Genomic DNA, 114,799 nt, shown 5'->3' with positions numbered 1-114,799 from the left:
TGGTTTCGGCGTTCGCCGGTTATCCCGAGACCATGGCGGCCTACGCGGCTGCCATCGAGCACGGGTACCGCTTCTTCAGTTACGGTGATGCGATGTTCATCACCCGCAATCCCGCGCCGACGGCCCCACAGGAATCGGTACCAGAGGATCACGCATGAGTCGCACCTGTCGTATGTCTTTCGAGTTGTTGGCCACCGACGGCAAGGCCCGTCGCGGTCGCCTGACCTTTCCCCGTGGCGTGGTCGAGACCCCGGCGTTCATGCCGGTGGGCACCTACGGCACGGTCAAGGGCATGCTGCCACGGGACATCGAAGCCACCGGCGCGCAGATCATTCTGGGCAACACCTTTCACCTGTGGCTGCGTCCGGGCACCGAGGTCATCAAGGGCCATGGCGACCTGCACGATTTCATGCAGTGGCAGGGTCCGATTCTGACTGACTCCGGCGGTTTTCAGGTGTTCAGCCTGGGCGCCATGCGCAAGATCAAGGAGGAGGGCGTGACCTTCGCCTCGCCGGTCGACGGTGCCAAGGTGTTCATGGGGCCGGAAGAGTCCATGCAGGTCCAGCGTGATCTGGGTTCGGACATCGTGATGATCTTCGACGAATGCACGCCGTACCCGGCCGATGAGGACGTGGCGCGCATCTCCATGGAGCTGTCGCTGCGTTGGGCCAAGCGTTCCAAGATCGCTCACGGCGAGAATACCGCTGCGCTGTTCGGCATCGTTCAGGGCGGCATGCATGAAAACCTGCGCATGCGCTCGCTGGAAGGCCTGGATCAGATCGGTTTCGACGGACTGGCCATTGGCGGTCTGTCGGTGGGCGAGCCCAAGCACGAGATGATCAAGGTGCTGGATTATCTGCCGGGCCAGATGCCGGCTGACAAACCCCGTTACCTGATGGGAGTAGGCAAGCCGGAAGATCTGGTCGAAGGTGTTCGCCGCGGAGTCGACATGTTCGACTGCGTGATGCCGACCCGCAATGCCCGCAATGGTCATTTGTTCATTGATACCGGTGTGCTGAAAATTCGTAATGCGTTCCATCGGCATGACAATTCGCCGCTGGATCCGACCTGCGACTGCTACACCTGCAAGAACTTCTCGCGCGCTTATCTGCATCACCTGGACAAGTGCAACGAAATGCTGGGGAGCATGCTCAATACGATCCACAATTTGCGGCACTACCAGCTGCTTATGGCTGGTTTGCGCGAGGCTATTCAACAGGGTACATTGGCCGCCTTTGTCGATGCCTTCTATGCCAAACGCGGAATTCCCACGCCGCCTCTGGGTTGAAACAGAACGAGTTTTTCCTGCTTTTTTATACTAATTATGTAACTTGGAGCGACACATGAGCTTTTTCATCTCTCCCGCTTTTGCGGATGCTGCTGCACCGGCTGCCGGTCCTGCGGGCAGCGGTTTCGAGTGGATCTTCCTGGTTGGCTTTCTGGTCATCTTCTATCTGATGATCTGGCGTCCACAGGCCAAGCGCGCCAAAGAGCAGAAGAACCTGCTGGGCAACCTGCAGAAAGGCGACGAAGTTGTGACCAGCGGCGGCATCGCCGGCAAGATCAACAAAGTGACCGACGATTTCGTCGTGATCGAAGTGTCTGACACCGTTGAGTTGAAAATCCAGAAGGGCGCAATCGCAGCCACTCTGCCAAAAGGCACCCTGAAAGCGATCTGAGTACCAACTTTTACCCATCGACGGGGCGCGCAAGGCGCCCCGCGTTTTAAGCGGGCGGCGTGATGCTGAACAAATACCCTCTGTGGAAATACGTACTGATCCTGGCGGTGCTGGTGGTCGGTTTTATTTATTCCGCACCCAATCTCTACCCTGACGATTCGGCCATTCAGATCAGTGGCGCAAGTACTGCGTTGCAGGTCACCCAGGCAGATGTGGATCGTGCAGCCAAGGCGCTGACCGATGCCGGTATTCCGGTCAAGGCTTCTTCTCTGGCTGAGAATGGCAAAGGCGGTTTGTTGCGTCTGAGCAAGCAGGAAGACCAGTTGCCGGCCAAGGATGTCGTGCGCAAGGCGCTGGGTGATGACTATGTCGTCGCGCTGAACCTGGCCCGCACCACGCCGAACTGGCTGCGCAATATTGGCGCAACTCCGATGAAACTCGGCCTCGACCTGTCCGGTGGTGTGCACTTCCTGCTAGAAGTCGACATGGACAAGGCAATCGATGCCCGTCTGAAAGTCTACGAAGGCGAAGTCAAGGCGCTGCTGCGCAAGGAAAAGGTGCGTTATCGCAGCCTGCCGCAGCTGGGTAACGTGATTCAGCTGGGCTTTGGTGACGATGCAGAGCGCGAGCAGGCTCGTGCGCTGGTACGCAAGACCTTTACCGATTTCGAAATCACGCCTGCCGAGCTGAACGGGATTCCCGTGCTGCGCATGGCGCTGACCCCGGCCAAGCTGGCCGAGATTCGTGAATACTCCATCAAGCAGAACCTGACCACCGTACGTAACCGGGTCAACGAGCTGGGCGTTGCCGAGCCGCTGGTTCAGCGTCAGGGTGCCAACCGCATCGTGGTTGAGCTGCCGGGCGTGCAGGACACTGCAGAAGCCAAGCGTATTCTGGGCAAGACCGCCAACCTCGAGTTCCGTCTGGGCGCAGGTCCCGACGATTCGAAAGGCACCACCGAAATGTTCGAATTCCGCGAAGGCGGACGTCCGGCAGCGGCGGTGGAGCGTGGCCTGATCATCACCGGTGACCAGGTAACCGACGCCAAGGCGAGCTTCGACGAGCACGGTCGTCCGCAGGTGAACATCAACCTTGATGGTCACGGTGGCGAGTTGATGAGTCGTGCAACCCGCAGCAACGTGGGTCGCAGCATGGCGGTGATCTTCATCGAGCAGCGTCCGACCACCACTTTCACCAAGCAGATGGTCAACGGCGTCGAGAAAGACGTGCCGGTCCAGACGTTCAAGGAAGACAAGAAGATCATCAGCCTGGCGACCATCCAGTCGCCACTGGGCAGTCAGTTCCGTATCACGGGTCTGAACGGTCAGGGCGAATCGTCCGAGCTGGCGCTGCTGTTGCGTGCCGGTGGTCTGGCGGCACCGATGTACTTCGCTGAAGAGCGCACCATCGGTCCGAGCCTGGGTGCCGACAACATCACCAAGGGTGTCGATGCTTCCCTGTGGGGCATGCTGTTCGTGTCGCTGTTCATCATGGCCATCTACCGTTTCTTCGGTCTGATCGCGACCGTGGCGCTGGCCTTCAACATGGTCATGCTGCTGGCGCTGATGTCGCTGCTGGGTGCAACGCTGACCCTGCCGGGTATCGCCGGTATCGTATTGACGATGGGTATGGCGGTGGACGCCAACGTGCTGATCTTCTCGCGGATACGTGAAGAGATCGCCAACGGCATGACGGTTCAGCGCGCAATCAGCGAAGGTTTCGATCGTGCCTACACGGCGATCCTCGACGCCAACCTGACGACGCTGCTGGTCGGCGGCATTCTCTTCGCGATGGGCACCGGTCCCGTCAAAGGGTTTGCGGTGACCATGTCGCTCGGGATCTTTACCTCGATGTTCACAGCCATCATGGTGACCCGCGCAATGGTCAACCTGATCTATGGCGGTCGTGACTTCAAGAAGTTGTGGATTTAAGGGGCTGCCATGAAACGTACCATCAACTTCATGGGCGTTCGCAACGTTGCGTTCGCCATTACCATGCTCCTTACCGCACTGGCGTTGTTCAGCTGGTTCCATAAAGGGCTTAACTTTGGTCTGGATTTTACCGGCGGTACGCTCATCGAGCTGACCTACGAGCGTCCGGCCGATCTGGGCAAGGTCCGTCAGGAACTGGTCCAGGCCGGTTATCACGAAGCTGTCGTACAGAGCTTTGGTGCGACCACAGACCTGCTGGTGCGCATGCCGGGTGAAGACCCTCAGCTGGGCACTCAGGTCGCTGAAGCGCTGCGCAAGTCGGGTGCTGACAACCCGGCGGTGGTCAAGCGGGTCGAGTTCGTCGGTCCTCAGGTCGGTGAAGAGCTGCGTGACCAGGGCGGTATCGGCATGCTGCTGGCGCTCGGTGGCGTACTGATCTATCTGGCGTTCCGCTTCCAGTGGAAGTTTGCGGTCGGTGCGATCGTTTCGCTGATCCACGACGTGGTCGTGACGATGGGTATCCTGTCGTTCTTCCAGATCACCTTCGACCTGACGGTGCTGGCGGCAGTGCTGGCGATCATCGGCTACTCGTTGAACGACACCATTGTGGTATTCGACCGGGTTCGCGAGAACTTCCGTCTGCTGCGCAAGGCGTCGTTGATCGAGAACATCAACATCTCCACCACCCAGACGCTGCTGCGCACCATGGCGACATCGATATCCACGCTGCTGGCAATCGTTGCGCTTTGGGTGTTCGGTGGTGACAGCCTGGAAGGCTTCTCCATCGCGTTGTTCATCGGTGTGCTGGCGGGTACCTACTCGTCGATCTACATCGCCAACGTGGTGCTGATCTGGCTGAACCTGACCACCGAGGATCTCATTCCTCCGGTCGTGGTCGAGAAGGCGGATGATCTGCCCTGATAGCCAGTTGTCATAAAAAAGGCGCGAGTGATGAACTCGCGCCTTTTTTTATGCTCCAAGGCTAGGCATTGCGCAGTCATGCTGCGTTTCGATTGGGTCAGGAGGTTCACGTGAACAAGTCTATGCTTGTTGGTGTTGTATTAGGTGCTGCTGTAGTAACTGCTGGCGGTGCCGTTGCCACCTATAGCCTGGTCAAGGGTGGTCCTGAGTATGCGGACGTATTGGCTGTAGAGCCGATCAACCAGCAGATCAAAACTCCCCGCGAAGTTTGCAAGGACGTAACCGTTACCCGTCAGGCGCCGGTCAAGGACCAGCACCAGATCGTGGGTAGCGTCATCGGTGCTGTAGCCGGCGGTTTGCTGGGTAATCAGATCGGTGGTGGTAACGGCAAGAAGATCGCAACCGTTGCAGGTGCGGTCGGTGGTGGTTATGCCGGTAACAAGGTTCAGGAAGGTATGCAGGAGCGTGACACTTACACCACGACGCAGAACCGTTGCACAACAGTCAATGACGTGAGCGACAAGGTTGTAGGCTACAACGTGAAGTACAAGTTGAATGAGAAGGTGGGTCAGGTCCGTATGGAGCGTGATCCAGGCAATCAGATTCCTGTCGACAAGAACGGTCAGCTGATTCTGGGTCAGGCCCAGTAAATCAGCCGAGCTTCTGCAAGGCATAAAAAAACCGGCTTTCGCCGGTTTTTTTACGTCTGTCGCTTAACGCTTGAGCGAAGGCGGCAGGTGCGGTGCGATTGCAGTCAGCACGGCTTTGAAGCACTTGGTGTTACCGGCAACGATGTGGCCTTTTTCCAGGAAGTCATGACCGCCTGTGAAGTCGCTGACCAGACCGCCCGCTTCTTGAATCAGCAGGGCGCCTGCAGCGATGTCCCACTCGGACAGACCCGACTCCCAGAACGCGTCGAAACGACCGGCTGCGACATAGGCGAGGTCCAGGCTGGCGGCGCCTGCGCGGCGGATGCCTGCGGTCTGGCCAACCAGGCTGCGGAACATGCCCAGGTAGTTTTCGAGATTGTCCATCTGGTTGTCGCGGAAAGGGAAGCCGGTGCCCAGCAGTGCGCCTTCAAGGCTCTTGCGCTGGCTGACACGCAGACGACGACCGTTCAGGGCAGCGCCACGGCCACGGCTGGCGGTGAATTCTTCCTGGCGGACGGGATCAAGGACGACAGCGTGTTCGAGACGACCACGGTATTTGCAGGCGATGCTGACCGCGAAGTGCGGGATGCCGCGAACGAAGTTGGTGGTGCCGTCCAGTGGGTCGATGATCCACAGGTAGTCGGTGCCTTCGCCGCTGCCTTCGTGCATGCCGCTTTCTTCACCCAGGATGCCGTGGGTCGGGTAGGCTTTGCGCAGAGCGGTGATGATGCTCTGCTCGGCAGCACGGTCGATCTCTGAGACGTAGTCTTTGGCTTCTTTTTCGTCGACCTTGATGGTATCCAAGCGCTCGATGGAGCGGAAAATCAATTCGCTGGCGCTGCGGGCGGCGCGCAGCGCGATATTCAGCATGGGCTGCATGGACAATTCACCTAAGGTTGTTAAAGAGAGCCGGCCATTCTATTGGGTGCGTCGAATTATTTCCAGCCTTGCGTTGTAACGGTTGTCGGGTTCAGGGCCATTACTTATCACGCCTACGTGTGCTCAAGGGCTGCCCGGCTTGAACAGGTTCATAGCGTTAGTCCGGGCGTTTCTGTAAGATTTGCCCCCCTAATTCGCGTCAGTGAGCGTTCGCTTTGTTGCAGAACATTCGTGTTGTCCTGGTCGGCACTACCCATCCCGGAAATATCGGCGGGGCTGCTCGCGCCATGAAAAACATGGGGCTTTCGCGCCTGGTGCTGGTCGATCCGCGGATCTTCCCTTCGCCTGACGCCGATGCGCGAGCCTCGGGTGCCACCGATATTCTGGAAGGCGCGCAGGTAGTCGCCACGCTGGAAGAGGCGCTGACGGGTTGCCGTCTGGTGCTCGGCACTAGTGCCCGTGATCGCAGTCTGCCGTGGCCGATGCTGGACCCTCGCGCTTCAGGCGTGAAGGTTGTCGAGCAGGCCGGGCAGGGCGCCGAGGTGGCGCTGGTCTTCGGTCGCGAGCACGCAGGCCTGACCAACGAAGAGCTGCAGCGTTGTCACTTCCATGTGCACATCCCGTCCGACCCGGGCTTCAGCTCGTTGAACCTGGCTGCTGCCGTGCAGGTGCTCAGCTATGAAGTGCGTATGTCCTGGCTGGCAGCTTCCGAGCAGCCCGCTCATGACGAGTCCTCGAAAATGGCGCACAACGCCGAGCTGGCGACCATGGATGAAATGGAAGGCTTTTATGGCCATCTTGAAGCCACGCTGGTGGCGATCGGTTTTCTTGATCCCGAAAAGCCGCGTCACCTGATGGCGCGCCTGCGCAGGCTTTTTGGCCGCAGCGAAGTGGAGCATTCCGAGCTCAGCATCCTTCGCGGGATCCTGACCGAAACCCAGAAAGCTGCGCGCGGTGAACCCTACAAGCGGAAGGATCAGTGATGTTCGAGCGTCTGCGAGAAGATATTCAAAGTGTGTTCCATCGTGACCCGGCCGCGCGCAACGCGTTCGATGTGCTGACCTGCTATCCGGGCATGCACGCTATCTGGCTGCACCGCTTCGCGCACATTCTGTGGGGCAAGGGCTGGAAATGGCCGGCTCGCGTGGTCTCCAATTTCGGTCGCTGGATGACCGGAATCGAAATTCATCCGGGGGCGCGCATCGGTCGCCGCTTCTTCATCGACCATGGCATGGGCATCGTTATCGGTGAAACCGCCGAGATCGGCAATGACGTGACGCTGTATCAGGGCGTCACCCTGGGCGGCACCAGCTGGAACGCAGGCAAGCGTCACCCGACGCTGGAAGACGGCGTAGTGGTGGGTGCGGGCGCTAAGGTGCTAGGCCCGTTCACCGTCGGTGCCGGCGCCAAGATCGGTTCCAACGCGGTCGTGACCAAGGCTGTGCCAGCAGGCGCGACGGCGGTGGGTATTCCGGGTCGCATCATCGTCAAGTCCGACGATGAGACCGAAGCCAAGCGCAAGGCAATGGCCGAGAAGCTGGGTTTCGATGCCTATGGCGTCAGTGCCGATATGCCGGACCCGGTCGCACGTGCCATCGGCCAGTTGCTCGATCACCTGCAGGCTGTGGACGGTCGTCTCGAAGACATGTGCGGCGCGCTCAGTCGGCTGGGCAGCGACTACTGCGCCAAGGATCTGCCGGAGCTGCGCGACGAGGTCTTCGACTGCGTCAAGGATAAGCGCGAAGAGACGCTGGAAAATAAGATCGGCTAGGCAGGGCAGGGGTTTGGGACGTGTCATTGCGCCGCACCTTTGCTATGATGCAGCCCGCACTTTTTGCTAAACCCGACTGTTTTACTCGGTCTAATAGTTGACTCATTTACTCGGGAATAGCATACTCACGCTCATTCCGATCCTCTGCGGTACACGCCATGCGACTGACTACAAAAGGCCGATACGCTGTAACAGCCATGCTTGACCTGGCCTTGCACGCGCAGAACGGGCCAGTGTCTCTGGCCGATATCTCCGAGCGACAGGGCATTTCCCTGTCTTATCTCGAGCAGCTGTTCGCCAAGCTTCGCCGCGGCAATCTGGTTTCCAGTGTCCGTGGCCCTGGTGGTGGTTATCAGCTTTCTCGCGACATGAAAGGTATCCAGGTGGCGCAGGTCGTCGATGCTGTCAATGAGTCGGTCGATGCCACCCGCTGTCAGGGGTTGGGTGATTGCCACGCTGGCGACACCTGTCTCACTCACCATTTGTGGTGCGACCTGAGCCAGCAGATTCACGAATTTCTAAGCGGTATCAGCTTGGCGGATCTTGTCACTCGCCGTGAGGTACAAGAAGTCGCCCAGCGCCAGGATATGCGCCGTAGCCATTGCAATACGTCGCAACTGGGTAAGATTGAAACGTCCGCCGTTGAATGAACGCAGATGAATGAGCGGTGCGCCTGCCTGATAGGAGAGCTTCAATGAAATTGCCGATTTACCTCGATTACTCCGCGACGACCCCGGTCGATCCGCGTGTCGCGCAGAAAATGATCGATTGCCTGACAGTCGAAGGAAACTTCGGCAACCCGGCGTCGCGTTCCCACGTCTTTGGCTGGAAAGCCGAAGAAGCGGTCGAGAATGCCCGCCGTCAGGTCGCCGACCTGGTCAACGCCGATCCGCGTGAAATCGTCTGGACCTCCGGTGCCACCGAGTCCAACAACCTCGCGATCAAGGGCGTTGCGCACTTTTACGCCAGCAAGGGCAAACACATCATCACCTCCAAGGTCGAGCACAAGGCTGTCCTGGACACCACGCGCCAACTGGAGCGTGAAGGTTTTGAAGTGACTTACATCGAGCCAGGCGAAGACGGTCTGATCACCCCTGCCATGATCGAAGCTGCACTGCGTGACGACACCATCGTGGTTTCGATCATGCACGTGAACAACGAGATCGGCACCATCAACGACATCGCTGCCATCGGTGAGCTGACCCGTTCGCGTGGCGTGTTGTTCCACGTTGACGGCGCGCAATCGACCGGCAAGGTTGAAATCGATCTGGCCAGCCTCAAGGTTGACCTCATGTCGTTCTCTGCCCACAAGACCTACGGTCCCAAAGGTATTGGCGCGCTGTACGTGAGCCGCAAGCCACGTGTTCGTCTGGAAGCTGCCATGCACGGCGGCGGTCACGAGCGTGGCATGCGTTCCGGTACGCTGGCGACCCACCAGATCGTTGGCATGGGCGAAGCCTTCCGTATCGCCAAGGAAGAGATGGCCGCTGAAAACGTGCGTATCAAAGCGCTGAGCGACCGTTTCTACAAGCAGGTCGAGAATCTGGAAGAGCTCTACGTGAACGGCAGCCTGACTGCCCGCGTACCGCACAACCTGAACCTGAGCTTCAACTACGTTGAAGGCGAGTCGCTGATCATGGCGCTCAAGGATCTGGCGGTATCGTCCGGTTCGGCCTGTACGTCTGCATCGCTGGAGCCTTCGTATGTATTGCGTGCTCTGGGCCGCAACGACGAACTGGCACACAGCTCGATCCGTTTCACCTTCGGCCGGTTCACCACCGAAGAAGAAATCGATTATGCCGCGCAGAAAGTCTGCGAGGCCGTTACCAAGCTGCGTACGCTTTCGCCGCTGTGGGACATGTTCAAAGACGGCGTCGATATCTCCAAGATCGAGTGGGCGGCGCACTAATTTAAAGTCGCCTCCAACACAGGTCGTGGTTGGCATCTGCCGGCACGACCTGAAGAGCGGCTCCCTGATGTGAGAGGAATAGAATCATGGCTTACAGCGAAAAGGTCATCGACCACTACGAGAATCCGCGCAACGTCGGCAAGATGAATGCGGAAGATCCTGATGTTGGCACTGGCATGGTCGGCGCTCCGGCGTGCGGCGACGTGATGCGTCTGCAGATCAAGGTCAACGAGCAGGGCGTTATCGAAGACGCCAAGTTCAAGACCTACGGCTGCGGTTCGGCAATCGCTTCCAGCTCCCTGGCAACCGAGTGGATGAAAGGCAAGACTCTGGATGAAGCAGAGACCATCAAGAACACTCAGCTGGCTGAAGAGCTGGCACTGCCTCCGGTAAAGATTCACTGCTCCGTGCTCGCAGAAGACGCCATCAAGGCGGCCGTTCGCGATTACAAGCAGAAGAAAGGTCTGCTGTAAGCAGTCCTTTTTCAGAAACGCGTAAGGAGTTCCGATGGCTATCAGCATGACAGAAGCTGCCGCTAACCACGTACGACGTTCCCTTGAGGGGCGTGGCAAGGGTGATGGCGTTCGTCTGGGTGTTCGCACCACAGGCTGTTCAGGTCTTGCCTATGTGCTCGAGTTCGTCGATGAGGCGGCCAGCGAAGACACCGTCTTCGAGATGCACGGCGTTAAGGTGATTATCGACCCGAAAAGCCTGGTCTATCTCGATGGCACCGAGCTCGACTTCGTTCGGGAAGGGTTGAACGAAGGCTTCAAGTTCAACAACCCCAATTCGCGCGGCGAGTGCGGCTGCGGCGAAAGCTTCAACGTCTGAGGCTTTTATTGTGGGTACTCCCTGTCACTTCGCCCTGTTCGAGCTCAAGCCTGATTTTCAGCTTGATCTTGATCAGTTGGCGACGCGTTATCGCGAATTGGCGCGTGGCGTCCATCCAGACCGTTTTGCCGACGCTTCCGAGCGGGAGCAACGTACGGCGCTGGAGCGTTCCGCCAGTCTCAACGAAGCCTATCAGACCCTCAAGAGCCCGCCGAAAAGGGCACGTTACCTGTTGGCCATGAATGGCAACGAGGTACCGCTTGAGGTCACCGTGCACGATCCGGACTTTCTTCTGCAGCAGATGCAGTGGCGCGAAGAACTAGAAGATCTGCAGGATGAAGCTGATCTCGCCGGGGTCGCGACGTTCAAGCGTCGGCTCAAGGTGGCTCAGGATGAACTGAATCAGAGCTTTGCTGCCTGTTGGAATGACGCTGCACAGCGCGAGCACGCCGAAAGGCTGATGCGGCGCATGCAGTTTCTCGACAAGCTTTCTCACGAAGTGCGCCAGTTAGAAGAGCGCCTCGACGATTAACCCCGTGCTGCCCTGGCCGCACGCCCAGTGATTATTCTGAATACGCATGGCCTTACTGCAGATCGCCGAACCCGGCCTCAGTCCTCAACCGCATCAGCGCCGTCTGGCTGTGGGGATCGACTTGGGCACCACCAACTCTCTGGTTGCTGCAGTGCGCAGCGGCCTGTCCGAGCCACTGGCCGACGCAGAAGGTCAGGTCATCCTGCCCTCTGCCGTTCGCTATCACGCCGATCGGGTCGAAGTGGGGCAGTCGGCGAAAGTCGCCGCTTCCCAGGATCCGTTCAATACCGTGCTCTCGGTCAAGCGGCTGATGGGGCGTGGGCTGACCGACGTCAAGCAACTGGGTGAGCAGCTGCCTTACCGCTTCGTCGACGGCGAGTCGCACATGCCGTTCATTGAGACCGTCCAGGGGCCTAAAAGCCCGGTGGAAGTCTCTGCCGACATTCTCAAAGTGCTGCGTCAGCGAGCTGAAGAAGCGCTGGGCGGCGAGCTGGTCGGTGCGGTGATCACAGTTCCTGCCTATTTCGATGACGCTCAGCGTCAGGCCACCAAGGATGCTGCCAAGCTGGCAGGCCTGAACGTGTTGCGCCTGCTCAACGAGCCGACGGCTGCTGCAGTCGCCTACGGTCTGGACCAGAAAGCCGAAGGCGTGGTCGCGATTTATGACCTGGGTGGCGGCACGTTTGATATCTCCATCCTACGTCTGACGGGGGGCGTCTTCGAGGTGCTGGCAACTGGCGGCGACACGGCGCTGGGCGGCGATGATTTCGATCACGCGATTGCCAGCTGGATTGTTGCCGAAGCCGGCCTTTCCGCCGATCTCGCGCCTTCTGCCCAGCGCAGCCTGCTGCAGGCAGCATGCGCAGCCAAGGAAGCGCTGACCGATGCCGACGCCGTCGATGTAGCGTATGGCGATTGGAAGGCCGTGCTGACTCGCGAAGCGCTGAACGCGATGATCGAGCCAATGGTTGCCCGCAGCCTGAAAGCCTGCCGCCGCGCCGTGCGTGATACCGGCATCGAGCTTGAAGAAGTCGAAGCGGTCGTCATGGTGGGCGGATCGACGCGTGTGCCGCGTGTCCGTGAAGCCGTTGCCGAACTGTTTGGTCGTCAGCCGCTGACCGAAATCGATCCGGATCAAGTGGTGGCCATCGGGGCCGCGATCCAGGCCGATACACTGGCAGGCAACAAGCGCGACGGTGAAGAATTGCTGCTGCTCGACGTGATTCCGCTCTCGCTGGGGCTGGAAACCATGGGCGGGCTGATGGAGAAGGTCATTCCGCGCAACACCACGATTCCTGTGGCGCGCGGTCAGGACTTCACCACGTACAAAGATGGCCAGACGGCCATGATGATTCATGTGCTGCAGGGCGAGCGAGAGCTGATCAGCGATTGCCGTTCTCTGGCGCGCTTCGAACTGCGCGGTATTCCACCGATGGTGGCGGGCGCGGCGAAGATCCGCGTCACCTTCCAGGTGGACGCCGATGGTCTGCTGAGTGTTTCGGCGCGCGAACTGGGTTCGGGCATCGAAGCGAGCATTCAGGTCAAGCCGTCGTATGGCCTGACCGACGGCGAAATCACCCGCATGCTCAAGGACTCCTTCGCCTACGCCGGTGACGACAAGGTCGCCCGCGTATTGCGCGAGCATCAGGTCGATGCTGAGCGCCTGCTCGAAGCAGTGCAGGGCGCGCTGGATGCCGATGGCGAGCGCCTTCTCGATGAAGAAGAGCGTTTGGTCATCAACCTGCAGATGGATGAGCTGCGCGAATTGATGAAAGGCACCGATGGACACGCCATCGAGCAACAGACCAAGCGTCTGTCGCAAGTGACCGATGCATTTGCTGCCCGCCGCCTGGATTCGACGGTGAAAGCCGCACTGGCCGGACGCAACCTGAATGAGATTGAGGAATAACTGATGCCGCAGGTGATTTTTCTGCCCCACGCCGAGCACTGCCCGGACGGGCTGGTTGTAGAAGTTGAACCCGGTATATCCATCCTCGAGCTTGCTCACGAGCATCACATCGAGATCGAAAGCGCCTGTGGCGGCGTCTGTGCCTGCACGACCTGTCACTGCGTCATTCGCCAGGGCTTCAACTCGCTGAATGAAGCCGACGAGCTGGAAGAGGACATGCTCGACAAAGCCTGGGGCCTTGAGCCGCAATCGCGTCTATCCTGTCAGGCAATTGTCGGCACCGAAGATCTGACTGTCGAAATACCCAAGTATTCGCTCAACCACGCTGCCGAAGCGCCGCACTGATTCAAGGAACGCTCATGAGTCTCAAATGGGTCGATGTGCAGGAAATCGCCATTCAACTGGCCGAAGCGCATCCGGAGATCAATCCGTTGACCGTAAATTTCGTCAAGTTGCGCGGCCTGGTCATGGCTCTGCCTGAATTCGATGACATTCCGGATCGTGGCGGCGAGAAGGTCCTTGAAGCGATTCAGGGGCTTTGGATCGAAGAGCTCGACTGAGTCTGTAACGCATGTTTTTAGGCAATACCCTCAGAACCCGCGTATAATTCGCGGGTTTAATTTTTCGCTTCAATCACTGTTTCTGGAGTTTCACCATGGCTGTTCAACGTACTTTCTCCATCATCAAGCCTGACGCCGTTGCAAAGAACGTAATCGGCGAGATCACCACTCGTTTCGAAAAAGCCGGTCTGCGCGTTGTTGCTTCCAAGCTGAAGCAGCTGTCCAAGGCCGAAGCTGAAGGTTTCTACGCTGAGCACAGCGCTCGTGGTTTCTTCGGCGACCTGGTTGCTTTCATGATCTCCGGTCCGGTTGTCGTTCAGGTTCTGGAAGGCGAAAACGCTATCGCTCTGAACCGCGAGCTGATGGGCGCTACCAACCCTAAAGAAGCTGCTGCCGGCACCATCCGTGCTGACTTCGCTGATTCCATCGACGCCAACGCTGTACACGGTTCCGATTCCGAAGCAGCCGCTGCTCGTGAAATCTCGTACTTCTTCGCAGCTACCGAGGTAACCGCTCGCTAAGTCTTGCGACTATCGAGTGAAGGGTGAATTCATGATTGCATCGACTGGTAAAACCAACCTGCTGGGTCTGACTCAGCTGGAAATGGAGAAATTCTTCGACTCTATCGGGGAGAAGCGCTTCCGTGCCGGTCAGGTCATGAAGTGGATTCACCACTTTGGCGTCGATGATTTCGACGCCATGACGAACGTCAGCAAGGCTTTGCGCGAAAAGCTCAAGGCCTGTGCCGAAGTTCGGGGTCCTGAAGTCGTCAGCGAGGACATTTCGAGCGATGGCACCCGTAAATGGGTGGTGCGCGTCGAGTCCGGCAGCTGCGTCGAGACCGTCTATATTCCGCAAGGCAAGCGCGGCACTCTGTGCGTGTCTTCCCAGGCGGGCTGTGCCCTGGATTGCAGTTTCTGCTCCACCGGCAAGCAAGGCTTCAACAGCAACCTCACCGCCGCCGAAGTTATCGGTCAGGTGTGGATTGCCAACAAATCCTTTGGCAGTGTCCCGGCAACCGTCGACCGTGCAATCACCAACGTGGTGATGATGGGCATGGGTGAGCCACTGCTGAACTTCGACAATGTCATCGCCGCCATGCATCTGATGATGGATGACCTGGGGTATGGCATTTCCAAGCGCCGGGTGACCCTGTCCACCTCAGGCGTGGTGCCGATGATCGACGAGCTGTCCAAGCACATCGATGTATCGCTGGCCCTGTCGCTGCATGCGCCCAATGACGCGCTGCGCAACCAGCTGGTGCCGATCAACAAGAAATACCCGCTGAAAATGCTGCTCGAATCCTGCCGTCGCTACATGTCGAACCTGGGTGAAAAGCGTGTGCTCACCATCGAGTACACCATGCTCAAGGACATCAATGACAAGGTCGAGCACGCCGTTGAAATGATCGAGTTGCTCAAGGACACGCCTTGCAAGATCAACCTGATCCCTTTCAACCCTTTCCCGCACTCCGGTTACGAGCGTCCGAGCAATAACGCGATCCGTCGTTTCCAGGACCTGTTGCATCAGGCTGGCTATAACGTCACTGTGCGTACCACGCGTGGCGAAGACATCGATGCCGCTTGCGGCCAGTTGGTCGGCCAGGTGATGGATCGCACGCGTCGTAGTGAACGCTATATCGCAGTGCGAGAGTTGAGTGTCGAGGCCGATTCAGTGCCAGGCGCGGCGACCCGAACCTGACTGCCCAACCGAACGCGAAACTGACCAAGAGGGACTTCATGTCTGTGCGCGCCCCGTTGCTGCTGTGTGTTGTCATGTTGCTCGTGGGCTGCGTATCAACCGGCAATGTCAATCCGCTCTCGACCTCCCAGGGACGTGAAGAAGCGCGCAAGGCCTACGTTCAGCTCGGAATCGGCTATCTGCAGCAAGGCCAGACCGAACGCGCCAAGGTGCCCTTGAAGAAGGCGCTTGAGCTGGACGGTTCGGACGCTGGAGCCAACGCGGCATTGGCGCTGGTCTTTCAGGCCGAAATGGAACCTGAACTCGCCGACCAGTACTTTCGCAAGGCGCTGTCGGCAAGCCGCAACGACACACGCATCGTCAACAATTACGGCAGTTTTCTCTACGAGCAGAAGCGCTACAAGGAAGCCTACGAGCGTTTCGAGCAAGCGGCTGCCGATAACCTATATCCTGAGCGTTCGCGGGTTTTCGAAAGCCTGGGCATGACCTCGATCAAGCTGGGCAATCGCGAGCAGGCCCGCGAGCATTTCACCAAGGCCCTGCGGCTGGACAACCAGCAGCCACGTGCGTTGCTGGAAATGGCTGAGTTGTCTTACGAAGACGGGCATTATGTGCCAGCGCGTGACTATTACGACCGTTTTAGCCAGCTGAGCGAGCAAAATGCACGTAGTCTATTGCTCGGTACGCGGTTGGCTAAAGTGTATGAAGACCGCAACAAGGCGGCCAGTTTTGGTCTGCAATTAAAAAGACTCTATCCCGGTACGCCGGAATATCAGCAATACCTGTCGGAGCAATGATGAAAGCGGCGCATCCCGAAGTTGTAGCAACCACCCGCGTGAATCCTGGAGAAACCCTGCGTCAGGTTCGCGAGAGCAAAAACTGGTCGCTGCCAGATGTGGCTTTGAGGCTGAACCTCACCGTGACTTCACTGAGTCATCTGGAGAACGGGAACTTTGAAAAGCTGCCTGGGCACACCTTCGCCCGGGGGTATGTACGTGCCTACGCGAAACTGCTGGAGCTGGATCAGGCCGCGATGGTCGAGCAGTTCGATCAGTTCACCGGCACCGACGGCAAGGGCAGCCCGGTGCACGCCCTGGGTCGCATCGAAGAGCCGGTGCGCCTGTCGCACAATATCCTGCGTATCGTCAGCCTGCTGCTGCTGATCGCGCTGATCGGTGGCGGTTTCTTCTGGTGGCAGGACCAGGCCTCGATGCGCGGCAAGGATCTTTCGGGGCTCAACCTTGAGCACGTCGAAGTCGAAAGCGCTGACGGCACCACCCAGATTCACCCGCTGGACGAGCCCGAGGACCAGGCGGTCGTCGAAAACCCTTCAACCGGCGAAACATCGCTGCCGTTGAACACCGGTACGCCGTCCACGCAAACCCAGAGCGCTGCGCCTGAAGTCCCGGCTCCTGCCGTTACAGCGCCTGCGCACACGCAAGCACCTGCCACTGCAACGCCGCCGGCCGCATCGGCTCAGGCGCCTGCAGTTGCGCCATCCGTTCCGTCCATGCCGACCCCGCCAGCTGCCGAGCAGATTGCTCCTGTCATGCCGGGTGCCGGGCAGGTCAACGTGCAGTTCACGGCCGATTGCTGGACTCAGGTGACAGACGGTAATGGCAAGGTGCTGGTCAGCGGTCTCAAGCGCAAGGGCGAGAGCCTTGACGTCAACGGCAAGCCGCCGCTGACCCTGCGCCTGGGCTTCGCCCGCGGTGCGCAAGTCAGCTACAACGGTCAGCCTGTAGACGTGGCACCTTTTACCAGCGGCGAGACTGCTCGCCTGAAACTAGGTCAATAAGTCATGCACGGCGAATCCCCGATCAAGCGTCGCGAATCCCGAAAAATATGGGTTGGTTCTGTTCCTGTCGGCGGCGATGCCCCGATTGCAGTGCAGAGCATGACCAACAGTGACACCAACGATGTGGCGGCCACGGTCGCACAGATCAACCGGCTGGAAGCGGCCGGTGTCGACATCGTGCGGGTCTCGGTACCGGACATGGACGCGGCCGAAGCGTTCGGCCGTATCAAGCAGTTGGTGAAAGTCCCACTGGTGGCCGACATCCATTTCGACTACAGGATCGCATTGCGCGTAGCCGAACTGGGCGTTGATTGCCTGCGCATCAACCCAGGCAACATTGGTCGTGAAGACCGGGTCCGTGCCGTGGTCGATGCCGCGCGTGATCGCGGCATCCCGATCCGCATCGGCGTAAACGCCGGTTCTCTGGAAAAAGACCTGCAGAAGAAGTACGGCGAGCCCACGCCCGCTGCGCTGGTCGAGTCCGCGTTGCGTCACGTTGAGCACCTGGAGCGGTTGAATTTCCCGGACTTCAAGGTCAGCGTGAAGGCCTCCGACGTGTTCATGGCCGTCGAAGCCTATCGCCTCCTGGCCAAGGAAATTGTCCAGCCACTGCACCTGGGCATCACCGAAGCCGGTGGATTGCGTTCAGGCACAGTGAAATCGGCCGTCGGCCTAGGTATGCTGCTCGCCGAAGGAATTGGCGATACTATCCGCATCTCGCTGGCCGCTGATCCGGTCGAAGAGGTGAAGGTCGGTTACGACATTCTCAAATCGTTGCGCCTTCGTTCCCGTGGCATCAACTTCATCGCCTGCCCGAGCTGCTCGCGGCAGAACTTCGATGTGGTCAAGACCATGAACGAGCTTGAAGGTCGTCTCGAGGATTTGCTGGTGCCGCTGGATGTTGCGGTCATCGGGTGTGTGGTCAACGGTCCTGGCGAAGCCAAGGAGGCGCATATCGGCCTCACGGGCGGTACGCCGAACCTGATCTACATCGATGGCAAGCCTGCGCAGAAGCTGACCAATGACAATCTTGTGGATGAGCTGGAACGCTTGATTCGCGAGAAAGCGGCTGAAAAGGCCGAAGCCGACGCCTCGGTCATCGTGCGCGGCTAACCCGTATTGCTAAGGATTTTTTGTGAGTAAGTCTCTGCAAGCCATTCGTGGCATGAACGACATCCTGCCTGAGCAGACGCCGCTGTGGCGTCACTTCGAAGGCACTGTCTCGCGCCTGCTCGATAACTATGGTTATCGCCAGATTCGCATGCCTATCGTCGAATTTACCGACCTGTTCAAGCGCTCGATCGGCGAAGTCACCGATATCGTCGAGAAAGAGATGTACACCTTTGCCGATCGCAACGGTGACTCGCTGACCCTGCGCCCTGAAGGCACGGCGGCGTGCGTGCGCGCAGTGCTCGAGCATGGCATCACGGGTGGCGGCCAGGTGCAGAAGCTGTGGTACATCGGCCCGATGTTCCGTCACGAGCGTCCGCAGAAAGGCCGGTATCGCCAGTTTCACCAGATCGGCGTGGAAGTCTTCAACCTTGACGGTCCGGACATCGATGCCGAACTGATCGTCATGACCTGGCGCCTGTGGGGCATGCTGGGTATTCGCAACGCGGTCAAGCTCGAGCTCAACAGCCTGGGCACCAGCGAAGCCCGTGCACGCTATCGCGAGGCGCTGGTGGAGTTTCTGTCGGCGCGTCTCGACCAACTGGATGAAGACAGCCAGCGCCGTCTGAAAACCAATCCGCTGCGCGTGCTCGACACCAAGCATCCCGAGACTCAGGCCGTGTTGGTGGATGCGCCGAAGCTGGCCGATTATCTCGATGAAGAATCCCGCGTTCACTTCGAAGGCCTGAAAGCCCGTCTGGACGCTGCCGGTATTCCTTACGTGATCAATCCCAAGCTGGTGCGCGGGCTGGATTACTACAGCAAGACCGTTTTCGAATGGGTTACCGATCAACTGGGTGCTCAGGGCACTGTCTGTGCGGGCGGTCGTTACGACGGCCTGGTCGAGCAGATGGGCGGCAAGCCCACAGCGGGCGTTGGCTTTGCAATGGGCATCGAGCGTCTGGTGCTGCTGCTGGAGACCCTGGAGCAGATCCCGGAAGAGATCTCCCGTCAGGTCGACGTGTACCTTTGCGCGTTCGGTGAAGCTGCCGAGCTTGCCGGTCTGACGCTCGCCGAACAGGTGCGCGACCGTCTGCCGAACCTGCGTCTGCAGGTCAATGCCGGTGCCGGTAGCTTCAAGAGTCAGTTCAAGAAAGCCGACAAGAGCGGCGCGCTGTATGCTCTGATCCTCGGCGACGAAGAGCTCGGCCAGAAGATCATTGGCGTCAAACCCCTGCGTGGTCAGGGTGAACAACAAAATATTGCTTGGGACGCTCTGTCAGAGCACCTGGCCTCCTGCGTCGTGCAGGGTTGAAGCTGATTAACAGCCGTTTTAGCGAATAGGAGTATTGGGGTGTCGAGTTCCGAAGATGATGAGCTGGCGGGAGTCAAGGACTGGTGGCAGCGCAACGGCAAACCCCTGGTTGCAGGTGGCCTGCTGGCGCTGATCGTGGTCCTGGGCTGGCAGTTCTGGCAGAGATATCAGGCTAATCAGTCGCAAGGCGCCTCGATGCTCTACCAGCAGTTGCTCGAAACCGCACTGACGCCAAGTGGCCAGGCAGACACCACGCGTGTCGCCGAAATCTCCGGCAAGCTGAAAAGCGAATACGGCGGCACCACTTATGCGCAGTACGGCAGTCTTTTCGTCGCCAAGGTGGCAGTGGATACCGGTAAACTCGACGACGCAGCAGCAGAGCTGAAAGTCGTTGCCGACAAGCCTGCCAACGAAACGCTGGGTGAAATTGCCCGTCAGCGTCTGGCACGAGTGCTGGCTGCACAGAACAAGGCTGATGATGCGCTGAAGCTGCTGGACGGCGATGCTGAAAAGTCGTTCTTGGCCAGCCGTGAAGAACTCAAGGGTGACCTGCTGGTTCAGCTGGGTCGTACCGACGAGGCACATGCTGCATACCAAAAGGCCAAATCCGCTCTGTCTGAAGAGGCAGCGGTCGGTGGTCTGCAAATGAAGCTCGACGATCTGGCGAAAGGGGATGCGTGACGTGATTCGTTGGAAACATGCAGCATTGCTGGCTCTGGCCATTCTGGCCGCGGGTTGCAGCAGCAACAGCAAGAAAGAACTGCCGCCGGCCGAGCTGACTGACTTCAAGGAAGAAGTGGTCCTGCAAAAGCAGTGGAGCCGCTCCATCGGTGACGGTCAGGGCAAAACTTACAATATGCTGGTTCCGGCCATCGACGGCGATCGCATCTATGCGGCCGACGTCACGGGCGAAATCGTTTCGCTGGATCGCCTGACCGGCGACGTGATCTGGAAGAAAGATCTCGAGCTGCCGGTCTCCGGCGCGGTGGGCGTAGGTTACGGCCTGGTGATGATCGGCACCCTCAAGGGTGAAGTCGTTGCCATGGACGCCACCACCGGCGAAGAGAAATGGCGCGCTCGCGTAAGCAGCGAAGTACTGGCCCCGCCTGCCACCAACGGCAGTGTTGTCGTGGTTCAGACCCAGGATGATCGCGTGGTCGGCTTCGATGCCTCCACCGGTTCCCAGCTCTGGATCTACGAAAGCACGCCTGCGGTACTGACCCTGCGCGGTACAGGCGCTCCTTTGGCGACCAACCGTCTTGCGGTGGCCGGTCTGTCCACGGGCAAGGTTGTTGCGCTGGATATCACCAACGGCGTGCCGATCTGGGAGCAGCGTGTAGCGGTTCCACAGGGTCGTTCGGAACTGGACCGTGTGGTCGATATCGACGGCGGTCTGCTGCTGTCCGGCGGTACACTGTACGTCGCGACCTATCAGGGTCGTGTTGCCGGTCTGGAACTGGAAAGCGGTCGTGTGCTCTGGCAGCGTGACGCGTCGAGCTACTCGGGCGTTGCCCAGGGCTTCGGCAGCGTTTACGCCACCCTGGCTTCCGGCACCGTCGAAGGTATCGACGAGCGTTCTTCCTCCGCACTGTGGAGCAACGAATCTCTGGCCCGCCGTCAACTGGGCGCGCCGGAAGTGTATTCCAGCTACATCGCGGTCGGCGACATGGAAGGCTATCTCCACCTGTTGAGCCAGGTAGACGGTCGTTTCGTGGGTCGTCAGCGTATCGACAGCGACGGCCTGCGTGCTCGTCCGCTGGTGGTTGGTGACATGATTTACGTGTATGGCAACAGCGGCAAACTGGAAGCCCTGACCATCAAGTAATGATTGACGAAGCCAGAGGCTCAAGGCCTCTGGCGACCTTGCTCAGGCAAGGCTGCGGTGCCCTCGGGCGCCGCTCCGAACTCCGGCCGCTGCCCTGCAGCGGCTTTTGTATTTTCTGAAATAACGAAGTGGAGAGCCTAATGGTTCCCGTAATCGCCCTGGTGGGTCGACCGAACGTCGGCAAGTCCACCATGTTCAACCGCCTGACCAGGACCCGCGACGCTATTGTCGGCGATCTGTCCGGTCTTACCCGTGATCGCCAATACGGAGAGGCGAAGTGGCAGGGGCGCTCCTATATTCTGATCGACACCGGCGGTATCTCCGGTGACGAGCATGGCATGGACGAAAAGATGGCCGAGCAGTCGCTGCTGGCCATTGAAGAAGCCGATGTGGTGCTGTTTCTGGTAGACGCCCGTGCAGGCTATACCGCTGCCGATCAGATGATTGGCGAGCACCTGCGCAAACGTAACAAGCGTTCCTACGTGGTCGCCAACAAGATCGATAACATCGACGAGAACCTGGCCCGTGCCGAGTTCAGCCCGATGGGTCTGGGTGACGCCATTCCGGTGGCCGGTGCCCATGGTCGCGGCATCTCGCAGATGCTGGAAATCGCCCTGCGCGAATTCCCGCGCGATGAAGATGACCAGGAAGACGCTGAAGTCGAAGAAGTCGCCGAAGGTCAGGAAGCCAAGCGCATTCCCGGCCCCAGCGAAAAGGACGGCATCAAGATCGCGATCATTGGTCGCCCCAACGTCGGTAAGTCGACGCTGGTCAACCGTATGCTTGGTGAAGACCGGGTTATCGTCTATGACGAGCCGGGCACCACGCGCGACAGTATCTACATTCCCTTCGAGCGTAACGAAGAGAAGTACACGCTGATCGACACCGCCGGTGTGCGCAAGCGCGGCAAGATCCACGAGGAAGTCGAAAAGTTCTCGGTGGTCAAGACGCTGCAGGCCATCAAGGACGCCAACGTGGTGATCTTCGTGATGGATGCCCGTGAGGGTGTCGTCGATCACGACCTCAACCTGTTGGGCTTTGCGCTGGAAGCCGGTCGCGCACTGGTCATCGCACTGAACAAGTGGGACGGCATGACACCGGGCGAGCGTGACTACGTGAAGGTCGAGCTGGAACGTCGTCTGTTCTTCGTCGATTTCGCGGACATTCACTTCATCTCGGCCTTGCACGGCACCGGCGTGGGCAACCTGTATCAGTCGGTACAGAACTCGTTCAAGTCGGCAGTGACCCGCTGGCCGACCAGCCGCCTGACCCAGATTCTCGAAGACGCCGTCAGCGAGCACGCGCCGCCGATGGTCGGCAGCCGCCGCATCAAGCTGCGTTACGCTCACCTGGGTGGCGCCAACCCGCCGCTGATCGTTATTCACGGTAACCAGGTCGAGAAGGTCCCGAAATCCTACGTCCGTTATCTGGAAAACACCTATCGTCGCGTGCTCAAGCTGGTCGGTACGCCGATCCGTATCGAGTTCAAGGGCGGCGAGAACCCGTACGAAGGCAACAAGAACACGCTGACTGACCGTCAGGTCAACAAGAAGCGTCGGATGATGTCGCACCACAAGAAAGCCGACAAGAAGCGCCGCGACAAGCGTTGAATCGTCTGTAGGAAATGTACGAAAAAGGCACCTCTGGTGCCTTTTTTTATGCGCGCTCCATGGGCTATCCTGCCTGACCCGTGCCGTCGTGGTGCCGGGGGATTGCAGGGAAAGGGCTCCATGATCGACAGCAAGCTGCCTAATGTGGGCACCACCATTTTCACCGTCATGTCTCAACTGGCTGCCGAAACCGGCGCCATCAACCTGTCTCAGGGCTTTCCCGATTTCGATGGCCCGCAGGCGCTGCGCGATGCGGTGTGCCGTCATGTCATGCAGGGTCACAATCAGTATTCACCTATGACCGGTCTGCCCGCGCTTCGTCAACAGGTCGCGGCCAAGATCGCCCGCAGCTATGGGCGCACCGTCAGCCCGGAGACTGAAATTACCATCACGCCCGGCGCGACCCAGGGCATCTTCTGTGCGATCCAGACGGTCATCCGTCCCGGCGACGAAGTGATCATTTTCGATCCGTGCTACGACAGCTACGAGCCTGCGGTCGAACTGGCGGGCGGGCGCTGCGTCCACGTGCAGTTGGGGCTTGATGATTTTTCCATCGACTGGCAGAAACTTACCGACGCGCTCAGCCCGCGCACGCGAATGATCGTCATCAACAGCCCGCACAACCCAAGCGGTGCGTTGATCAGTCGTGCCGAGCTGGATCGGCTGGCAGCGCTGATTGCCGGGCGAGATATCTATCTGCTCAGTGACGAGGTGTACGAACATCTGGTCTTCGACGGTCAGCGGCACGTGAGCGTGCTGGATCACGAGGAGCTGTATCAGCGGGCGTTCGTTGTGAGTTCGTTCGGCAAGACCTATCACGTCACTGGCTGGAAAACCGGCTATGTGGTCGCGCCGCCTGCGTTGACCGCCGAGATGCGCAAGGTCCACCAGTACGTAAGCTTCTGCGGCGTGACCCCGCTGCAATTCGCGCTGGCCGACTTCATGGCTGAACACCCTGAGCATGTTGATGAACTGCCAGCGTTTTATCAGGCCAAGCGCGACTATTTCTGCGATCAGCTGCAAGCATCACGCTTCGCGTTCAAGCCGGTCGGCGGTACGTATTTTCAGTTGGTGGACTATTCGCAGATTCGTCCGGACCTCAATGATGTCGACATGGCGCTGTGGATGACCCGCGAGCATGGCGTGGCCAGCATCCCTATCTCCCTGTTTTATCAACGTCCGCCTGAAGGACAGCGATTGATCCGTTTGTGCTTCGCCAAGCAAGAGGAGACGCTGCGTCTGGCAGCGGAAAAACTATGCGCGATCTGAGTCAGTTGCCGAACCTGAGCCTTGCCTTGATCCAGACCACACTGGTCTGGCATGACCGGGACGCCAATCTCCAGCACTTCGAATCGCTGCTCAGCCAGGCGAAGGGCGCCGATCTGGTGATCCTGCCGGAGATGTTCACCACCGGCTTCTCGATGGAGTCCGAAGCGCTGGCGGAGCCCGAGGCGGGACCGACGTCCGAGTGGCTGCTGCAGCAAGCCAGGCGAATCAATGCAGTGATCACTGGCAGTGTGATCATTCGTGCGGCCGATGGCAGTCATCGTAACCGCCTGCTGTGGGCGCGCCCGGATGGCGAGCTGCTGCATTACGACAAGCGCCATCTGTTCCGCATGGCCGGGGAGCATGAGCACTACACGCCCGGCGAGCGCCAAGTGATGTTCGAGCTCAAGGGCTGGCGCATTCGTCCACTGATCTGCTACGACCTTCGTTTCCCGGTGTGGAGCCGTGACGCGCAGGACACCGACCTGCTGCTGTACACCGCCAACTGGCCGGGTGCTCGGCGCTTGCATTGGAACCGGCTGTTGCCTGCCCGGGCGATTGAAAACCTGTGTTATGTGGCCGCCGTCAATCGCATCGGCACCGACGGCAAGGGCTTCGCTTACACAGGTGACAGCCAGGTCCTGGATTTCCAGGGTGAGAGTCTGCTCGGCGCTGGCGAGGCCGATGGGGTGTTCCAGGCAACCCTCAGCGCGGCTGATCTTCAGGCCTATCGCACGCGTTTCCCGGCAGGATTGGACGCTGATTCATTTATTATCAATTAAATGCTTCAGAATGTTACGAGTCGGCCGATACCGTTCGCAGACAATCAGGAGATCGCCATGGTTACCATCAATACGTCCACGCTGAGCGCTTACCCGAACTCGCTGTCGTTAACAGTCAAGAATCAGGACGCGCAGACAGCTATTGCTACTGCCACCACGGACGATGATAAAAAGACCACGGAAGTGAATCTGGAAGGTGCTAAAGCAAACAGTGCGTCCGACGGCGGCAGCGTTGGAGGGTCAAGCAAAAGTGCGCTCGATTCAACCAAAGACAAAATCAAAGAGATGATCAAGCTGGCTCAGAAGCAGTTGGCTGAGCAGCAGGCTCAACTGGCTGCTGTTCAGGCCAGCCAAGGCACGCCTGACGAAAAGGCGATGAGGGCGATGGCTATCCAGACGCAGATCATGGCGACCAGCTCCAACCTGCAGACTCTTCAAGGTGCGTTGTTGCAGCTTGAGACTGAGGGTGGCGTGAAAACCACTGTCTGAAGCGCGTCTCGTGGACGATTCCACGAAACTCATATGAAAAAGCCTCCCTTTCTCAACGAGAGGGAGGCTTTTTCAGTTCAGCGCTACGGCGCCTACTCGTTCACGTTCATGAACTTCTTCGCCCACTCGACGTAGTCTTCAGGCTGGGTGTAAGTGTGGGTCAGCTCGGTCGCGCTCATGTTCGAGGTGCTGCCCAGAATCTGCCGCTGCTCGCGCAGGCAGTCATAAGTTGCCTTGATTGCCGCAAAGTACGCCGCATGTCCATGCACGCAGACGCGCACACCCATCTCGGCCAGACGGTCATTGTCATGCAGCTCCGGGTTGCCATAGGTGACCAGCATCAGCGGCACGGTCAGGCCTTCGGAGATCTGCGCCAGGTGATCAAAGTCGCGGATGCCGACGATGGTGATGCCGTCAGCGCCAGCGGCCTGGTACTGCTGCACACGGCTGATGGCTTCCTGAACCGGAATGATCGCTGCGTTGGTGCGGGCGAAGATCGACATTTCAGGATCGACGCGTGCTTCCAGCGCTGCGCGAATCTTGCCGACACCTTCTGCTGTGGAAATCAGGTCCGTCGATTTACGGCCAAACTGCGCGGGCAGCAAGGTGTCTTCAATGGTCAGCGCCGAGATGCCGGCACGTTCCAGTTCAGTGACAGTGCGCATGACGTTAAGGGCGTTGCCGTAACCATGGTCTGCGTCTGCAATGACGGGAAGCTGTGCGACACGGCCGATGCGCGTGGCCTGTTCGACGAACTCGCTGAGCGTGATCAGGGCGAAGTCGGGCGCTGCCAGTACTTGCAGCGAAGCGACCGAACCGCCAAGGATGCCGACTTCAAAGCCCAGGTCGGCGGCGATGCGCGCAGACATCGGGTCGAATACCGAAGCGGTGTGATAGCAGGATTTTGACGAGGTCAGCTCACGAAAGCTGCGGCGCAGGTCTTGATGGGAAGCCTTGGGCATAATCGCTCCAAATGTGATTGGATCAGCTCGGCGTTGACGACGCCAAAGCTGTTTTCAATGCACGGAAGGTCTGCCCGTGCATTTTCTTCGTCGGGGAAACAATGCAATAGTCGTCTTGGTTTTTATAGGAAGGTGGAGCGGGCAGGTCAATTGGGACGGGCATCTTCAGCCTATGAATGGCTGTTCGATTCAGGCCGGTCCAAGCCAAGGGCAGCATGCTACCACAGCGTCGAAAAAAAGATTATGCCGAAACTGACAGGGTCATGCGCACAATGGAATAGCCCTTGAGGGCGCGTAGCAGAGGCGGGAAGGGGGTGTCGGGTTGAAAGGGCAGCGGATCAGTGTCCGCTGCCACGTTCATTCACTCAGGCTGCTTTGGCTTGCGCCTGGCTCAGCGAGCGGTTCAGCGCGCTGAACAGTGCGCGGAAGCTGGCGGTGGTGATGTTTTCATCGATGCCCACGCCGTGTACCGCCTTGTCACCATTCACACGCAGCTCGATATAGGCAGCGGCCTTGGCCGTGGTGCCGGAACCGATGGCGTGTTCGTTGTAGTCCATGATTTCCACGGAAATCGGCAGACCGGCCACCAGTGCTTCCAGAGCGCCTTTGCCCTTGCCGCGCCAGTGCTGGGTTTCACCATCGACATGCACTTCGGCATCGACCGAGCTGTTGCCGTTCTCTTCCTGCAGCTTGTGGCTGATCAACGCGTAAGGTGTGTTGGCCTGCAGGTATTCACGACGCAGCAACGAGTGGATCTGCTCGGCAGTCATCTCAAGGCCCAGACGGTCTGTTTCACCCTGAACCACCTGGCTGAACTCGATCTGCATGCGGCGAGGCAGCGAGATGCCGTATTCCTGTTCCAGCAGGTAGGTGATGCCACCCTTGCCCGACTGGCTGTTGACGCGAATCACTGCCTCGTAGCTGCGACCGATATCGGCCGGGTCGATCGGCAGGTAAGGCACTTCCCACAACTCGCCTTCCTTCTGCTGAGTGAAGCCCTTGCGGATGGCATCCTGGTGCGAGCCGGAGAAGGCGGTGTGAACCAGGTCGCCCACGTAGGGGTGACGCGGGTGAACCGGAATCTGGTTGCACTCTTCGACGACCTTGCGCACACCGTCGATGTCCGAGAAGTCCAGCTCAGGGTGGATGCCCTGGGTGTAGAGGTTCAAGGCGACGGTGACCAGATCGACGTTACCGGTACGCTCGCCGTTGCCGAACAGGCAGCCTTCGACACGATCCGCGCCCGCCATCAGGCCCAGCTCGGTAGCGGCGACGCCGGTGCCACGGTCATTGTGGGTATGGAGGCTGATCAGTACGCTGTCACGGCGCGTGATATGACGGCCAAACCACTCGATCTGGTCGGCATAAATATTGGGTGTCGCTACTTCAACGGTTGCAGGCAGGTTCAGGATCACCTTGTTCTGAGGCGTCGGGTTCCAGACTTCGATCACCGCGTCGCAGACTTCCTTGGCGAACTCCAGTTCGGTCGCGCTGAACGTTTCGGGCGAGTACTGGAAGGTCCACTGGGTTTCAGGCTGTTGAGCGGCGTATTTGACGAACAGCTTGGCAGCATTGACCGCGATGTCCTTCACGCCGGCCTTGTCCTGGTTGAACACAATGCGGCGGAACGCCGGGCAGGTCGCGTTATACAAGTGAACAATGGCCTTCTTGGCACCGCGCAGCGATTCGAACGTACGGGCGATCAGGTCTTCACGCGCCTGGGTCAGCACCTGAATGGTGGTGTCATCCGGGATGTGGCCATCTTCGATCAGGGTGCGCACGAAGTCGAAATCAGTCTGCGAAGCGGACGGGAACGAGGCTTCGATTTCCTTGACGCCGACGCTGACCAACGTCTTCCAGAAGCGCAGCTTCTTGGCCGCATCCATAGGCTCGATCAGCGACTGGTTACCGTCACGCAGGTCGGAACTGCACCAGATCGGCGCCGCAGTGATGGTCTTCGAAGGCCAGGTGCGGTCAGGCAGATCAATGGTCGCAAACGCGCGGTACTTGTTCGAGGGATCTTTGAGCATGGTCATGTGGATAGTCCTTTGTACTTATAGGCCGGAAAGAGGCGGCCAACCGTTATCGCTAACTAAGGTCGAGGCACTGCAATCAAGCCCGGCAGTCGTGCACTGACCAGGCTGAGGCACCGATGTTGGCGCAACAGGAATAGGGTTGGAGAGGTTTTCATGAGGCCAACCGTAACCATTGGGGTCAACGATGGCAAGTACTTGAAAATAATTGGGATAAATTCTTGTTATCTTTGATTTTTGGCTTTTTTATCGCGTACTGAGTGTGTTTTTATCTGAGTTATTGTTGCCGGACATTGAAGTGCGCAAGATGCGCGTGCACATCTTTTGAGATCGGGGTGGATGATGAACGAGAAAGACTGGAAGCACCTGAGTGCGTTGCGAGAGGCAGCAGTAGAGCGGCTGTACGATCGCATATTCGAGAATCTGAAAATGGCCGTTCAGGCGGATGACAAAACCGGACGTGAGAAAGTATTCGGTGCCAAGCAGGCTATCGACGCGGGATTGGAAGAGGTGAGATACACCTTTGATTCGCTCCGGCACTCTCGCTCCAATGCCAATATCATTCTATTGGCAATGGTGAACGCAGAGTTGGTCACCGAGCAGGAGATGGCGAGCTTCAGTGAGGACGTCCAGCAACATATCTCGAGTATCCTGAATGACCCGCTTTGACGGTGCGGCAAGTTTTGCTCTCATCGTTACACACAAGTCGCAACGCGCATCTGGAACGGGCACTATTTCGGCCGTGGGAGCGGGCCGAGCGGCGTTCCGTTTGTCCGCGAAAAGGCCGGTACATCCGACGCATATGCGGTGGCTGAAATACTGCATTCGCGGACAAGTCCGCTCCCACGGGTTTGCTGCGCGACAGCGCTACGTCGAAGACGTGGTGGCGCCTCCTACAGCCTTATGCAGGGCGTAGATCTGTTCTCTGCGGTTCAGGGTTGAAACGCACCGATAAAGATCGCCGGATCAACGCGGGAATCGTTCAGGCTGACGTTCCAGTGCATGTGCGGACCTGTTGCGCGGCCGGTTGCGCCTACTTCGCCAACGACACCGCCACGCGGTACGAGATCACCCTGTTTCACGCTGATCTTCGACATGTGGCAGAACATGCTGATAAAGCCCTGACCGTGATCGACGAACACGGTATTGCCATTGAAGAAGTAATCGCCAATCAGGATGACCTTGCCAGCAGCCGGTGATTTGATCGGCGTGCCCGCAGGTACCGCGAAGTCTAGACCGGCGTGCGGGTTGCGTTCTTCGCCATTGAAGAAGCGGCGGACCCCGAACTTGCTCGACAGCGGACCGTTGACCGGCTTGTCGAGGATCAGGTTGCTCGGCGTGCCGGGGCTGAAACTGCGGTAGGCGCGGATCTGTTCGGCCAGTTCGCCTTCGATGCGCTTGTTGTCTTCAGGGTTCGGATTGACCTGACGCTTGTTCTTCAGGGTGATGCGCTGCTCCGGGTATTTTTTGCTACCGACAGTGAAACTCAGCGAACGGCCGCCCGAGGCGATCTGCTCTGTGCCCGGTTTGACAGTCAGCGGAATGCCGACAATCGCCAGCCAGCGTGTGCCTTGTTCTTTAACCACCAGCACCCGCTTGCCTTGATAGGTCGCGGTCGGTGCCTGTGCGCCAGTGCCCAGATCGATGACGGCGACGCCGCCGGGAACGGGCTTGTTCAGCGCGCGGGTGATGAAGCTGTCGGCCTGAGCAGGCAGGCACAGCAGCAGAGCGAACAGCGGGGCGATAAAACGTAGCATCAGGCAGTCAGTCCAGAAGGGAAAGGGTCACGGGTGTCAGGTGATTGTCCTCGACCCGTACCTGCAACTCGCCTTCACCGAGCTTTGCAGTCAGGCGTTGGCCGGGTCGGGTTTGTGCGGCATTGCGGATCGCGTGACCGCGTTCGTCGAGCAGAATGCTGTAACCGCGACCCAAGGTAGCGAGCGGGCTGACCACGTTCAGGGTCTGCATCTGGCTTTGCAGCTGCAGCTTGCGGGCTTTGATCTGTTCGCGGATGGCGCGGGGCAGGCGCTCGGCCAGCACGTCCAGACGCTGGCGCAGGAATGCCAGCGTGCGCCCCGGATGCTGGGCGGCAAGACGGCTTTCCATATGGGCCAGACGTACCTGACGCTTGTGCATGCCTTGCTCGAAGGCGCGGCGCATGCGCATATCCAGGTCATCGAGACGCTGGGATTGCTGGCGCAGACGTTCGCCGGGATGACGAAGGCGTCGGGAAATCCCTTCAAGGCGCAGGCGTTCGCGCATCAGACGATCCTGCATGCGGCTGACGAGCCGGCGATGCAGGTTGTCCACGCGACGGTGCAGGTCGCTGGAATCGGGAGCCAGCAGCTCGGCTGCGGCGGACGGCGTCGGTGCACGTACGTCAGCCACAAAGTCACTGATCGACACGTCGGTCTCATGTCCGACTGCGCTGACGATCGGCGTTACGCAGGCGTCGATTGCGCGGGCCACGGCTTCTTCGTTGAAGCACCACAGGTCTTCCAGCGATCCGCCACCACGAGCCAGAATCAGCGCGTCAAAGCCACGGGAATCAGCCAGCTTGATGGCGCGGACGATCTGGTTGATGGCTTCGCGGCCCTGAACGGCAGTCGGGATCAGGGTCAGCTCGACACGCGGTGCGCGACGGCGAAACACGCTGATGATGTCGCGAATCACTGCTCCGGTCGGCGAACTGATGATGCCGATACGCTGCGGATGCAAGGGCAGGGCGACCTTGCGTTCGGCGCTGAACAGACCTTCATCGCTGAGCTTGGCTTTCAGCGCATCGAACGCCAGACGCAACGCACCGTCACCGGCAGGCTCCACGGTGTCGAGTATCAACTGATAGTCGCCTCGACCCTCGAACAGCGACACCTTGCCGCGTACCTTGACCTGCAGACCGTCCTTGAGCGCCTGGCGCACGCGCGCTGCACTCTGGCGAAACAGCGCGCAACGCACCTGCGCGCCCGAGTCCTTCAGGGTGAAGTACACATGGCCCGAGGCGGGGCGCGAGAGGTTGGAAATCTCGCCCTCGACCCAGATGCTGCTGAACACATCCTCCAGCAACACCCGCGCACGGCCGTTGAGCTGGCTGACAGTAAGGACTTCCCGGTCGAGGCCGAGTCTTGCGAAAGGGTCTTTGATCATGTCGGGCATCATAAAGGCAATGCCGGTCGAGCGCACGAGGTCTGCGCCCTCACGCTGATCGTTCCGCACGCTCTGCGTGGGAATGCCGCCCAGGACGCTCCGCGTCCGTTCTCTCAGGCAACCCTGAACGTGAAGGCGACACGTCGGCGTCTTTGCTAAAGTCCTTTCATTCCCTCCAGAAAGGAAGCGTCGTGGGCGATATCGGGGTGTTCGCAGCATTCTCTCAACTGGGATTCACGCCGCTCGACTGGCTGATCATCGAGCTCAGCGTGGCCGCCGCTTATATCGTCTTCGGCATCGCCGGTTTCGGCACGGCACTGGTGGCAGGTCCCATCCTGATTCACTTCATGCCGCTGTCACGCATCATTCCGCTGCTGGTCATGCTCGACTTCCTCGCCGCCTTCGGCAATCTGCTGCCGTCCCGCCAGTCCGTAGTCAAATCCGAACTGATGCGCCTGCTTCCTTGTATGGCAGTGGGCTGCACGCTGGGTGTGCTGTTTCTGCTCAATCTGCAGTCCGATCTTCTGCTTCTATTAATGGGCATCTTTGTCACGGCCTATGCGCTGTACAGTCTGGCAGTCAAGGTTCGGCCGACTCAGCTGACCGCAGGCTGGGCCATTCCCATGGGCACCCTCGGCGGGCTGTTCGGTGCGTTGTTTGGCAGCGGCGGCTTTTTATATGCGATTTACCTCAACAGCCGCCTGACGTCCAAAGAACAGGCGCGGGCCACGCAAAGTGCACTGATCAGCTGTAGCACCATCGTGCGCCTGAGCCTGTTTCTGATCGCTGGTGTCTACGCCGACATCCCGCTGCTGGTGCTCGGTGTCTGCCTGTTGCCCGTGATGCTGCTCGGCTCTTGGGTGGGGAGGGCGCTGACCAAACGCTTGTCCCGCGAAACCTTCGTGCGTCTGGTGACGTGGCTGGTGCTGGTCAGCGGCATCGCCCTGATTGGCCGCTACATCGCGGGCTGAATGCGAATTTCACGCTTGACCTGAAACCATGGCCGATTAAGCTGCGGCCTCAATCCGTTTCAAGCGACACACTGTCATGAACACCCAAAGCATCATCGTCCCGCAAATCTCTACCTTCCCGGCCCACGAAGCCAGAGCGCGCCTCATCCTGCGCTGGCTGATCAAACTCAACGTGGTCGAGCCGGAGCTGACCACCTGCGGACGCGCTGGCAACAAAATGGCCTATGCCGTGGCGCCGGGTGCCAGACGTGTGGTGCAGAACCCTGAGGCGTTGCCGTTTGGGCAAGTCGTCAATGGCCTGGAGATCGTGACCAAGCGCTGCATCTTCACGCCCCTCAATAATTTCGCCGAAGAAGCCGGTTGCCCTGAATGCCGCCGCGAAATCGGCGAAGCGCTGTTCGACAGCCTCGAAGACTGGATGCCCGGTCACACCGACAACTTCACCTGCCCTGAATGCCGCCATGAAGACGACATCAACGGCTTTCTGTTTCTGGATGCCTGCGGTTTTTCCAACCTGGGATTCATCTTCAACAACTGGCTGGACGCGTCCTTCACCCAGACCTTTCTCGACGACTTCGCCGAACGTCTGGATCGCCCGGTGTCCTTCGTAAAGGTGCGTCTATAAACGGCTTCAATAATAGACTGAGGTTTACATTGAGCCGGGCGGGGTGTGTGGGTATAATGGCGCGCTTCCAATTTTCCCGCCCGGGAGCCCCCGCGATGCTGCGTATCAGTCAAGAAGCCCTTACATTCGACGACATTCTCCTTGTGCCCGGTTATTCCGAGGTACTGCCCAACGAAGTCAGTCTGAAAACCCGTTTGACCCGTGGCATCGAGCTGAATATTCCTTTGGTCTCCGCTGCAATGGACACCGTCACTGAGGCCCGTCTGGCAATTGCCATGGCTCAGGAAGGCGGTATCGGTATCATCCACAAGAACATGACCATCGAGCAGCAGGCTGCCGAAGTGCGCAAGGTCAAGAAGTTCGAGGCCGGTGTCGTCAAGGACCCGATCACGATCGAAGCCGACGCCACCGTTCGCGATCTGTTCGAACTCACCCGCATGCACAACATTTCCGGCGTACCCGTGCTGCATGATGGCGACCTGGTCGGCATCGTGACGTCCCGCGACGTACGTTTTGAAAACCGCCTTGATGTCCCTGTCCGCGAAGTGATGACGCCCAAAGAGCGTCTGGTCACCGTGCGCGAAGGCGCAGACAAGAACGAAGTGCGTGAACTGCTGCACAAGCACCGTCTGGAAAAAGTCCTTATCGTTGACGCGAATTTCGCGCTCAAGGGCATGATGACCGTCAAGGACATCGAAAAAGCCAAGGCCTATCCGCTGGCCAGCAAGGACGACCAGGGTCGTCTGCGTGTCGGCGCTGCAGTCGGCACCGGCAAAGACACCGGCGAGCGCGTTACCGCGCTGGTTGCCGCTGGGGTTGACGTAGTGGTTGTCGACACCGCGCACGGTCACTCCAAAGGCGTGATCGATCGCGTTCGCTGGGTCAAGGACAACTTCCCTGAAGTGCAGGTCATCGGCGGCAACATCGCCACCGGCGAAGCGGCCAAGGCGCTGGTCGCCGCTGGCGCTGACGCGGTCAAGGTCGGTATCGGCCCAGGCTCGATCTGCACCACCCGTATCGTTGCCGGTGTCGGCGTTCCACAGATCAGCGCCATCGCCAACGTTTCCGCTGCCCTTGAAGGCACCGGCGTTCCGATGGTCGCCGACGGCGGTATCCGCTTCTCCGGTGACCTGTCCAAGGCCATCGTGGCTGGCGCATCCTGCGTGATGATGGGTTCGATGTTTGCCGGTACTGAAGAAGCACCGGGCGAAATCGAACTGTTCCAGGGCCGTTCCTACAAGGCCTACCGCGGCATGGGTTCGCTGGGTGCAATGTCCCAGGCGCAAGGCTCGTCCGACCGCTACTTCCAGGACTCGTCCGCCGGTGCCGAAAAACTGGTGCCGGAAGGCATCGAAGGCCGTGTTGCCTACAAGGGCCCGCTGTCCGCCATCATCCATCAACTGATGGGCGGTCTGCGTTCCTCCATGGGTTACACCGGCAGCGCCACCATCGAAGAAATGCGCACCAAGCCTGAGTTCGTGCGCATCACCGGTGCCGGCATGGCTGAATCCCACGTCCACGACGTGCAGATCACCAAGGAAGCGCCGAACTATCGCGTTGGTTGATCCGGATTGCATCGTGGTTCACGCCGCGATGCAGCCCAGCAAGTTTCATAGCCGGGGCTGTTGACGCAGCCCCGTGTCGTTTCTGTTTTTTGACGAGATTGAGTCATGGCCCTCGACATTCACGCCCACCGTATCCTGATCCTCGACTTCGGTTCCCAGTACACCCAGCTGATCGCCCGCCGCGTGCGTGAAATCGGCGTGTACTGCGAACTGCATCCGTTCGACATGGACGACGAAGCGATTCGCGAATTCGCCCCGCGCGGCATCATCCTCGCCGGTGGCCCGGAATCCGTGCACGAAGCCAACAGCCCGCGCGCACCGCAGGCCGTGTTCGACCTCAACGTCCCGATCTTCGGCATCTGCTACGGCATGCAGACCATGGCTGAACAGCTGGGCGGCCGCGTTGCCGGTTCCGACCTGCGCGAGTTCGGTTATGCCCGCGTTGACGTCGTCGGCAAGAGCCGCATCCTCGACGGCATCGAAGACCACATCGACGCTGATGGCGTGTTCGGTCTCGACGTCTGGATGAGCCACGGCGACAAGGTCACCGAAATCCCGGACGGCTTCCACGTCCTGGCCAGCACCCCGAGCTGCCCGATCGCCGGCATGGCCGACGACACCCGTGGCTACTACGGCGTGCAGTTCCACCCGGAAGTGACCCATACCAAGCAGGGCGGTCGCATCCTGTCGCGCTTCATCCTCGACATCTGCGGCTGCGAAGCCCTTTGGACGCCGTCGCACATCGCCGACGACGCCATCGCCACCATCCGCGCTCAGGTCGGCACCGACAACGTTCTGCTGGGCCTGTCCGGCGGTGTTGACTCCTCCGTGGTCGCAGCCCTGCTGCACAAGGCCATCGGCGACCAACTGACCTGCGTCTTCGTCGACAACGGCCTGCTGCGTCTGCACGAAGGCGAGCAGGTCATGGCCATGTTCGCCGAGAACATGGGCGTCAAGGTCATCCGCGCCAACGCCGAAGAGCAGTTCCTGAACAACCTGGAAGGCGAGAGCGATCCAGAGAAGAAGCGCAAGATCATCGGCCGCACCTTCATCGACGTGTTCGATGCCGAATCCTGCAAGCTGGACAACATCAAGTACCTGGCCCAGGGCACCATCTACCCGGACGTGATCGAGTCGGCTGGCGCGAAAAGCGGCAAGGCGCACGTCATCAAGTCGCACCACAACGTGGGCGGCCTGCCGGAAGAAATGAACCTCAAACTGGTCGAACCCCTGCGCGAACTGTTCAAGGACGAAGTCCGCCGTCTGGGCCTCGAACTCGGCCTGCCGTACGACATGGTCTACCGCCACCCGTTCCCGGGCCCAGGCCTGGGCGTGCGCATCCTGGGTGAAGTGAAAAAGGAATACGCCGACCTGCTGCGTCGTGCCGACCACATCTTCATCGAAGAACTGCGCAAGGCCGACTGGTACCACAAAGTCAGCCAAGCCTTCGTCGTGTTCCAGCCCGTCAAATCGGTAGGCGTCGTCGGCGACGGCCGTCGCTACGCATGGGTCGTCGCACTGCGTGCCGTAGAAACCATCGACTTCATGACCGCACGCTGGGCACACCTGCCTTACGAGCTGCTGGAGACCGTGAGTGGCCGGATCATCAACGAGATCGAGGGTATTTCCCGCGTGACGTATGATGTGTCGAGCAAGCCGCCTGCGACGATTGAGTGGGAATGATTGGACGTCCGGCATTGCCGGGCACCAACTAGCAAGAAATGCCCTGGAGCCCGCGTAATTGCGGGCTTTTGGGTTTTTGGGTCTGGCAAATTCTGGCGGCTTTGTGCATCGCCACGTGCCGTGTTTATGTGGCTTGGTATGGGGTATACAAATAGGGGTGAACGTTTGTGTTTGCTGCGTCGCCAATGGCGTACATCTCACGGCTGCCAGAGTGCTACATCGATACCATTTCCCGGATCAGGAGCGCAGGCATGGTATCGAGAACGCTTGGCCGCGCAGGTTTCAGAAGTAGCTGTTTGTCGGTCCCGACGATCATGTCGGTACGGTAGATCAAACCGACCACGGCATTTTTATCGGCTGCGACCGGTCCACAGACTCCGTTTTTCGGTAAGCATACGAGCTCAGGCTGTGTTAAAGCACACATTGACACTCAGTCAATCAGTCTGCTAAGCGGTCGATGTCCATCTTGAGTTACCTCGACCATCGCCGAAAGCATCACGCTATCCGCGCCGTCCTGGGTAAGGACGGTCCAGAGTTCCGGTGGTTGGAACCGCACGCCGAAGGTTCCTGACTTCGCCACCACATAGACGTTTAGCACCTGACCGGCTTTCATCAGTGTTTCATCATTGACGGGGCTCTTATAACCGAGCACCTGAGGATTTTGAATCCGCATCTGGCCCATGGAGTATCCCACTAGCTCACGCACGGCCACCACTTGGTAGGCGTCAAGCTCCTGCTGAATGGCAGCGCCCACTTTAGACAACCGCTCGCCAGCCCGAATCTGGGCAATACCTTTTCGCAGCGCGCGTCGAGCTGTCATCAATAGTTGCTGCTGTTGTTCAGTTGCATTGGGGGTCGCGAATGTCCATGCCTGGGCTACATGTGCCTGTGGCGATGCAGCTACCAGCTCTACTTTCACAAGTGCAGCATCCGGAAATGGCGCGTCAGTAGGTGGGGCATTTGCCACTTGATGATTCACCGAAACCGACACCGCTTCTGGGTATCCCTTATAGCCCACTAACATCGGCCGCCAGCCATACTGCGAAAACTGCTTTAGTAAAAACTCTTGGATCGCTACACCGCTATCACCCCGGCGGATCATCGGTTTGACCTTAAGCAACATGTCACTGGCAAGGGGTGCTATCCGAGTCTCCTCAGCTAAAATCACCTCGCTATCCAGTTGACTAATCCTGGCCCCAAGCTCTCTGTTGCCTGCGGCGTAGCGGTCATATTTCGATTCTGTAGCAAAAGCACTTGTAAGAAAAAACAATGGAAGTAGTACGATCTTTTTCATGACGTGACGCCCTGAGCGTATTTTCAATGTCGCTAATCGTGTGCATGTAGGTGAGCTGGATCCATACCAGATCCAGGATAAGGAATGTCGATAGAGTATCGAAAAAATTTAGCCACGCTGACGTCAGCGGGAGCTGTTTGCGAAATGCGGTTATCGACAAATGCTGCACCGGCTCACAGGGCGTCCCTTTTAGTGATGCGCTATCGATGTCTTTCTCTCACTCACCGTTGATTCGTCGATGCTGCCTTCCTTGCACAGGTAGAGATTATCCGGCGAGAGTCCTGCGTCTTTCCACATACCCAGACTACGGGCTTTACCATAAGCCTGAAACAACAAAACCCGCATCGGCGGGCTTTGTTGTTTCACGCAAACACGTTGATCAGAAGTCGTAACGCACGTTCGCCGTGAAGGTGTCGGCGTCGAAACCGCTGCTGGTCAAGTAGTTGTAAGTCCCGCCCACGCTCCACGCGCCCACACGGTAGTTTGCGCCAAGTCCCAGCTCGTAGCTGTCGCGCGCCGGTGTGGCACCTGTGGTGGTGAAAGGGGTGCCGCCGAGCACGAAGGTGGAGGTGGTGCCGGCTTTGTCGCCGATGAAATCGTGCCAGGCCATCAGCTTGGCTTCCGGCTCCAGGCTACCCACGCCTACGTCAAAAGCGGCTGCCAGACGAGCGCCCAGGCCCATTTCGCCGATTTCGTAGCGCTGGCTACCGACGTTCAAAGCCGAGCCTCCGCCGCCTCTGGTTCCAGCCTATACGGTCCTGCGGCCGAAGCTGAGTTTCCCGCTACTGGTCTTTCCGGTGCTTTTACGCCAGGTGCCGTTAGGGTTGATCGCAATGTTGCTGCTGTTCATGGCGGTGTCACCCCAGGATCAGCAGAGCAAAGAGTGGGTTGTTGTCATGTTCGGCTCTGTGGTGATGGCGCTCATGGCATCGAGGGTTATCGTCGGCATCTACCAGCGTACGTCGCTCACGGTAGATCGGTCAGGTAACGCTGTGGTCGCAGGCGTTGAGCGCGCGTACCGGACGCCCCTTCGTGTGGTGATCAGTTGCGATTTCTCCCGCGTGCTCAGTTTTCGTACCTTTATCGTCTACGAGAATGGAAAACTGTTGGTGGCCTGTCATCACGACACGGTGCAGGACCGTGAGCACGCCCGCACCCTTGCAGCCTACCTGGGCGTGTCTGCTTACCACGAGAGCCGCTCTCAGGGACTCAGGAAGATCAGGGCGCCTGCCTGAACGTTTTGCCATGTTGTTTGCGTCTATCCTGCCGTCATCGAGCTGAACGACACGGGGCAGGGCGTCGCTGCTTCTCTGTTTTTAACAGCTCAGTGTTCGCGTTACTTCTTGACCCTTATCTTTCCCCAAATGCAGGTGTATCGTATTCGCCCCCGCGCACCGGCCCTCCGGACGCGCTCCCGTAGTCGTTTCGAGGTCTTCGCTTTATGTCCTTCACCCGCCGCCAAATCCTTACAGGCATCGCCGGTCTTGCCGTGGTCGGGCTGGGTGCGGGGGGGCTTCGCGTTATTGGCTGGGGCGTAAGGCGTCGGAAGCCGGTTCGGACTTCGTGTTGATCGCTGCGCCGCTGGACGTCGAGTTGGTTCCTGGCCACAAGACGCCTGCCTGGGCGTTTGGTGGTTCTGCGCCGGGGACGGAGTTGCGGGTGAGGCAAGGTGAGTGGCTGCGGTTACGGTTTATCAATCAGTTGCCGGTCGAGACGACGATTCATTGGCATGGCATTCGGTTGCCGTTGGAGATGGACGGTGTGCCGTATGTCTCGCAGTTGCCCGTCAAGCCGGGTGAGTATTTCGATTACAAGTTCCGGGTGCCGGACGCCGGTAGCTACTGGTATCACCCGCATGTCAGCAGCAGTGAAGAGCTGGGGCGTGGGCTGGTCGGGCCGTTGATCGTTGAAGAGCGTGAGCCGACCGGTTTCAGGCATGAGCGCACGGTCAGTCTGAAAAGCTGGCATGTGGACGAAGAGGGTGCGTTCACAGAGTTCAGCGTGTTGCGCGAGGCTGCGCGTGAAGGTACGGCGGGGCGGCTTTCGACGTTGAATGGTATTGCGCAGGCGGTCATTGAGTTGCCTGCCGGGCAGATTACCCGTGTGCGGCTGCTCAATCTCGACAATACCGTGACCTATCGCCTCAATCTGCCCGATGCCGAGGCGCAGATTTATGCGCTGGATGGCAATCCGGTCACGCCGCGTCCGTTTGGCGACGAGTACTGGCTTGGTCCGGGTATGCGGATCTGTCTGGCGATCAAGGCACCGACGGCTGGCGAGGAGATCTCGCTGCGTAACGGTCCGGTGCGGCTGGGCACGTTTCGTTCGGTCGCCAACAATGACGCGCCGGGCGAGTGGCCGCCGGAGTTGCCGGCCAATCCGGTTGCCGAGCCGGATCTGGAGCGCGCCGAGAAGATCAATTTCAATTTCGAGTGGGTGGGGTCTGTGTCGGTCAACACCGATAACGGCAAGCCGCCGAGCTTGTGGCAGATCAACGGCGAAGCCTGGGACATCACCGACAAAACCTGCGCGGATCGCCCGATTGCCAAGCTGAAGCTGGGTCAGAGCTACATTTTCGAATTGAAGAACATGACCCAGTACCAGCACCCGATTCACCTGCACGGCATGAGTTTCAAAGTGATTGCATCCAATCGGCGCAAGATCATTCCGTACTTTACCGATACTTTTCTGCTGGGTCGTAACGAGCGGGCGCGGGTGGCGCTGGTGGCCGATAACCCTGGCGTGTGGATGTTTCACTGCCATGTGATCGATCACATGGAAACCGGTCTCATGGCCGCCATCGAGGTGTCGTGATGCGCCAGCCACCGATTATCGATCGCAGCAACGATCAGTACTTCATGCGCGAGGCGCTGGCGCTGGCCGCCGAGGGTGCGCTGTTGGGTGAGGTGCCGGTGGGCGCTGTGGTCGTGCAGAACGGCGAGATCATTGGTCGTGGTTATAACTGCCCGATCAGTGGCAGCGACCCCAGCGCCCATGCCGAGATGGTTGCTATCAGGGAGGCTGCAAAGGCGGTGGACAATTATCGTCTGCCCGGCAGCACGCTCTATGTGACGCTTGAGCCGTGCAGTATGTGCGCGGGCCTGATCGTGCATTCCCGTGTGGCGCGTGTGGTCTACGGCGCGTTGGAGCCGAAGGCGGGCATCGTGCAGAGTCAGGGGCAGTTCTTCACCCAAGGGTTTCTCAACCATCGCGTATTGTTCGAAGGCGGTGTGCTGGGGGAGGAGTGCAGTGGGATGCTGAGCGAATTCTTCAGGTTGCGGCGTGCGGCTAAGGATGCTGAGAAGGGTAAGGCTTAGAGCGCGCTCTTGTCGTCGCTGGCGGCAGGTTCGGGGGTTGAGTCTGATGTCGGTTTGGTCTTGTCGACGCCGGGCACATGCAGATTACCCTCTGCGACCTGATCGCCTTCGAGCTGTGGCTGCGTGACCCAGGTCAGAATGTCGTAGTAGCGACGGATGTTGGCAACAAAATGTACCGGCTCACCGCCACGGGCATAGCCATAACGCGTTTTGCTGTACCACTTCTTCTGCGAAAGGCGCGGCAGCATTTTCTTCACGTCGAGCCATTTATTGGGGTTCAAACCCTCGCTCTCTGCCAGTTTGCGCGCATCTTCCAGGTGGCCGCTGCCTACGTTGTAGGACGCAAGAGCCAGCCAGGTGCGATCCGGCTCTTCTATCTTGTCGTCCAGTTGTTCCTTTACGTAGGCAAAGTACTTGGCTCCGCCCTGAATGCTCTGTCGTGCGTCCAGCCTATTGGTGACGCCCATGGCCTGCGCGGTGTTCTGGGTCAGCATCATCAGGCCGCGTACGCCAGTCTTGGACGTCACTGCAGGTTGCCACATCGATTCCTGATAGCCGATCGCCGCCAGCAGACGCCAGTCCACCTGCTCCTTCTTGGCGGACGACTGGAAGTGCTTCTCGTATTTGGGCAGGCGTTCCTGCAGATGCTGGGCGAAGGTGTACGCGCCGACATAACCCAGTACGTCGACATGGCCGTAGTAACGGTCTTTAAGACGCTGCAGGGTGCCGTTCTTCTCGACCTTGTCCAGATAGGCATTTATTTCGTTGAGCAAGCTGTTGTCTTCGCCCGGCCCCACAGCCCAGCGCTGTTCGCGGGCTTCACCCAGGTCGAAGGCGACGCGTACGTTGGGGAAGTAGACCTGGTTCATTGCCAGTTCGTTGGAATCGACCAGCGTGAGGTCAATCTGGCCTTCATCGACCATGCGCAGCAAGTCGACGACTTCTACCGCGTCGGATTCTTCGTATTCAATGCCGGGGTTCTGCACTTTCAGCGCGGCGAGCTGTTCGGCGTGGCTGCTGCCCTTGAGCACGACAATACGTTTGCCGACCAGATCACCCGCATCGGTCGGGCGTGACTGGCCGTTGCGATAGACGACCTGCGGCGTGACTCCAAGGTAAGAGTGGGAGAAGCGGGCCTGCTGCCTGCGCTTTTCCGTGTCGATCAGACCGGCGGCGCCCAGTACCGGGCCTCCCGGCTTGTTCATCTGGTCGAAAAGATCGTCCAGGTTGTCGGCGGTTTCGATCTTCAGTTCCACGCCCAGATCTTCGGCAAAGCGCTTCACCAGCTCGTATTCGAAGCCGGTTTCACCGTTGCGATCCTGAAAGTAGGTGGCCGGACTGTTGCGGGTGACCACGCGCAGCACACCGTCCTCCTTGACCCGCTCCAGTGTGTTGGGTTTATCCACACAGGCGCTGAGCATCAGGAAGAGTCCGGTTGCGATGAGCCACTTGGCGCAACGAGTGCGGAAATCGGGTCTGAAGAACATCGGTGCAGTATACGCAAAGCGCACCGGGCGCCATATCTCGACAGCGATGCTTGCGTCTGATAGGCAACGGCATTTTGATAGCATTTGTCGCGTTTTCGAAGGTGGAGTGACATTCGGGCGCATGGAATGCTGCCGTTTTGGGTGATCAACGTCCCAGTTTAGGCTAGAATACGCGGCCTCAAAGCACACCCCCTTCCCGAGGCTGTCCCGAAGATGTTGATCCTGCGCGGTGCTCCTGCCCTTTCTGCCTTCCGCCACAGCAAATTACTAGAACAACTGAAACAAAAAGTTTCAGCTGTCAGTGGCTTGTACGCTGAATTCGCTCACTTCGCCGACGTCACTGACGCTCTGTCCAGCGAAGAACAGCAGGTTCTCGACCGTCTCCTGAAATACGGCCCAAGCGTGCCGGTTCAAGAGCCGAGTGGCCGTCTGTTTCTGGTGTTGCCACGGTTTGGCACCATTTCGCCATGGTCGAGCAAGGCCAGCGACATCGCTCGCAACTGCGGTCTGGCGAAGATTCAACGCATCGAACGCGGGATCGCCTTCTATGTAGAAGGCCAGTTCAGCGACGCCGACGCTCAGTCCATTGCCGACAGCCTGCACGACCGCATGACTCAACTGGTCCTGGGCGACCACGAGCAGGCTGCCGGTCTGTTCAGCCACGCTCAGCCCAAGCCGTTGACGGCGATTGATATCCTGGGTGGCGGTCGCGCTGCGCTGGAAAAGGCCAACGTTGAATTGGGTCTGGCTCTGGCCGAAGACGAAATCGACTATCTGGTCACCAGCTTCAATGGGCTGGGTCGCAACCCTCACGACATCGAACTGATGATGTTTGCCCAGGCCAACTCCGAGCACTGCCGCCACAAGATTTTCAACGCCAGTTGGGATATTGACGGCCAGAGCCAGGAAAAAAGCCTGTTCGGCATGATCAAGAACACCTATCAGATGCACAGCGAAGGCGTTCTGTCTGCTTATAAGGACAACGCTTCGGTGATCGTCGGCAATGTCGCCGGTCGCTTCTTCCCGGATCCGGAAACCCGCCAGTACGGCGCGGTGCAGGAACCGGTGCATATTCTGATGAAGGTCGAGACGCACAACCACCCGACCGCAATCGCTCCGTTCCCGGGCGCATCGACCGGTTCCGGTGGTGAGATTCGCGACGAAGGTGCAACCGGTCGCGGCGCCAAGCCGAAGGCGGGTCTCACCGGTTTCACCGTTTCCAATCTGCAGATTCCGGGGTTCGTGCAACCCTGGGAGAAGCCTTACGGCAAGCCCGAGCGCATCGTGACCGCGCTGGATATCATGATTGAAGGCCCGCTGGGTGGCGCGGCGTTCAACAACGAGTTCGGCCGTCCTGCGTTGACCGGTTACTTCCGTACCTTCGAGCAATCGATCACCACACCGCATGGCGACGAAGTCCGCGGTTACCACAAGCCGATCATGCTGGCTGGCGGTATGGGCAACATTCGCGAAGATCATGTCCAGAAGGGCGAGATCACTGTCGGTTCCAAGCTGATCGTGCTGGGCGGTCCGGCCATGCTGATCGGTCTGGGCGGCGGTGCTGCGTCATCGATGGCGACCGGCACCAGTTCTGCGGATCTGGATTTTGCTTCGGTTCAGCGTGAAAACCCTGAAATGGAGCGTCGTTGCCAGGAAGTCATCGACCGTTGCTGGCAGTTGGGCGACCGTAACCCGATCAGCTTCATCCATGACGTGGGTGCCGGTGGTCTGTCCAACGCTTTCCCTGAGCTGGTCAACGATGGCGGTCGTGGCGGTCGTTTCGAACTGCGTAACGTGCCAAACGACGAGCCGGGCATGGCCCCGCTGGAAATCTGGAGCAACGAATCCCAGGAGCGTTACGTTCTGGCGGTGGGCGTTGAAGACTTCGACCGCTTCAAGGCGATCTGTGAGCGCGAGCGCTGCCCGTTCGCTGTGGTGGGCGAGGCGACTGCCGAGCCACAACTGACCGTGACCGACAGCCATTTCGGCAACAACCCGGTGGACATGCCGCTGGAAGTGCTGCTGGGCAAGGCCCCGCGCATGCACCGTTCGGTCGAGCGTGAAGCCGAGATGGGCGACGATTTCGATCCGAGCACGCTGGACATCGAAGAAAGCGTTCAGCGCGTGCTGCGTCACCCGGCGGTTGCCAGCAAGAGCTTTTTGATCACCATTGGCGACCGTAGCATTACCGGCCTTGTGGCCCGCGATCAGATGGTCGGTCCGTGGCAGGTGCCTGTCGCTGACTGCGCTGTGACGGCCACCAGCTTCGACGTCAATACTGGCGAAGCCATGGCCATGGGCGAGCGGACTCCGCTGGCGCTGCTGGATGCCCCGGCATCGGGTCGCATGGCCATCGGCGAAACCCTGACCAACATCGCGGCCTCGCGCATCGAGAAGCTGTCCGACATCAAACTGTCGGCCAACTGGATGTCGGCCGCCGGTCACCCGGGTGAAGACGCCCGTCTATACGACACCGTGAAAGCGGTCGGTATGGAACTGTGCCCTGAGCTGGGCCTGACTATTCCGGTGGGCAAGGACTCCATGTCCATGAAGACCCGCTGGAGCGATGACAGCGAAGAGAAGAGCGTGACGTCGCCGCTGTCGCTGATTGTGACCGGCTTCGCGCCTGTGGTTGATATTCGCAAGACCCTGACCCCAGAGCTGCGCATGGACAAGGGCATCACTGACCTTATCCTGATCGATCTGGGTCGTGGCCAGAACCGTATGGGCGCCTCCATTCTTGCCCAGACTCACTGCAAGCTGGGTCGCCTGGCTCCGGACGTCGACGACGCTGAAGACCTCAAGGCGTTCTTCGCCGTGGTTCAGGGTCTGAATGCCGACGGCCACATCCTGTCCTACCACGACCGTTCTGACGGTGGTCTGCTGGTCAGCACCCTGGAAATGGCCTTCGCCGGTCATTGCGGCCTCAAGCTGCATCTGGACGGTCTGGCTGACAACGCTTCCGAACTGAACGAGATTCTGTTCAACGAAGAACTGGGTGCTGTCATTCAGGTTCGTCAGGACGCCACGCCGCTGGTGCTGGCTCAGTTCAGCGCGGCCGGTCTGGCAGATTGTGTGTCGGTCATCGGTCAGCCGGTGAACAACGATGAAGTCGTCATCAGCTTTGCGGGCGAGCCGGTCTTCACCGGGCAGCGTCGTCTGCTGCAGCGTCAGTGGGCTGAGACCAGCTATCAGATTCAGCGTCTGCGCGACAACGCGGAATGCGCCGATCAGGAATTCGACGCGCTGCTGGAAGAAGATAACCCTGGCCTGACCGTCAAGCTGGGCTTCGATGTCAACGATGACATCGCCGCCCCGTACATCAAAACCGGTGTGCGTCCTCAGGTGGCTGTGCTGCGTGAGCAGGGCGTCAACGGTCAGGTTGAAATGGCTGCTGCGTTCGACCGCGCTGGCTTCAACGCCATTGACGTGCACATGAGCGACATCCTGGCCGGTCGTGTCGATCTGAACGACTTCAAGGGCATGGTTGCCTGTGGCGGCTTCTCTTACGGCGACGTATTGGGTGCCGGTGAAGGCTGGGCCAAGTCTGCGCTGTTCAACAGCCGTGCCCGCGATGCGTTCCAGGGCTTCTTCGAACGTACCGACAGCTTCACCCTGGGTGTGTGCAACGGTTGCCAGATGCTGTCCAACCTGCACGAACTGATTCCGGGCAGCGAGTTCTGGCCACACTTCGTACGCAACCGCTCCGAGCAGTTCGAAGCCCGCGTTGCGATGGTGCAGATCCAGGAGTCGCCGTCGATCTTCCTGCAAGGCATGGCCGGTTCGCGCATGCCGATCGCCATCGCTCACGGCGAAGGCCACGCAGAGTTCCGCAACGCTGATGCGCTGCTGGAAGCTGACGTATCCGGAACGGTCGCGCTGCGCTTCGTGGACAACCACGGCAAGGTCACCGAAACCTACCCGGCCAACCCGAATGGTTCGCCGCGTGGTATCGGCGGTCTGACAACCCTCGACGGTCGCGTCACCATCATGATGCCGCACCCTGAGCGTGTGTTCCGCGCTGTTCAGAACTCGTGGCGTCCTGAGGACTGGAACGAAGACGGCGCCTGGATGCGCATGTTCCGCAACGCCCGCGCCTGGGTTAACTAAGGCGGGCTGGCGGCACATGTACAAGCTGGCCTTCTTTGTTCCGCCGAGCCATGTGGACGAGGTCAAGAATGCCGTATTCGCTGCTGGTGCAGGGCGGATCGGCGCTTACGACCAATGTTGCTGGCAAGTGCTCGGCTACGGTCAGTTCCGCCCGCTGGATGGCAGTCAGCCATTTATCGGGCAGGGCGGCGTGGTTGAGCAGGTGGAAGAGTGGAAGGTCGAGCTGGTTGTGGCCGATGAGCTGATTCAGCAGGCAGTGGTAGCGCTCAAGCAGAGCCATCCCTACGAAACGCCGGCTTATGAAGTGTGGCGGCTGGAAGCGTTCTAGGTTCTGTCGTTGAAATGCTTGTGTGTCAGCACGAATGGGACGCGGAGCGTCCCGGGCTGCATACCCACGCGGAGCATGGGCACGATCAGTGTGCAGGTCGTGAGCGTTTTGGGCTGGATATTGATCGTTCCCACGCTCTGCGTGGTAACGCCTCTCAGGACGCTCCGCGTCCGGTCTCAAGATCACACCGAGTCTGACTGGCCCGACTAAGGCCTTATCTCGATCATTGTCCCGTCTTTCACCAGATCCCAAATCTCGCGCATGTCGTTGTTCTTCAGCGCAATGCAGCCGTTGGTCCAGTCGAGCGTATGGAAATACCACTCCGGGTACTCCTCATCCACCGGCGTGCCGTGAATCATGATCATGCTGCCCGGCTTCACGCCCTCACGCCGTGCGCGCGCCGAGTCCGAAATGTTCGGGTAGGAGATGTGCATCGAGAGGTTGTAGTTGCCACTTGGCTGACGCCAGTCGAGCCAGTAGAAACCTTCAGGCGTACGCTGATCGCCTTCCTGAAGTTTGGTGCCCTTGGGGTTCTTGCCCAGGGAAATCCGATAGGTCTTAAGCGCTTCGCCGCCGCTGATCAGTTGCAACTGGCGCACCGACTTGAGCACCAGCACCTTGTCGATTTTCTTGTCGGCGATGCTTTCGGTGTTGATCACCTTATGGTTGATGATCTTCTGTTCACTGCCCTTGGGCACGATGGTTTGAGTGAAAGCAGCCTGGGACAGCGGGACGAACAACATGCAGACGAAAGCGAGCAACCAGCGCATTACCATTTCCCTGAGGGCTCAAGAGAGCCAATCTCGATTGCGAAGCCGAATTAAGAAACCTGCATTGGACGTGACGGGGGAAGGGCACTGGTATGAACCGGGTAAACCTGCCGACGCCGATCCGCGAAGAAGCATTCTAGGGTACGCCTGACCGTCATGAAAGCCAGGTCTTGCCACGGAATGTCGGCTTCTTCGAATAATTGCACTTCAAGGCTTTCAATACCGGCAGCGAAGTCCTCGGTTGCCATTTCTGCGCGGTAAAACACATGCACCTGATTGATATGCGGCACGTCGATTACTGAGTACAGATGCAGCTCGCTCAGGGTGGCACAGGCTTCTTCGACTGTCTCGCGCCGTGCCGCCTGTTCGATGGTCTCGCCGTTCTCCATGAATCCGGCTGGCAGTGTCCAGAAGCCCAGGCGCGGCTCGATGGCGCGACGGCACAGCAACACCTTGTCGCCCAGCGTCACCAGACAACCGGCGACGATGTTGGGATTCTGATAATGAATGGTGTGGCAATGCTCGCAGACATACCGCAGGCGGCTGTCGCCTTCGGGGATGCGCTGGATGACGGGGTTGCCACACTGGCTGCAAAATTTCATGGTGTCGGTCGATAGTGAATGCAGGCGCTATCTTGGCTTGTCCCGCCGCCGATGAGCAAGCGTCTATGTGGGGCGACTTGTCCTACAAGGGCTTGGGCACTTCGCAGCTTTGGTGCATAGTGCCGGTAAGCAACAGATCGAGATTTGCCATGCTGGATGAGCTACTTCGCCGTGTAGTCAGTCATACGCCGGACACCCTTGAGACGGATCGCTCCTTTCCCGAGGCCGCAGTGCTGGTGCCTGTCACTCGCAGTGACGAACCGGAGTTGATTCTGACCCTGCGCGCCAGCGGGCTTTCGACCCATGGCGGTGAAGTCGCCTTCCCCGGCGGGCGGCGCGATCCCGAAGACCCGGACTTGATTTTCACGGCCTTGCGCGAGGCTGAAGAAGAGATCGGCCTGCCACCCGGTCTGGTGGAAATCGTCGGCCCGTTGAGCCCGCTGATCTCCAAGCATGGCATCAAGGTCACACCTTACGTGGGTGTGATTCCCGACTTTGTCGAGTACCGGCCCAATGATGGTGAAATCGCCGCCGTGTTCAGTGTGCCGCTGGAGTTCTTTCGTCAGGACACCCGCGAACACACGCACCGGATCGACTACGAAGGACGCAGTTGGTACGTTCCCAGCTACCGTTATGGCGAGTACAAGATCTGGGGGCTGACCGCAATCATGATCGTCGAACTGGTCAACGTGATGTACGGCACGCAGATCAGCCTGCATCATCCGCCCGAGCGCTCCACCAGTTGAACACCGTGTCATCCATAAAGCGTCATGCCCAGGAGCATGGCCAGCCTGAGGAAACCGCATGAAATACCGACTGGGAGATTCCCGCGTCCAGACCGATCCGCAAAGCTGGGTCGCACCCAATGCGGTGCTGATCGGCAAGGTCAGGCTGGAGGCGGGGGCCAGTGTGTGGTTCAACACCGTGTTGCGTGGCGATAATGAACTGATTCATATCGGCGAAAACAGTAACGTGCAGGACGGTACGGTGATGCACACCGACATGGGCTCGCCGCTGAACATCGGCAAGGGCGTGACCATAGGCCACAACGCCATGCTTCACGGCTGCAGCGTTGACGATTACAGCCTGATCGGTATCAACGCGGTCATCCTCAATGGGGCGAAGATCGGAAAATACTGCATCATCGGCGCGAATTCACTGATCGGCGAGGGCAAGGTCATTCCTGATGGTTCGCTGGTGATGGGCTCGCCGGGCAAGATTGTCCGCGAGCTGACCGATGTGCAGAAGAAAATGCTCGAAGCCAGCGCTGCCCATTACGTCAACAACGCCCAACGCTATGCCCGCGACCTGGCGGTGCAGGAAGATTGATGAGCACTGAATCGATAGTCGAAAAGCCGGTCCGTTCGCCCTGCGTCAGCATTTGCGCGCTGGACGAAGATGATATCTGCACCGGCTGCCAGCGCACCGTCAGCGAAATCACCCGCTGGAGTCGCATGAGCAATGACGAGCGTCGTGTTGTGCTCGGCCTTTGTGATGATCGGGCCAGGGCCAGCGGGATGATGTGGACGGTGGGTGGCAAGGGTTGAGCCCTGCCGAATCGTAGCGCCGAAGACTGAGTGGGGCCTCCCACGGGTTTTCTCTGGATCAAACCTGCGGTGCTATATCCACCCCGGCTTTCCCTGCTGCTACCATTGGGGCCCATTTTTCAGGCAACAGTACCCGCCCATGCTTTTTCTGATCGCCTACATCGGCAGCGTCGTGCTGATCAACTTCGCGTTTTCCAGTGCACCGCATCTGGATATCATCTGGTCGGCCTGGGGCGGGCTGGTGTTCGTGCTGCGCGACATGGTGCAGATCCGGTTCGGCCACGGCGCGATTCTCGCCATGCTGGCGGCGCTGGTGCTGTCCTACGTCACCAGCGATCCGACCATCGCCTTGGCCAGTGCCACAGCATTTGCGGTATCCGAATGCATCGACTGGCTGGTGTTCAGCATCACCAGGCGACCACTGCGCGACCGTCTGTGGATCAGTTCGGCGTTGAGCATTCCGCTGGATACCTTCATCTTCTTCGGCATGATCGACGCCCTGACAACACCCGTGATTCTGACCGCGCTGCTCTCCAAGTTTGCCGGAGTGACCGTTGTCTGGATGATCATGGCCTGGCGGGCACGCAACAACGCTTGTCCGGGTTGAGCCCCCATTTGTCGGGGCTTCATGGTAAATTGCGCGCCTTTCTCCACAGCGGTTGCTCGCACACGGCGGGCTGCCCTCGATATCTGCTCCACGAGGACCTGAGATGACTCAAATCGGAACTCCACTGTCGCCTACCGCGACGCGCGTACTGTTCTGCGGCAGCGGCGAGCTGGGCAAGGAAGTCGTGATCGAGCTGCAACGCCTGGGCGTCGAAGTGATTGCGGTCGACCGCTATGCCAACGCCCCGGCCATGCAGGTTGCGCACCGCAGCCACGTGGTCAACATGCTCGACGGCGCCGCGCTGCGCGCAGTGATCGAGGCCGAGAAGCCGCATTTCATCGTTCCGGAAATCGAGGCCATCGCCACCGCCACGCTGGTAGAGCTGGAGGCCGAAGGTTTCACCGTCATCCCGACCGCTCGCGCTGCACAGCTGACCATGAATCGCGAAGGCATCCGTCGTCTGGCCGCTGAAGAGCTGAAGCTGCCGACTTCGCCTTACCACTTTGCCGACACCTTCGAGGCCTACAGCAAGGCCGTCGATGATTTGGGCTTCCCATGTGTGGTCAAGCCGGTCATGAGTTCGTCGGGCAAGGGCCAGAGCCTGCTCAAAAGCGCTGACGACGTACAGAAAGCCTGGGATTACGCCCAGGAAGGCGGGCGTGCCGGTAAAGGCCGTGTGATCGTCGAGGGGTTCATCGACTTCGATTACGAAATCACCCTGCTGACCGTGCGTCATGTCGGCGGCACCACATTCTGTGCGCCGGTCGGCCATCGGCAGGAGAAGGGCGATTACCAGGAATCCTGGCAGCCACAGGCCATGAGCCCGGCAGCGCTGGCAGAGTCCGAGCGCGTGGCCAAGGCGGTGACCGAGGCGCTGGGCGGTCGCGGCATCTTCGGTGTGGAGCTGTTCATCAAGGGCGATCAGGTGTGGTTCAGCGAAGTGTCGCCGCGCCCGCATGACACCGGTCTTGTGACACTGATCTCCCAGGACCTGTCGCAGTTCGCCTTGCACGCCCGCGCCATTCTGGGCCTGCCGGTTCCGTTGATCCGCCAGTTTGGTCCGTCGGCTTCGGCTGTGATTCTGGTCGAAGGCCAGTCGACGCAAACCGCGTTCTCCAACCTCGGTGCAGCATTGGCCGAGCCGGACACTGCCTTGCGTCTGTTCGGTAAGCCGGAAGTCAACGGTCAGCGCCGTATGGGCGTAGCCCTGGCGCGTGACGAATCCATTGAAGCTGCTCGCGCCAAAGCTACCCGCGCATCGCAGGCGGTCAAGGTCGAGCTGTAACGTTGTCCCTGATCGTGCCTACGGGCGCGATCAGGGATGTGTTCAACCCACCTGATTCAAGTCCTCATTGCGTGTCTCTTTCAGGCACAGCACCGCCAGCACGCTGATCAGCGCCGCCGCCGACACATACCCGCCGACCCAGCTCAAACCACCCATTGCCACCAGTTTCTGGGCGAAGAAGGGTGCGACCGAAGCCCCGACGATTCCCCCCAGGTTGTAGGCAGCCGATGCCCCGGTGTAACGCACTTGCGTCGGAAACAGCTCCGGTAGCAATGCGCCCATCGGTGCGAAGGTGACGCCCATCAGGAACAGTTCGATGCACAGGAACAGCGCCACGCCCCATGTGGTGCCGTGAGTCAGGAGCGGTTCCATGGCAAAACCCGACAGAATCGCCAGCACGCCACCGACCAGCAGGACCGGTTTGCGTCCGAAACGGTCGCTCGCCAGCGCTGCCAGCGGCGTGGCGGCTGCCATGAACAGAACGGCGAAGCACAGCAGCCCCAGGAAGGTTTCCCGCGTATAGCCCAGTGTCGAGACACCGTAGCTCAGGGAAAACACCGTCGAGATATAGAACAGCGCATAGCACACCACCATCGAAGCGGCGCCCAGCAGCATCGGCTTCCAGTGATCGCGGAAGGTTTCCACGATGGGCATTCTGACCCGCTCATGACGAGCCATGGCCTTGGCGAAAACCGGGGTCTCTTCCAGTTTCAGGCGTACATACAGCCCGACCATGACCAGCAAGGCGCTGAGCAGGAACGGAATTCGCCAGCCCCAGGCACGGAACTGCTCGTCGCTCAGGGTCATCGCCAGAGTCAGGAACAGACCATTGGCGGCAAGAAAGCCTATTGAAGGACCTAGCTGCGGAAACATGCCGAACCAGGCGCGCTTGCCCTTGGGCGCGTTTTCCGTCGCCAGAAGCGCAGCGCCGCCCCATTCGCCACCCAGTCCAAGCCCCTGGCCGAAACGCAGCACGCATAGCAGGATCGGCGCCCAGGCCCCGATGGTTGCGTAGCCCGGCAATACGCCAATGAGTGTGGTGCAGATGCCCATCAGCAGTAGCGAAGCTACCAGCGTTGACTTGCGGCCGATGCGATCACCAAAGTGGCCGAACAGTGCCGAGCCCAGCGGGCGCGCGAGGAAGGCGATACCGAAGGTCAGAAACGACGACAGCATCTGTGCGGTGCCGGACGTCTGAGGGAAGAACACTGGGCCGATCACCAGCGCGGCGGCAGTGGCGTAAACGTAGAAATCATAGAACTCGATGGCAGTGCCGATGAAGCTGGCCGTGGCGACGCGGGTCGCAGAGTTGGCGGGCGGCGCAGCTGCGGTGTCTTCGTGAGCGGTTGAGGTGCTGGTCATGCGTTTATCCCTGACGGTGATCTTGCCGGTCGGCAGGGCGTGCGCGACGACAAGTCTTCGTTATTGTGGTTGTTACGTCATTATGGCGCAGCGCTGAGCAGCGTAGCCCGGTTGGGCGAGAGGGCAATGGCCGCGCTCATGGGTAAGTGCGCGAGCCAGAGAAATTGAAGCGTTCAGGCTACAGGCCTATCGTCTGGCGTGCGGGTAGCACAACGACGGCCGGGCTGGATAAGCGTCTCGATTATAGGAAGCGGACTGAATCTGAAACAAGTGCTTACACAGCGCTGAATCGTTCCTTACTTGAACACCAGGCTCGGCGCGTTCTGCCACATGGCGACGCGCGTGACGCGGTTGTCTTCGGTTTCCAGAATTTCCAGTCGGTATGGACCAATCTTCAGGCAGACCGGCGCTTCGGGAATGGTCTCCAGTGCCTCGGTGACCAGTCCGTTCAGGGTTTTCGGGCCGTCAGACGGCAAGTGCCAGCCCAGACTCTTGTTCAAATCACGGATGGAGGCGGCGCCTTCCACTTCCAGGCGGCCGTCTTCTTGGCGTTTGATGTGCGGATTGTCGAGCGTCTGCTCGCTTTCGAATTCGCCGACGATTTCCTCGAGAATGTCCTCGAGCGTGACGATGCCCAGCACTTCGCCATACTCATCGACCACTACACCAAGGCGGCGCTGCTGCTTGTGGAAGTTGAGCAGTTGCAGTTGCAGCGGCGTGCTTTCCGGAACGAAGTACGGTTCATAGCAGACCGACAGCAGCTGTTCCTTGGTCAGCGTTCCCTTGGGCAGCAAGTGGCTGATGTCGCGGGTGTTGATGATGCCTTGCACCTGATTGATGTCGTTGTGAAACACCGGCAGGCGCGTGTGACGGGAAATGATCAGGCGCTCGATGATCAGCTCGATGGAGTCGTCAAGGTTGACGCCGTCCACTTCGCTGCGCGGAATCAGAATGTCATTCACGGTGATGCTGTTCAGCGCATGAATGCCGGACAGCACGTTGGCGCGTGGGTAATGTTCCTGAACGCCGTCGTGATGAGGGGTTTGCTGTGCTTCTTCGTCGAACTCCCGGCCAGGGTCCTGCACGTTGCCCTTGAGAACCGGACGCAGCAGGGTTTTCGCAAGGGTATTGAACACCCAGGTCACCGGTCGGACGATCATCATCGGCAGGCGCAGCAGGCCGTTGCCCAGGTGCAGTGTCGAGACGGGATAGCGACTGGCCAGACGACGCGGCATGTACTCGCCAAACACCAGCAGCACGCCAGCGGTTCCCAGCCAGGCGACGGTCGGACCGTTGTAGAACCAGTAATCGGCTGCAATCAAGGTCGCAATCACGGTGATCAGCACTCTGATCAGCGTGTTGCAGAGAATCAGGCTGTTGAGGTTGAAGGCCAGTTCGGGCAGCGTCGAGTCACCGGGACGGCTGCCTGCGCGCATGATCTTGAGTTGCTGGTGGGCGTTCTCCACCGCCGTGAACAGGCCGGACCAGAGTATCAATAGCGCCAGAACGCCAAGTAGCGGGGCGATGGGCAGGTTATCCATGATCGTCGCCCGTCAGATATGCAGAATGAATTCGCGTACCAGCTTGCTGCCGAAATAGGCCAGCATCAGCAGGCAGAAGCCACCCAGCGTCCAGCGGATGGCCTTGTGTCCACGCCAGCCGAGGCGGTTACGGCCCCACAGCAGCACGCTGAACACGATCCAGGCCAGACAGGCCAGCAGCGTCTTGTGCGCCAGATGCTGAGCGAACAGGTTTTCGACGAACACCCAGCCGGAAATCAGCGACAGCGACAACAGTATCCAGCCTGCCCACAGGAACCCGAACAACAGGCTTTCCATCGTCTGCAAGGGCGGGAAATTCTTGATCAGGCCCAGCGGATGCTTGTGCTTGAGCTGGTAATCCTGCACCAGCAACAGCAGGGACTGGAATGCCGCGATGGTAAACATGCCATAGGCCAGCAGCGACAGCAGAATATGGCTGAGAATGCCGGGCTCTTCGTCGATCGGCTGCACCGTGCCACTCGGCGCAAACTGCGCGAGCAGGGCGGTGATCATGCCGAGAGGGAACAGCAGGACAAGCAGGTTTTCCACCGGGATGCGGGTGGTGGCGATCAGGGTCACGACAATCACCGACGCAGCAATCAGGCTGGCCGAGTTGAAGAAGTCCAGACCAAGGCCGACCGGGCGTGCCAGTTGCGAGAACAGGCCGATGGCATGGGCGATCACGGCAAGCGTGCCGAGCAGGTACAGCAGCCGCTTGTCAGGCCTGATGCTCTGGCTCAGACGAAGACCCTGATAGACGGTCGCAGCGGCGTAAAGACTGGCGGCGGCGAGGCTGGGGAGCAGGCTGGGTGGCAAAGGGGACATAGATCCTGATGGACGGGCCTGAAAAGACGCTGAGTTTGGCATAGAACCGGCAAATCACGAAAGACCACAGAAGCAGTCTGCGTGGTGTCCGTGCAGCGGAGTCTTCGCTATAATCCGCCACCTGCTCAAGCCGCAGGCTCGCCGAGCGCCATTTCTGCATCACGGGCCGGGCCGCATCAACCGGGGTTCGACGAGAGCCTGAAAGGATCGCCCATGTTTGAAAATCTGACAGACCGCCTCTCGCAGACGCTTCGCCACGTAACTGGCAAGGCCAAGCTGAACGAGGACAATATCAAGGACACGCTGCGCGAAGTGCGCATGGCCTTGCTCGAAGCCGACGTCGCGCTGCCGGTGGTGAAGGACTTCGTCAACAACGTCAAGGAACGTGCGGTCGGCACCGAAGTGTCGCGCAGCCTGACGCCGGGCCAGGCGTTCGTGAAGATCGTCCAGGCCGAACTCGAAAGCCTGATGGGCGCCGCCAACGAAGACCTGGTGCTCAACGTCACGCCTCCAGCCGTCGTACTGATGGCCGGTCTGCAGGGTGCGGGTAAAACCACGACTGCCGGCAAGCTGGCGCGCTTCCTTAAAGAGCGCAAGAAGAAAACCGTGATGGTGGTCTCGGTCGACGTTTACCGTCCCGCTGCCATCAAACAGCTTGAAACCCTGGCCAACGATATCGGCGTGACGTTCTTTGCGTCCGACATCAGCCAGAAGCCGGTGGACATCGCCCAGGCTGCTATTAAGGAAGCCAAACTCAAATTCATTGATGTGGTGATCGTCGACACCGCCGGCCGTCTGCACATCGACGCCGAGATGATGGGCGAGATCCAGTCGCTGCACGCGGCGGTCAAGCCGGCCGAGACGCTGTTCGTCGTCGACGCCATGACCGGCCAGGATGCTGCCAACACCGCCAAGGCATTCGGCGATGCGCTGCCGCTGACCGGCGTGATCCTGACCAAGGTCGACGGTGATGCACGTGGCGGTGCCGCGTTGTCGGTACGGGCCATCACCGGCAAGCCGATCAAGTTCATCGGTATGGGCGAGAAGAGCGACGCGCTCGAGCCGTTCCACCCGGACCGTATCGCTTCGCGAATCCTCGGCATGGGCGACGTGCTCAGCCTGATCGAGCAGGCCGAACAGACCCTCGACAAGGACAAGGCCGACAAACTGGCCAAGAAGCTGAAGAAGGGCAAGGGTTTCGACCTCGAAGACTTCCGCGATCAGCTGCAACAGATGAAGAACATGGGCGGCCTTGGCGGCCTGATGGACAAACTGCCGAGCATCGGCGGCGTCAACCTGTCACAGATGGGTAACGCGCAGGGTGCAGCCGAGAAGCAGTTCAAGCAGATGGAAGCCATCATCAATTCGATGACGCCGGCCGAGCGCCGTGATCCCGATCTGATCAGCGGTTCGCGCAAGCGCCGCATTTCGATGGGTTCGGGGACCCAGGTTCAGGACATCGGGCGTCTGATCAAGCAGCACAAACAGATGCAGAAGATGATGAAGAAGTTCTCCGCCAAGGGCGGAATGGCAAAAATGATGCGCGGCATGGGTGGAATGTTCCCCGGCGGCGGCATGCCAAAGATGTGATTGTGTCGCGCGCGTAGTGTCTTGCGCGCGTCCCGCATGGGGGGCGACCCCCGCTCAGCCCGCGTTGTGCGGGCTTCTACCCGCTGTCATACCGACAGCGCTCCAGCAAATCTGGACGGCACGCCTATAGGCGCCGGAAAAAGACATTTGCAAAAGTCGGGATATTCCTTAGAATATGCGGCCTTTCGGGCACCTATGCCCGCTGTGCATCTTAGATTTGCAGCACCGACTACAGGAACGATGTTCAATGCTAACCATCCGTCTTGCCCTTGGCGGCTCCAAAAAGCGCCCGTTTTACCACTTGACCGTAACCGACAGCCGCAATGCTCGTGACGGTTCCCACAAGGAACAGGTTGGTTTCTTCAACCCGGTTGCCCGTGGTCAGGAAATCCGTTTGTCCGTTAACGAAGAACGCGTCAACTACTGGTTGAGCGTGGGTGCACAAACTTCTGAGCGCGTTGCACAGCTGCTCAAAGAGCACAACAAGGCAAAGGCCGCGGCCTGAGTCTTATGAACGCGACGCCTGCACCTGCCGACGATCTGATCGTCATTGGCAAGATTTACTCAGTTCATGGCGTTCGCGGCGAAGTGAAGGTTTTTTCCTTTACTGATCCGATTGGAAACCTGTTGGACTACAAAACCTGGACGCTTCGGCGCGAAGGCAGCGTTGAGAAGCAGGTTGAGCTGGTCAGCGGACGCTTGCAAAGCAAGTTTCTGGTCGCAAAGCTCAAGGATCTCGATGATCGTGAAGAAGCCCGTCTTCTCTCCGGTTACGAAATCTGCGTGCCGCGTAACCTGTTCCCTGATCTGGACGATGGCGAGTACTACTGGTACCAGCTTGAAGGCCTCAAGGTTATTGACCAACTCGGGCAACTGCTCGGGAAAATCGATCACCTGCTCGAAACCGGTTCGAACGATGTAATGGTTGTAAAGCCCTGCGCGGGCAGCCTGGATGATCGTGAACGCCTGTTGCCCTATACGGAGCAATGCGTGTTGGCAGTTGACCTGGGGGCTGGCGAGATGAAGGTGGATTGGGATGCGGACTTCTGAGTGCCATGGCTAGCCTACGCATAGAAGTCATCAGTCTGTTTCCCGAGATGTTTTCCGCCATCAGCGAATACGGCATTACCAGCCGTGCGGTGAAACAGGGGCTGTTGCAGCTTACCTGTTGGAATCCGCGGGATTACACCACTGATCGCCATCACACTGTGGATGATCGCCCATTTGGCGGTGGTCCGGGCATGGTGATGAAGATCAAGCCCCTTGAAGATGCTCTGGTTCAGGCCAGGCAAGCGGCGGGGGAAGCGGCGAAGGTGATCTACCTGTCGCCACAAGGCCGCAAGCTGGATCAGTCTGCGGTACGCGAACTGGCGCAGGAGGACGCGATTATCCTCATCGCCGGTCGTTATGAAGGCATTGACGAGCGCTTTATTGAGGCTCATGTCGATGAAGAGTGGTCGATTGGTGACTATGTTCTTTCCGGTGGCGAGCTGCCGGCGATGGTCCTGATTGACGCGGTTACGCGGCTGCTGCCTGGAGCTTTAGGGCATGTGGACTCCGCGGAGGAAGATTCCTTCACGGACGGTCTGCTGGATTGCCCGCATTACACCCGACCTGAGGTGTATGCGGATCAGCGTGTTCCCGACGTGTTGCTAAGTGGCAATCACGCGCATATCCGGCGTTGGCGTTTACAGCAGTCCCTTGGGCGGACCTATGAACGACGCGCTGATCTTCTGGAAAGCCGCTCGCTTTCTGGAGAAGAGAAGAAGCTGCTGGCGGAATACATCCGCGAGCGGGACGATAGTTAACGTATCGATGGTCGATCCAGACGGATTACCTTAGGAGCACCAGCATGACTAACAAAATCATTCTTGCCCTCGAAGCAGAGCAGATGACCAAAGAGATCCCTACCTTTGCCCCGGGCGACACCGTTGTCGTTCAGGTGAAAGTGAAGGAAGGCGACCGCGCTCGTCTGCAGGCCTTTGAAGGCGTTGTAATTGCCAAGCGTAACCGTGGCGTGAACAGTGCTTTCACTGTTCGTAAAATCTCCAACGGTGTTGGCGTTGAGCGTACTTTCCAGACCTACAGCCCGCAAATCGACAGCATGGCTGTGAAACGTCGCGGTGACGTTCGCAAGGCCAAACTGTACTACCTGCGTGACCTGTCCGGTAAAGCAGCTCGCATCAAGGAAAAACTGTCCTGATACAGTTTTTCGATGCATGAAAAAAGCAGCCTTCGGGCTGCTTTTTTATTGTCTGGTGTTTAATGATGCATCTTCGTCCTGCTGCATAAGCCCGAGTACCCATGCCTGCCATCGACCACCCGCTGATTGACCAGTTTCTCGACGCCCTCTGGCTGGAGAAGGGCCTGTCCGACAACACCCGAGACGCCTATCGCAGCGATCTGGCCCTGTTTCACGGCTGGCTGCAGGAACGCAACGTGGATCTGGCCACTGCCGGGCGCGAGGCCATTCTCGATCATCTGGCCTGGCGGGTGGATCAAGCCTACAAGCCGCGCTCGACCGCGCGGTTTCTGTCTGGCGCCCGGGGTTTCTATCGTTACCTGCTGCGCGAAAAGCTGATCGCTGTCGATCCCACCCTGCAGGTCGACATGCCGCAACTGGGCAAGCCGCTGCCCAAGTCGCTGTCCGAAGCTGACGTCGAAGCGCTTCTGGCGGCGCCCGACCTGAGTGAGCCCATTGGCGAGCGGGACCGGGCAATGCTGGAGGTGCTTTATGCCTGTGGTCTGCGGGTGACCGAGCTGATCAGTCTGACGCTGGAGCAGGTCAATCTGCGCCAGGGCGTGCTGCGGGTGATGGGCAAGGGCAGCAAGGAGCGTCTGGTTCCGATGGGTGAGGAAGCCATCGTCTGGGTCGAACGGTACATGCGCGGTGCCCGCGACGAACTGTTGAACGGTCGACCCAGTGATGTGCTGTTTCCCAGCCAGCGCGGCGAACAGATGACCCGCCAGACTTTCTGGCATCGGATCAAGCATCAGGCCATGGTCGCGGGCATCGATAAATCCCTGTCCCCGCACACGCTGCGCCATGCGTTTGCCACGCATCTGCTCAACCACGGTGCCGATCTTCGTGTGGTGCAAATGTTGCTGGGTCACAGCGATTTGTCCACGACGCAAATCTACACTCATGTGGCACGTGCCAGGCTTCAGGATCTGCATGCCAGGCATCATCCGCGAGGGTAGTCGGCGTGCAACCAAGTCTGGCCCGCATTTAGTGTGCTGTAGGGCTAGTTCGTTATGTTCAATCGATCTTTGGACATAAGGGCTATCCAACTGTTTGGCAACTATTCTGAAGATCAGGGCGATGATGCCCGCTATCAAGGAAGATTGTCATGTCCAGTCAAAACTATGAAGGCTCGTTTTTAGCTCGTCTTGGGCTTGTCGATGGAACCCAATTAGGATTTTTCAAGATTGTTCAAGATTGTTCAAGAGGGAGAGAATCGCCGCCTTGAATCACACGATTACCTTTGTGCCAATTCGATGCTTGACAATTCACTTGAGGTTCATTTTCAGCCTAATAGTGAGGGCGCCTATATTTTGTCTTGTAGGCTGGCAGTCCCTGAGCATGATGAGTCTGATCGAGACTATTACGAATTTCGTAAAAACGAAGAAAGTTCGGGAAGCTCTGCGAGCGCAGGCGGTGGTGTTCAGGTACCAACTGTGAGTGAAGAGAGTGCTTATGAGAAAGCACTTTGGGAGGATCGGGATCCCGAGTTGCTTAACTATAACGAAACGGATGCTTCACCTTTGGCTGATTTGAAAGCCGGACCCGTTTACCTGGCGGTGAATGAGGGTGGTTGGGTTCATAGAACAAGGAATGGAGGGCTGGCTTATTTAGCCACGATAGTCATGGCAGACAAGAGCGATTTTTCGATTGAACGCAAAGAGATTCAGCGTGTTTATTTAAAGTCGTGGAGAAGCAATAAAAATATGCAAACCTACAAGCGGGAAGAGTTTCCGTCCAAAGGTTCTTTGCCTGATGAGCGGTTTGCCTGGATGACGGATTGTGATGGTAAGGACGCGGTACTGAAGTTGAAAATACTTGAACGTTACAAAGCGGATGGCTCTGTCTACTGAGTAAACATAACCACGATAGGTGTTCTTCGAGGGTAAGCTCTCCAATCCTTTGACCGGAAAAATCGGTAGGTCGCCATGGAAAATGTCTGCTTTGATGACAGCCAGTCGGCCTCGCGGGCCTTATGTGATAGGCTTTGCCGGTTTCGCAGAACCAGGCCGACCTGCTACGTTTGCGCAGTGGTCGTCCTGTCCGCCGTCGATAGGAGTTTTCATGCGCTTGCCCCAGATTTTTGCTGCTGCCGTTGTTGCACTGGCTGGTACGTTCAGCACGTTTGTCCTGGCCGATGCTGCTCCTGAGCAGGCCATTCGCAAGACCCTCGATACGCTCAAACTGGAACTTCCGGTGGAAAGCATCGCACCGAGTCCGCTCAATGGTCTTTACGAGGTCAAGCTCAAGGGTGGCCGCGTGCTGTATGCCAGCGCCGACGGGCAATTCGTGGTTCAGGGTTACCTGTTTCAGGTCCAGAACGGCAAGCCGGTCAACCTGACCGAGAAGACCGAGCGTCTGGCCATTTCCAAGACCATCAATGCCATTCCGGCGGCCGAGATGGTGGTTTACCCGGCCGTGGGTGAAACCAAATCGCACATCACCGTGTTCACCGACACCACGTGCCCTTATTGCCACAAGCTTCATGAAGAAGTCGGCGAGCTGAACAAGATGGGCGTCGAAGTGCGCTACCTCGCATTCCCGCGTCAGGGGCTGGGTTCTCCGGGTGACGAGCAGTTGCAGGCCGTCTGGTGCTCCAAGGACCGCAAGGGCGCCATGGACCGTATGGTCGACGGCAAGGACATCAAGGCTGCCAAGTGCGACAACCCGGTCACCAAACAGTACGAACTGGGCCAGTCCATTGGTGTGAATGGCACGCCGGCGATCGTTCTGGCCGATGGTCAGGTCATCCCTGGCTATCAGCCTGCAGCCCAGGTCGCCAAGCTGGCGCTGGGTGCCAAGTAATACCTGTCGCAGTTCTGGCGCTGCGTCGTGACACAACGGCCTTGCCGCCGTTCGCTAAATTGTAGTCGCGTGGCGATACGCGACTGTTTTTCACAGCCGATTCAGGATCGGCTGTTTTTCGGGGAGTTCATCAGTGAAACCGGTCAAAGTAGGCATATGTGGGCTGGGTACTGTCGGTGGCGGTACTTTCAACGTACTCAAACGTAACGCCGAGGAGATTGCCCGCCGCGCCGGGCGTGGAATCGAAGTTGCGCAAATTGCGGTTCGTACGCCAAACCCCAACTGCCAGATTACCGGTACGCCTACCACCAGCGATGTGTTCGCAGTGGCCAGCAACCCTGAAATCGACATCATCATCGAGCTGATCGGTGGCTACACGGTCGCCCGCGAGCTGGTGCTCAAGGCCATCGAAAACGGCAAGCACGTGGTCACCGCCAACAAGGCGCTGATTGCCGTTCATGGCAACGAAATCTTCGCCAAGGCTCGCGAGAAGGGCGTCATCGTTGCGTTCGAAGCGGCGGTCGCTGGTGGCATCCCGGTCATCAAGGCAATTCGTGAAGGCCTCTCGGCAAACCGTATCAACTGGGTGGCCGGCATCATTAACGGTACCGGCAACTTCATCCTGACCGAAATGCGCGAGAAGGGCCGCACCTTCCCGGACGTGCTGGCTGAAGCGCAGGCGCTGGGCTATGCCGAAGCGGACCCTACGTTCGACGTCGAGGGCATCGACGCCGCTCACAAGCTGACCATCCTGGCATCCATTGCATTCGGTATTCCGTTGCAGTTCGACAAGGCTTACACCGAAGGCATCACCAAGCTGACCACTGCTGACGTGAATTACGCCGAAGCGCTGGGCTATCGCATCAAGCATCTGGGGGTGGCGCGCAGCACTGCGCAAGGCATCGAGTTGCGCGTGCATCCGACCCTGATCCCCGCCGACCGTCTGATCGCCAACGTCAACGGTGTGATGAATGCTGTAATGGTCAACGGTGACGCATCCGGTTCGACGCTGTTCTACGGTGCCGGTGCAGGCATGGAGCCGACCGCTTCCTCGGTCATCGCCGACCTGGTGGATGTCGTGCGCGCCATGACCTCCGATCCAGAGAACCGCGTACCGCATCTGGCCTTCCAGCCCGATTCGCTGTCGGCTCATCCGATCCTGCCGATCGAAGCCTGTGAAAGCGCCTATTACCTGCGTATCCAGGCCAAGGATCATCCGGGCGTCTTGGCTCAGGTGGCGAGCATCCTGTCCGAGCGCGGCATCAATATAGAGTCGATCATGCAGAAGGAAGTCGAAGAGCATGACGGTCTGGTACCGATGATTTTGCTGACGCATCGAGTGATCGAGCAGCGTATCAACGACGCCATTGAAGCGCTGGAAGCCCTTCAGGACGTAGTCGGCCCGGTGGTTCGCATCCGTGTTGAACATCTGAATTAATCAAGGCGGCGAGCCTGCGGGCTCGACGCTCAGACCAAAGGTTTGATCCCATGCGCTATATCAGTACTCGCGGCCAAGCGCCTGCGCTGAATTTCGAAGATGTGCTGCTGGCCGGACTGGCCACCGATGGCGGCCTGTATGTGCCGGAAAACCTGCCGCGCTTCACCCAGGAAGAGATCGCTTCCTGGGCAGGTCTGCCTTACCACGAACTGGCTTTCCGGGTGATGCGTCCGTTCGTGACCGGCAGCATTCCGGACGCGGACTTCAAGCAGATTCTCGAAGAAACCTACGGCGTGTTCTCCCACAGCGCCATTGCACCGTTGCGTCAGTTGAACGGTAACGAATGGGTTCTGGAGCTGTTCCACGGCCCGACGCTGGCGTTCAAGGATTTCGCCCTGCAACTGCTCGGTCGTCTGCTGGATTACGTGCTGGCCAAGCGTGGCGAGCGCGTCGTCATCATGGGGGCCACGTCCGGTGATACCGGCTCGGCTGCCATTGAAGGCTGCCGTCGCTGTGACAACGTCGATATCTTCATCCTGCACCCGAACAATCGCGTGTCGGATGTTCAGCGTCGCCAGATGACCACCATCTTCGGTGACAACATCCACAACATCGCCGTGGAAGGCAACTTCGACGACTGCCAGGAGATGGTCAAGGCCAGCTTCGCTGATCAGAGCTTCCTGAAAGGTACTCGTCTGGTCGCGGTCAACTCGATCAACTGGGCGCGGATCATGGCCCAGATCGTCTACTACTTCCACGCCTCGCTGCAATTGGGCGGCCCTGCGCGCTCGGTGTCGTTCTCGGTACCGACCGGCAACTTCGGCGACATCTTCGCCGGTTATCTGGCCCGCAACATGGGCCTGCCGATCAATCAACTGATCGTGGCCACCAACCGCAACGACATCCTGCACCGCTTCATGAGCGGCAACCAGTACGTCAAGGAAACCCTGCACGCCACGCTGTCGCCGTCGATGGACATCATGGTGTCGTCCAACTTCGAACGCCTGCTCTTCGACATGCACGGTCGCAACGGCCTGGCCATTGCCGAGCTGATGAGCAACTTCAGGCAGGGTGGCGGTTTCAGCGTCGAAGAAGAGCGCTGGACCGAGACCCGCAAGCTGTTCGATTCTCTGGCAGTGAGTGACGAAGAGACCTGCGAAACCATCGCCGATGTGTTTGCAAAGACCGGCGAACTGCTGGACCCGCATACTGCAATCGGTGTCAGGGCGGCACGCGAATGCCGACGCAGCCTGGACACGCCGATGGTGATTCTGGGCACGGCGCATCCGGTCAAGTTCCCCGAGGCAGTCGAGAAGGCGGGCGTAGGAAAAGCACTTGAGCTACCTGCACATATGTCTGATCTTTTCGAGCGTGACGAACGCTGCACGGTTCTGCCCAATGACCTGAAAGCCATACAGGCTTTCGTCAGCCAGCATGGCAACCGCGGAAAACCGCTCTGACGGAATCGTTGTGTAACAACTTTAGGCCCGCCCACCAGCGGGCCTTCTCGTTTCTACGTGCCAAACTTCCGGGGGTTTTCAGTTCATACAGATGAGTCGGTCGTTGTGAAGCAAGCAAGTATGCAAGGTGTTGTCAGGGGGACAGGCAAGGTAACGGGTGATCGCATCTGGCACGCGATGGCTTTTCTGCTGATTCTTGTTTTTGCTCGGGCGGCGGTCGCTGCACAGAGTCTGCCGTTTACCCTGACAGCCCCCTTTCTGGCTTCTCCCGACCTGCCGCTGGAAGTCTCTGACCGGCAGTGGCTGGATCAGCGCAAGGTGCTTCGCGTCGGTATCGCCATTGCCGACTACGAACCCATCGATATCACCAGTGACCGCAATCGCTATCAGGGCATCAGTGCCGACTACCTGGGGCTGGTCGGCGATCAGCTCAACATATCCATGCAAGTCACCGGATTCGCCCAGCGCGAGGAAGCCATCGACGCACTGCGCAATGGCAGCATCGACATACTGACCAGCGCCAATGGGTTCGAACGGGGTGTGAAGGGGCTGGCGTTTTCCACCGAATACATGCCGGATCGCTCAATCGTGGTCGGGCGGGGCAACGACCTTAGTCCTTCGCTCAGTCTTGCGGGCAAGAAAGTGGTTTTGCTCGACGGCTATGCAGATTCGGATGTCGTGCACCGTGCCTATCCACAGAGCGAGATCATCATCGCTCCCAACCTCTACAGTGCGCTCGAGGCCTTGAGCCAGGGCGAGGCAGACGTCTTCATCGGTAACGAGGTCATCGTTCGTTCCTATATCGCGCTGCGGCCCTATCTGGGCTTGCAGATAAAGTTTGAAAGCGTGCTGCCACCGGTGGGGTTCGCATTCGCGGTGCGTGCGCAGGAACAGCGATTGCTGGGCCTGATCGACCGTGCGCTGGCCAGCATCGATCCCGCTGTCTGTCGCGAAGTCACCGGACGCTGGACGGTGGGGCTGGGCGCAGATCTGGCAGGGCAACGCATCAGCCTGACGGGTGCCGAGCGGCGCTGGATCGTCAAGCATCCCAGCGTCACGGTATCCACAACCCAACACCCACCCTATATCTACAAGGACCGGAATGGTCAGTGGGTGGGGCTCAATATCGATGTGCTGGCGCGCATATCACGCATGACCGGTCTGCAGTTCATTCACCGCGAAGTGCCTTCCACGCAGCAGAGCATCGACGCCTTGCGCACCGGCATGGCCGAAATGAACACCACGCTTGCGGAAAACCCGGAGCGTCGGCGCTTTCTGGATTTCACCTATTCCTTCGGCGGCAACAGCTGGGTTTTCGTCGTGCGCTCCGACAGTTCTTCCAATGTCTCGCTGGCAAGCCTGGAAGGGCGGGTACTTGCCTTGCCCGCCCGGCATGCCCTTGAAGATCAGATACGGCGCGAGTATCCCCAAATTCAGCTAAAGCTTGCCAACACCTATGATCAGGCGCGGTCGATGGTGGAAAGCGGTGTTGCCGATGCAACCATTCAGAACGAGGCAGGCGCCTATCTGTTTCCGTCCGGCGAGCTGAAGGTCGCCCGCAGCGTTGACGGAAAATGGTCGCCGGACCGGTTTTCAGTGGTCAAGTCGCAACCCGAGTTGCTGGGCATTCTCAACAAGGCGCTGGAAGAGTTCCCAGTCGCCGAACTGCGCTCCATCAGAGTGAAGTGGCTGGGCTCGACCTTACCCCTGCCTTCGCTCTGGAACCGCATACCACAATGGGTCATATGGGCGGTGATCCTGGCGCTGTTGACCGGTCTGGTATCGCTGCTCTGGAGCAGCAGGCTGAAGGCGCAGATTCGTCAGCGTCTGCGGGTGGAAAGGCAATTGAGTGACCAGTTGGCCTTTAAGCGCGCATTGCTCGATGGCATTCCCAACCCGATCTATGTGCGCGACCTCAAGGGTCGGCTGATTTCCTGTAACCGGAGTTACGAAGAAAGCTTCGGCGTCAGTTTCGAGCAACTGAATGGCCGACGACTGACCGATGTCGATCTGATACCTCGCTCGGTGGCCGAGCAGATGCACGCCGATTACGTGAAACTGCTGGAGGATCATCAGCCGATTTTTGCCGATCGCACCATGGAGCTTTACGGCAAGCGTGTGGATGCCTGGCAATGGACGGTGCCTTTCTTCGGCGCGGACGGCCAGTTACAGGGGTTGCTGGGTGGCTGGATCGATATAACCGAGCGCAAGCGGCTGGAGCAGCAGCTGGAAGAAGCGCTGCGCCAGGCGGATCAGGCGAACGCGGCCAAAAGCGCATTTCTGGCTACCATGAGTCATGAAATTCGCACCCCGATGGGCGCAATCATCGGTCTGCTGGAGCTTGAGTGCGCGCAGGCGCTGCGTCTCGGGCATCAGCCTTCCCAGGCCATTCGGGTGGCGCATCGCTCGGCTCAGGAGCTTGTGGCGCTGGTGGGCGACAGTCTGGATCTGGCCCGCATCGAAGCCGGGGGCATGAAGTTGTCCCTTGAAGTCACCTCCTTGCAGACTTTCTTCGAGGGCGTTGTTCATCTGTTCGCCGCTCAGGCCGAGGCGAAAGGGCTGGCGCTTCGTCTTGAACTCGACGAGCGAGTGAAAGGCGATTACTGGCTGGACCCGTTGAGGCTGCGTCAGGTCCTGCACAATCTGGTGGGTAATGCGTTGAAGTTCACCGGCCAGGGCGCCGTGGTGATTACTGTACAGACACTTGAGGCACAGCCCGCTGACGGCGCCACGGAGTCGCGTATCCGTATCGGTGTGGAGGACAGCGGCCCTGGTATCGAGCCGGAGCGTCAGCAACAGGTATTTCAGCCTTTCATTCAGGCCAGCGACGACACGGCCGCCCGTTTCGGCGGTACCGGGCTCGGGCTGAGTATCTCCCGCCAACTGGTGGAACTGATGGGCGGTGATATCAGCCTGCACAGTGAACCGGGTAACGGGACGCGGATTGCCATCGACGTCTCGTTCGCCAGAGTTCAGCACGCCGTCGCACCGGATGGAGAATCCGTCGCGACGCCTGCAGACCAGCGCAGTCTGCATTTGCTGGTGGTCGATGATCTGTCCGCCAATCGTATGGTGCTGACCCGTCAGCTCGAGTTTCTCGGCCATCAGGTGGTGCCTGTCGACGGCGGCGAAACTGCGCTGAACGTTTGGCGTGAAGGCGAATTCGATGCCGTTATCACCGATTGCAACATGCCAGGCATCAGTGGCTATGCCCTGACAGAAGCCATCAGGCGTATCGAGGCGCAGGAGAGGCGCCAGCGATGCCCCGTCATCGGTTGCACGGCCAATGCACTGAGCGATGAAAACCTGCGCTGTGAAGCGTCGGGCATGGACGGCCTGCTGATAAAGCCCCTGTCGCTGGAGCGTCTGGCCCATGAACTGGCAGAGCTGGTCCGAGAGCCGACCTTCGATCTTCAGACCTTGCAGCGCATGACCCAGGCCAATCAACAACAGATGCAGCGTCTGCTGGCCGAACTCTGGAAAAACCTTCTGCATGAACACTCGGCGCTGGAAGCCGCCGTGCATTCGCGGGACTGGCCGACACTTGGAGCATCGCTGCACCGCCTCAAGGGCGCCGCCAGCCTGATCGATGCCATGCCGTTGGCCAGGGCATGCATGGCGCTGGATGACGCCACCCGGCGCGAGGCCGACACCGATACGCTTGAACGCTGGCCGGCACTGGAGATGGCCATCGGCAGTCTGCGCATGGACATCGAAGTGCATCTGGTGGAGCTGCCCGAAATATCGCCTCAGCCTGGATGAACACACTGCGCACCGGGACCGGGTGTAGCGTTTTAAGACTTGTCCTATGGGGATCGCTTTCTCGAGCCTCTAGAGTACGGCCTCTCTGGGCCCGATGGCTTTTTCCCCGATAGGCATGATTGTGTGTTCACTCAAGGTTCTGGTTCTCGAAGACCACCCCTTTCAATTGATGGCGTTGCACCAGATGCTCAACGCCAATCAGATTTTCGATGTGCGAACCGCTGAAAGTGTCGAAGCGGCCCGTGAATCCCTGAACAGCCGTGGCCCTGTCGATATCGCCATCTGTGACTTGCAGATGGAAGGTCCGGATGGCCTGGAGCTGATTCGTTATCTGGCTGCCGAAAACATGGCCAATGCCCTGATCATCCTGAGCAGTACGGCCACCTCGATACTTGAAGGCGTAGCCCGTCTTGCCGTTGCTCAGGGCCTGGAAGTGCTGGGTTGCCTGTCCAAACCTGCATCCGCCGCAGCCTTGAGCGAGTTGTTCAAGGCTTATCAGCCACCTGCGCTCAAGGTCGAAGAATCAGCTCCCAAGCGGCAAGCGCCCTGCGCGCTGAATGCTCTGCAGTTGTTCGGCGACGCCATGGAGCCTGCAGCGTGCGCTACGCAATGGGTCGCTCACTTTCAGCCAAAGGTCAGTCTCGACGGTGATGTTCTGGGTGCCGAGGCGCTGGTGCGCTGGCAGCACCCGGTATACGGCCTGCTGACACCGGGCCAGTTCATGGAGGTCATCGAGGCCGAAGGACTGATCGAGCCGTTGACCTGGCGCGTGCTGGATCAGGCGCTGGCGTTTTCGGCGCAGATGAACCGTGAGCAGGGGCGGGCGCTACCGGTATCGGTGAATCTTGCGCCGCAGATACTCCAGCAGATGGATTTCGCTGAACAGATCACGCAGGCGCTTGCGCGTCATGAGTTGCCAGCCAGTGTGCTGACGCTGGAAATCCTTGAGCAGGACGCGCAGCAGCCACAGAACTGGCAATTGGAAGAGCTGTTAAGGCTTTGCATGCAGGGCTGTAAATTGTCGATCGACGACTTCGGTATGGGGGCCTCGAACATCGATCGCCTGCTGCAGTTACCTTTCAGCGAGTTGAAGATTCCCACCGATTTCGTTCGAGGCATAGGGGATGATGTTCGCAAGGCTGCCGTCGTTGCCGGTGCGATGGTCATGGCTCAGCGCTTGTCCATGAACGTGGTGGTGGAGGGCGTCGAAACCCTGGATGATTTTCACAGCGTGTTGGCGCTCGGCACACCGGCCATTCAGGGCTATTTCATTGCCCGGCCGATGGCCCCGGTGGATCTGGCACGATGGCTGTTCGAACGCAGCGCGGCTTCCCACGCACATGCCGCGGCGCTTACGACAGACCATGTTCCTGCAGATACATGAACAACGCTGCGTCATTCGCCACACCCAGCTTGCGCATGGCGCTTACTTTCTGAGCGCTGACGGTCTGCTTGCTGCGGTTGAGCTGAGTCGCGATCCGGCCCACCGCATGGCCGGCGGACAGCAGGCGCAGTACTTCCAGTTCTCTGGGCGACAACTGTTCGAGCGCCAGCGGTGAATCAGGCCCCAACTGCTGAGCGTCCTGCAGCACCCGGCGCACCGAATCGGCCAGAAAGACCCGTCCGCGGCGGACGCTTTCGATGGCGACGGGCAGCTCTCCGGCGACGCTGGCTTTGCTCAACAGGCCCTGAACGTCGAGATCCAGCATTGCCTGAAACAGTCCGGCGTTGCTCAGGGTTGTCACCACCACCACAGGGAGCGCCGGAAAGTCCCGCCGAATGCGTTGCAGGAGCCGCAGACCGTCGTTCTGCTGCTCGACCGGCATCATGAAATCCGTGACCAGCACATCACAGTCATGCTCGTTGAGCGCCGCCAGCAGTTCGTCGGGATTGCTCGCCTGCGCAACCACCGCTGCGGCGTTGTCCTGCTCAAGCACCACACGCAGTCCGATCAGAAAAATGGGGTGGTCATCAGCCAGGATGATACGCAGAGGGTGACCGGTGGATGCGCTCAAGGCATGGCTCCGTCAGAGGGGGGCTAATGGTATTTCATCTGAGTCGGTTGTTTATCAAAGGTGCACCAGAGAGCGGCGCTTTGTAGGCGATGGCGCTTATCTTTGCTGAAATTTCCTACGGAGCTGACAACAATTTGCATTGTCTGTCGGTGAGGGCCGTCTGACAGGCGTTGACGGCTGTCTGTCGAACCCCGGTTTTTTCCCTGTCACATTCAGCAGGCATGCTCGAATTCAGAGAACGTCGCCGGCAGTGCAACGCAGAAAAGAACTTTCTGCCGTCGCCGACGGTCATTGGTTAGCACCTTTGCATTCAAACAGTTGAGTGGTGGTTCATATGGAAAATATCAGCTTACTGCTAAGCGAAGCGCTGGCTCCCTACAAGGCCAGCATCGGCCCGGCCGGCGCACGTGGCGAACGTCTTGTGACGTTGAGAGATGCATCCGGTGCCTGTGTGATCGAGCGTATGTTCACTGCCGATCAATTGGGTGACAAACGTCAACTGACGGATGTGGTCGACGGGCTTCATCGGGATTTGATGGTTGCCGAAGGCAGGATCGAGCCTTGTGTCATCGCTGCCATGCGCAACGCAGCGATGAGCCGTACCTTTGTCGGTGCCCCGACATTCGCCTGATGGCAATGCAGACCAAGGGACGCCAGCCGCTCCCTTGATCAGCGTCTGACGACGCATCCGATTACCCCGTGCAGTGTGACTCTGCCCGGGGTTTGTCTTTTCTGCGGATCAGTTTTTGTCGAAGATGGCCTTCACGTCGCGCAGGTAATCGCCACGCTGTTCCGGGGCCAGCCATTGTGCATAAAGCCCCATCAGGCTGCTTTCGCGCAGAGTGCGCATTTCCCGATTGATGAGTTGCATGGCCTGCCTGCCCTCGGGTGTATTGCTGCAGCCGATGTAGGCCAACTGGTACACGGGATTTTCAACGATGGGCAAAAAGATCAACTCTTGTGGGCTGATCCCCTGTTGCAGCGCCTGATAGCGCGCTTCGAACCAGAAGCCGAGCAGACCCTGCAAGCGTCCGGCCTGCACCATCTGCAACAGGCTCCCGACCGCGTCGCTGCCATAGTGCAGGCTCAGTGTCTGTTCATGGCTGTCTTGAAGCGTCTTGTCGATGACGCCTCCGTAACTGCGTTCGGCAACTGCGCCGAGCTTGACGGTATTACTGGCCATCAGAGCGTTGAGGTCGACTTTGCCTTGCGAGACAAAGGGCTCGATCTTCGCCATGTCGTCCTTGAACACGACAAGTCCGCTGCTGTACAGAACGAAGGCCGGAATGGAGAACACAATGGTTCTGGCGCGCTCGGGCGTCCATAGCATGGTCGGGTCGCAGCTCAGGCTCGTGCCGTCGTTGAGCGTTTGTATGGCTCTGGCCCTATTGACGTGCATCACCACGTGATCGTATTCGGGCATCCCGGCGGTCAGCAGGGGCATGAGTTGATCGATGGCGCCCTGGCCCTGCATGGTCCCCGAAAAGATCGTCGAGGGCGGCAGGTCGCGCAACAGCCAGGTCAATGTTTCCCGCGCCTGGCTCGTCGCGGGCACGGCTAGCCACAACAGCGCCAACATCAGGCGAATCATTACGCAGTACGAGGCACGAAGAATCATTCGTCTGTCTCATCCTCGAAAATGTCATAGGCCAAGTGTGTCAAGTAACAGGCTTTTGAGTCGCGCCGCGCCGCTGGCGTCACATATCACGGTGGTTCTGCGTTTATGAGGCTATCTGATTTTCGCTGTCCGGCAAGCCGATCCACGCACCGATTCGTTCGCGGGGCCCTGCATCGGTTAGACTTGTCGTCTTTCCTCCAGACTCTAGAAGCCCGTTCATGGCCCAGCCGTCCACGACCTACAAATTCGAACTGAACCTGACCGACCTCGACCGGGGTGTTTACGAAAGCGTCAAGCAGACCATCGCCCGTCACCCCTCGGAAACCGAAGAGCGCATGACCGTGCGCCTGCTGGCCTATGCCTTCTGGTACAACGAGCAGCTTGCCTTCGGTCGCGGTCTGTCTGATGTAGACGAACCGGCGCTGTGGGAAAAAAGCCTGGATGACCGTGTTCTGCACTGGATCGAAGTCGGCCAGCCCGATGCCGACCGCCTGACCTGGTGTTCGCGTCGTACCGAGCGCACCAGTCTGCTGGCTTACGGCAGTCTGCGGGTCTGGGAAGGCAAGGTCATTCCGGCGATCAAAAACCTGAAGAACGTGAATATCGCTGCCGTTCCGCAGGAAGTCCTCGAAGTGCTGGCCAAAGACATGCCACGTGTCATCAAGTGGGATGTGATGATCAGTGAAGGCACTGTGTTCGTTACTGATGACCGTGGCCAGCACGAAGTCCAGCTGCAGTGGCTCGCTGGCGAGCGCGGCTGATACCGCACTGTTTACCCTGTACCGACACATCAAGAGAATCAGCTGACCCGCATGCGCATCGAACCTCGTCTGTTGCCCGACACCCTGCCTTTCCTTGGCGATCTGCCTCCGTTACTCACCCGCCTGTACGCGGCAAGGGGGGTGGCGAGTGAGGCCGAACTGGACAAGAGCCTGGCGCGACTGATTCCGTATCAACAGCTCAAGGGCATCGATGCCGCCGTCGACTTGCTCGTGACCGCGCTGGATGAACGTCAGCGCATGCTGATCGTCGGCGACTTCGATGCCGACGGTGCAACGGCCAGTACTGTCGGTGTGCTGGGGCTGCGCCTGCTGGGAGCCGAGCATGTCGACTATCTGGTGCCGAACCGTTTCGAGTACGGCTACGGCCTGACGCCGGAAATCGTCGAGGTCGCGCTGCAGCGCAAGCCGCAACTGCTGATCACCGTCGACAATGGCATTTCCAGCGTCGAGGGCGTGGCAGCGGCCAAGGCAGCCGGTTTGCAGGTGCTGGTCACCGACCACCACTTGCCGGGTCACGAGCTTCCGGCAGCCGATGCCATCGTCAATCCCAATCAACCCGGCTGTACGTTCCCCAGCAAATCGCTGGCGGGCGTCGGCGTGATCTTTTACGTGTTGATGGCGTTGCGCGCGCGCCTGCGTGACAGCGGCTGGTTCGAACGCAATCAGCGCGCCCAGCCCAATCTGGGCGAACTGCTGGATCTGGTGGCGCTGGGCAGCGTGGCGGACGTCGTGCCGCTGGACGCCAACAACCGCATTCTGGTGCATCAGGGCCTGATGCGCATACGCGCCGGTCGCGCACGACCTGGCTTGCGCGCGATTCTGGAAGTGGCGCGTCGCGAGCCGTCGCGCATCACTTCCACCGACCTGGGTTTTATCCTCGGGCCGCGTTTGAACGCGGCGGGACGTCTGGACGACATGAGTCTGGGCATCGAATGCCTGCTCTGTGACGACCCGACGCTGGCGCGTGAAATGGCCGTGCAACTGGATGAACTGAATCAGGACCGCAAATCCATCGAGCAGGGCATGCAGCGTGAAGCACTGGCCCAGCTCAAGGACCTGCCGGTCGAATCCATGCCGTTCGGCCTGTGCCTGTTCGAGCCGGACTGGCACCAGGGCGTGATCGGCATTCTGGCCTCGCGCATGAAAGAGCGTTATCACCGTCCGACCATCGCGTTTGCCAGCGCCGGGGAGGGCGTGCTCAAGGGCTCGGCCCGCTCGGTGCCAGGTTTTCATATTCGTGACGCGCTGGACGCAGTGGCAGCGGCTCATCCGCACCTGATCAGCAAGTTCGGCGGGCACGCCATGGCAGCGGGGCTGTCCTTGCCCGAAGAGCACTTTCCGGCGTTCGCCGAGGCGTTCGATCAGGAGGTACGCCGTCAGCTTGATGAGCAGGACCTGACCGGACGCTTGCTGTCGGATGGTTCGCTGGCAGTCGAAGAGTTTCATCTGGAGCTGGCTCGCGCGCTGCGTAATGCCGGGCCCTGGGGACAGCATTTCCCTGAGCCGCTGTTTCATGGCGTATTCCAGCTGGTGGAGCAACGCGTGGTGGGTGAGCGGCATTTGAAGATGGTGCTCAAGACCGAGTGCGGCAGCGTCAAGCTGGACGGTATTGCTTTCAGCGTGGATCGCGACATCTGGCCCAACCCGAACATCCGCTGGGTCGAGCTGGCTTACAAGCTTGATCTGAACGAGTTCCGTGGCAACGAAACCGTGCAACTGATGGTGGTGCACATCGCGCCACGCTGAGAATAAGCAGGAACCCCTCAGGCTCATGGGTTGTCGACTAGGCTCTGTCCTCTGAAAGCTGCTCGCTGAACACGAGCCGGGACACCCGAATTTTCACTATGAGAGGTTGCCATGAGCCTGCTGCTTGAGCCCTATACCCTGCGCCAATTGACGCTGCGTAATCGTATTGCTGTGTCGCCCATGTGCCAGTATTCAAGTGTCGATGGTCTGGCCAATGACTGGCATCTGGTGCACCTGGGCAGCCGTGCCGTCGGTGGCGCGGGGCTCGTTATCACTGAAGCCATGGCGGTGACGCCGGATGGTCGCATTACCCCGGAAGACCTTGGCCTGTGGAACGACGAGCAGATTGAGCCGTTGCAGCGCATCACGCGTTTCATCACTGCGCAGGGCGCCGTTGCAGGTGTCCAGTTGGCACATGCCGGACGCAAGGCGAGCACCTGGCGTCCGTGGTTGGGTAAACACGGCAGCATTCCCGAGAGTGAAGGCGGCTGGACCCCGGTGGGTCCGTCGGCGATTGCCTTCGACCCGCAACACACCGCTCCGGTGAAACTGAGCGACATCCAGATTCAGGAAGTGATCAAGGCATTCGTGGACGCGGCACGCCGTTCGCTGACTGCAGGTTTCAAAGTCGTCGAAATCCACGCGGCACACGGTTACCTGCTGCATCAGTTCCTCTCTCCGCTGAGCAATCAGCGCACGGATGAATACGGTGGCTCTTTCGAAAACCGCATTCGTCTGACCCTGCAAGTGACCGAAGCGGTCCGCGCAATCTGGCCTGAAGAACTGCCGCTGTTCGTGCGCGTATCGGCGACCGACTGGGTAGAGGATGGCTGGAATCCTGACGAGACCGTGGAACTGGCACGCCGCCTCAAGGCGCTGGGTGCAGACCTTATCGACGTGTCCTCGGGCGGCACCGCAGCCAAGGCGGAAATCCCGGTCGGTCCTGGCTACCAGACCCGCTTCGCTGAACGCGTGCGCAAGGAATCCGGCATCGCGACCGGCACAGTCGGCATGATCACCGATCCTGCACAGGCAGAGCACATCCTGCGTACCGGTCAGGCCGACATCATCCTGCTCGCCAGGGAGCTGCTGCGTGATCCGTACTGGCCGCTGCATGCCGATGACGATCTCGGCGGACGACTGGCCACCTGGCCCGCGCAATACCAGCGCGCGACACATCGCGACCAGCCGATTCACGAGTCTGATCTGCGGGACTGACAGCTCGGCAGATGGCTTTATCGTGAGGCTAGGGAGAGGTGGCAAGCCGCCTCCCACGGCCCGGAGTTTGCTGCGCAACAGCGCTACGTCGAAGACGTGGTGGCGCCTCCCGCGGGCCTGAGTCTTCTAAGCGACAGCGCTACAACCGCTCATTCGCGCTGTCCAGCAATTCGGTCACCCGTCCGGTCAGTGCTGCGATGGAGAAAGGCTTGGGCAGCACGTACATGCCGGGCTCCAGCGTGTCGTGTGCGAGCGCGGCGTTTTCCGCGTAACCGGTCACGAAGAGGATTTTCAGATCGGGGCGCACCGCTCTGGCCGCGTCTGCAACCTGACGGCCGTTCATGCCGCCGGGCAGGCCGACATCGGTCACGAGCAGATCAATTGCCGCCTTCGATTGCAGGATTTCCAGCGCAGCAGAGCCTCGGTCGGCCTGCAGCACCAGATACCCCAGATCCTCAAGCACTTCGGTGATCAAAAGACGTACCGTTGGCTCGTCATCGACAACCATAACGGTTTCGCCGCCAGCGTTCTGTGAAGGCACCGGTATAGCGCAGTCATGCAGTACGGGCTCGGCCTGACCTTCGAACATAGGCAGGAGAATACTGAGTTTCGCGCCTTTCCCTGTCTCCGAAAAAATGCTGACACCTCCGCCGGATTGCCGGGCAAAGCCGTAAATCATCGACAGGCCCAGGCCTGTACCCATACCGATGGGTTTGGTGGTGAAAAACGGATCGAATGCCCGTCCGATCACTTCCTTGGTCATTCCTGTGCCCTTGTCGCTGACCGTCAGTTCCACATAGCGACCCGCCGTCAGCTCATGTTTCGCTGCAGTCGGGCTGTCCAGATAGCGATTGCCGGTCTCGATCAGCAACTGGCCACCGTCCGGCATGGCGTCCTTGGCATTGATGCACAGGTTCAGCAGTGAGTTTTCCAGTTGGTGCGGGTCCACCATGGTCGACCACAGCCCCTGTGTGGGGCGCACCTGCATGTCGATGGCAGGCCCCACGGTACGTCTGATGAGTTCATCCATGCCTGCGATCAACTGGTCGATATCGGTTGCCTTTGGATCAAGCGTCTGGCGGCGTGAAAAGGCCAGCAATCGATGCGTCAGCGAGGCCGCGCGCCTTGAGCCTTCCAGTGCCGAGCCAATGTAACGGTCCAGTTCTGCGAAACGCCCTTGCTTCACCCTCGATTGAAGCAACTCCATGTTGCCGGTGACGCCCATCAGCAGGTTGTTGAAGTCATGGGCAAGGCCACCGGTGAGTTGCCCGACCGCTTCCATCTTCTGTGACTGACGCAGTGCTTCTTCAGTAATGCGCAGTGCTTCGATGCGCTGCTTCTCATTGGTCAGGTGCTTGCCCAGCGCGAAGATGACGCCGTTGCCCGGCGCGGCCGTCCAGCCGAACCAGTGATACGTGCCGTCGACATGTTTGTAACGGTTTTCGAACAAGGGCAGGACATGGCTGATGGTGTGCGTCAGAGCCTTTTGTGTGCTTGCGACATCGTCCGGGTGAAGCAGGTCCATGATTGAGGTGCCGATCAGTTCACGTTCGGTGCGGCCGAGCAGGGCGTCCCAGGCCGGGTTGACCCTCAGGAAAATGCCGTTGAAATCGAGCATGGCCAGCGGATCGGGCGAGATCTTCCAGAAGGTATCCAGCTCCAGCGTGCGCTGCTCAAGCTTGGCGGTCTGCTGCTTTTCCTGCTCGATCAATTCTGCGATCAGCTCTCGCCGCTTGCTTTCGCTGGCCTGAAGCGCCCGTTGATCGAGTACATGGTGTGTGGTCTCGTTGGTGGCGCAGAACATGCCGACGGTGGCGCCGTTCTCATCAAACAATGGCGAGAACGAGAACGACCACCAGGTCTGCTCGATTTCACCGAAGCGCGCCATGGTCAGCGGCATGTCCTGCCATCGGCCGGGCTCGCCGTTCAACGCCTGCTCGACCAATGGAAGGACCTGATCCCAGACATCCGCCCACAGCTCGTGCATCAGAGCGCCGATGGCCCACTCTTTGCGCGGTCCGAGAATCGGCGCATAAGCATCGTTGTGGAAGAAGATCAGTTCCGGACCCCACAGCAGATACATGGATTCCGGGCTGTTGAGGATCAGGTTGAGGGCATTCTTCAACGCCACAGGCCATTGGTCCACAGGACCAAGCGAGGTGTGGTACCAGTCTTTGGTCCTGATTGTCTCGGCTGCTTCGCTGCTGCCTGCAGGGAAGCCGACTCGTGATATCACTTCAGCAAGCTCCCGATGGACGGCTGGACAGTAATGGAAGAGTGACGAGCGTCGATTGCATCGACGTCCGATCCAGATAAGTGGCTCGCATTGTCCTCTTTCTTGGCAGCCACATGAATCGACCATTTCGATTTCCAGGGGTTGCGTCTTTTCCGCTGCAGGGCGAATACGATTTGAACCGATCCCGGTCTGCGGTCAACTGCAACATCTGGAAGCACACCTGTTTCTGGCGTTTTGTCACTTCTGTTTAACCTGCTGGTCAATGATTCATCTGACAATCCTGTGGAGGTTCCCTGTGAATACGCGTGGCTTACTCGATCAGTTGCTCAAGTCTGGTCAGAACATGTTGCAGGACAAGGTCAACGGCAAGCCCAGGTCCGGCAAGCCGTCTTCAGGGAGTGATTCATTGATGGACGGACTGGGCAGCCTTCTCGGCGGTAATAAAAGCGGCGGCCAGAGCAGCCAGGGCGGTCTCGGCGGCCTGTTGTCCGGTGCGGGCGGTGGTGCGCTGGCGGCGGGTGCGATGAGCCTGCTCAGGGGCAAGGGCTCTCGAGGCATGGGCGGCAAGGCGCTGAAATACGGCGGTCTGGCGGCGTTGGGTGTGCTGGCCTACAAGGCCTACAACAACTGGCAAGCCAGTCAAGGCGTGACCGGTCAGCGCGAGCCGCAAACCATCGACCGCCTGCCGGACTCGGAAGCCGAGTTGCACAGCCAGGCGATCCTGCGGGCGCTGGTGGCGGCTGCCAAGGCCGATGGCCATGTGGACGAGCGTGAACGCGAGCTGATCGAAGGCGAATTCAGCAAACTGAGCACTGATCAAACCTTGCAAAGCTGGTTGCATGCCGAGTTGAACAAACCTTTGGACCCGGCCGAGGTCGCGCGGGCAGCGACCACGCCGGAAATGGCGGCAGAAATGTACATCGCCAGTGTGATGCTGGTGGATCAGGAACACTTCATGGAGCGTGCTTATCTGGATGAACTGGCTCGCGCGTTGAAGCTTGATCCAGGACTCAAGGCCGAGCTGGAAGGGCAGGTCAGGGACGCGTAATAAATCGTCGGCAGCGTATGTTTTCCCGGGCCGGGTTTTAGTTAACGAACCCGCCCGGTTCAATACACGCCCTGCCTCCCACAGTCCGCAGTTTGCTGCGCGACAGCGCTAAGTCGAAGACGTGGTGAGGTAGACATTCAATCAGAAACTTTTGTTTTCAGCCCCGCTTCGCGAGTCTTCCTACCCGTGTTCAACCCATGAATATGGGCATATACCTGCTGACCGTCATTTCATTTTCATATCACCCGCTAATGGCTGAAACGCTGGGCTATACTCACGCGGCTTGGACCGTCTGTCGGTCCGCTTCTTGAACACGGCCGGATGCCGTCGTTGAACTCCTGAGGGCTGACTGTGAAGAACTGGACGTTGCGCCAACGCATTCTGGCGAGTTTTGCCGTCATTATTGCGATCATGCTGTTGATGGTCGTTGTGTCTTACTCGCGCTTGTTGTCGATCGAGTCCAGCGAAGAACAGGTGCGTCTCGACGCTTTACCGGGTGTCTACTACAGCACTCTGGTGCGCAGCGCCTGGGGCGAGAGCTATATCCGCACGCTCGAGTTGATCGGCGAAGGCCAGGGGCGTGCCCTGACCAAGCAGGAAAAGGACCAGTTCCAGGGCTTTGATGACGCGTTGCAGACTCAGATGGATGGCTACAAGAAGTCCATCTTCGATGACAGCGACAGAGCCAGTTTCGCTGTTTTTGAAAAGCGCCGCGAAACTTATTCCCGGCTGCTCGCCGAGGTGCATGCCAAGTTCGAGCGCGGCGACTACGCGGGCGCTCGTTCGGAGTTTTACGGTGAGGCCAATCCGGTCTGGACGGATGGTCGCAAACAACTCAATGAACTGATCGTGGCCAACAAACAGTTAGCGGATCGCGCAACCGACAACATCGTCAATGCCGTGCTGAGTGCCAAGATCAGCATGGTCTTTTCACTGTTTATTGCCGTCATGGCCGCCGCTGCATGCGGGCTGCTGCTGATGCGCTCGATCATCGCACCGATGCAGCTCATCGTGCGGATTCTGGAAACCATGCGCACGGGCGACCTGAGTTCGCGCCTCAATCTGGCGCGCAAGGACGAATTCAATGTAGTCGAAACCGGCTTCAACGACATGATGGTCGAGCTGACCGCTCTGGTTGCCCAGGCTCAGCGCTCGTCGGTGCAGGTCACCACCTCGGTCACTGAAATTGCCGCCACGTCGCGTCAGCAGCAGGCGACCGCCACGGAAACCGCCGCAACCACCACCGAAATCGGTGCGACCTCGCGTGAAATCGCCGCGACGTCCCGTGATCTGGTGCGCACCATGACCGAGGTCACTTCGGCGGCCGATCAGGCCTCGATTCTGGCAGGCTCCGGCCAGCAGGGTCTGGCGCGCATGGAAGACACCATGCATCAGGTCATGGGCGCGGCCAATCTGGTCAACGCCAAGCTGGCGATCCTCAACGAGAAGGCCGGCAACATCAATCAGGTGGTGGTGACCATCGTCAAGGTGGCCGATCAGACCAACCTGCTGTCGCTCAACGCGGCCATCGAAGCCGAGAAGGCGGGCGAGTACGGCCGGGGTTTCGCCGTGGTCGCCACCGAAGTGCGTCGTCTGGCCGATCAGACGGCTGTAGCCACTTACGACATCGAGCAGATGGTGCGGGAAATCCAGTCTGCGGTGTCTGCGGGCGTCATGGGCATGGACAAGTTCTCCGAGGAAGTGCGACGCGGCATGTACGAAGTCACGCAGGTCGGAGAACAGTTGTCGCAGATCATTCATCAAGTCCAGGCACTGGCCCCACGAGTGCTGATGGTCAACGAAGGCATGCAGGCTCAGGCCACGGGCGCCGAACAGATCAATCAGGCGCTGGTGCAGTTGGCCGATGCCAGCAGCCAGACGGTTGAGTCATTGCGTCAAGCCAGTTTCGCCATCGACGAGTTGAGTCAGGTGGCGGTCGGGCTGCGCAGTGGCGTATCGCGATTCAAGGTCTGAGCATCGCCAATGATGGATCAATCGCCCAGGCGTAACGTCGCGTTGCCCGCGTCGAACAAACTGTTTCTGCTGTTCTGCATCGGTGAAGACCGCTATGCGCTGGAGGCGACCGAAATCGCCGAGATTCTGCCGCGTGTGAAGCTCAAGGCGATTGCCCGTGCGCCGCATTGGGTTGCAGGCATTTTCGCCCACCGGGGCGAGATCGTGCCGGTGATCGATATCAGCGCGTTGAACTCTGGCCAGCCTGCCAGGGCGCGGACCAGCACGCGTATGGTGCTGGTGCATTACCGGCACGACGACCAGCATCCTGCGCAGTTGCTCGGGCTGATTCTGGAACAGGCCACCGAAACCTTGCGTTGCCCGGTTTCGCAGTTCAAGGAGTACGGGCTGGACAATCGCCTGTCACCTTATCTGGGGCCGGTCCGTGAAGACGAGCAGGGCCTGTTGCAATGGATTCACGTTCAGGAATTGCTGAGCGAACCGGTGCGCGAGTTGCTGTATCCGGTGCCGCCGCTGGACCTGGAATCGCTCGAGGACGCGCCATGACTGATGATTCGCGCTTTTTCAGTTTCCTCAAGGAACGCATCGGACTGGACGTGACCTCGGTGGGCGAGGCCATCATCGAACGCGCCTTGCGTCAGCGCGCGGCGTCGGCAAAGTGCCCGGACAGCGATGCCTACTGGCACTTGTTGGTGACATCACCTCAGGAGCAGCAGGCGCTGATCGAGGCCGTCATCGTCCCGGAAACCTGGTTTTTTCGGTATCCGGAATCTTTCGCGACGCTGGGCAAACTGGCCCGCGAGCGTATTACTACGCTGGATGGCGCAAGACCGTTGCGCATTCTTAGCCTGCCGTGTTCGACGGGTGAAGAGCCTTACTCGATTGCCATGGCGCTGATTGATGCCGGTATCGGCGTCCGGCAGTTCAAGGTCGATGCCATCGATATCAGTCCTGTTTCGATTGCACGCGCCAAGCACGGCGTCTACGGAAAGAACTCGTTTCGTGGCAGCGACCTGAGCTTTCGCGAGCGTTTTTTCACCCCGGTAGGCGAAAGCTTCGAGATTTCCGATCTGGTGCGTGGCTGCATCGATTTTCAGCCCGGCAACCTGCTCGATCCCAAACTGGCGACCCAGGTGGCCTACGACATCGTCTTCTGCCGCAATCTGGTGATCTATTTCGACCGCCCGACGCAGCAACATGTCTTTCAGGTCCTCAAGCAGCTGACCCGTGAAGACGGCGTGCTCTTCATCGGTCCGGCCGAGGGCAATCTGTTGTCCGCCATTGGCATGCGCTCGCTGGGCATCGCCCAATCCTTCGTTTTTCGTCATGCACCTCGGGAAACGGCTGCGACAGCCACTGCGCCTGCTCCGGTAAACAAACCGATAGCACGCCCGACGCCCGAGCCAACTCCACGCACGCCTGCCGCCCAGCCTGCATCGCGAAACGCGACGGCGTTTGCCCCCGGCAATAAACCGGCTGCAGCAACCGGCAACGCTGACAGTGCCGCGCTGCTGGTTACCATTGCCAGCCTGGCCAACGAGGGCAGAACGGTCGAGGCGCGTGCCGCCTGCGAGCGTTATCTGCAACAGCACGAGCCAGTGGCTCAGGTGTTCTACTGGCTGGGGTTGCTCAGTGAAGTGGAGGGTCGCGTCGCGGAGGCTCAAGGGTTTTACCGCAAGGCGCTTTACCTTCAGCCGCAGCATCCGGAATCACTGGCGCAGATGGCTGCGCTGCTGGCGGCCAGAGGCGACAGCGCCGGTGCACGCCGATTGCAGGACCGCGCGGTGCGCGGTGCCAATAAACAAGGAAACCACTGATGACGGGGCAGTCCGGTTTTTCAAGCCTTACCCATGACCAGGCCCAGGACATCGACGACTGCTGGAACCGAATCGGCGTTCACGGTGATCGCTCCTGCCCGTTGCTGGAAGACCATATCCACTGCCGCAACTGCGCGGTCTATTCCGCAGCGGCCACACGTCTGCTCGACCGCTATTCCCAGGCCCAGGAACATCACGAACAGTTTCAGGGCTCTGTTCTGCAGCGCGATATCAAGACGCGCTCGATTCTGGTCTTTCGCCTGGGCGAGGAATGGCTGGGCCTGGCATCGCGTTGCCTGTCGGAAGTGGCACCCGCGCAGACGATCCACTCCCTGCCGCATCAACGCTCGCGCGCATTGCTGGGCGTCGCCAACGTACGCGGCGCTCTGGTGGCCTGCATCTCGCTGGTCGAGTTGCTGGGGCTGGACAGCAATCCGATGATTGCCCAGTCCGCACGAACGGTGCCGCGCATGCTGATCGTGGCGGCGGAAGGTGGTCCTGTTGTTGTGCCGGTGGATGAAGTCGACGGTATTCATGCCATTGACGAACGCGAACTGGAAGCTGCCTCGGCCTCCGGCACGCACGCCAATGCGCGCTTTACCCGAGGGGTTCTGCAATGGAAAGACCGAAGCCTGCGTTGGCTCGATGAAGATCAGCTGCTGTCGGCGGTGCACCGGAGCCTTACATGACGCCAGATGAAATGCGCGACGCCTCGCTGTTCGAATTGTTCACGCTGGAAGCCGACGCGCAGACCCAGGTCCTGAGTGCAGGTCTGCTGGCGCTCGAGCGTAACCCGACCCAGGCCGATCAACTGGAAGCCTGCATGCGCGCCGCTCACTCGCTCAAAGGCGCGGCAAAGATTGTCGGCGTCGAGTTCGGTGTCAGCGTTGCGCATGTGATGGAGGACTGTCTGGTCAGTGCTCAGGAAGGGCGACTGCTGCTCCAGCCTGATCACATCGACGCCCTGTTGTTCGGCACCGATCTGCTGATGCGCATTGCGACGCCGGGCGGTAACAGCGTCGGCCAGCCCGATATCGACGCTTACGTCGAAAGGCTGAACACGTTGCTGGCTTCAGGCGCCGGGGCGGCACGAACAGTCAGCATGCCCATGCCGGATCCGCTGCTGGCCAGCGCCTTGCAACAGCTCGAAGCATCGGCCACGCCAGCGCCGCCGAGCGAGTCGCCTGCCGATCCACTGGCGGCCGATCTGCGTCTGGAGCCAGCGAGCGTTCCGCCCAGGGCCGAACCCGAGACGCCATCCGCTGCGCCACTCAAGGATCGCCGGGTGGCCGAGGGCGGCGAACGGGTGCTGCGGGTCACCGCCGAGCGACTCAACGGTCTGCTCGACATGTCGAGCAAATCCCTCGTCGAGACCCAGCGCCTCAAGCCTCTGCTGGCCGGCATGCAGCGCCTCAAGCGCTTGCAGAGCAGCACCGACCGGGCGCTTGAAGCCTTGGGTGTCAGTGTCGGCGAGGGCGGTCTGAATGCCGATGCGCAAAAGGCGCTGGAAGACGCCCGCAGCCTGTTGTCCCAGGCGCAGCAGATGCTGGTTCAGCAGACTGCCGAGCTGGACGAGTTCGGCTGGCAGTCGGGGCAGCGAGCGCAACTGTTGTATGACACTGCGCTGGCCTGTCGCATGCGGCCCTTCGCCGACGTGTTGTCGGGGCAGGCACGCATGGTGCGTGATCTGGGGCGCGAGCTGGGCAAGCAGGTTCGTCTGCAGATCGAAGGTGACAAGACTCAGGTCGACCGCGACGTGCTGGAAAAACTCGAGGCTCCGCTGACGCACCTGCTGCGCAATGCGGTCGATCATGGCATCGAGTCACCTGAAAAGCGGGCGGCACACGGCAAGGAGCCGGAAGGGCTGATCCGTCTGCAGGCTTCGCACCAGGCCGGTCTGCTGGTTGTGGAACTCAGTGATGATGGCGGCGGCGTGGACCTTGAGCGTCTGCGTCAGAACATTGTGCAGCGCAACCTGTCGCCTGCCGCTACTGCCGCCCAGTTGAGCGAAGAGGAACTGCTGAGTTTTCTGTTCCTGCCCGGTTTCAGCATGCGCGACAAGGTCACACAGGTGTCGGGACGTGGCGTGGGACTCGACGCTGTGCAACACATGGTTCGCCAGATGCATGGCAGCGTCGAATTGCAGCAGTGGGCAGGTGAGGGCAGTCGCTTCAGAATCGAGTTGCCGTTGACCCTGTCCGTGGTGCGCAGTCTGGTGGTCGAGGTCGGCGGCGAAGCCTACGCCTTCCCGCTGGCGCACATCGAGCGTATGCGCGATCTGCAGCCTGATGAGATCGTGCAGCTTGAGGGACGCCAGCACTTCTGGGACGAAGAACGTCATGTCGGTCTGGTGTCCGCCAGTCAGTTGTTGCACCGTCCTGCATCGCAGGACACTGGCGAAGCGCTCAAGGTCGTGGTGATTCGCGAACGCGACGCGGTCTACGGCGTTGCGGTCGAGCGCTTCATCGGTGAGCGCACGCTGGTGGTGATGCCGCTCGATGCGCGGCTGGGCAAGGTTCAGGATGTTTCGGCGGGTGCGCTGCTCGACGATGGCTCGGTGGTGCTGATCATCGACGTCGAAGACATGCTGCGCTCCGTCGAGAAGCTGCTCAATACCGGACGTCTGGAGCGCATCGACCGTCGTAACCGTCAGGCTGACAGCGTATCGCGCAAACGCGTGCTGGTAGTCGATGACTCGTTGACGGTGCGTGAGTTGGAACGCAAGCTGCTGGTCGGACGCGGCTACGAAGTGTCGGTTGCCGTGGATGGCATGGACGGCTGGAACGCCTTGCGTTCCGAAGATTTTGACCTGCTGATTACCGACATCGACATGCCGCGCATGGACGGTATCGAGCTGGTCACCCTGTTGCGTCGGGATACTCGGCTGCAATCACTGCCTGTAATGGTGGTTTCCTACAAGGATCGTGAGGAAGATCGACGCCGCGGACTGGATGCGGGCGCCGATTATTATCTGGCCAAGGCCAGTTTCCATGATGATGCCTTGCTCGACGCTGTGGTCGAGCTGATAGGGGATGCGCAGGCATGAAGATCGCTATTGTCAATGACATGCCCATGGCTGTCGAAGCGCTGCGTCGAGCGCTGGCGTTCGAGCCATTGCATCAGGTGATATGGGTGGCCGGCAACGGCGCCGAAGCGGTGCGCTGCTGTGCCGAACAGACGCCTGATCTGATCCTGATGGATTTGATCATGCCGGTCATGGACGGCGTCGAAGCCACTCGCCAGATCATGGCCAGCACACCGTGCGCTATTGTCATAGTGACCGTGGATCGCGAGCAGAACGTGCACCGGGTATTCGAGGCCATGGGGCACGGTGCGATGGACGTGGTGGACACCCCCGCCATCGGCGCAGGCAATCCCAAAGAGGCGGCTGCACCACTGCTGCGCAAGATTCTGAACATCGAATGGCTCATGGGGCAGCGCAACACCCATGAGCGGACCGTCGCCACGCCGCTGCGTGAGTCTGTCCGGCGTGACCGGCTGGTTGCCATCGGCTCGTCGGCGGGCGGGCCGGCTGCTCTGGAGATTCTGCTCAAGGCCCTGCCTTCGAACTTCCCGGCGGCCGTCGTACTGGTGCAGCATGTGGATCAGGTTTTCGCAGCCGGCATGGCCGAGTGGCTGTCCAGTGCATCGGGAATCCCTGTGCTACTGGCCCGCGAAGGTCAGGTGCCTCAGAGTGGCAAGGTTCTGCTGGCGGGCACCAACCACCACATCCGCCTGTTGAAAGGCGGCACGCTGGCCTACACGGCAGAGCCAGTGAATGAAATCTACAGGCCCTCGATCGACGTGTTTTTCGAAAGTGTGGCTCGTTATTGGAATGGAGATGCTGTGGGCGTTTTATTGACAGGCATGGGGCGCGACGGCGCCACTGGGCTCAAGACCATGCGTGAGCGCGGATTCCTGACCATCGCTCAGGATCAGGCGAGTTCTGCGGTGTACGGCATGCCCAAGGCGGCTGCGGCCATTGATGCGGCGGTCGAGATTCGGCCACTGACGGCCATCGCTCCGCGGCTCGTGGAGGTATTCGCTCAATGACTGTCCAGATGAAATCACCGCTGCTTGGTCACCAGGAGAAACTTCATGCATGATCTGCAGATGGACGAGATCAAGACACCGGATGAAAACTCTGCGATGGTGCTGCTGGTCGACGATCAGGCGATGATCGGCGAGGCGGTCAGGCGTGGTCTGGCCAACGAAAGCTCGATCGATTTCCACTTCTGCGCCGATCCGCATCAGGCCATCTCCCAGGCTGTGCAGATCAAGCCGACGGTCATTCTTCAGGACCTGGTCATGCCCGGCCTGGACGGTCTGACGCTGGTGCGTGAATACCGTAGCAATCCGCTGACCCGCGATATCCCGATCATCGTGCTGTCCACCAAGGAAGATCCGCTGATCAAGAGCGCCGCGTTCGCCGCCGGCGCCAACGATTATCTGGTCAAGCTGCCGGACAACATCGAACTGGTTGCCCGCATCCTGTATCACTCGCGCTCATACCTGACCCTGCTGCAACGTGACGAGGCCTATCGCGCCCTGCGTGTCAGCCAGCAGCAATTGCTCGATACCAATCTGGTCCTGCAGCGCCTGATGAACTCCGATGGCCTGACCGGACTGTCGAACCGCCGTCATTTTGATGAGTATCTGGAACTGGAATGGCGTCGCGCGACCCGTGACCAGACCCAGTTGTCGCTGCTGATGATCGACGTCGATTTCTTCAAGGCCTACAACGACAGCTTCGGGCATCTGGAAGGCGACGAGGCCCTGCGGCAAGTGGCCAAGGCCATTCGCAACAGCTGCAGTCGGCCCTCGGATCTGCCCGCCCGCTATGGTGGCGAAGAGTTTGCGATGGTGCTGCCCAACACCTCGCCGGGTGGCGCGCGGCTGATCGCTGAAAAATTGCGTCAGAGCGTGGTGGGCATGAACATCCCCCACGTAGCGCCTGCCGAAGGCTCTCACCTCACCGTCAGCATCGGCGTGGCCACAGTTTCTCCACAGGTCGGCTCACACAGTCGCCAGCTGATTCTTGATGCCGACAAGGGGCTGTATGTGGCCAAGCACAATGGCCGCAATCAGGTATCGGTGGGCTGAGCTGGCCGGAGTTGCTGCCAGGCGGGCTCTTGTCAAACAACACGTCATCTGCTGAATGAACATGTTTTTGCGGGAGGCGGCTTGCCGGCGATGAACGATAACGCGGTGTTCCTGACATACCGCGTCGCCTGCATCGCCGGCAAGCCGCCTCCCACGGTCAAATGTTTGCCGCGCGACAGCGCTACGGCGAAGACGTGGTGGTGCCTCCCGCAGTCAGAGTTTGCTGCCAGATAGCGTTATGTCAGAGCCAAATAAGCATCTGCCACCGGAAACTCATCCATTCAATAAAATTGGCTGCACAAGGCCTGCCCGACGGGCTGCTTTCATGGTGTTGCCTGGGGTATACTCGTCGGCTTTGAAAATTTCGCCTGCGAGTGCTGCCCACCATGGAAATCAACCCGATCCTAAACAGCATCAAGGATTTGTCCGAGCGCTCCGAAACTATTCGGGGGTATCTTTGACTACGATCACAAACATGATCGTCTGACCGAAGTCAATCGCGAGCTCGAAGATCCAAACGTCTGGAACAACCCCGAATACGCACAGAACCTGGGCCGCGAGCGTGCCTTGCTGGCGCAGATCGTCGACACGCTGGACGAAATGACGTCCGGTCTGGTCGATGCCAAGGACCTGTTGCTGATGTCGGCCGAAGAAGAAGACCAGGCTGCCGTCGATGACGTTGCCGCCGAAGTCGAACGCCTTCGCGAATCGCTGGAAAAGCTGGAATTCCGTCGCATGTTCAGCGGCGAAATGGACCAGAACAACGCCTACCTGGATATCCAGGCCGGCTCCGGCGGTACCGAAGCGCAGGACTGGGCCAACATCCTGCTGCGCATGTACCTGCGCTGGGCTGACAAGCGCGGTTTCGACGCCACTATCATGGAACTGTCCGCTGGCGAAGTCGCCGGTATCAAGGGCGCGACCGTGCACATCAAGGGCGAATACGCCTTTGGCTGGCTGCGGACCGAGATCGGCGTACACCGTCTGGTGCGCAAGAGCCCGTTCGACTCCGGCAACCGTCGTCACACCTCGTTCTCGGCCGTGTTCGTGTCGCCGGAAATCGATGACAACATCGAAATCGACATCAACCCGTCGGACCTGCGGATCGACACCTACCGCTCCTCCGGTGCCGGTGGTCAGCACGTGAACACCACCGACTCGGCGGTCCGTATCACCCACGTTCCGACCAACACTGTGGTCAGCTGCCAGAACGAACGTTCCCAGCATGCGAACAAGGACACCGCCATGAAAATGCTGCGGGCCCGTTTGTATGAGCAGGAAGTTCAGAAGCGCAATGCAGCGTCCCAGGCGCTGGAAGACACCAAGTCCGATATCGGCTGGGGTCATCAGATTCGCTCCTACGTGCTGGATGCCTCGCGCATCAAGGACCTGCGGACCAACATCGAGCGCAGCGACTGCGACAAGGTGCTCGACGGTGATCTGGACGAGTATCTGATCGCAAGCCTCAAACAAGGGCTGTAATGCACGCCTCGCAGGATTCGCGCCGTGAGCGCGGTCCTGTGCAAGCGTCCGGGACGGCTATCCGCCTTGCCCGCGAACCCGGATGAACCGGGGCAACGAACCTGTGATGGAATGACTGAAGACATGAGCGACCAACAACTCGACCCGCAAGCCCTGCAACAGGAAGAAAACACCCTGATCGCCCTGCGCAAGGAAAAGCTTGCTGCCGGCCGTGCCAAGGGTCAGGCCTTCCCGAATGACTTCCGCCGCGACAGCTACTGCAACGACCTGCAGAAACAGTACGTCGACAAGACCAAGGAAGATCTGGCTGCGGCAGCGATTCCGGTCAAGGTTGCCGGTCGCATCATGCTCAACCGTGGCTCGTTCATGGTGATTCAGGACATGACCGGTCGCATCCAGGTCTACGTCAACCGCAAGACACTGCCGGAAGAAACCCTGGCCGAAGTCAAGACCTGGGACCTGGGCGATATCATTGCCGCCGAAGGCACCCTGGCCCGTTCCGGCAAGGGTGACCTTTATGTTGAAATGACGTCCGTGCGCCTGCTGACCAAGTCGCTGCGTCCGCTGCCTGACAAACACCACGGCCTGACCGACACCGAACAGCGCTATCGCCAGCGTTACGTCGACCTGATCGTCAACGAAGACGTGCGCGAGACCTTCCGCGTGCGTTCGCAGGTGATTGCCCACATCCGCAGCTTCCTGATGAAGCGCGACTTCCTCGAAGTCGAAACGCCGATGCTGCAGACCATTCCTGGTGGCGCGGCGGCCAAGCCGTTCGAAACCCACCACAACGCGCTGGACATGGAAATGTTCCTGCGTATCGCGCCTGAGCTGTACCTCAAGCGTCTGGTTGTCGGTGGCTTCGAGAAGGTGTTCGAGATCAACCGCAACTTCCGTAACGAAGGCGTTTCGACCCGGCACAACCCCGAGTTCACCATGCTCGAGTTCTACCAGGCCTACGCCGACTACGAAGACAACATGGATCTGACCGAGGAGCTGTTCCGCGAACTGGCTCAACTGGTTCTGGGCACCACCGATGTGCCGTATGGCGACAAGGTGTTCCACTTCGGCGAACCGTTCGTGCGCCTGTCGGTGTTCGACTCGATCCTCAAGTACAACCCTGAACTGACCGCAGCCGATCTGCAGGACATCGACAAGGCACGCGCCATCGCCAAGAAGGCCGGTGCCAAGGTCCTGGGCTTCGAAGGTCTGGGCAAGCTGCAGGTGATGATTTTCGAAGAGCTGGTCGAGCACAAGCTGGAACAGCCGCACTTCATCACCCAGTACCCGTTCGAAGTTTCGCCACTGGCACGTCGCAACGATGACAATCCGAGCGTCACCGACCGCTTCGAGCTGTTCATCGGCGGCCGCGAAATTGCCAACGCCTATTCCGAGCTCAATGACGCGGAAGACCAGGCCGAACGCTTCCAGGCTCAGGTTGCCGACAAGGACGCCGGTGACGACGAGGCCATGCACTATGACGCCGATTTCGTACGTGCGCTGGAGTACGGCATGCCGCCGACAGCCGGTGAGGGGATCGGTATCGACCGCCTGGTGATGCTGCTCACCAACTCGCCGTCGATCCGGGATGTGATCCTGTTTCCGCACATGCGCCCGCAGGCGTAACGAAAAAAAAGAAAGCCGCCTCGAATGGGCGGCTTTTTTTTGGGTCTTTTTCAGGACGAGTTTATAAGGACGATAGTGTGACGATTGCCAGAGAAGGGGCTGCCGGGGTAGCGAGCGCGGTGGCCAGAAGTGTCAAGTATCAGGGTCGCAAGGCCAGTCGAGAGGGGAGCGAGCAGCGCAGGCAGGTGATTCTCGATGCTGCCATGCGCATTGTGGTGCGTGACGGCGTGCGTGCCGTACGCCACCGGGCCGTGGCTGCCGAGGCGGGCGTACCGCTGTCGGCAACGACCTATTACTTCAAGGATATCGACGACCTGTTGACCGACGCCTTCGCCCAGTACGTGCAGCGCAGCGCAGACTACCTGGCCAGGTTGTGGCAGAACACCGAAGTCATCTTGCGCGACATGATGGCCCGCAGTTCCGGCAGTCCCAGCGACCGTTTCAAGCTGGCCGACGACATTGCCAAAATGGTGATGGAGCACATTCGCCACCAGTTGCTGACCCGGCGCGATTACCTGATTGCCGAACATGCGTTCTACCATGAGGCGCTGATCAACCCGCGTCTGACCCCGCTGGTCATGGCGCATCAGGAAATCCTGCTGCAGGGCAGTTGCCAGTTTTTTCAGGTGATTGGCTCGTTGCAGCCTTATCAGGATGCGCAAGTGTTGACGGGGCTCATCCGCCGGATGGAATATCAGGGCCTGCTTCATGGCCCGCTGCGTCAGGCGGACGAAGAAATCCTCTGTATGCTCACCCGCCAGATGCGTCTGGTGCTGGGAACCCCTCAACCGGTTCGAGGGTGACGCTGCTTCTGTTCAGGAGAACCCCATGAAGACCTGGCGCGTGTTGATTGCGCTGTCGTTTTTGTTGTTGAGCGGCTGTCTGGTGACCTTCAAGGACCCGATACCCGCCCGTGAGGCTGCGCCCGCCGGTTTGCTGGGTCAGTGGACCAGCAAGAACGCCTGGGGCGAGCCGCTGGAACTGGACGTCTCGCGTGCCGGGGCCAACCGTTACAAGGCCGTCAGCTACCGCAAGGGCGACCGACGTCACGGCGATGAGTACACCGTGACGGTGACGCACCACGGCAGTCGCTGGTACCTCTCGGCGAAGCTTCCGGCCAAATATGGCGCTGACTATGGCATTGGAGGTTTCGAGCTGACCCGCAGCGGTGAGCTGGTTGTCTATAGTCTGGACATGGACCGCGTCGGTCAGTGGGTCGAGCAAGGCAGTCTGGCTGGTCAGCCGGTCGAAAATGAAACGGGCAAGGGTCTCCTGATTACCAGCCCTCTGGAGCAGGTATTCGGGTACCTCGACGATCCCGCCAACTCAGATGTTTTTCAGGAAGTCGCGCGTTACAGGCGCGTTGCCGAGTAGCAGGGCGATAGCCCGCCAGCCAAGGAGTACCGGGTGGACGAGTACCAGCAGACTATTCGTGTTTTATCGGATCGGATCGTTGCCGCGCAGACACCGATTCGCGTGCTGGATGCAGTGAAGTGGGACGACACGGTTCGCCGGGATTTCCTCGCCGCCAAGGGCAAGGCCCTGCCTGCCGTGGACCGTGCCTATTACGAGAATCGCCCGCTGGGCTTCGATTCAAGCGCCCTCAAGCAGGAATTCCAGAACATCGAGCGCGACGTCACGCGCCAGCTGGGCCAGTTCAATCCGGTCGGGCAGATCATGCGCCGGATGTGCAGGGAATACCGAATGGTGATCCGCATGCTCGAAGCGCGGGGCACACCTGACTTCGGGCTGATCTCTCAGGAACTCTACGGCGCGGCCTCCGATGCCTTCCACGCGGGCGATCCAACACTGGCCGATCTGGGGCTGATGCTGTCCGATTACCTGAACAACATTGCCGGGCGTGGCGATCTCAAGGACGAACCGAAGACCCTGACCGCCAAGGACGCCGTGGCCTTGCTGCAGTCGCGTCTGAACCGGGTGTTCGGCGAGGCCGAGGAAACCATTCGTGTCTTCGAGTCCGACGGCATCGTGGCAGACGCGGCGGCTGGCGCGGATTACATCAAGATTCGCAGCGACGCGATGTTCAACGAGCGCGATGTGCGCGCGTTGGAAGTCCATGAAGGCCTCGTGCATGTGGGCACGACGCTGAACGGGCAGAACCAGCCGATCTGCACCTTCCTCTCCAAAGGCCCGCCGTCATCGACCGTGACTCAGGAAGGGCTGGCGATTCTCATGGAAGTCATCGCCTTTGCGTCCTACCCCAGCCGTCTGCGCAAGCTCACCAACCGCACGCGAGCCATTCACATGGCCGAAGAGGGCGCGGACTTTCTGCAGGTGTTCGAGTTCTATCGCGAGCAGGGCTTCGGCATGCCGGAAAGCTACGGCAACGCCAGCCGGGTGTTCCGAGGTTCTGTGCCCAACGGGCTGCCGTTCACCAAGGACCTGTCGTACCTGAAAGGCTTCATCATGGTCTACAACTACATTCAGCTGGCCGTGCGCAAGGGCAAGTTGGAACAGGTGCCCCTGTTGTTCTGCGGCAAGACCACGCTGGAAGACATGCGCACCCTTCGCCAACTGGTCGATGAAGGCCTGGTGGTCGCACCCAAATACCTGCCCGAGCAGTTCCGCGACATGAACGCCCTGTCAGCCTGGATGTGCTTCTCCAACTTCCTCAACCACCTGAGCCTGGATCGTATCGAAGCGGATTACTCGAATATTCTCTAGCCCTGTGATGTGGCCTGATGATCGTTCCCACGCTCTGCGCTCATCGTTATACACAAGTCATCTGGCCATCCAGTGAGGCAGCAGCACTGATGCGCTTTTGTAGCGCGATGGCATGAACACCGCAGATCGCGACGTGGGTGAAGGCTGAGTCCTGGCGCTGATTCGGGGGGCAATCGGCATGGATGCCGATTGAGCTGCACTGGGCCATGGATGGCCCATTTGCAGCGACCCCCGAATCAGTGTCAGGACGAAGGAACCCCGGCGAAGCCGGGGCCGGAACCGGAGCAAAAGGCTTTGCTTACTTTGGCCTCTCAAAGTAAGTCGCCGAGGGGCGAAAAGGTGACTGGAGCCATGCGCTCGGCTCACTGAATCCGCAGTCTGTGCCATTTGTGACGCGGAGCGTCACGGGAGGCATGCCCACGCGGAGCGATGGGCACGATCAGTGTTTGATAGGCTTGTGTATAACGACGAGCGCTCTGCGTGGGAATGCCTCTCAGGACGCTCCGCGTCCGCTCTCGAAGGTGACGCAGGGCGTCACGGGCACCATTTTGACTCTCTCAAGGAACCTCTCATTTGAAACTGATCAGCATCCTTGCCTTGCTCCTCAGTCTTGCCGGCTGCAGTTCGATGCTGTTTTACCCGGAACCGGGTCTGCCGTTCACCCCTGACAAGGCGCGTCTGGAGTACCGCGACGTCAATCTGACCGCTGCAGACGGCACTCGCCTGCACGGCTGGTGGCTCCCGGCGAAGGCGGGCGTGCCGGTCAAGGGCACGGTGCTGCACCTGCATGGCAACGGCGGCAATATGTCCTGGCATCTGGGCGGAAGCTGGTGGCTGCCCGAACAGGGCTATCAGGTGCTGATGCTCGACTACCGCGGCTATGGCCAGTCGCAGGGCGAGCCTGGCCTGCCCGCGATCTATCAGGACATTCAAGCCGCCTTCGACTGGTTGAAAGCTGCGCCCGAGGTGCAAGGCAAACCGCTGGTGGTGCTGGGTCAGAGCATCGGCGGCGCGCTGGCTGTGCACTACCTGTCGGAGCATCCCGACGAGCGATCCAGAATCAAGGCGCTGGTTCTCGACGGTGTGCCTGCGAGCTACAGGGACGTCGCGCGCAATTCACTCAGCAACTCCTGGCTGACGTTGCCGTTCAGGACGCCATTGTCCTGGTTCATTCCTGATGGCGACAGTGCCGTCAACGGTCTGCCCAGGATGGCTGGCACCCCGATGCTGATCTTTCACAGCATGGATGACACCTTGGTGCCGCTGGTGAACGGAATCAGTGTCTACAAGGCCGCGCCGCCGCCTCGTGTGCTGCAACTGACCCGCGGCGGACATGTGCAGACCTTTGCCGATCCGTTATGGCGGCAGGTCATGCTCCGTTATCTTGAAGATCCACAGCATTTCAACGGGCTGCGCCGCCTCGCCGAAGTACCCAATTACCCGGTAACCTCAAAGCAACCCGAGACGCAGGAATGAGTGATGAGCGTAACGTCAGGGGCATGATCCTGACCGGCATCGCGAGCATCATCGGTACGGTCGGCTGCCTGTGGTACTACGGCTACCTGCATTTCGCGAGACCCGAGGATGCGCTGTTACTGAGCGAGTTCACGCTGCTCAAGACCGTGCCCGGAGAGGACTACAAGATCGCCGCCACGCCTGCGGACGAAGTGGCGCAGTGCATAAATGGGGTATTGGTGCTGTTCGACACGTCGCGCACCGGGCTGTCCGGCGTGCTGGTCGATGATCGCAGGCAGGCCGTGCGCTGTATCGCTAAGCAGGCGTCGACACGCCCGTGAAGCGCCCATGAAAAAGCCCCGCCTGTATGCGCAGGCGGGGCTTCGGTGCAGCCGCTCAGTCGATTATTTCATCGAGGAGCGTGGAGCAACCGGCTGGTTGTCGTTGGAAATGGTCACTTCCACACGACGGTTCATGGCACGGCCAGAGTTGCTGGTGTTATCAGCAACCGGATATTCCTTGCCATAGCCCATCGCAACGATGCGAGTCGGGTCTACGCCCATGCGAGTCAGAGCCATGCGAACCGAATTGGCGCGGCGCTCGGACAGCGACTGGTTGTAGGAAGCCGAACCGGTGCTGTCGGTGTAGCCTTCAACAATCACTTTGCGATCAGGGTTTTCCTGAAGGAAAGCAGCCAGCTTGCCGATGTCGCCCTGGGCGCCTGGCTTCAGCTCGGCCTTGTTGTAGTCGAACAGCACGTCACCGAAAGTCACCAGAGTACCGCGTTCGGTCTGCTTGGCGTTCAGGCTGTTCTTCAGTGCTGCGATCTGTGCGTCACGCGCTTCCAGACGAGCCTTGGCACGGTCGGCAGAAGCGTTCTGCAGAGCGGCTTCGGAGTTGCGCAGGGCGATGGTCTGCTTGGCCAGTTCAACGCGCTGGTTGGTCAGGTAAGACAGCTGGTCGACTTTCTTGGCGTCGGCGTCATCACGGAACGCCTGTTCAGCCTTGGCCAGCCATTCGCTCGCGTCCTTGGTTTCCAGCGCGGCAACCTTGGTGGCGTCCGGGTTGGTCTGCAGGGAGGTGAAGTTGGTACGCGCCTGTTCCAGGTTAGGGTTCGGCTTGGTGGCGCAGGCAGCCAAAGCAACGCTCATGGCCAGCAGGGCAGGGATCATCAATTGTTTACGCATAATTAGGGTCGTCCTTTAATCGATTACGAATGCATGAAAACCAAAGGTTGATGGCGGTGCTCACTGCACCTGGCGCATGCCTTCGTCACGTAGTTCGTTGACGCCCTGACGAGCATCCTGCACGGCTTTGGCAGCCTTGGCGGCCTGAGACTTACGCTCTGCCACTCGGGCATCCCACTCGGCCTGTTCGGCCAGCTTGCGCGCTTCGTCGTACTTTTTGTCCTGCATGGCCAGGTCCGCTTCCTTGAGCTTGTCCTGAGCCGACTTCATTTCCACCGCTGCGAACTCAGTACCGCCGGCGCTCACTGCGCTGTTGACGGCCGACTGAGAGACCGCGTACTGCTCCGACGGCGGGTTGCCCGCACAGCCGGCCAGGATGAAGGTGCTACCCAGCGCCAGCGCAGCGAGTTTCAGCCCGCGCAGGCCTTTGAACGTGGTATTGGCAGTAGGGGTGTTCATGGTGATCAACTCCATTGTCTGACTCCGAACGTGGTTATCCATGACAGTTTTTATTCAGGCCGGGCATCGGGTCATGCAACCACCTGATGCTCTTCAGGCTTTCCTGTAATGGTTAATGGCTCGGACCTGCGGGGTTTTTGAATAGTTCACATAAATATTTCGTGAGTGGGCGGGAACGTTTTATATGTCGTACTCAATATTCTGCCAATATCGAGCGAGCCGTCAGGCCCGGCCCTTTACGGGCGTGGGCCCTGGCAGAATCGGCGGTGTTACACCTGGCCGGGTTCATCGACTGGCGTGTCCAGCTCCTCAGACAGTTCATGCAGGTAACGTTTGGACAGTGCCAGGAAGCGGGGCGTGGCGCCGATGTCTTCATAAAGGGGGTCGCCTTCCTCATCCGTCGCCACGACATGCGGCCCTTTGACGTAAGGAAAGCTGGCTTCCAGTTCTTCCATTGCCGCGCCGATCAGCTCGCCCAGCAACTCTTCAGGGTGATGTTTGGGGTACATCTCGCACAGTGCGGCCAGTCGCGCGGCGGATTCGATATCCAGATGAATCGCATAGCGGGTCCTGGTCAGGCGACCCTTGGCATTATTTTCCCAGTGGCGGGCCAGTTCGCGGATTTTCATGGTGACTTCTCCTGACTGTCTTCTCGATGGGCTCGCTTGTGGCGAGTCTGTTGCGTGATGGAGTCGTTGTGTGGCTCATGCATGAGATTAGCCTGTATGGCATTCGTGGCACGGACAGATAATTTCATGCACAAGGATTTGTCGGCGAGCGCGCTTTTGATGCACTGTTGGCAAAGCGGATTTCAATACACCCGTTCAGTTCGGGTAAGCGATCAGACAAAAAGCCCCAATAAAAAACCGGGAGAGGGAACGATGGCCGATATCGATGCGCGACTGCGCGAAGACGTTCACCTGCTGGGTGAGCTGCTGGGCAATACGATTCGCGAACAGCGCGGGGCTGATTTTCTCGACAAGATCGAGCGTATTCGCAAGAGCGCCAAGGCGGGCAGGCGTGGCTCTGCTGAAGGTGCCGAAGCCCTCAGCTCCAGTGTCGATGGCCTGGAAGACGATGAGCTGCTGCCAGTGGCGCGCGCGTTCAATCAGTTCCTAAACCTGGCGAACATCGCCGAGCAATACCAGCTCATGCATCGCCGTGACGACTCGCAGCCGCAACCGTTCGAATCCCGGGTACTGCCCGAACTGCTGGAGCGCCTGAAGGCCGAAGGTCATGCCCCCGATGCGCTGGCGAGACAGTTGGGCAAGCTGGAGATCGAACTGGTGCTCACCGCGCACCCCACCGAAGTGGCCCGGCGCACGCTGATTCAGAAATACGACGCCATTGCCGCGCAACTGGCCGCGCTGGATCATCGTGATCTCAATAGCCTGGAGCGCGAACAGATCACCTCGAGGCTGCAGCGGCTGATCGCCGAAGCCTGGCACACCGAAGAGATCCGTCGTATCCGCCCGACCCCGGTCGATGAAGCCAAGTGGGGCTTTGCGGTCATCGAGCATTCGCTGTGGCATGCCATTCCCAACTACCTGCGCAAGGCCGATCTGGCGCTGCAGGCTGCGACCGGTCTGCACTTGCCCCTCGAAGCTGCGCCAATCCGTTTTGCCTCGTGGATGGGCGGTGACCGGGACGGCAATCCGAATGTCACGGCGGCTGTCACTCGTGAAGTATTGCTGCTGGCGCGCTGGATGGCGGCCGACCTGTATCTGCGCGATGTGGACAGTCTGGCCGCCGACCTGTCGATGCAGCAGGCCAGCGATGCGTTGCGTGCCCGTGTCGGCGACAGTGCCGAGCCCTATCGCACCGAACTCAAGCGCCTGCGCGAACGCCTGCGAGCGACCCGCAACTGGGCCAATGCTTCGCTGGCCATCACTCAGCCTGCGCCTGAGTCCGTGCTGCATGACAATCGCGAGCTGATCGAACCCTTGATGCTCTGCTTCCAGTCGCTGCATGAGTGCGGCATGGGCGTGATTGCTGATGGTCCGCTGCTGGATTGCCTGCGTCGTGCCGTGACCTTCGGTCTGTTCCTGGTGCGTCTGGACGTGCGTCAGGATTCCAGCCGCCATTGCGCGGCCATGACTGAAATCACTGATTACCTGGGTCTGGGCCGTTACGAGGAATGGGATGAGCAGACCCGCATCGAGTTTCTGCTGCGTGAACTGAACAACCGTCGTCCGCTGCTGCCCGGCTATTTCAAACCCGCCGCAGACACAGCCGAAGTATTGGCAACCTGTCGCGAAGTGGCGGCGGCACCGGCCGCATCGCTGGGCTCTTATGTCATTTCCATGGCGGGCGCTGCGTCGGATGTACTGGCGGTGCAGTTACTGCTTAAAGAGTCCGGGCTGCAACGACCCATGCGCGTCGTGCCGTTGTTCGAAACACTTGCGGATCTGGACAACGCCGGACCGGTCATCGAAACACTGCTGGGGTTGCCGGGTTATCGGTCGCGTCTGCACGGTCCTCAGGAAGTAATGATCGGTTATTCCGACTCGGCCAAGGACGCTGGCACGACCGCAGCGGCCTGGGCGCAGTACCGGGCGCAGGAAAAACTCGTACAGATCTGTCGCGACCAACAGGTCGAACTGCTGCTGTTCCATGGCCGTGGCGGTACGGTCGGACGTGGTGGTGGCCCGGCCCACGCGGCGATTCTGTCGCAGCCTCCGGGCTCTGTGGCGGGACGCTTCCGCACCACCGAGCAGGGCGAAATGATCCGCTTCAAGTTCGGCCTGCCGGACATTGCCGAGCAGAACCTCAACCTTTATCTGGCTGCTGTACTGGAAGCGACGCTGTTACCACCGCCGCTGCCCGAACCGGCGTGGCGCACGATGATGGATCAGTTGGCCAGTGATGGCGTCAGCGCCTACCGGGCCGTGGTCAGGGAAAATCCGGAGTTCGTCGAGTATTTCCGCCAGGCCACGCCCGAGCAGGAATTGGGTCGCCTGCCGTTGGGCAGCCGACCAGCCAAACGCCGCGAAGGCGGTGTGGAGAGTCTGCGCGCCATCCCGTGGATTTTCGCCTGGACCCAGACACGCCTGATGCTGCCCGCCTGGCTGGGCTGGGAAGCGGCGCTGACCAAGGCGCTGGAGCGTGGCGACGGCGACGTGCTGGCGCAGATGCGCGAGCGCTGGCCGTTCTTCAGAACCCGCATCGACATGCTGGAAATGGTACTGGCCAAGGCAGATTCAGATATTGCGCGACTGTATGACGAACGTCTGGTCAGCGGAGAGCTGCAACATTTAGGCTCACATTTGCGCGACCTATTGTCGCAGGCGTGCGACGTGGTGCTGGGGCTGACCGGGCAGACGCAATTGCTGGCACACAGCCCCGAAACTCTCGAGTTCATCAGCCTGCGCAATACCTATCTGGATCCGTTGCATCTGCTTCAGGCTGAACTGCTGTCGCGCTCGCGCCACCGTGAGGCGCATCTGGACAGCCCTCTGGAACTGGCGTTGCTGGTGTCTGTGGCGGGAATTGCCGCCGGGCTGCGCAACACCGGCTGACGGCCTGGCCCGAGTGGCAGGCGCTGGGTTTGATCAGGATCACGGCAGGTGAAGCGTTTAAAGGCTAACCTGCCGGAGGGGCTGCAGCAGGTCGCAGCGTTTAGTGACCTCGGTCTGCACGCCAGTGCCCCTGCGGTTACTGCGACTTTTGGCGGCTTGTGCGGCTACGGTCTGCTGTGTATCTTGATCAGCCTTTTGGCCTATTGGCCTGATTCATTTTTTAGATTGGCCCCTGAGGCGAATCCGATGATTTCCATATAAAAAATTTGAGGAGCATGACGATGCGCGTGATTCTGCTGGGAGCTCCCGGGGCCGGTAAAGGTACTCAGGCAAAATTCATCACTGAAAAGTTCGGCATCCCGCAAATTTCGACAGGCGACATGCTGCGCGCAGCGGTCAAGGCCGGTACAGAACTGGGCATCAAGGCCAAGAGCGTCATGGATTCGGGCGGTCTGGTCTCCGATGATCTGATCATCGGTCTGATCAAGGACCGTCTGGCTGAGCCGGACTGCCAGAACGGCGTGCTGTTCGATGGCTTCCCGCGCACCATTCCACAGGCCGAGGCATTGCTGAAAGCCGGTCTGGAAATCGACCATGTGCTGGAAATCGCTGTTGATGACGAAGAAATCGTCCAGCGTATGTCCGGTCGCCGTGTCCACCCGGCATCCGGTCGCACCTATCATCTGGTTTACAACCCGCCCAAGGTTGAAGGCAAGGACGATGTGACTGGCGAAGATCTGGTTCAGCGCCCTGACGATGTGGCAGAAACCGTGCGTCATCGCCTCGCTGTCTACCACGAGCAGACCAAGCCGCTGGTGGAGTTCTACAGCAAGCTCAGCGCTCAGAATGGCAAGCCCAAGTGCAGCCACATCCCAGGTGTTGGCTCTGTAGAAGAGATCACCGCCAAAGTGCTGAAAGCACTGAGCTGATTCGACATCGCTTCTCGACAATGGCCCGCTTGCGGGCCATTTGTCATTTATACTGCGCCACTTTTCCATGACGACGGACACACCGATGACCACCTTGCTGGCCCTGGACACCGCCACTGAAGCCTGCTCGGTCGCTTTGCTGCATGACGGCAAGGTACTGAGCCACTACGAGGTGATCCCGCGCCTGCATGCCCAGCGCCTGTTGCCGATGATCAAGGACCTGCTGGCCGAGGCAGGTATTGCGATGTCGGCGCTGGATGCCATTGCGTTCGGCCGTGGTCCGGGTGCATTCACCGGCGTACGGATTGCTATTGGCGTGGTTCAGGGGCTGGCATTCGCGCTGGAGCGTCCGGTATTGCCGGTCTCCAATCTGGCGGTGCTGGCACAGCGAGCCTTTCGCGAGCGGGGCGTGTCGCAGGTGGCGGCCGCCATCGATGCGCGAATGGATGAAGTCTATTGGGGCTGTTATCGCGAAACAGCAGGCGAGATGCGTCTGGTCGGTGCCGAAGCGGTGATGGCGCCGGAGCTGGCCGCATTGCCCGCTGACATAACGGGTGAATGGTTCGGTGCCGGTACGGGGTGGGGCTACGCCGAGCGTATCCCGGTCGCGTTGTCAGGGCATGATGCAAGCCTGCTGCCGCACGCTCAGGACCTTTTGACGCTGGCCACGTTTGCCTGGCATCGCGGCGAAGCCGTTCAGGCCGATGATGCGCAGCCGGTGTATCTGCGTGACAAGGTTGCCACGCCGAAGGCGCGTTAGTACTCGCGCGGCAACTCGCAAGTTATGGCGATTGCAACGGTTGTATCAATTTGCCATCTACCGTTTATCGTTTTAGTGTGACTTAAAACGCTCGAGCTCAAACAATTTGCAATATGTGTGGTCTAGTTAACGTTAGGGAGTTTGCCAGTATCCGGACTGTAACGTTAAATTGCCACTACAGAAGCCGAGTAAATATTGATGCGCATCGACGGACCATCACAACGTTCTTACCCCATCAAGCGAAAGCCGCAGAAGCAGCCTTCGACGGTTGAGGGTTCTTTCGAAGAAGTCACCACCGACATTGATCTGCCGGTGCCTGCGCGCGCGTCCCGTCGCGACGCTGACCAGGGTCCGATCGGCAGTACTGGCAACGTACCTGCACGTCCTCAGGACATCATCTTTCCCCGCTCCATGAGCTCTCGTGTCGCCAATGCCTTGGCCAGTTACCTGACCACGGCCAGCTTTGTGGATTGGGACCTTGAAGTATCGGGGCTCGATCTTCACGTCTGATTGTGTCCGACCTGCCTTATTACCTCGGCTGTCCGTCCTGGAGCGAAAACGCCTGGCGCGATTCGCTGTATCCCGATGACGCCCGCCCGACTGATTTCCTGAGCTTGTACTCGCAGGTTTTCAATGTTGTCGAAGGCAATACCACTTTCTATGCCCGTCCCGCGGCCTCCACCGTGCAGCGTTGGGCTGAAGTGATGCCTGAAGACTTTCGCTTCACCGCCAAATTTCCCCGTGACATAAGCCATGACGGTGATCTGCGCGCCCAAGTGACCGCTGCTGAGACCTTCATTCAGTTGATGGCTCCGCTGGGTCAGCGAGTTGCGCCGTTCTGGTTGCAACTGTCGGCCAGTTTCACGCCGCAACGCCTGGCTGAGCTGGTCGGTTTCATTGATGAACTGAATGTGCCGCTCGCTGTGGAAGTCCGCAATATGGCGTTCTTCATGAAGGGCGATGAGGAGCGCATGCTCAATCGTCTGCTGCTGGATCGCGGTATTGAGCGCATCTGTCTGGATTCGCGTGCCTTGTTCAGTTGTGTATCCAGCGACCCCGCGGTCCTGCACGCGCAGTCCAAGAAGCCCAAGGTGCCTGCACGTCCGGCAGCGCTCACTCAGCATCCTCAGGTCCGATTCATTGGCCGCCCTGAGCTTGAGGCCAATGACCCGTTTCTGGTGCAGTGGGTGGAAAAAGTCGCGGTCTGGATTGAAGAAGGGCGGGTGCCTTACGTGTTCCTGCACACACCGGACAACCTGCGCGCGCCCGAGCTGGCGCGACGTTTTCATGAGCAATTGAGGGTGCGCCTGCCAGGGCTGCCACCGCTGCCTGAACTGGATCGAGGTCCGCAGGTGGAGCAGTTGGGCTTGCTCTGAGGTCGATAGGTGTGGGTTGATTGAAGCCCGTCACCCGGAGAGCACGCACATGGACTCGCAACAACTTCTCAAAGCGCAGACGTTCAAGGCCTTGCATGAGCGCGATGGTGCTTTCGTGATGCCCAATCCCTGGGATGCCGGTTCGGCAAAACTGCTGGCCTCGATGGGGTTCGAAGCGTTGGCGACGACCAGCGCGGGCCTCGCGTTTACCTTGGGTCGTCCGGACGCCGAGGGTGCGATCAGCCGTGATGACACGCTGGCCAACGTGGCGGATATTGTGGCGGCCACCTCGCTTCCTGTCGCTGCCGATCTGGAAAACTGCTTCGCCGACAGCCCCGAAGGCTGCGCGCAAACGCTGCTCAAGGCGGCAGCGTCGGGAATCGTGGGTGGCTCCATCGAAGATGCCAGCGGGCGGGCAGACCATCCGATTTACGACTTCGATCTGGCGGTGGAACGCGTCCGGGCTTCGGTCGCTGCGGTGCGCAGCCTGCCGTTTCCGTTCATGCTCACGGCGCGGGCCGAAAACCTGCTGAACGGGCGGATGGATTTCGCTGACACCCTTCGCAGGCTCGAGGCTTACGCCGAAGCCGGGGCGGATGTACTTTACGCTCCTGGCCTTCGTACCCGTGAAGAAGTCATCGCAGTGGTGCGTGCTGTAGCGCCCAGGCCTGTGAATATCCTGATGGGGCTGGGCGGCGTGACACTTTCCGTGGCGGATCTGAGCGAGTGTGGCGTCAAGCGCATCAGCGTCGGCTCCTCGCTTGCCCGTGCGGCATTTGGGGGCCTTTATCGCGCTGCCGAGGAAATCCGCAACTACGGCACCTTCAACTACGCCGGACAGGCGCTGCCCTTCGATCAACTGAACGATCTGTTCAAGGGCTGAGCATGCGTGTGTTTCTGTTGTTGCTGGTTCTGTGTGCGGTCGGAGTGGTTGCGGTTTGGCGTGGCTGGATCGACGTACCGCCGCAATGGAATCCTTGGGCACCGCTGGATGTGCGCGCCGAACCGAATCTGCTGACGCCGTTCAAGCTGTCACGCCTGCGGGATGATCCGGCGCTGTGTGATCAGGTGTTGAGTGCGTCGGGTCTGCGTTTCAGCCGGCAGGCCGACAGCCCGGCGTCGGCGCGATGTCCGCTGGAGAACACCTTGCGTGTGCAGGGCGGCGATGTGGCACTGAGCAGCAGCTTTCTGGCCAGTTGTCCGCTGGCGGTGGCCTACGTGCTGTTCGACATTCACACGCTGCAGCCGGCGGCCGAGACAGTGTTCGGTCAGCGCGTTGCACGTATTGATCACTTGGGCAGTTTTGCCTGCCGCAATATCTATAACCGCGCCAATAGCCGGCTCAGCCAGCATGCGACGGCCAATGCGCTGGACATCGCCGGTTTTCGTCTGGCGGATGGTCAGCGCATCAACCTGCTCAAGGACTGGAATGACGCAGGGGACAAGGGGCGTTTTCTGAGGCTGGTTCGCGACGGAGCCTGCAGGAGTTTCAGCACGGTGCTGGGGCCGGAATACAACGCAGCGCACCGGGATCATTTTCATGTGGACATGGGGCGTTGGCAGGTGTGTCGCTGATCAGGCTGCCATGCGCAGGTTTTGCAGAATCAGCGGACGAGCCCAGACATTCTCGTAATCGAACTGGCGCTGTTGGGTGGCGATGGTCTTTTCGTCGAGGGGCAGGGCAGGCTTGTCAGCCAGGTCCCATTCGAGCTCTGCGATAGGCAGGTGCAGCGGACGGGTCTGTGGTGCGGGGCCAGGTGTCACATCGCTGTGAGCATTGAGGACGGTCGGGCGCACCCAGTTGCTTTCGAATTCCAGATGACGTTGTTGCTCGATCATGTCGGCAATGCTGAACGGCTCGGCTGGCGGTGGCAGCAGATCGAGTTCGAATTCGGCGATTGGCAGGAACAGCGGCTCTGGCGGTTTGACCTCGGTGTCGGCCACCGGGCAGGCACGCTGCTCGACGATCTTGCTCAGGGTCTTGGCGCCTGCGACAGGTTCGCCGGTCTCGACGTCCACTTCCACACTGCTTGGGTGGACCGGAATCGGCGTGCTGTCGGCAACCTGATCAGCCATCGCACGTGCAAAAGCATCCGACCACAACTGCGTGACACCACCAAGGGTGCGGCTGTTGCGGACGCTAAAGTCGCCTGAGTGCGACAAATAGCCAATGGATGTTTGAACAATGTCTGACATAGCGATCAGTACTGGCGTTGGGTCTGGCAAAATGCCGGATACTTGGTTATCGGCAGATTTTGCTGATCATTAACATTTTTTGAGTGTGTAGACGTAATGAGTGAACAGCAGGCAGGCAGTCGTATCCGGGTCGAAGCCCTGACAGCGGACGGGCAGGATCAGGCGACCACATGGGCCGAGCGTCTGGGCCTGCCCTTGCAGGACGAACAGGCTGATTTTGCGCTGCAGGTGACCGACGATGGCCTGCAATTGCAACAGCTGGGTGACGATGCGCCCGGCGCGGTGCGGGTCGATTTTGTCGAAGGAGCGGTGGCCCATCGCAGGCTGTTCGGCGGTGGCACCGGGCAGATGATCGCCAAGGCCGTCGGCATTCAACCGGGTATCCGCCCCCGCGTGCTGGATGCCACGGCGGGTCTGGGCAAGGATGCGTTCGTACTGGCGAGCCTGGGCTGCGAGATGAGCCTGATCGAGCGGCAACCGATTATCGCCGCCTTGCTGGAAGACGGGCTGTCGCGCGGGCGCCATGACCGCGACGTGGGTTCGATCATCGGTCAGATGCGTTTGCTGACCGGCAACTCGATTGAGCTGATTCGTGACTGGCAGGGCGAGGCGCCGCAGGTGATCTACCTCGATCCGATGTTCCCGCACCGGGAAAAAACCGCACTGGTCAAAAAAGAGATGCGCCTGTTCCGCCCGCTGGTAGGCGATGACATGGACGCGCCTGCCTTGTTGGAAGCCGCGCTGGCACTGGCCACGCACCGTGTGGTCGTCAAGCGTCCGCGCAAGGCACCCTGCATCGATGGCCCCAAGCCGGGTTACGCGCTGGATGGCAAATCCAGCCGCTACGACATCTACCCGAAGAAAGCCCTCAAGCCCAAGGCTGTGGATTAACCCGGTCGTGCCTGTCCGTCACTGTTCAGGCTGATAGGCCCGCATGAACAGTTTCACGACTTCCTGCACATGCCGCTCAGCGGTATCCGCGTCCGGTGGTGTGCTGCATCCCACCAGCAGCCGGAAGTTGTGAATGCCTTTGACCATGTTCAGAAAATGCTCGGCAGCCCTGCGCGGGCTTTCGATGCGCAGGCTGCCGGTTACGTCGATCTCGACCAGCACACGTTCCATCTCGCTGACGAGCTTTTGCGGACCGGCCTCGAAGAAAATCATCGACAGCTGCGGGTCCTGAGTGCCCAGCGTCACCATCAAGCGATGCAGGTCGAGGGATTCCGGGCTGTTGACCAGACACTGAAAGGCACGGGCGATATTCAGCAGCGCTGTCTCGACCGTCGCGCCTTCTGCCAGATGAAACAGCGCGGCAGGCATCTGCTCTTCGCAACGCGCCACCACGGCGGCTGAAAACAGCGTTTCCTTGTCGGTGAAATGGCTGTAGACCGTGAGTTTGGAGACGCCGGCTTCGCTGGCGATCGCATCCATGCTGGTGTTCACGTAGCCATTGCTGACAAACAGATTCTTCGCGGATTCGAGAATGGCCTTGCGTTTCTCGAGGTCCTTGGGACGGCCGGGGCCGCTGTTGGATGGGGTATCAGGCATAAGGTTCAAATAATGTACTGGTGAGTTTGATAATTTTTAATATACTCGCCAGTACAATTATTCCAAGCCTGTTTTGATGAAGGTTTACATCATGCTCCGCGATGTCATGCCGCTTCTCGTGCCACTGTGTCTGGTCTCGCTGCTGACAGCGTGCGGTCAGGAAACCACCGCCCCGGTTTTCGTGCGCCCCGCGATGGTGGTGCAGCCGCTGCCTTCCGCTCAATCCATGGACAGCTACCCTGGCGAAGTGCGTGCCCGCTTTGAGCCTGAGCTGGCGTTTCGTATTGCCGGCAAGGTCAGCAAGCGGCTGGTCGAGGAGGGGCAGCGGGTCAAGGCCAACCAGCCCCTTGCCGAACTGGATGCGCAGGACGTACGCCTGCAACTGGACGCCACTCGTGCACAAGTCGCTGCCGCCGAAGCCAACCTGCAACTGGTGCGTTCCGAGCGGGATCGGTACAAGACCCTGCTTGATCGGCAGATGGTCAGCCGCTCGCAATACGATAACGCCGAAAACCTCTATCGCGCAGGCGAAGCCCGACTCAAGCAGATCAAGGCCGAGCTGACGGTGGCTGACAATCAGACGGCTTACGCCGTGCTGCGTGCTTCTCAGGACGGCGTGATCGCCAGGCGCTCGGTCGAGGTCGGGCAGGTGGTTGCTGCCGGGCAGACTGTCTTCACCCTGGCCACCGACGGTGAGCGAGAAGTGCTGATCAGCCTTCCGGAACAGAATTTTGCCCGCTTCAAGGTCGGCCAGCCGGTCTCTGTCGAGCTCTGGACACTGCGCGATCAGCGCTTCCCAGGCCGTATTCGTGAGCTGTCACCGTCCGCCGATCCCCGTTCGCGCACCTTTGCGGCGCGGGTGGCGTTTGCCAGCGGGCAGGTTCCCGCAGAGCTGGGCCAGAGCGCACGGGTATTCATTGCGGCCCAGCATGCCGTGCCGCTGGCGGTGCCGCTCTCGGCGGTTACCGCCGAGAACGGAGCGACGTATGTCTGGCGTGTCAGCCCCGACAGCACTGTGACGCGAGTCCCGGTCCAGGTCGGCCCGTACGGTCAGGAGTCGGTGCCAATCGTTCAGGGCGTGCAGGAAACCGACTGGATCGTGGCCGCAGGTGGGCATGTATTGCGTGAGGGTGAGCGTGTCCGTCCGGTGGATCGCAGCAATCGGGCCGTGAAACTGGCTGCCAAGGAGTAGGCCCGATGCACTTCAATCTTTCCGAATGGGCGCTGCGTCACCGCCAGGTCGTGCTGTATCTGATGATCGTTCTGGCCATCGTGGGCGCGCTGTCCTACACCAAACTGGGGCAGAGTGAAGATCCGCCCTTCACCTTCAAGGCCATGGTGATCCGCACGTTGTGGCCGGGCGCCAGCGCCGAAGAAGTGGCGCGGCAGGTCACGGATCGCATCGAAAAGAAGCTGATGGAAACCGGTGAGTACGAGCGCATTGCGTCGTTCTCGCGGCCGGGAGAATCCACCGTCACCTTCGTGGCGCGTGATTCGATCTTTTCCGCCTACCTGCCTGATCTCTGGTATCAGATCCGCAAGAAGGTCGGCGATATTCGCCAGAACCTGCCGCCCGACGTTCAAGGGCCTTTTTTCAACGATGAGTTTGGTACGACCTTCGGCAATATCTATGCGCTGACCGGCCAGGGTTTTGATTACGCGGTACTCAAAGATTACGCCGACCGGATTCAGATTCAGCTGCAACGGGTCAAGGATGTTGGCAAGGTCGAGCTGATTGGCCTGCAGGACGAGAAGATCTGGATCGAGCTGTCCAACGTCAAGCTGGCCACGTTGGGCTTGCCGTTGCAACAGGTGCAACAGGCACTGCAGGCGCAGAACGCGGTGTCCTCGGCAAGCTTCTTCGAGACTTCCAGCGAACGCATCCAGCTGCGGGTCAGCGGGCAGTTTCAAAGCGTGGACGAGATCCGCAACTTCCCGATCCGCGTGGGCGACCGCACGTTTCGAATCAGCGATCTGGCGGATGTACACCGTGGCTTCAACGACCCGCCTGCGCCGCGCATGCGCTTCATGGACGAGGATGCGATTGGTCTGGCAGTGGCCATGAAGGACGGCGGCGACATTCTGGTGCTGGGACGAGCGCTGGAAACCGAGTTCGCCCGGTTACAGAAAAACCTTCCGGTCGGCATGCAGTTGCGCAAGGTGTCCGATCAGCCAGCTGCGGTGAAGACCGGTGTCGGCGAGTTCGTTCAGGTGCTGGCCGAAGCGCTGATCATCGTGTTGCTGGTGAGCTTCTTCTCGCTGGGTGTTCGCACCGGCATGGTGGTCGCACTGGCCATTCCGCTGGTGCTGGCGATGACCTTTGCGACCATGTATTACCTGGGCATCGGCCTGCACAAGATTTCGCTGGGGGCGCTGGTGCTTGCCCTGGGTCTGTTGGTGGATGACGCGATCATTGCCGTGGAAATGATGGCGATCAAGATGGAGCAGGGCTACGACCGGCTCAAGGCCGCCAGCTTCGCCTGGACCAGTACGGCATTCCCGATGCTGACCGGCACGCTGATCACGGCAGCTGGCTTCTTGCCGATTGCCACCGCGCAATCGAGTACCGGTGAGTACACACGTTCGATCTTTCAGGTGGTGACCATCGCGCTCATTGCCTCGTGGATCGCGGCAGTCATGTTCGTGCCTTATCTGGGCGACCGTCTATTGCCGGATCTCGCCAAGCGGCATGCAGCCAAGCATGGCAGCCATGCCCCCGATCCCTATGCGACGCCGTTCTACAAACGTGTCCGCGCACTGGTGGGCTGGTGCGTACGGCGCCGCAAGACCGTTATTGTCGCCACGGTCGGTTTGTTCGTCCTGTCGGTGGTGATGTTCAAGTTTGTCCCGCAGCAGTTCTTCCCGGCTTCCGGGCGTCTGGAACTGATGGTGGACCTGAAGCTGGCCGAAGGCTCGTCGCTGGTCAACACCGGCGAGCAGGTCAAGCGTCTGGAACAGATGCTCAAGGGCCACGAAGGCATCGACAATTACGTCGCTTACGTGGGCACCGGCTCGCCGCGTTTCTACCTGCCACTGGACCAGCAACTGCCTGCGCCCAGCTTCGCCCAGTTCGTGGTGCTCACCCGCAGCATCGAGGATCGCGAGGCGCTGCGCAGCTGGCTGATCACTCATCTCAATGAACAGTTTCCGACCCTGCGCTCCAGGGTGACGCGTCTGGAAAACGGCCCGCCTGTGGGCTATCCGGTGCAGTTCCGTGTCACTGGCGAGCACATCGAAGTGGTCAGGGCGCTGGCGCGCAAGGTGCAGGACAAGGTTCGCGAGAATCCTCATGTGTCCAATGTCCACCTGGACTGGGAGGAGCCGAGCAAAGTCGTGCACCTGAATATCGATCAGGATCGCGCACGGGCGCTGGGCGTGACCACCGCCGACCTCTCGGCCTTTCTGCGCAACTCGCTCACCGGTTCAACCGTCAGTCAGTATCGCGAAGACGACGAACTGGTAGACATCATGGTGCGCGGCACACGCAATGAGCGCGAGCAGCTGGAAGCGCTGTCCAGTCTGGCCGTTCCGACGCAAAACGGCGCCAGCGTCGCGCTGTCTCAGGTGGCGACGCTGGAGTACGGATTTGAAGAAGGCGTGATCTGGCACCGCAACCGCCTGCCCAGTGTGACCGTGCGTGCTGACATCTATGGCAAGGATCAACCGGCGACGCTGGTGAAGCAGATCATGCCGACCCTGGATGGGGTACGCGCCGAGTTGCCGGACGGTTATCTGCTGGAGGTTGGCGGTACGGTGGAGGATTCCGCACGCGGACAGAACTCGGTGAACGCAGGCGTTCCCTTGTTCATCGTGGTCGTGTTGACCCTGCTGATGATCCAGTTGCGCAGCTTCTCACGCATGCTCATGGTGTTCGTGACCGCACCGCTTGGCCTGATCGGGGTGACGCTGTTCCTGCTGATCTTCAATCAACCGTTCGGCTTCGTGGCCATGCTGGGCACCATTGCGCTGTCGGGGATGATCATGCGCAACTCGGTGATTCTGGTGGATCAGATCGAGCAGGACATCGCCGCAGGCCTGGATCAGTGGCACGCGATCATCGAAGCCACAGTGCGTCGCTTCCGGCCCATCGTGTTGACGGCTCTTGCGGCCGTACTGGCAATGATCCCGCTGTCGCGCAGCCTGTTCTTCGGCCCGATGGCCGTGGCCATTATGGGTGGTCTGATCGTGGCTACCGCGCTGACGCTGCTGTTTCTGCCCGCGCTGTATGCGGCGTGGTTCAGGGTGAAGAAGGTTCAGGGCATGTAAGTCGGCTGACATCGAGGCGAGTATCGGGCCGTGGGAGGCGTCACTACGTCTTCGACGTAGCGCTGCCGCGCAGCAAACACCGGACTGTGGGCGCGGACTTGTCCGCGAAGAGGTGGTACAGCCGATGAAAGTTCAGCGACTGAAATGCAGCATTCGCGGACAAACGGAACGCCGCCCGGTCCGCTCCCACAAAATCCAGTTTCTTCAGTGGCTTACAGGTTGTTCGATAAGAGGCGGCTTGCCGGCGATGAACGATGACGCGTTTTTTCTGGCATACCGCGTCGACCTCATCGCCGGCAACCCGCCTCCCACGAGTTCATGACGACGTACTTACAACGCGCCAAACACTTTCTTCGCCAGTCCTGTTGCGGCGGCGGCCGGGTTGGCGCGGATGCTTTCTTCCTGCTTGGCGATCATCTCGAACAGGCCATTGAGCGCCTGCTCTGTCACGTAGCTTTCGATGTTCGCGCTTTTGGTGTCCAGCAGGCCCAGTGATGACGCCTTGCCTGCGAACGCGTTGTACTTCTGCGCCAGACCGACCTGATCGGTGGCTTTCTTGACGATGGGCAGGAATTTGGTACGGATCTGCTCGCGGCTGCTACTGCTCAAGTATTGCGTTGCCGAATCCTTGCCACCGCTGAGAATCGACTTGGCGTCGGTCACGCTCATCTTCTTCACCGCATCCACCAGCAGCGCCTGGGCTTGTGGGACGGCAGCTTCTGCTGCCTGGTTCATGCTGGTTTCCAGCTGATCGACCTGAGTGCCCATGCCGAGCATTTTCATTTTCTTGGCGACCTGACCCAGTTTGCCTGGTAGTTCGATACGCACTTCCTCGTTCTTGCTGAAACCACCCGGCACGCCCAGTTGCTTGACCGCAACCTGTGCGCCCTGGGTCAGGGCATCCTTGAGGCCGCCTGTAGCATCGGATTGCGACAGATCACCCAGCGACAGGGCGAAGACGTTGGCCGACAGCAGCAGGCCTGCACAGAGGCCGGCAAAGGAAAACGTGGGGCGAAGCATGGCAGCATCCTTTTTGGTGAGGTCTTGGAAGCAGCGTCGAGGCAGATATCGGCGCTGTATGCATTGAGCGTATCAGGAAGTCGGTGCGGGTGTTTGACACCGGGAAAATGAGCGAGGCTCAAACGAGCATCAGGCGGACCCTATATGGGGCGAGCGAGGGGACACGGCTGCTGGACGGACAGCGGGGCACGAAAATGCCCCGCTGACACAGGCTTCTTCAAGTGAGAACTACGCCGCTCCTTCCTCGGCGCTGATGTTTTGCTCATCTTCACCGCTATGCAATGCCACCTGACGGATCGACAACCTGATTTCGGCTGGCAATACGCGTTTCGCGGCGCCTTCAGCCAGTTCACCCAGCAGCGGGTGGTAACTCAGCTTGCCCGCTGTGTCCTTGCGCAATACGCCTAGGTCGAGCAGGGTCTGGATGAAGTGGCGGAACAGGCTCTTGTCGAAGAATTCCGGCGCGTTGAGGCCGTGCAGAATCGACAGTCGCTGGGCCATGACCGTACACAGGTCCTCCAGCTCTTCGGGGGTCAGGCTTTTCTGACCGCTATTGAGCAGCAGAGCGATGGCCATGTAAAAGCGCTGCAGGGTCTGGGCGATGGCGCGGGACAGCAGGGTCAACAGCACGAACTCGCGCGAGCTTGGCTCCGGGCGGATGTACACGTCGTCCTTGCGACGCAGCAGGCCCTGCTCGACAAAGGCGGCCAGCCACTGATCCACGACCTCATCCAGCTCGTTGAGCGGCCAGCGGATGAACAGCTCGGATTGAAGGTATGGATACAGCGCCCGTGTGTAGCGCAGGACCAGCTCCCGGCTCATGCGCGAAGAACTCTGGAAGAAACTGGCCAGCAACGACGGCAGCGCAAAAATGTGCAGCACGTTGTTGCGGTAGTAGGTCATCAGCACCGCGTTCTGTTCGTTCAGGTACAGGATCTTGCCCAGCGCATCCTTCTGTTCGGCCAGCAGGTCCATGCCTTTCACGTGCTCGATCAACGCACGGCCGTCGCCTTCCGGCAGCGTGGTGTGAGGGGAATACGGGACTGCGCGCAGCAGCGTCAGGTACAGGTCGAGCACCCGTTCCATGGCCTGGTCATCCAGCGCCAGACGATGCGTCGACAGCAACGCCACGGCTACCAGATTCATCGGGTTGACGGCAGCCGCTTCGTTCAAGTGCTGAGCCACGCGCTCACCCAGACGATGGGTGGTGCCGCTCAGCCAGTCCGGTTTGAATTGCGGGGCCAGCTCCTGTTCACGCCAGTCCGGCTGTTCGGAGTCGAGAAACTCTGCCAGCTTGATCGGTTCGCCGAAGTTCACCGACACCTGACCGAAGCGCTGCTTGAGCGCGCCGATGACTTTGAAGATGTCGAAGATCGATTCTTTCTTTTTGGTCGCACCGCGCAGTTCGCCCAGGTACGTACGGCCTTCAAGTACGCGCTCGTAACCGATGTACACCGGGATGAACACGATGGGCATGCGCGAGTTGCGCAAGAAGCTGCGCATCGTGATGGCCAGCATGCCGGTCTTGGGTTGCAGCATGCGCCCGGTACGCGAGCGGCCGCCTTCCACGAAATACTCGACCGGGAAACCCTTGGTGAAGAGGGTGTGCAGGTATTCATTGAACACGGCGGTGTACAGCGGGTTGCCCTTGAACGTGCGACGCATGAAAAACGCGCCGCCACGCCGCAACAGACTGCCGATCACCGGCATGTTGAGGTTGATGCCCGCAGCAATGTGCGGAGGCGTCAGACCATTGCGAAACAGCAGGTAGGAGAGCAGCAGGTAATCGATGTGGCTGCGATGGCAAGGCACATAAATCACTTCATGACCCGGCGCGACTTCCTGCACGCCTTCGATGTGACTGACCTTGATGCCGTCGTAAATCTTGTTCCAGAACCAGCTCAGCACCACT

The 114,799-nt window shown here is 59.7% G+C and carries 104 protein-coding genes and 3 pseudogenes (2 of these 107 cut by a window edge); 84 read left to right on the top strand and 23 right to left on the bottom strand.

The genetic code is table 11. The annotated features are described in order from the left end of the window. From queA to CFBP1590_RS20755, 6 genes are all read left to right on the top strand, one after another. Positions 1-158, top strand: the 3' end of a protein-coding gene (gene queA / locus CFBP1590_RS20780; protein WP_029241755.1) for a tRNA preQ1(34) S-adenosylmethionine ribosyltransferase-isomerase QueA. It extends 907 nt beyond the left edge of the window; only the last 158 of its 1,065 coding nucleotides appear in the window; its start codon lies beyond the left edge, outside the window; it ends in the stop codon at positions 156-158. Positions 159-172: 14 nt separating this feature from the next. Further along, the gene (gene tgt / locus CFBP1590_RS20775; protein ID WP_088236445.1) at positions 173-1,288 is read left to right on the top strand and encodes a tRNA guanosine(34) transglycosylase Tgt; all 1,116 of its coding nucleotides are present in this window, start codon (positions 173-175) and stop codon (positions 1,286-1,288) included. A gap of 55 nt (positions 1,289-1,343) precedes the next feature. Continuing rightward, on the top strand, positions 1,344-1,679 hold the full coding sequence (gene yajC, locus CFBP1590_RS20770; RefSeq protein ID WP_002552468.1) for a preprotein translocase subunit YajC: 336 nt from the start codon (positions 1,344-1,346) through the stop codon (positions 1,677-1,679). A gap of 62 nt (positions 1,680-1,741) precedes the next feature. Beyond that, positions 1,742-3,610 (top strand): protein translocase subunit SecD, encoded by a 1,869-nt coding sequence (gene secD / locus CFBP1590_RS20765; RefSeq protein ID WP_029241757.1) that lies wholly within the window; start codon positions 1,742-1,744, stop codon positions 3,608-3,610. Between the two features lie 9 nt (positions 3,611-3,619). Then, entirely contained in the window at positions 3,620-4,531 is a 912-nt protein-coding gene (secF, locus tag CFBP1590_RS20760) for a protein translocase subunit SecF (protein WP_004878723.1), read from the top strand. Between the two features lie 110 nt (positions 4,532-4,641). Next, positions 4,642-5,181: a glycine zipper 2TM domain-containing protein gene (locus CFBP1590_RS20755; protein WP_004878725.1), complete on the top strand. Its 540-nt coding sequence runs from the start codon at positions 4,642-4,644 to the stop codon at positions 5,179-5,181. A 63-nt stretch (positions 5,182-5,244) separates the two neighbouring features. Here the strand turns inward: CFBP1590_RS20755 and suhB are convergent, their stop codons facing one another. Beyond that, positions 5,245-6,060 carry a type III secretion system regulator SuhB gene (gene suhB / locus CFBP1590_RS20750; RefSeq protein WP_004878727.1) on the bottom strand — a complete coding sequence of 272 codons (816 nt, stop codon included), beginning with the start codon at positions 6,058-6,060 and terminating at the stop codon, positions 5,245-5,247. 215 nt (positions 6,061-6,275) lie between these two features. Here suhB and trmJ point away from each other — a divergent pair, with 215 nt between their 5' ends. The 22 genes from trmJ (at position 6,276) to CFBP1590_RS20635 (ending at position 25,468) form a co-directional block, all read left to right on the top strand. Then, positions 6,276-7,043: a tRNA (cytosine(32)/uridine(32)-2'-O)-methyltransferase TrmJ gene (trmJ, locus tag CFBP1590_RS20745; RefSeq protein WP_029241758.1), complete on the top strand. Its 768-nt coding sequence runs from the start codon at positions 6,276-6,278 to the stop codon at positions 7,041-7,043. Further along, positions 7,043-7,831: a serine O-acetyltransferase gene (cysE, locus tag CFBP1590_RS20740; protein WP_029241759.1), complete on the top strand. Its 789-nt coding sequence runs from the start codon at positions 7,043-7,045 to the stop codon at positions 7,829-7,831. The genes trmJ and cysE overlap by 1 nt, the downstream gene beginning before the upstream one ends. Positions 7,832-7,989: 158 nt before the next feature. After that, entirely contained in the window at positions 7,990-8,481 is a 492-nt protein-coding gene (iscR, locus tag CFBP1590_RS20730) for a Fe-S cluster assembly transcriptional regulator IscR (RefSeq protein ID WP_004878734.1), read from the top strand. A gap of 44 nt (positions 8,482-8,525) precedes the next feature. After that, on the top strand, positions 8,526-9,740 hold the full coding sequence (locus CFBP1590_RS20725; protein WP_004878736.1) for an IscS subfamily cysteine desulfurase: 1,215 nt from the start codon (positions 8,526-8,528) through the stop codon (positions 9,738-9,740). An 86-nt stretch (positions 9,741-9,826) separates the two neighbouring features. Then, the gene (gene iscU / locus CFBP1590_RS20720) at positions 9,827-10,213 is read left to right on the top strand and encodes a Fe-S cluster assembly scaffold IscU (protein ID WP_002552476.1); all 387 of its coding nucleotides are present in this window, start codon (positions 9,827-9,829) and stop codon (positions 10,211-10,213) included. Between the two features lie 34 nt (positions 10,214-10,247). Next, positions 10,248-10,571, top strand: a complete 324-nt coding sequence (gene iscA / locus CFBP1590_RS20715; RefSeq protein WP_003365093.1) for an iron-sulfur cluster assembly protein IscA — start codon at positions 10,248-10,250, stop codon at positions 10,569-10,571. 10 nt (positions 10,572-10,581) lie between these two features. Further along, the gene (gene hscB / locus CFBP1590_RS20710) at positions 10,582-11,103 is read left to right on the top strand and encodes a co-chaperone HscB (protein ID WP_004878740.1); all 522 of its coding nucleotides are present in this window, start codon (positions 10,582-10,584) and stop codon (positions 11,101-11,103) included. 46 nt (positions 11,104-11,149) lie between these two features. Then, complete coding sequence (gene hscA / locus CFBP1590_RS20705; protein WP_029241760.1) at positions 11,150-13,012, top strand: Fe-S protein assembly chaperone HscA; 1,863 nt, start codon at positions 11,150-11,152, stop codon at positions 13,010-13,012. Between the two features lie 3 nt (positions 13,013-13,015). Then, positions 13,016-13,357: an ISC system 2Fe-2S type ferredoxin gene (gene fdx, locus CFBP1590_RS20700; RefSeq protein WP_025995072.1), complete on the top strand. Its 342-nt coding sequence runs from the start codon at positions 13,016-13,018 to the stop codon at positions 13,355-13,357. A 14-nt stretch (positions 13,358-13,371) separates the two neighbouring features. After that, a complete protein-coding gene (gene iscX, locus CFBP1590_RS20695) occupies positions 13,372-13,572 on the top strand; it encodes a Fe-S cluster assembly protein IscX (RefSeq protein WP_029241761.1) in 201 nt (66 codons plus the stop codon). 95 nt (positions 13,573-13,667) lie between these two features. After that, complete coding sequence (gene ndk / locus CFBP1590_RS20690) at positions 13,668-14,093, top strand: nucleoside-diphosphate kinase (protein WP_002552482.1); 426 nt, start codon at positions 13,668-13,670, stop codon at positions 14,091-14,093. A gap of 31 nt (positions 14,094-14,124) precedes the next feature. Continuing rightward, positions 14,125-15,273: a dual-specificity RNA methyltransferase RlmN gene (gene rlmN / locus CFBP1590_RS20685; protein WP_004878747.1), complete on the top strand. Its 1,149-nt coding sequence runs from the start codon at positions 14,125-14,127 to the stop codon at positions 15,271-15,273. Positions 15,274-15,311: 38 nt separating this feature from the next. Continuing rightward, positions 15,312-16,070: a type IV pilus biogenesis/stability protein PilW gene (gene pilW / locus CFBP1590_RS20680; RefSeq protein ID WP_025995074.1), complete on the top strand. Its 759-nt coding sequence runs from the start codon at positions 15,312-15,314 to the stop codon at positions 16,068-16,070. Then, complete coding sequence (locus CFBP1590_RS20675; protein ID WP_058431917.1) at positions 16,070-17,071, top strand: RodZ domain-containing protein; 1,002 nt, start codon at positions 16,070-16,072, stop codon at positions 17,069-17,071. The genes pilW and CFBP1590_RS20675 overlap by 1 nt, the downstream gene beginning before the upstream one ends. Positions 17,072-17,074: 3 nt before the next feature. Then, positions 17,075-18,184 (top strand): flavodoxin-dependent (E)-4-hydroxy-3-methylbut-2-enyl-diphosphate synthase, encoded by a 1,110-nt coding sequence (gene ispG, locus CFBP1590_RS20670; protein WP_025995076.1) that lies wholly within the window; start codon positions 17,075-17,077, stop codon positions 18,182-18,184. A 22-nt stretch (positions 18,185-18,206) separates the two neighbouring features. Beyond that, positions 18,207-19,496, top strand: coding sequence for a histidine--tRNA ligase (gene hisS / locus CFBP1590_RS20665; protein ID WP_025995077.1), 1,290 nt, complete (start codon positions 18,207-18,209; stop codon positions 19,494-19,496). 39 nt (positions 19,497-19,535) lie between these two features. Beyond that, positions 19,536-20,177 (top strand): tetratricopeptide repeat protein, encoded by a 642-nt coding sequence (locus CFBP1590_RS20660; RefSeq protein ID WP_004878756.1) that lies wholly within the window; start codon positions 19,536-19,538, stop codon positions 20,175-20,177. Continuing rightward, a complete protein-coding gene (gene bamB, locus CFBP1590_RS20655; protein WP_025995079.1) occupies positions 20,170-21,321 on the top strand; it encodes an outer membrane protein assembly factor BamB in 1,152 nt (383 codons plus the stop codon). The genes CFBP1590_RS20660 and bamB overlap by 8 nt, the downstream gene beginning before the upstream one ends. Positions 21,322-21,461: 140 nt before the next feature. Further along, positions 21,462-22,931, top strand: coding sequence for a ribosome biogenesis GTPase Der (gene der / locus CFBP1590_RS20650; protein WP_004878760.1), 1,470 nt, complete (start codon positions 21,462-21,464; stop codon positions 22,929-22,931). 120 nt (positions 22,932-23,051) lie between these two features. Next, on the top strand, positions 23,052-24,200 hold the full coding sequence (locus tag CFBP1590_RS20645) for a pyridoxal phosphate-dependent aminotransferase (RefSeq protein WP_088235830.1): 1,149 nt from the start codon (positions 23,052-23,054) through the stop codon (positions 24,198-24,200). After that, positions 24,188-24,979: an amidohydrolase gene (locus tag CFBP1590_RS20640; RefSeq protein WP_088235829.1), complete on the top strand. Its 792-nt coding sequence runs from the start codon at positions 24,188-24,190 to the stop codon at positions 24,977-24,979. The genes CFBP1590_RS20645 and CFBP1590_RS20640 overlap by 13 nt, the downstream gene beginning before the upstream one ends. 57 nt (positions 24,980-25,036) lie before the next feature. Continuing rightward, complete coding sequence (locus CFBP1590_RS20635) at positions 25,037-25,468, top strand: hypothetical protein (RefSeq protein WP_029241765.1); 432 nt, start codon at positions 25,037-25,039, stop codon at positions 25,466-25,468. A 92-nt stretch (positions 25,469-25,560) separates the two neighbouring features. On the opposite strand, the gene CFBP1590_RS20630 is transcribed toward CFBP1590_RS20635, so the two are convergent. Next, positions 25,561-26,430, bottom strand: coding sequence for an oxaloacetate decarboxylase (locus tag CFBP1590_RS20630; RefSeq protein WP_004878768.1), 870 nt, complete (start codon positions 26,428-26,430; stop codon positions 25,561-25,563). A 365-nt stretch (positions 26,431-26,795) separates the two neighbouring features. Then, positions 26,796-28,466 carry a 2-isopropylmalate synthase gene (leuA, locus tag CFBP1590_RS20625; RefSeq protein WP_029241766.1) on the bottom strand — a complete coding sequence of 557 codons (1,671 nt, stop codon included), beginning with the start codon at positions 28,464-28,466 and terminating at the stop codon, positions 26,796-26,798. Positions 28,467-28,805: 339 nt separating this feature from the next. Between leuA and CFBP1590_RS20615 the strand changes: the two genes are divergently transcribed. Then, positions 28,806-29,132, top strand: coding sequence for a hypothetical protein (locus CFBP1590_RS20615; RefSeq protein WP_143517771.1), 327 nt, complete (start codon positions 28,806-28,808; stop codon positions 29,130-29,132). Positions 29,133-29,395: 263 nt separating this feature from the next. On the opposite strand, the gene CFBP1590_RS20610 is transcribed toward CFBP1590_RS20615, so the two are convergent. Both CFBP1590_RS20610 and xseA read right to left on the bottom strand, forming a co-directional pair. Further along, positions 29,396-30,220 carry a peptidoglycan DD-metalloendopeptidase family protein gene (locus CFBP1590_RS20610; protein WP_088235828.1) on the bottom strand — a complete coding sequence of 275 codons (825 nt, stop codon included), beginning with the start codon at positions 30,218-30,220 and terminating at the stop codon, positions 29,396-29,398. Between the two features lie 7 nt (positions 30,221-30,227). Beyond that, complete coding sequence (xseA, locus tag CFBP1590_RS20605) at positions 30,228-31,607, bottom strand: exodeoxyribonuclease VII large subunit (RefSeq protein WP_162864117.1); 1,380 nt, start codon at positions 31,605-31,607, stop codon at positions 30,228-30,230. A gap of 191 nt (positions 31,608-31,798) precedes the next feature. On the opposite strand from xseA, the gene CFBP1590_RS20600 reads away from it, so the two are divergent. From CFBP1590_RS20600 to guaA, 4 genes are all read left to right on the top strand, one after another. Next, positions 31,799-32,578 carry a sulfite exporter TauE/SafE family protein gene (locus tag CFBP1590_RS20600; RefSeq protein ID WP_167383100.1) on the top strand — a complete coding sequence of 260 codons (780 nt, stop codon included), beginning with the start codon at positions 31,799-31,801 and terminating at the stop codon, positions 32,576-32,578. A 76-nt stretch (positions 32,579-32,654) separates the two neighbouring features. Then, positions 32,655-33,203: a sugar ABC transporter ATPase gene (locus tag CFBP1590_RS20595; RefSeq protein WP_088235827.1), complete on the top strand. Its 549-nt coding sequence runs from the start codon at positions 32,655-32,657 to the stop codon at positions 33,201-33,203. A gap of 95 nt (positions 33,204-33,298) precedes the next feature. Beyond that, positions 33,299-34,768 (top strand): IMP dehydrogenase, encoded by a 1,470-nt coding sequence (gene guaB / locus CFBP1590_RS20590; RefSeq protein WP_088235826.1) that lies wholly within the window; start codon positions 33,299-33,301, stop codon positions 34,766-34,768. Positions 34,769-34,873: 105 nt separating this feature from the next. Beyond that, positions 34,874-36,451 carry a glutamine-hydrolyzing GMP synthase gene (gene guaA, locus CFBP1590_RS20585; RefSeq protein WP_004878783.1) on the top strand — a complete coding sequence of 526 codons (1,578 nt, stop codon included), beginning with the start codon at positions 34,874-34,876 and terminating at the stop codon, positions 36,449-36,451. Positions 36,452-36,881: 430 nt separating this feature from the next. Here the strand turns inward: guaA and CFBP1590_RS20575 are convergent, their stop codons facing one another. Both CFBP1590_RS20575 and CFBP1590_RS20570 read right to left on the bottom strand, forming a co-directional pair. Then, positions 36,882-37,745, bottom strand: a complete 864-nt coding sequence (locus CFBP1590_RS20575; RefSeq protein WP_043303210.1) for a type I methionyl aminopeptidase — start codon at positions 37,743-37,745, stop codon at positions 36,882-36,884. A 379-nt stretch (positions 37,746-38,124) separates the two neighbouring features. Next, positions 38,125-38,478 (bottom strand): annotated as a pseudogene (locus CFBP1590_RS20570) (autotransporter outer membrane beta-barrel domain-containing protein); the annotation flags it as partial. 100 nt (positions 38,479-38,578) lie between these two features. Here CFBP1590_RS20570 and CFBP1590_RS20565 point away from each other — a divergent pair. The 3 genes and pseudogenes from CFBP1590_RS20565 to tadA all read left to right on the top strand — a co-directional run bounded on the left by CFBP1590_RS20565 (position 38,579) and on the right by tadA (position 41,062). Then, the gene (locus CFBP1590_RS20565) at positions 38,579-38,980 is read left to right on the top strand and encodes a hypothetical protein (RefSeq protein WP_088235824.1); all 402 of its coding nucleotides are present in this window, start codon (positions 38,579-38,581) and stop codon (positions 38,978-38,980) included. Positions 38,981-39,186: 206 nt separating this feature from the next. Then, positions 39,187-40,559 (top strand): annotated as a pseudogene (locus tag CFBP1590_RS20560) (multicopper oxidase family protein). Continuing rightward, positions 40,559-41,062 (top strand): tRNA adenosine(34) deaminase TadA, encoded by a 504-nt coding sequence (gene tadA / locus CFBP1590_RS20555; RefSeq protein ID WP_088235823.1) that lies wholly within the window; start codon positions 40,559-40,561, stop codon positions 41,060-41,062. The pseudogene CFBP1590_RS20560 and the gene tadA overlap by 1 nt, the downstream one beginning before the upstream one ends. Here tadA and mltF read toward each other — a convergent pair. Next, on the bottom strand, positions 41,059-42,549 hold the full coding sequence (gene mltF / locus CFBP1590_RS20550; RefSeq protein WP_088235822.1) for a membrane-bound lytic murein transglycosylase MltF: 1,491 nt from the start codon (positions 42,547-42,549) through the stop codon (positions 41,059-41,061). The genes tadA and mltF overlap by 4 nt on opposite strands. 213 nt (positions 42,550-42,762) lie before the next feature. On the opposite strand from mltF, the gene purL reads away from it, so the two are divergent. Both purL and CFBP1590_RS20540 read left to right on the top strand, forming a co-directional pair. Further along, entirely contained in the window at positions 42,763-46,659 is a 3,897-nt protein-coding gene (gene purL / locus CFBP1590_RS20545) for a phosphoribosylformylglycinamidine synthase (RefSeq protein ID WP_088235821.1), read from the top strand. 16 nt (positions 46,660-46,675) lie between these two features. Beyond that, on the top strand, positions 46,676-46,987 hold the full coding sequence (locus tag CFBP1590_RS20540) for a YqfO family protein (protein WP_058431949.1): 312 nt from the start codon (positions 46,676-46,678) through the stop codon (positions 46,985-46,987). A gap of 206 nt (positions 46,988-47,193) precedes the next feature. On the opposite strand, the pseudogene CFBP1590_RS20535 reads toward CFBP1590_RS20540, so the two are convergent. Both CFBP1590_RS20535 and CFBP1590_RS20530 read right to left on the bottom strand, forming a co-directional pair. After that, positions 47,194-47,616, bottom strand: a pseudogene (locus CFBP1590_RS20535) (L,D-transpeptidase family protein); the annotation flags it as partial. Positions 47,617-47,807: 191 nt separating this feature from the next. Next, positions 47,808-48,359 carry an NUDIX hydrolase gene (locus tag CFBP1590_RS20530; RefSeq protein ID WP_029241776.1) on the bottom strand — a complete coding sequence of 184 codons (552 nt, stop codon included), beginning with the start codon at positions 48,357-48,359 and terminating at the stop codon, positions 47,808-47,810. 149 nt (positions 48,360-48,508) lie between these two features. Between CFBP1590_RS20530 and CFBP1590_RS20525 the strand changes: the two genes are divergently transcribed. The 5 genes from CFBP1590_RS20525 to purT all read left to right on the top strand — a co-directional run bounded on the left by CFBP1590_RS20525 (position 48,509) and on the right by purT (position 51,798). After that, complete coding sequence (locus CFBP1590_RS20525; RefSeq protein WP_088235820.1) at positions 48,509-49,105, top strand: CoA pyrophosphatase; 597 nt, start codon at positions 48,509-48,511, stop codon at positions 49,103-49,105. A gap of 58 nt (positions 49,106-49,163) precedes the next feature. Beyond that, positions 49,164-49,688 carry a gamma carbonic anhydrase family protein gene (locus CFBP1590_RS20520; RefSeq protein WP_088235819.1) on the top strand — a complete coding sequence of 175 codons (525 nt, stop codon included), beginning with the start codon at positions 49,164-49,166 and terminating at the stop codon, positions 49,686-49,688. Continuing rightward, positions 49,688-49,906 (top strand): DUF1289 domain-containing protein, encoded by a 219-nt coding sequence (locus tag CFBP1590_RS20515; protein WP_004878855.1) that lies wholly within the window; start codon positions 49,688-49,690, stop codon positions 49,904-49,906. Before CFBP1590_RS20520 ends, CFBP1590_RS20515 begins: the two co-directional genes overlap by 1 nt. A 139-nt stretch (positions 49,907-50,045) precedes the next feature. Continuing rightward, on the top strand, positions 50,046-50,513 hold the full coding sequence (locus CFBP1590_RS20510; protein WP_004878860.1) for a VUT family protein: 468 nt from the start codon (positions 50,046-50,048) through the stop codon (positions 50,511-50,513). Positions 50,514-50,616: 103 nt separating this feature from the next. After that, entirely contained in the window at positions 50,617-51,798 is a 1,182-nt protein-coding gene (gene purT, locus CFBP1590_RS20505; RefSeq protein ID WP_004878862.1) for a formate-dependent phosphoribosylglycinamide formyltransferase, read from the top strand. Positions 51,799-51,840: 42 nt separating this feature from the next. On the opposite strand, the gene CFBP1590_RS20500 is transcribed toward purT, so the two are convergent. The 3 genes from CFBP1590_RS20500 to CFBP1590_RS20490 all read right to left on the bottom strand — a co-directional run bounded on the left by CFBP1590_RS20500 (position 51,841) and on the right by CFBP1590_RS20490 (position 55,526). Continuing rightward, entirely contained in the window at positions 51,841-53,160 is a 1,320-nt protein-coding gene (locus tag CFBP1590_RS20500; RefSeq protein ID WP_088235818.1) for an MFS transporter, read from the bottom strand. 296 nt (positions 53,161-53,456) lie between these two features. Then, the gene (locus tag CFBP1590_RS20495) at positions 53,457-54,701 is read right to left on the bottom strand and encodes a transporter associated domain-containing protein (RefSeq protein WP_043303220.1); all 1,245 of its coding nucleotides are present in this window, start codon (positions 54,699-54,701) and stop codon (positions 53,457-53,459) included. Between the two features lie 12 nt (positions 54,702-54,713). Continuing rightward, a complete protein-coding gene (locus CFBP1590_RS20490; RefSeq protein WP_025995099.1) occupies positions 54,714-55,526 on the bottom strand; it encodes a cytochrome C assembly family protein in 813 nt (270 codons plus the stop codon). 213 nt (positions 55,527-55,739) lie between these two features. Between CFBP1590_RS20490 and ffh the strand changes: the two genes are divergently transcribed. The 12 genes from ffh (at position 55,740) to CFBP1590_RS20425 (ending at position 70,207) form a co-directional block, all read left to right on the top strand. Further along, the gene (gene ffh / locus CFBP1590_RS20485; protein ID WP_004878868.1) at positions 55,740-57,116 is read left to right on the top strand and encodes a signal recognition particle protein; all 1,377 of its coding nucleotides are present in this window, start codon (positions 55,740-55,742) and stop codon (positions 57,114-57,116) included. Between the two features lie 247 nt (positions 57,117-57,363). Continuing rightward, positions 57,364-57,621: a 30S ribosomal protein S16 gene (gene rpsP, locus CFBP1590_RS20480; RefSeq protein ID WP_024685933.1), complete on the top strand. Its 258-nt coding sequence runs from the start codon at positions 57,364-57,366 to the stop codon at positions 57,619-57,621. A 5-nt stretch (positions 57,622-57,626) separates the two neighbouring features. Then, the gene (gene rimM, locus CFBP1590_RS20475; protein WP_029241783.1) at positions 57,627-58,166 is read left to right on the top strand and encodes a ribosome maturation factor RimM; all 540 of its coding nucleotides are present in this window, start codon (positions 57,627-57,629) and stop codon (positions 58,164-58,166) included. Between the two features lie 5 nt (positions 58,167-58,171). Continuing rightward, a complete protein-coding gene (trmD, locus tag CFBP1590_RS20470) occupies positions 58,172-58,924 on the top strand; it encodes a tRNA (guanosine(37)-N1)-methyltransferase TrmD (protein WP_029241784.1) in 753 nt (250 codons plus the stop codon). A gap of 44 nt (positions 58,925-58,968) precedes the next feature. After that, positions 58,969-59,319: a 50S ribosomal protein L19 gene (rplS, locus tag CFBP1590_RS20465; protein ID WP_004878874.1), complete on the top strand. Its 351-nt coding sequence runs from the start codon at positions 58,969-58,971 to the stop codon at positions 59,317-59,319. A 101-nt stretch (positions 59,320-59,420) separates the two neighbouring features. Next, positions 59,421-60,317 carry a site-specific tyrosine recombinase XerD gene (gene xerD, locus CFBP1590_RS20460; RefSeq protein ID WP_029241785.1) on the top strand — a complete coding sequence of 299 codons (897 nt, stop codon included), beginning with the start codon at positions 59,421-59,423 and terminating at the stop codon, positions 60,315-60,317. A gap of 228 nt (positions 60,318-60,545) precedes the next feature. Beyond that, complete coding sequence (locus CFBP1590_RS27695; RefSeq protein WP_145958181.1) at positions 60,546-61,211, top strand: hypothetical protein; 666 nt, start codon at positions 60,546-60,548, stop codon at positions 61,209-61,211. A 211-nt stretch (positions 61,212-61,422) separates the two neighbouring features. Then, positions 61,423-62,163: a bifunctional protein-disulfide isomerase/oxidoreductase DsbC gene (gene dsbC, locus CFBP1590_RS20445; RefSeq protein ID WP_004878878.1), complete on the top strand. Its 741-nt coding sequence runs from the start codon at positions 61,423-61,425 to the stop codon at positions 62,161-62,163. Between the two features lie 133 nt (positions 62,164-62,296). After that, positions 62,297-63,601: a homoserine dehydrogenase gene (locus CFBP1590_RS20440; RefSeq protein ID WP_004878879.1), complete on the top strand. Its 1,305-nt coding sequence runs from the start codon at positions 62,297-62,299 to the stop codon at positions 63,599-63,601. A gap of 50 nt (positions 63,602-63,651) precedes the next feature. Next, a complete protein-coding gene (thrC, locus tag CFBP1590_RS20435; RefSeq protein WP_025995102.1) occupies positions 63,652-65,061 on the top strand; it encodes a threonine synthase in 1,410 nt (469 codons plus the stop codon). Positions 65,062-65,238: 177 nt separating this feature from the next. Continuing rightward, positions 65,239-68,823 carry an ATP-binding protein gene (locus CFBP1590_RS20430; RefSeq protein WP_167383126.1) on the top strand — a complete coding sequence of 1,195 codons (3,585 nt, stop codon included), beginning with the start codon at positions 65,239-65,241 and terminating at the stop codon, positions 68,821-68,823. A 115-nt stretch (positions 68,824-68,938) separates the two neighbouring features. Continuing rightward, positions 68,939-70,207: an EAL domain-containing response regulator gene (locus CFBP1590_RS20425; RefSeq protein ID WP_163003540.1), complete on the top strand. Its 1,269-nt coding sequence runs from the start codon at positions 68,939-68,941 to the stop codon at positions 70,205-70,207. Here CFBP1590_RS20425 and CFBP1590_RS20420 read toward each other — a convergent pair. Further along, entirely contained in the window at positions 70,176-70,838 is a 663-nt protein-coding gene (locus CFBP1590_RS20420) for a response regulator (RefSeq protein ID WP_163028974.1), read from the bottom strand. The two genes, CFBP1590_RS20425 and CFBP1590_RS20420, sit on opposite strands and share 32 nt — an antisense overlap. Before the next feature lie 334 nt (positions 70,839-71,172). Here CFBP1590_RS20420 and CFBP1590_RS20415 point away from each other — a divergent pair, with 334 nt between their 5' ends. Further along, a complete protein-coding gene (locus CFBP1590_RS20415; protein ID WP_004878890.1) occupies positions 71,173-71,469 on the top strand; it encodes a DUF3509 domain-containing protein in 297 nt (98 codons plus the stop codon). Positions 71,470-71,577: 108 nt separating this feature from the next. On the opposite strand, the gene CFBP1590_RS20410 is transcribed toward CFBP1590_RS20415, so the two are convergent. Next, positions 71,578-72,417 (bottom strand): TIGR02285 family protein, encoded by an 840-nt coding sequence (locus tag CFBP1590_RS20410; RefSeq protein WP_167383125.1) that lies wholly within the window; start codon positions 72,415-72,417, stop codon positions 71,578-71,580. A gap of 257 nt (positions 72,418-72,674) precedes the next feature. Here CFBP1590_RS20410 and CFBP1590_RS20405 point away from each other — a divergent pair, with 257 nt between their 5' ends. The 3 genes from CFBP1590_RS20405 to CFBP1590_RS20395 all read left to right on the top strand — a co-directional run bounded on the left by CFBP1590_RS20405 (position 72,675) and on the right by CFBP1590_RS20395 (position 76,202). Beyond that, positions 72,675-73,217 (top strand): YaeQ family protein, encoded by a 543-nt coding sequence (locus tag CFBP1590_RS20405; protein ID WP_004878894.1) that lies wholly within the window; start codon positions 72,675-72,677, stop codon positions 73,215-73,217. 51 nt (positions 73,218-73,268) lie between these two features. After that, the gene (gene recJ / locus CFBP1590_RS20400) at positions 73,269-74,984 is read left to right on the top strand and encodes a single-stranded-DNA-specific exonuclease RecJ (protein WP_069143797.1); all 1,716 of its coding nucleotides are present in this window, start codon (positions 73,269-73,271) and stop codon (positions 74,982-74,984) included. A gap of 111 nt (positions 74,985-75,095) precedes the next feature. Further along, a complete protein-coding gene (locus CFBP1590_RS20395) occupies positions 75,096-76,202 on the top strand; it encodes an NADH:flavin oxidoreductase/NADH oxidase (RefSeq protein ID WP_004878898.1) in 1,107 nt (368 codons plus the stop codon). 139 nt (positions 76,203-76,341) lie between these two features. Here CFBP1590_RS20395 and CFBP1590_RS20390 read toward each other — a convergent pair whose 3' ends face one another. Continuing rightward, positions 76,342-78,438 (bottom strand): response regulator, encoded by a 2,097-nt coding sequence (locus CFBP1590_RS20390; RefSeq protein WP_088235814.1) that lies wholly within the window; start codon positions 78,436-78,438, stop codon positions 76,342-76,344. 295 nt (positions 78,439-78,733) lie between these two features. Here CFBP1590_RS20390 and CFBP1590_RS20385 point away from each other — a divergent pair, with 295 nt between their 5' ends. The 15 genes from CFBP1590_RS20385 to CFBP1590_RS20315 all read left to right on the top strand — a co-directional run bounded on the left by CFBP1590_RS20385 (position 78,734) and on the right by CFBP1590_RS20315 (position 95,969). After that, positions 78,734-79,486 carry a tellurite resistance TerB family protein gene (locus CFBP1590_RS20385; RefSeq protein ID WP_029241795.1) on the top strand — a complete coding sequence of 251 codons (753 nt, stop codon included), beginning with the start codon at positions 78,734-78,736 and terminating at the stop codon, positions 79,484-79,486. A gap of 351 nt (positions 79,487-79,837) precedes the next feature. Next, entirely contained in the window at positions 79,838-81,460 is a 1,623-nt protein-coding gene (locus tag CFBP1590_RS20380) for a methyl-accepting chemotaxis protein (RefSeq protein ID WP_029241796.1), read from the top strand. Between the two features lie 9 nt (positions 81,461-81,469). Then, positions 81,470-82,006 carry a chemotaxis protein CheW gene (locus CFBP1590_RS20375; RefSeq protein ID WP_004878906.1) on the top strand — a complete coding sequence of 179 codons (537 nt, stop codon included), beginning with the start codon at positions 81,470-81,472 and terminating at the stop codon, positions 82,004-82,006. After that, on the top strand, positions 82,003-83,277 hold the full coding sequence (locus CFBP1590_RS20370) for a CheR family methyltransferase (protein ID WP_088235813.1): 1,275 nt from the start codon (positions 82,003-82,005) through the stop codon (positions 83,275-83,277). The genes CFBP1590_RS20375 and CFBP1590_RS20370 overlap by 4 nt, the downstream gene beginning before the upstream one ends. Beyond that, a complete protein-coding gene (locus CFBP1590_RS20365) occupies positions 83,277-83,966 on the top strand; it encodes a chemotaxis protein CheW (RefSeq protein ID WP_088235812.1) in 690 nt (229 codons plus the stop codon). The genes CFBP1590_RS20370 and CFBP1590_RS20365 overlap by 1 nt, the downstream gene beginning before the upstream one ends. Further along, on the top strand, positions 83,963-86,323 hold the full coding sequence (locus CFBP1590_RS20360; protein WP_058431960.1) for a hybrid sensor histidine kinase/response regulator: 2,361 nt from the start codon (positions 83,963-83,965) through the stop codon (positions 86,321-86,323). Before CFBP1590_RS20365 ends, CFBP1590_RS20360 begins: the two co-directional genes overlap by 4 nt. After that, complete coding sequence (locus CFBP1590_RS20355; RefSeq protein ID WP_004878914.1) at positions 86,320-87,330, top strand: chemotaxis response regulator protein-glutamate methylesterase; 1,011 nt, start codon at positions 86,320-86,322, stop codon at positions 87,328-87,330. The genes CFBP1590_RS20360 and CFBP1590_RS20355 overlap by 4 nt, the downstream gene beginning before the upstream one ends. Before the next feature lie 45 nt (positions 87,331-87,375). Beyond that, a complete protein-coding gene (locus tag CFBP1590_RS20350) occupies positions 87,376-88,380 on the top strand; it encodes a response regulator (protein ID WP_029241800.1) in 1,005 nt (334 codons plus the stop codon). 386 nt (positions 88,381-88,766) lie between these two features. Beyond that, positions 88,767-89,862 (top strand): peptide chain release factor 2 gene (gene prfB, locus CFBP1590_RS20345; RefSeq protein WP_096766619.1). Its coding sequence is split into 2 segments (ribosomal slippage): positions 88,767-88,838 and positions 88,840-89,862, totalling 1,095 coding nucleotides; the frame shifts between segments, so codons are not numbered across the junction. A 123-nt stretch (positions 89,863-89,985) separates the two neighbouring features. After that, complete coding sequence (lysS, locus tag CFBP1590_RS20340) at positions 89,986-91,488, top strand: lysine--tRNA ligase (protein ID WP_004878920.1); 1,503 nt, start codon at positions 89,986-89,988, stop codon at positions 91,486-91,488. Positions 91,489-91,565: 77 nt separating this feature from the next. Beyond that, complete coding sequence (locus CFBP1590_RS20335) at positions 91,566-92,291, top strand: TetR/AcrR family transcriptional regulator (RefSeq protein ID WP_029241801.1); 726 nt, start codon at positions 91,566-91,568, stop codon at positions 92,289-92,291. 25 nt (positions 92,292-92,316) lie between these two features. Next, positions 92,317-92,862 (top strand): hypothetical protein, encoded by a 546-nt coding sequence (locus CFBP1590_RS20330; RefSeq protein ID WP_058431961.1) that lies wholly within the window; start codon positions 92,317-92,319, stop codon positions 92,860-92,862. 33 nt (positions 92,863-92,895) lie between these two features. After that, complete coding sequence (locus tag CFBP1590_RS20325) at positions 92,896-94,173, top strand: flavohemoglobin expression-modulating QEGLA motif protein (RefSeq protein WP_029241803.1); 1,278 nt, start codon at positions 92,896-92,898, stop codon at positions 94,171-94,173. Positions 94,174-94,746: 573 nt separating this feature from the next. Beyond that, the gene (locus CFBP1590_RS20320) at positions 94,747-95,649 is read left to right on the top strand and encodes an alpha/beta hydrolase (protein WP_058431962.1); all 903 of its coding nucleotides are present in this window, start codon (positions 94,747-94,749) and stop codon (positions 95,647-95,649) included. Continuing rightward, complete coding sequence (locus tag CFBP1590_RS20315; protein WP_058431963.1) at positions 95,646-95,969, top strand: PA3694 family proteiin; 324 nt, start codon at positions 95,646-95,648, stop codon at positions 95,967-95,969. Before CFBP1590_RS20320 ends, CFBP1590_RS20315 begins: the two co-directional genes overlap by 4 nt. Positions 95,970-96,032: 63 nt before the next feature. Here the strand turns inward: CFBP1590_RS20315 and lptF are convergent, their stop codons facing one another. The 3 genes from lptF to CFBP1590_RS20300 form a co-directional block, all read right to left on the bottom strand. After that, entirely contained in the window at positions 96,033-96,815 is a 783-nt protein-coding gene (gene lptF / locus CFBP1590_RS20310) for a lipotoxin F family OmpA-related lipoprotein LptF (protein ID WP_004878931.1), read from the bottom strand. 60 nt (positions 96,816-96,875) lie between these two features. After that, complete coding sequence (locus CFBP1590_RS20305; protein WP_004878933.1) at positions 96,876-97,289, bottom strand: DUF4398 domain-containing protein; 414 nt, start codon at positions 97,287-97,289, stop codon at positions 96,876-96,878. 254 nt (positions 97,290-97,543) lie between these two features. Then, positions 97,544-97,903 carry a hypothetical protein gene (locus CFBP1590_RS20300; RefSeq protein ID WP_025994519.1) on the bottom strand — a complete coding sequence of 120 codons (360 nt, stop codon included), beginning with the start codon at positions 97,901-97,903 and terminating at the stop codon, positions 97,544-97,546. A gap of 252 nt (positions 97,904-98,155) precedes the next feature. Here CFBP1590_RS20300 and ppc point away from each other — a divergent pair, with 252 nt between their 5' ends. The 7 genes from ppc (at position 98,156) to CFBP1590_RS20260 (ending at position 105,432) form a co-directional block, all read left to right on the top strand. Next, positions 98,156-100,792, top strand: coding sequence for a phosphoenolpyruvate carboxylase (gene ppc, locus CFBP1590_RS20295; RefSeq protein WP_088235811.1), 2,637 nt, complete (start codon positions 98,156-98,158; stop codon positions 100,790-100,792). 281 nt (positions 100,793-101,073) lie between these two features. Then, a complete protein-coding gene (gene adk / locus CFBP1590_RS20285) occupies positions 101,074-101,721 on the top strand; it encodes an adenylate kinase (protein ID WP_057408672.1) in 648 nt (215 codons plus the stop codon). A gap of 85 nt (positions 101,722-101,806) precedes the next feature. Then, complete coding sequence (tsaB, locus tag CFBP1590_RS20280) at positions 101,807-102,481, top strand: tRNA (adenosine(37)-N6)-threonylcarbamoyltransferase complex dimerization subunit type 1 TsaB (protein WP_004878943.1); 675 nt, start codon at positions 101,807-101,809, stop codon at positions 102,479-102,481. Between the two features lie 198 nt (positions 102,482-102,679). Further along, the gene (locus tag CFBP1590_RS20275; protein WP_025994515.1) at positions 102,680-102,991 is read left to right on the top strand and encodes a hypothetical protein; all 312 of its coding nucleotides are present in this window, start codon (positions 102,680-102,682) and stop codon (positions 102,989-102,991) included. A 2-nt stretch (positions 102,992-102,993) separates the two neighbouring features. Next, positions 102,994-103,857: a DUF72 domain-containing protein gene (locus CFBP1590_RS20270; RefSeq protein ID WP_057408669.1), complete on the top strand. Its 864-nt coding sequence runs from the start codon at positions 102,994-102,996 to the stop codon at positions 103,855-103,857. A gap of 49 nt (positions 103,858-103,906) precedes the next feature. Then, on the top strand, positions 103,907-104,740 hold the full coding sequence (locus CFBP1590_RS20265; protein ID WP_088235810.1) for an isocitrate lyase/PEP mutase family protein: 834 nt from the start codon (positions 103,907-103,909) through the stop codon (positions 104,738-104,740). Positions 104,741-104,742: 2 nt separating this feature from the next. After that, positions 104,743-105,432, top strand: coding sequence for an extensin-like domain-containing protein (locus CFBP1590_RS20260; protein ID WP_088235809.1), 690 nt, complete (start codon positions 104,743-104,745; stop codon positions 105,430-105,432). Here the strand turns inward: CFBP1590_RS20260 and CFBP1590_RS20255 are convergent, their stop codons facing one another. Next, positions 105,433-106,053 (bottom strand): hypothetical protein, encoded by a 621-nt coding sequence (locus CFBP1590_RS20255; protein ID WP_004878953.1) that lies wholly within the window; start codon positions 106,051-106,053, stop codon positions 105,433-105,435. Between the two features lie 96 nt (positions 106,054-106,149). On the opposite strand from CFBP1590_RS20255, the gene CFBP1590_RS20250 reads away from it, so the two are divergent. After that, positions 106,150-106,944, top strand: a complete 795-nt coding sequence (locus CFBP1590_RS20250) for a class I SAM-dependent methyltransferase (RefSeq protein WP_058431970.1) — start codon at positions 106,150-106,152, stop codon at positions 106,942-106,944. An 18-nt stretch (positions 106,945-106,962) separates the two neighbouring features. Here the strand turns inward: CFBP1590_RS20250 and CFBP1590_RS20245 are convergent, their stop codons facing one another. Then, the gene (locus CFBP1590_RS20245) at positions 106,963-107,601 is read right to left on the bottom strand and encodes a TetR/AcrR family transcriptional regulator (protein ID WP_058431971.1); all 639 of its coding nucleotides are present in this window, start codon (positions 107,599-107,601) and stop codon (positions 106,963-106,965) included. A gap of 91 nt (positions 107,602-107,692) precedes the next feature. On the opposite strand from CFBP1590_RS20245, the gene CFBP1590_RS20240 reads away from it, so the two are divergent. Further along, positions 107,693-108,793: an efflux RND transporter periplasmic adaptor subunit gene (locus CFBP1590_RS20240; RefSeq protein ID WP_088236442.1), complete on the top strand. Its 1,101-nt coding sequence runs from the start codon at positions 107,693-107,695 to the stop codon at positions 108,791-108,793. Positions 108,794-108,798: 5 nt separating this feature from the next. Further along, positions 108,799-111,867 (top strand): efflux RND transporter permease subunit, encoded by a 3,069-nt coding sequence (locus CFBP1590_RS20235; protein ID WP_088235808.1) that lies wholly within the window; start codon positions 108,799-108,801, stop codon positions 111,865-111,867. 330 nt (positions 111,868-112,197) lie between these two features. On the opposite strand, the gene CFBP1590_RS20230 is transcribed toward CFBP1590_RS20235, so the two are convergent. Both CFBP1590_RS20230 and plsB read right to left on the bottom strand, forming a co-directional pair. Beyond that, a complete protein-coding gene (locus CFBP1590_RS20230) occupies positions 112,198-112,887 on the bottom strand; it encodes a DUF4197 domain-containing protein (protein ID WP_004878979.1) in 690 nt (229 codons plus the stop codon). 228 nt (positions 112,888-113,115) lie between these two features. Then, positions 113,116-114,799, bottom strand: the 3' portion of a protein-coding gene (plsB, locus tag CFBP1590_RS20225; protein WP_088235807.1) for a glycerol-3-phosphate 1-O-acyltransferase PlsB. 818 nt of this gene lie beyond the right edge of the window; 1,684 of the gene's 2,502 nt are visible here — the last part of the coding sequence; the start codon falls outside the window, past its right edge; its stop codon occupies positions 113,116-113,118.

This window comes from Pseudomonas viridiflava, assembly GCF_900184295.1.
GTDB classification, from domain to species: domain Bacteria; phylum Pseudomonadota; class Gammaproteobacteria; order Pseudomonadales; family Pseudomonadaceae; genus Aquipseudomonas; species Aquipseudomonas viridiflava.
The sequence above is the reverse complement of the archived record's forward strand: the minus strand, read 5'-3'. Positions and strand labels throughout refer to the sequence as shown.

Coding starts and splice junctions, on each gene's coding strand:
- tgt (WP_088236445.1), top strand. CDS start 173: ATGTCTTTCGAGTTGTTGGCCACCGACGGCAAGGCCCGTCGCGGTCGC.
- yajC (WP_002552468.1), top strand. CDS start 1,344: ATGAGCTTTTTCATCTCTCCCGCTTTTGCGGATGCTGCTGCACCGGCT.
- secD (WP_029241757.1), top strand. CDS start 1,742: ATGCTGAACAAATACCCTCTGTGGAAATACGTACTGATCCTGGCGGTG.
- secF (WP_004878723.1), top strand. CDS start 3,620: ATGAAACGTACCATCAACTTCATGGGCGTTCGCAACGTTGCGTTCGCC.
- suhB (WP_004878727.1), bottom strand. CDS start 6,060: ATGCAGCCCATGCTGAATATCGCGCTGCGCGCCGCCCGCAGCGCCAGC.
- cysE (WP_029241759.1), top strand. CDS start 7,043: ATGTTCGAGCGTCTGCGAGAAGATATTCAAAGTGTGTTCCATCGTGAC.
- iscR (WP_004878734.1), top strand. CDS start 7,990: ATGCGACTGACTACAAAAGGCCGATACGCTGTAACAGCCATGCTTGAC.
- CFBP1590_RS20725 (WP_004878736.1), top strand. CDS start 8,526: ATGAAATTGCCGATTTACCTCGATTACTCCGCGACGACCCCGGTCGAT.
- iscU (WP_002552476.1), top strand. CDS start 9,827: ATGGCTTACAGCGAAAAGGTCATCGACCACTACGAGAATCCGCGCAAC.
- iscA (WP_003365093.1), top strand. CDS start 10,248: ATGGCTATCAGCATGACAGAAGCTGCCGCTAACCACGTACGACGTTCC.
- hscA (WP_029241760.1), top strand. CDS start 11,150: ATGGCCTTACTGCAGATCGCCGAACCCGGCCTCAGTCCTCAACCGCAT.
- fdx (WP_025995072.1), top strand. CDS start 13,016: ATGCCGCAGGTGATTTTTCTGCCCCACGCCGAGCACTGCCCGGACGGG.
- iscX (WP_029241761.1), top strand. CDS start 13,372: ATGAGTCTCAAATGGGTCGATGTGCAGGAAATCGCCATTCAACTGGCC.
- ndk (WP_002552482.1), top strand. CDS start 13,668: ATGGCTGTTCAACGTACTTTCTCCATCATCAAGCCTGACGCCGTTGCA.
- rlmN (WP_004878747.1), top strand. CDS start 14,125: ATGATTGCATCGACTGGTAAAACCAACCTGCTGGGTCTGACTCAGCTG.
- pilW (WP_025995074.1), top strand. CDS start 15,312: ATGTCTGTGCGCGCCCCGTTGCTGCTGTGTGTTGTCATGTTGCTCGTG.
- CFBP1590_RS20675 (WP_058431917.1), top strand. CDS start 16,070: ATGAAAGCGGCGCATCCCGAAGTTGTAGCAACCACCCGCGTGAATCCT.
- ispG (WP_025995076.1), top strand. CDS start 17,075: ATGCACGGCGAATCCCCGATCAAGCGTCGCGAATCCCGAAAAATATGG.
- bamB (WP_025995079.1), top strand. CDS start 20,170: ATGCGTGACGTGATTCGTTGGAAACATGCAGCATTGCTGGCTCTGGCC.
- der (WP_004878760.1), top strand. CDS start 21,462: ATGGTTCCCGTAATCGCCCTGGTGGGTCGACCGAACGTCGGCAAGTCC.
- CFBP1590_RS20645 (WP_088235830.1), top strand. CDS start 23,052: ATGATCGACAGCAAGCTGCCTAATGTGGGCACCACCATTTTCACCGTC.
- CFBP1590_RS20640 (WP_088235829.1), top strand. CDS start 24,188: ATGCGCGATCTGAGTCAGTTGCCGAACCTGAGCCTTGCCTTGATCCAG.
- CFBP1590_RS20635 (WP_029241765.1), top strand. CDS start 25,037: ATGGTTACCATCAATACGTCCACGCTGAGCGCTTACCCGAACTCGCTG.
- CFBP1590_RS20630 (WP_004878768.1), bottom strand. CDS start 26,430: ATGCCCAAGGCTTCCCATCAAGACCTGCGCCGCAGCTTTCGTGAGCTG.
- leuA (WP_029241766.1), bottom strand. CDS start 28,466: ATGACCATGCTCAAAGATCCCTCGAACAAGTACCGCGCGTTTGCGACC.
- CFBP1590_RS20615 (WP_143517771.1), top strand. CDS start 28,806: ATGAACGAGAAAGACTGGAAGCACCTGAGTGCGTTGCGAGAGGCAGCA.
- CFBP1590_RS20610 (WP_088235828.1), bottom strand. CDS start 30,220: ATGCTACGTTTTATCGCCCCGCTGTTCGCTCTGCTGCTGTGCCTGCCT.
- xseA (WP_162864117.1), bottom strand. CDS start 31,607: ATGATCAAAGACCCTTTCGCAAGACTCGGCCTCGACCGGGAAGTCCTT.
- CFBP1590_RS20595 (WP_088235827.1), top strand. CDS start 32,655: ATGAACACCCAAAGCATCATCGTCCCGCAAATCTCTACCTTCCCGGCC.
- guaB (WP_088235826.1), top strand. CDS start 33,299: ATGCTGCGTATCAGTCAAGAAGCCCTTACATTCGACGACATTCTCCTT.
- guaA (WP_004878783.1), top strand. CDS start 34,874: ATGGCCCTCGACATTCACGCCCACCGTATCCTGATCCTCGACTTCGGT.
- CFBP1590_RS20575 (WP_043303210.1), bottom strand. CDS start 37,745: ATGAAAAAGATCGTACTACTTCCATTGTTTTTTCTTACAAGTGCTTTT.
- CFBP1590_RS20565 (WP_088235824.1), top strand. CDS start 38,579: ATGTTGCTGCTGTTCATGGCGGTGTCACCCCAGGATCAGCAGAGCAAA.
- tadA (WP_088235823.1), top strand. CDS start 40,559: ATGCGCCAGCCACCGATTATCGATCGCAGCAACGATCAGTACTTCATG.
- mltF (WP_088235822.1), bottom strand. CDS start 42,549: ATGTTCTTCAGACCCGATTTCCGCACTCGTTGCGCCAAGTGGCTCATC.
- purL (WP_088235821.1), top strand. CDS start 42,763: ATGTTGATCCTGCGCGGTGCTCCTGCCCTTTCTGCCTTCCGCCACAGC.
- CFBP1590_RS20540 (WP_058431949.1), top strand. CDS start 46,676: ATGTACAAGCTGGCCTTCTTTGTTCCGCCGAGCCATGTGGACGAGGTC.
- CFBP1590_RS20530 (WP_029241776.1), bottom strand. CDS start 48,359: ATGAAATTTTGCAGCCAGTGTGGCAACCCCGTCATCCAGCGCATCCCC.
- CFBP1590_RS20525 (WP_088235820.1), top strand. CDS start 48,509: ATGCTGGATGAGCTACTTCGCCGTGTAGTCAGTCATACGCCGGACACC.
- CFBP1590_RS20520 (WP_088235819.1), top strand. CDS start 49,164: ATGAAATACCGACTGGGAGATTCCCGCGTCCAGACCGATCCGCAAAGC.
- CFBP1590_RS20515 (WP_004878855.1), top strand. CDS start 49,688: ATGAGCACTGAATCGATAGTCGAAAAGCCGGTCCGTTCGCCCTGCGTC.
- CFBP1590_RS20510 (WP_004878860.1), top strand. CDS start 50,046: ATGCTTTTTCTGATCGCCTACATCGGCAGCGTCGTGCTGATCAACTTC.
- purT (WP_004878862.1), top strand. CDS start 50,617: ATGACTCAAATCGGAACTCCACTGTCGCCTACCGCGACGCGCGTACTG.
- CFBP1590_RS20500 (WP_088235818.1), bottom strand. CDS start 53,160: ATGACCAGCACCTCAACCGCTCACGAAGACACCGCAGCTGCGCCGCCC.
- CFBP1590_RS20495 (WP_043303220.1), bottom strand. CDS start 54,701: ATGGATAACCTGCCCATCGCCCCGCTACTTGGCGTTCTGGCGCTATTG.
- CFBP1590_RS20490 (WP_025995099.1), bottom strand. CDS start 55,526: ATGTCCCCTTTGCCACCCAGCCTGCTCCCCAGCCTCGCCGCCGCCAGT.
- ffh (WP_004878868.1), top strand. CDS start 55,740: ATGTTTGAAAATCTGACAGACCGCCTCTCGCAGACGCTTCGCCACGTA.
- rpsP (WP_024685933.1), top strand. CDS start 57,364: ATGCTAACCATCCGTCTTGCCCTTGGCGGCTCCAAAAAGCGCCCGTTT.
- rimM (WP_029241783.1), top strand. CDS start 57,627: ATGAACGCGACGCCTGCACCTGCCGACGATCTGATCGTCATTGGCAAG.
- trmD (WP_029241784.1), top strand. CDS start 58,172: ATGGCTAGCCTACGCATAGAAGTCATCAGTCTGTTTCCCGAGATGTTT.
- rplS (WP_004878874.1), top strand. CDS start 58,969: ATGACTAACAAAATCATTCTTGCCCTCGAAGCAGAGCAGATGACCAAA.
- xerD (WP_029241785.1), top strand. CDS start 59,421: ATGCCTGCCATCGACCACCCGCTGATTGACCAGTTTCTCGACGCCCTC.
- dsbC (WP_004878878.1), top strand. CDS start 61,423: ATGCGCTTGCCCCAGATTTTTGCTGCTGCCGTTGTTGCACTGGCTGGT.
- thrC (WP_025995102.1), top strand. CDS start 63,652: ATGCGCTATATCAGTACTCGCGGCCAAGCGCCTGCGCTGAATTTCGAA.
- CFBP1590_RS20430 (WP_167383126.1), top strand. CDS start 65,239: ATGGCTTTTCTGCTGATTCTTGTTTTTGCTCGGGCGGCGGTCGCTGCA.
- CFBP1590_RS20425 (WP_163003540.1), top strand. CDS start 68,939: ATGATTGTGTGTTCACTCAAGGTTCTGGTTCTCGAAGACCACCCCTTT.
- CFBP1590_RS20415 (WP_004878890.1), top strand. CDS start 71,173: ATGGAAAATATCAGCTTACTGCTAAGCGAAGCGCTGGCTCCCTACAAG.
- CFBP1590_RS20410 (WP_167383125.1), bottom strand. CDS start 72,417: ATGTTGGCGCTGTTGTGGCTAGCCGTGCCCGCGACGAGCCAGGCGCGG.
- CFBP1590_RS20405 (WP_004878894.1), top strand. CDS start 72,675: ATGGCCCAGCCGTCCACGACCTACAAATTCGAACTGAACCTGACCGAC.
- recJ (WP_069143797.1), top strand. CDS start 73,269: ATGCGCATCGAACCTCGTCTGTTGCCCGACACCCTGCCTTTCCTTGGC.
- CFBP1590_RS20395 (WP_004878898.1), top strand. CDS start 75,096: ATGAGCCTGCTGCTTGAGCCCTATACCCTGCGCCAATTGACGCTGCGT.
- CFBP1590_RS20375 (WP_004878906.1), top strand. CDS start 81,470: ATGATGGATCAATCGCCCAGGCGTAACGTCGCGTTGCCCGCGTCGAAC.
- CFBP1590_RS20370 (WP_088235813.1), top strand. CDS start 82,003: ATGACTGATGATTCGCGCTTTTTCAGTTTCCTCAAGGAACGCATCGGA.
- CFBP1590_RS20365 (WP_088235812.1), top strand. CDS start 83,277: ATGACGGGGCAGTCCGGTTTTTCAAGCCTTACCCATGACCAGGCCCAG.
- CFBP1590_RS20360 (WP_058431960.1), top strand. CDS start 83,963: ATGACGCCAGATGAAATGCGCGACGCCTCGCTGTTCGAATTGTTCACG.
- CFBP1590_RS20355 (WP_004878914.1), top strand. CDS start 86,320: ATGAAGATCGCTATTGTCAATGACATGCCCATGGCTGTCGAAGCGCTG.
- CFBP1590_RS20350 (WP_029241800.1), top strand. CDS start 87,376: ATGCATGATCTGCAGATGGACGAGATCAAGACACCGGATGAAAACTCT.
- lysS (WP_004878920.1), top strand. CDS start 89,986: ATGAGCGACCAACAACTCGACCCGCAAGCCCTGCAACAGGAAGAAAAC.
- CFBP1590_RS20330 (WP_058431961.1), top strand. CDS start 92,317: ATGAAGACCTGGCGCGTGTTGATTGCGCTGTCGTTTTTGTTGTTGAGC.
- CFBP1590_RS20315 (WP_058431963.1), top strand. CDS start 95,646: ATGAGTGATGAGCGTAACGTCAGGGGCATGATCCTGACCGGCATCGCG.
- lptF (WP_004878931.1), bottom strand. CDS start 96,815: ATGCGTAAACAATTGATGATCCCTGCCCTGCTGGCCATGAGCGTTGCT.
- CFBP1590_RS20305 (WP_004878933.1), bottom strand. CDS start 97,289: ATGGAGTTGATCACCATGAACACCCCTACTGCCAATACCACGTTCAAA.
- CFBP1590_RS20300 (WP_025994519.1), bottom strand. CDS start 97,903: ATGAAAATCCGCGAACTGGCCCGCCACTGGGAAAATAATGCCAAGGGT.
- ppc (WP_088235811.1), top strand. CDS start 98,156: ATGGCCGATATCGATGCGCGACTGCGCGAAGACGTTCACCTGCTGGGT.
- adk (WP_057408672.1), top strand. CDS start 101,074: ATGCGCGTGATTCTGCTGGGAGCTCCCGGGGCCGGTAAAGGTACTCAG.
- tsaB (WP_004878943.1), top strand. CDS start 101,807: ATGACCACCTTGCTGGCCCTGGACACCGCCACTGAAGCCTGCTCGGTC.
- CFBP1590_RS20275 (WP_025994515.1), top strand. CDS start 102,680: ATGCGCATCGACGGACCATCACAACGTTCTTACCCCATCAAGCGAAAG.
- CFBP1590_RS20265 (WP_088235810.1), top strand. CDS start 103,907: ATGGACTCGCAACAACTTCTCAAAGCGCAGACGTTCAAGGCCTTGCAT.
- CFBP1590_RS20260 (WP_088235809.1), top strand. CDS start 104,743: ATGCGTGTGTTTCTGTTGTTGCTGGTTCTGTGTGCGGTCGGAGTGGTT.
- CFBP1590_RS20255 (WP_004878953.1), bottom strand. CDS start 106,053: ATGTCAGACATTGTTCAAACATCCATTGGCTATTTGTCGCACTCAGGC.
- CFBP1590_RS20250 (WP_058431970.1), top strand. CDS start 106,150: ATGAGTGAACAGCAGGCAGGCAGTCGTATCCGGGTCGAAGCCCTGACA.
- CFBP1590_RS20245 (WP_058431971.1), bottom strand. CDS start 107,601: ATGCCTGATACCCCATCCAACAGCGGCCCCGGCCGTCCCAAGGACCTC.
- CFBP1590_RS20240 (WP_088236442.1), top strand. CDS start 107,693: ATGCTCCGCGATGTCATGCCGCTTCTCGTGCCACTGTGTCTGGTCTCG.
- CFBP1590_RS20235 (WP_088235808.1), top strand. CDS start 108,799: ATGCACTTCAATCTTTCCGAATGGGCGCTGCGTCACCGCCAGGTCGTG.
- CFBP1590_RS20230 (WP_004878979.1), bottom strand. CDS start 112,887: ATGCTTCGCCCCACGTTTTCCTTTGCCGGCCTCTGTGCAGGCCTGCTG.